The sequence below is a fragment of the Mesorhizobium sp. HAY1-8B genome, from assembly GCF_056868045.1.
The window spans coordinates 3810394-3919436 of sequence record NZ_CP200321.1 but is presented as its reverse complement, the minus strand read 5'-3'; the positions used below and the strand labels follow the sequence as shown (position 1 = coordinate 3919436).

Here is a 109043-nt window from a genome sequence, read left to right as displayed (position 1 = left end):
GTCGCTTCGGTCGGCGTCACGATGCCGTCGGCGCGCGCCTTGACGGTCTCCACCACCAGGCGGCTGGCCTGTTCGACCAGTCCCGCCACCTGTTCCTCGAGGTGCGCCACGCGGCTGCCATTGTCGCTCGCGTCGGTCAGGGTGCGGCCATGGAATTCGGCCATGACGGCAGTGACAAAAGGCCGGCCGCAATCCTCTTCCAGTGTCAGCACGACGCTGAGTGACATCAGGTCGCGGTCGAGACCACCGTTCCAGCGACCGACCTGGCCCTTGGAATAGCCGGTCTTTTCCATGACGCGGGCAATGCCGCCGCAGGCCTCGACCAGGTCATGCTGCGCGGCAAGCAGGCGCAACTGCCAGCGTGTCGTGAATTCGCTCATTTTGGCCTCCTCAGGCAAAAGCATTCACGCGGCGGGAATTTCTTCCGCCGTTTCCCGTGGTGGGATGGTCTCAAAGGATTCAGTGTACGGGCGTTACTTCATGGAGGCCCGCAAGCAGATGCACTCATGGTCCGCCACCTCGGAATCGGTTCGCCGCCTGGCGCCCATGCGCCGGCACGTCGGCCGCGCCGAGATCGGCAACGGCACGGGCCAGCGCCCCTGCCCCGATCATCGTGGCGTATTCGGTCAGCGCCAGCGCCACGGCGCGCTCGTTCGTGCAGCGCTCATAGGCCGCGACCGCGCGCACCAGGACCATCACATGGTCGGGCAGATGGATCGCGTTATTCGAATCCGCGCCGGCGGAAGGGGTGATTACCGCCGGCGCGGTGTCCTGTCCGGCGGTGTGGGCCAACGGACAGGACGACCTGTCCTCCGAGGCACGAAGTGCGCAGGAGGATTCTGTGAAATGGGAAAAAGCCGCGCCGCCCGGGAGGGGAACGGACGGCGCGGCAGGCTCTGCGCGGTCTGCTTGGGGCGCAGTGGGGAATTCATAATCGGCGGCGGCTATCGAGCGCGGCACAAGGCGATCGGAAAAGCCGACGCCGGCAAGCCGCGCGCCACGATCGGCGAGAACAGGAGAAGACATGCGCATCTTGATCATGCCGCCTCCTCCCCCGCCTTCGGTGATGGGCCGAAGATATCGGGGCGAAGGTGGTGGCGTGAGACGCCGGTGATTCGCTCGATGTCGAGCACACGCTCGGCAGGCACTCGGTTCCACGAATACAAGGCTGTGTGCTTGATGCCCAAGGCCTTCGCCAGAGCCACCACACCGCCCGTCTTTTCCGCTGCTGTCGTCACGATGTCGATCATGGGAACGCAGAGGTAAGCAATGCCTACTATTTTGTCAAGCGCCTACGTAGGTGCAAATTATGTAGGCGTTCCCTACCAATCATGCATGGAACTTTCGACACTTGGCGCGCGGTTGCGATTTGCTCGGGATGCTGCAAACCTCAAGCAGCATGAGGTTGCAGCCCATTTCGGGATACAACGGGTGAACATCAGCCAGTGGGAAAGTGACACCACAAAGCCCGACATCGACAAATTTCCCATATTGGAGCGCCTCTACCGAACTTCGATCGCATGGCTTGTGGACGGCGATGGCGAACCGCCAATCCCCATAAAGAAGGGTGAGAAGAGCCTGATTTCGTCGTTCGATCCGGATGCGGCGGAAGCGGCCAATGACGACAGCGACTGGACAGGCGACGGAGCAGGCCTGGTCGACGGCAAGTTGAGTTTCAATGCTCGGTGGCCAGGTGGATTGCCTGAGATCGCGGCCCGGGCTGGCGCTGGTCTTGGTGCCGTCGACGACGACCGCGGCGTCCGGATATCTTCGCAAGGTATTGCGACGGGACATCCTGTAGTGAATGAATGGGTTATACCCAATGGGTACATCCGCAATGGCCTTGGAGCCAGGCCTTCGGAAGTGATCATCCTCCCGGTTGTGGGTCAGTCCATGGAGCCGGTGTTGCGAGCAAATGATCGCGTTCTTGTCGACACCTCTCAGAATATTTGGATGGGTGACGCCGTTTACGTGATCGACGATGGCGACACGATCCTGCGCGTGAAAACGGTGCAAAAGGTCACCAGCTCGAACCCAGCTAAATTCAGGATTATTTCCGAAGCAACGCCTGACAAGTTCGAGACGCTTGACGCCGATCAATTCCACATTGTTGGACGTGTGGTCGGAAGATTCTCACAGATGTAGGTTTGCGTTAATGAGGGCGGAAGGAAGCGACGGCTCGATCGAGCTACTCCCGGACAGAATTCTGGTGCGAAGAGCCGGTCAGGTCACGGCTGTCGTGCCAATAACAGAAGTTTCTGAGACCCATTTTCGGCCAGCAGCTACCTTCGGCGAAGGCAATCTTCAGATACGTTCGAAGGTCACAGCCATAGATGGGCTGGCAGGAACCGTCTTTTACAAGCTGAAGGCTCAGGAAGCATTCACCGCGATTAATGACGCCATCAATAAGCTCATCGGGCCCAATACGACCGCACCGACGTTCAGCAAAAAGGTGATGCCGCGCCAAACCTCAATGCGGATCATGCTGTCGTCAGGCAGCTGGCTGGAAGTACTTGCGGTGAAAATGTTCCCAGCAGATGCAATTTCCGAAATACAGAGGATGCGAATCCAAGGGGCGAAGGCTTTGGGCGGTTCTGGCAACATGCTGGGCGTTGCGGGCACGCCAAGCCTGACCTTCGCAGCCGAGGCCGCAGCGGTCTCGCTTATCTCCGGATTCCTTTCAAACGTCACTCAAAAGCAGGCTGTCGAAGTCCTTCAGAAGGCTGAGCGGCAATTCGACCACCTAGTGGAGAACGATGGTCAATTCATCAAAATCCAGAACATCCGATACATCGAACGGCCCTCACCTCAAGTATGGCGAGGTCACTTGGACGGCGAGAACTACCTCCACAGCGGAGAGGAGTTCATCCACGTGCAAACGCCCAACGGTGAATTCCAGATCAGATGGCAAGATATTTCGGCAACCCGATTCACTGAAAAGCCCGATGGTAAACCGGAGTAGGTAGGCATTGCCTACTTTCTCGTTGACAAACAGGTAGGCTTTACCTACTTTTCACCTCCAATCGCAATTCCGCGATTGGAGGCAAGACCCATGATCACCACACAGCAGCGCCCGGCACCGACCGTCCCGGCCGCCATCATCACCGCCAAAAGCATCGTCGAGCGTATGGCCGACAAGATGCTGGAAATGGGCATGAACGGCACCGCCGTCACGTCAGACAGCCTGGCCGAGCATTCCGACTTCACCCGCGCCGAGATCAAGGAACATGGCCCGGAAGCGTCGGACCTGGCCAAATCGCGCGCCGTCCGGCATCAGGGCTGACGGCCATGGCAAGCTTTGCCCATGCTCTCATCGCCGAGGCCGCCAAGTCGCGCGAGGCCGAGGCGTGGATCAGCCGCCAGATCCTCGCCGGCCGCAAGCCGTCGCAGATCCTGGCCGAGCTGCGCCGTGGCCCCGTCGCCATTGGCGGCGACGGCGCGGCCGGCCTCACCTTCGCCTGCGTGGTGATGTTCGCCATGCCGTTCGTCCTGCTCGGCTGGGTGCTGCCGACATGACCGCGCGGCTGAACCACGTGCCTCGCAGCCTCGAGCACATGACCGTTCCGCCCGGCGGCAGACAACAGCTCGTCTGCAAGCGCTGGCCCGATTGCCTGTGCGGCGACGACTGCATTGACCTTGCGCCAGCGGAATCGCCGATGGCGCGCAGGATCCTCAGCGGCGTGGTCCTCGCCGTCGCCGTCATCGGCGCCGGCCTGCTTTATGTGGGGCTGCGCTGATGACCGCGTTCCGCATCCACTTCGCCGACGGACGCACCGTGGTCATCGACGCCGAGACGCCGAAGGAAGCCGCCGCCAAGGCGGCGCAGGCCGGCCATTCCGCCCAGATTTCGAAGATCAAGCGCGCAAAGGATGTCGCCAATGGCTGACCATTTCAACGGCCATATCAACCGTGCCGCCTTCGAGAAGGTGTTGCGCGAAACCTTTTCCAACATCCCCGGAGAGATGATCGCCGGCAACCCGGTGTTGGCGTGCCAGGCGCGCGCGATCGAGGCATCCGTGCAGTTCGCGCTTTTCATCGCCGACGAACTCAACGCCGGCACCAGCGCCGATGTGTTGCTCGACGCCGGCTCCCGCGTTCTCGGCGGCCTGGTCGAGAATTTCGCGCGCGGCTTCGCCGGCGACGCGGGCGAAGACATCATGGCAACGGTTCTCCGGCGTATAGAGTGGGCGACGACGCGCGACGATGACGATTACGAAGTCTTCGTCACCCGCCCGCAGGCCATGGGCGGGAGCGCCTGACATGGCTGTTACCGACCGCTCCCTGCGCCCTGATGTCCGCAACCCGGTCCTCGCACTACCCGCTGCGGCGCTTCTCAAGGATTTGCCGCCGGAAGCACGCGAAGCGCTGACAGCACTCCTGAAAGACATCAGGACCGTGGCGCGCGCCAAGGCGCAGGAAAGCTGGCGCAAGAACAAGGGGCCGATGGCCGTCTACTGGAAGGGGACCGGCGCATGGGCCGGGCACCTCTACCGCGCGGTGCGATCATGCCGCTCCTGAAACCCGAAGAGGCTTGCGCCGAACTGGGCATCGGCGAAGACACCTTGCGCGCCATGCGAAAATCGGGCGAAATCCCCTACATCAACGTCGGTCTGGGAAAGAAACGAGAGACGCCACGGTACGAGCTTGACGACCTCATTGCCTGGAAGGCGAAGAGAAAGAAGACCGCAACATGTCCGTCTACATCAGGGCCGACGCCAAGGACGGCGCCTACACCTACGACTTCAAACTACAGGGTCGTCGATTTTCAGGCTCAACGGGCTGCACGTCAAAGCGGGAAGCGCGGGAAGTAGAGAAGGCCAGGAAGGCCGAGGCCAAGGCGACGATCGCCGTCGAGCAGGCCTTTTCCGATCCCAACATGACGGTGGCCATCGCCACCAGCCGCTACTGGCTCGAGGTCGGACAGAACCACGAAAACTGGAAGAACACCGAATGGTCGATGGCCTGGCTGGTCGCCCATTTCGGCCCTGATTTTCTGCTGCAGAACATCAACGACGAGAAAGTCGCCGCCATGGTGGCCAGGCGCCGCGGCGAATTCGTGCCGTCGCAGCGCAAGCCCGGCCGGAAATACCTGACACCGGAGCGGCGCCGGCGGATAAGCCCCGCCACGGTCAACCGCACGGTCACCCAGCCCTTGCGAGAGATCATCCTGCGCGCCGAAAAGCTATGGGGCGCCAGGACGGCCGACGTTGACTGGTCGAAGCACCTGCTTGCCGAACCCAAGGAGCGCGTGCGCGAGGCCTCGACCGGCGAAGAGGCCGCGATCATGGCCGAGCTGGCGCGCGGCTATGACGTCGCCGTGGAATTCGCCTTCCTCAACGGCTGCCGGCGCATGGAGATCCTTGGGCTGGAATGGTCGCGTGTCGACTTTTTCGGGCGCCGTTTCACCGTCATCGGCAAGGGCAACAAGCCGCGATCGATTCCGATGACGAAGCGGACGTTCGAGATCCTGTGGGCGCAGCAGAATTTTCATGCCGAGAAGGTTTTCACTTATGTCGCCGCCAGGACGGTGAAGATGGCCGATCGCACCCTCGTCAAGGGCAGCCGCTACCCGCTGACGGAAGCCGGACTGAAGATCGCCATGCGGCGCGCCGTGCCAAAGGCCGGCGTCAAGGATTTCCACTTCCACGACACGCGCCACACCGCCGCGACACGCGTGCTGCGCAAGAGCAATCTGAAGGTCGTGCAGCAGCTGCTCGGCCACGAGGACATCAAGACGACGACGAAATACGCCCACGCGATGATGGACGATGTGCTGAACGCGCTTGAAGCGGCAAGTCCCACGGAAAGTACCACGGAAGCAGGCGGAGAGACTGGCAAGTCGTTGAAAAACTTCGGGAAAGCCGGCTGAGAGCCACCGCCCCCCAGTCAAGTGCGCTACCGGGCTGCGCTACACTCCGGACCGGTCGCGATGTATCGTGATAACCCCGCTCCGGTCAACCGAATTCCGCGACTATCTTGCAGGTAGATTGTGAGATAATGGAGGCCGGCTGCGTCAGTGTCCTACCTTAACCCTGGCACACATCGACCCATTCCGCACCGATAAGATCGACCATGCGCCGCGGAGCGATCCGTACCGCGGCGTTGGTGGCGCCGGCGGCCGGCACCACCTCATCGAATTCGCGCAGCGAAACGTCGCAGTAGACCGGCAGCGGCGCCGGCAAGCCGAACGGGCAAACACCGCCAACCGGATGGCTCGTGGCAGCCACAACTTCCTCCGCGTCCAGCATGCGCGGCTTGCCGCCGAACCGGTCCTTGAACTTGCGGTTGTCCAGTCTGGCGATGCCGCTGGTCACGACCAGCATGGTCCGCTCGCCGACGCGCAGGCAGATCGTCTTGGCGATCTGCGCCGGAAGGACGCCATGCGCCTCCGCCGCCAGCATCACCGTCGCCGAACTTGCTTGCGTGACGAGGACCTCGATGTCGGGCGCATGAGCGGCGAAGAAGGCACGAACAGAGTCCAGGCTCATGTCAGAAAACCCATGATTCAAAGCCGATGCACGGCGGACGCGATTGGCGCAGATTTGGATGCCGCAGGTATAAACACGTGCGATCCACAAATCGGCAAGCCCGGCCTGCCTGAGAACACCATGGCATCAACAAGAAACCCGCCAAGCGGGCCTTGGCGGGTTCTCTTGCATGCCTGGGGCTGGTCTATGCCAAGGGTCCGCCTTGCGCGGCCGGCGTCGGCGCGGCGGAAGCGATGAGAGCCTCCTGCGGCATGCGAAGCGCGGACGCAATACGACGCAGCTTCGACGGATCGGCCGCCCGGCCGTTCTCCATATCCTCGATCTCGCCGACCGAGAGGCCGCAGGTCAAGGAAAGCTCTTCCACGCTGTATCCGCGGGTTTCCCGCATGGCTCTGAGGGTGCTGTAATCGTGCCCGATCTCACTGGCTAACGGTTCGGAGAGGGCATGGCTTTTTGCATTGTTGGGCATTGGCAACTCCGGTGGCTGAAAGCGTCTTGATCAAAAATGGAGTGTTGCCTGAGACGAGCAGGAACATGCCCGCTCGCCGATGATTTGCCAAGAGCCAAACGGACCGTCACGCTATCGTGAACCGGACGCCTTCGCGGCGGCTTACGCACATCGGCGCCATCAAGTTCTTTTGAACACCCGGCACCTTTTTGCTCGGAGGTTTAGGCCCACCTGTTCGTTGTTCTGATGCACTGGCGTGAAAACCATCCGGTTCCAGCCAGCCCATTCCCAGAAGGATATCTGCAATGAACGTCAAGACATCCCTCCTCGTGCTCGGCACGATCTCCAGTCTTTTCATCGCCGGAGCGGCGACCGCTCAAGCGGCGGACGCGTTGCGCGTTCGTGGTACTGTGATCAGCTTCGAGCCCTCACTGCTCACCGTCAAAACCCGCCAGGGTGACACCTCCGCGATCAAGCTCAATACCGGCTGGAAGATCTCGGGCGTCGCCAGTGCCTCCGAAAAGGACATCAAGCAGGGCGACTTCCTCGGCATCGCTTCCGTTTCAAAGGCGGATGGCGGCAGCGGGGCGCTCGAAGTCGTGATTTTCCCCGCTGCCTTGAAAGGCACCGGCGAGGGTGACCGCCCGTGGGACCTGCAGCCGAACAGCCGCATGACCAACGGCACGGTGGCGGACGTTACCGACATAAGCGGGCGAGCCGTGACGCTGACCTACGACAATGGGCAGACCAAGAAGATTTCGATCCCCGACAGCACGCCTGTCGTGACCTTTGCCCCGGCCACGCCGACCGATCTCAAGCCAGGCGCAACGGTTTTCGTGACCGCCCAGCGAGAGGCTGACGGGACGCTGAGTTCCAGCCGTGTCGTGGTGGGAAACAATGGCGTGGTCCCGCCGATGTAGCCAAACAGCCGGAAGAGCGCGGCTTTTCGGCCCTGGTGTTGATGGTCGGAAAGCCGGCTTCTTCGGAAACAGTCCAGAAACAAAATTCTACAATCGGGAAATACTGACGAAAAAATTCGGGAGCGTAATCCCATGCGCGGCGGTCGGGCTATCGACCCGATTTATATCTGCCTGCGAAAAAAGGAAACGATCCATGAAGAAGTACCTCCTCTCGGCTCTCGGGCTTGCAGTTGCAGTTGCTTTCACGGTGCCGGCTATCGGCGTGACCAGCGCGGATGCGGCCCCGATGGCGAAGCATCATCGTCATCATCACCACTATCGTCATCATCACCGCCATCACCGCCATCATCACCACCACCACATGAAGACGATGAAGAAGGCCTGACACCGCACTGCCAACGAGAAGACCGGCCTTGGCCTCCTGTTCAAGGCTGGTCTTCTCTTGGTCATGCGCTGCCAGACCCGACATGAACCGGGCCCATCGGATTTCGCCTGACGACACTGCTGGCCAGGATTTCGGCGCCAATCCAATACCTCGAGAGGCGAGACTTTCACGCCGCGCCAAATCGCGATACGGCAAGGGATGTTTCTGACCGGCAGCTGTACCGGATCAGGCTTTCGCGAACAGGCCAGGTATCCCGATGACGGCCAAGGCCGACCTCTCCCGGACAGACCGCCTTGTCCTGTCGGTTGCCCGATAGTGGCTCACACTTCGCCACCCTGCCCTTATCGTGCGGTTCTTCATAAAACTGGGCTATCTGCCCAATCCGGCCGCGCCCGTGCGCTACCATGAACTGTTGCTTTGGCAAAAGATTCTCGATCGCAACCCGCTGTTCGTGACGCTGACCGACAAGCTGGCGGCCAAGGCTCATATCCGTGGAGCCTGCCCCGGGATCCCCATACCGAAGACGCTCTGGTGCGGGCGCGACGCTACCGACATCCCGCCGGGTCTGCTGACCGGCGCCGTGGTGGTCATCCGGCGTTCGCCCGCGAAATCGAGCGGCTCTGGCGGCTCGACCGATCCGCCTTCCTGCGCCGACCTCACAACGGGGCTGTGCGCCTCTATGCCGACGCGCTTCGCGCCAGATGCCGGGGCAACATTGCAAATGACCAGGCCGACGCCGCGCGGCGCCCCTGATGAAGCCGCCGGAATCGGCAGCGCTTTTTTCTGCAACTACCCCATGAACCTTTCCTTCGAGCAGCTCACTAAGCCTGCATGGACGCCGGCAAGGCGATCCCCAATCAAACCGAAGGAAATGCAGAAATGACCACCAACTCGAACTTCAAGCGCCTCTCGCTTGCCGGCGCCATCGCATTCTCGGCGATCGGCTCGATGTCGATGACGAATTCGGCCTTCGCCAATGGCACGCACCCCACTGGCGACGGCGGCGCTGTTTGCAAGGGCGCAGGCCACTGTCTGGTACTCTCGATCGAGTGCAAGGGCACCTATACGGACGCCACCGACAAGAACGGCACGGTCTATGGCAAATGCAGCCAGACCGCGCAGGTTTCACCCCAGGCCAAGATCAAGCTCGCCAAGTAACCACCTGATGGCAATAAGAATGGCGGCTCTCCTTTCGGGGTCGACCGCCATTTTTCTTGATTGAATCCCTTGTCTTATGACCAGAGGGCTCCTCAGCGCCGGCTGAAAAGCAGGCTGGCGACCAGGCCGAGTACCACAAGGCCGACCGCGGCGGCGGCCGCCGGATGGTCGCGGGCCGATTTCTCGATCACCCTGCCCTGCTTGCGGATTGCCGGCATGGCATCCCGCAGACGTCCGGCAAGATCCGAATATGTATCAAGAGCGGCATCGCGGCCGTCTTCATAGTAAGTGCCACCCCGTTTTGACATTGCCTTGCGCAACGCCGCGAGTTCCCTTGAGAGGGCCGCGACCTGCTTTTCGAGGTCGATGTCCGAAAGAGTTGAGAATGATGCCATCATGCGTTTCCTTGTCTTGCTGAACGATGTCTCGCAGAAGGAAACGTAACGCCTCACCCGAAGGCGAGTTCCGGCCCAAAGGCTTCAAAACGCGTGCGGCGGTCAGCGCACCTGGTCAAGCAGACGCTTGCATTCCAGCAGATCGAACAGCGCCTCCTGCAGCAGCGCGCGGTTGTCGCGCGAGAGTTTCGACGCGTCCGGCTGAACCGGACCTTCCTCGTCGCTCTTGCCCAGGCCAAAAAAGCGGCGGCTGGGCTTGACCCTCGGCTGGCCAACCAGTTCATCATCTCCACCGCGCGGCTGCGCCGCCGGTGTCAGCGGCACCTGATCGGCCTGCTTCCGTTGCGAGATCGCCTCGACGGCGGCCATGTCACCATTGCCGATGGCGACCAGGAAATGATTGCCGTTTTCGCGCAGCAGCTTCTGCACACCCTTGATCGTGTAGCCCTGGTCGTAGAGCATGTGGCGGATGCCCTTGATCAGTTCGACGTCCTGCGGCCGGTAGTAGCGACGGCCGCCGCCGCGCTTCATCGGCTTGATCTGGTTGAAGCGCGTCTCCCAGAAACGCAGCACATGCTGGGGCAGGTCGAGATCTTCAGCGACCTCGCTGATTGTGCGGAAGGCGTCAGGGCTCTTGTCCATGGGCGAAATCCTCACGCTGGAGCGTGATCCGGAACGGTACTCAGCGAGATCAGGCTCACCAAAGAGAAAAACTCATTCCGGTTGCGCGGAATGGACCATACGCGAAACACCAATCCGGCCATGCTGCCGAATTGGACCTTATTTCAGCGGTTTGTGAAGCAATATTCAAGCCCGGCGTCATGGCGGCGCCGGTTTTCAACGCCAACGGAGGCTATTTGCCGCCCTTGGCCTTGCTGTTCTGATGCGAGCGCAAGATGCGGTTCTTCAGCACGTTGGACGATTTGAAGGTCATCACCCGACGCGGCAGGATCGGCACCTCTTCACCGGTCTTGGGATTGCGCCCGATGCGCTCGTTCTTGGAGCGGACATGAAACGTCGCGAAGGACGACAGCTTGACCGTCTCGCCACGCACGATGGCTTCGCAGATTTCGTCCAGCACGGCTTCGACGAGTTCGGCGGATTCAGTGCGCGACAGACCGACCTTTCGATAGACGGCCTCCGCAAGGTCGGCACGCGTAAGTGTCTTTCCCCCATGCGACCGTCCCATCAGCTCAAACATAAAATCGGCACAACAACGGCTGAGCCTAAGTAATTGATCCGGCAAGGTCAAGGACCGAAACCGACCCGTTCGGCACTTACCAGCGAACCAGAACAGCACCCCAGGTGAAGCCCCCGCCCATCGCTTCCAGGAGAACGAGGTCTCCCTTCTTGATGCGACCATCGGCAACGGCCACCGACAGCGCCAGCGGCACGGAAGCAGCCGAGGTGTTACCGTGCAAATCGACCGTAACCACCACCTTTTGCTCGGCTATCCCGAGCTTCCTGGCGGAAGCGTCAATAATTCGTTTATTGGCCTGGTGCGGCACGAACCAGTCGAGATCGTCAGCGGTGATGCCCGCGGCCGAGAAGGTCGCCTCGATAACGTCGGTGATCATGCCGACCGCGTGCTTGAAGACCTCGCGGCCTTCCATCCTGAGGTGGCCGACCGTTCCCGTCGTTGACGGTCCGCCGTCGACGAAAAGCTTGTCCTTGTGCGCGCCGTCAGAGCGCAGGCTGGCCGCCAGAACGCCATGGTCGGCAATCGTGCCAGCCCCCTCGCCTGCTTCCAGGACCAGGGCGCCGGCGCCGTCGCCGAACAAAACGCAGGTCGAGCGGTCATTCCAGTCGAGGATGCGCGAGAATGTTTCCGAGCCGATGACCAGCACGCGCTTGGCGAAGCCGCCACGGATATAGAGATCGGCTGTCGTCACCGCATAGACGAAGCCCGAGCACACCGCCTGCATGTCGAAGGCAAAGCCGTGATGCATGCCGAGCCTGTTCTGGATCTCGACAGCAGTGGCCGGGAATGTGTTGTTGGGCGTCGACGTCGCCAGCACGATCAGGTCGATGTCGTCCGGCGTCAGCCCGGCATTTGCAAGGGCGGCACGGGCCGCGGCCTCGCCCAGGGAAGCCGTCGTCTCGTCGTCGGCCGCGATATGACGCTGGCGGATGCCAGTGCGCTGGGCAATCCACTCGTCCGAGGTTTCGACCATGCCCTCGAAATCGGCATTCTTCATGATGCGGCGGGGCAGCGCGGCGCCCGTGCCGCGCACGACTGATCTGATCAAAGTTCTTTCCTATTCCTTCGCGTCGGTAACGACGTCGGATTTCCTAGATGACAGGGCACGCGGGTTGCGCGCATGAAACAGGTCGAGGTCGGCCTCGATCCGGTCAAGCAGATTGTTGCGAACCATGTCGTAGCCGAGTTCGATCGCGGCGGCGAACCCGTCCGAATCGGCACCGCCATGGCTTTTGACGACGATGCCGCTCAACCCCAGGAAAACGCCGCCATTGGAGCGGCCGACATCCATCTTTTCGCGCAGGCGATCGAAGGCGCTTTTGGCGAAGACATAGCCGATCTTGGCCATCAGGGTACGGCTCATGGCGGCGCGCAGATAACCTGCGATCTGGCGCGCGGTGCCTTCCGCCGTCTTCAGCGCGATATTGCCGGCGAAGCCTTCGGTCACCACCACGTCGACCGTGCCCTTGCCGATATCGTCGCCTTCGACAAAGCCATGATAGTTCATCGAGGCCATGTTGGCCTCGCGCAGCATGCGTCCTGCTTCCTTGACCTCTTCCTGGCCCTTGATCTCTTCCACGCCGACATTGAGCAGGCCAACCGTCGGTCGGGCGATGCCGAACACGGCGCGCGCCATGCCGGTGCCGAGAATGGCAAAATCGATGAGTTGTTGGGCGTCGGCGCCGATGGTGGCGCCGACGTCCAGAACCACGCTTTCGCCGCGCAATGTCGGCCACAATGCCGCGATCGCCGGGCGATCGATGGTGGCCATGGTGCGCAGGCAGAATTTCGACATCGCCATCAACGCGCCTGTGTTGCCGGCGGAGATGCAAGCGTCCGCGGCACCCGACTTGACCGCTTCGACCGCCTTCCACATCGACGACTTCCAGCGGCCATGGCGCAGCGCCTGGCTGGGCTTGTCGTCCATCCTGACCGCGATCTCGCAGTGGAAGAATTCGCTCACCTCGGCCAGCTTGGGGAACTTGGCCAGTTCGGGGCGCACCAGTTCCTCACGCCCGTAGATGACGAAGCGGATGTCGGGACGGCGGGTCGCGACCGTCATGAGCGCCGGAATGACCACGGCTGGTCCGTGATCGCCGCCCATGGCATCGATGGAAATCCTGATCACGCGGTATTTATCTCACGGTTATGCGGCAGGTCGCTTTAGTGATCGCGAAGGTTCGGCGAAAATAGCGGTTTTGGGTTTTCACACAACCGACTTTTCCATCGCGGGCGAGGTTTTCAGGATTTTCCCAGCAAGGATCGCAGTTTTTGCTGAAATTCATTCTCAGCCGCTTCGGTCCTGCCGACGGCGTCCAGCGACGCGCCCGGCTTGCGCGGATAAGGGTCGATCGCCAATCCGAAGAACTGTTCGGCGAGTGCCCCGACATCGATGGTGTCACCGGAAAATGTTTCGGGACTGTCGGGCCCGTCCGCATCGAGAAGTATCTCGCCGCCGCCTTCGAACCCCTGCCGTCCGAGCTTGGAGTCCTCGGGCAACAGCAGCGCCTCGACCGGCTCGTCGATATGCGCCTGGACCGGATCGAGCGTGACGATGCAGGCCTGGGTGATGTCGGCCTCGACACGGCCGCTGACCTTCACGCCATTGCGCTTCCAGGACGCCACCAGAAGCTCCGCACGATAGGCTTCCACCGAAAGCAGCCCGTGCTCCCCGGCGAGCGCCGCGCGCTGGGCGGCATCGGCCTCGATCACCACGGGCAGGCCCTTCTGCGGCAGCCGGGCGACATTGGCGAAAAACGATACCGGGCTTCGCGTGTCAGCGTGTTTCATCAAGCACCTCCCCTGGCGAGCGGAAACGTTGCCGTACCGGAAACGATTGATTCGGACGGCTGAGCGGCCAGTTGCCGGCAAGCGTCGACGACATAGTCGGCCAATTGCGATGCCTCGGGCCACGCGCCGGTGTCGGGCCGGACATTGCGGGCAAGTGCCGCGGTCAGCCCATCGTGGTCGTTTCTTTCCAGCGCATCATCATAGGCGGCGGTACGGCCATAAAACATCTTCGCCAGTTTCTTCATGCGTTTGGGCACGCCCACATCGCCAATGCCCAGCTCCCGCAGCGAATGATCGACGTCGAGGAAGAACTCGTCGATCAGCACCTGGGCGATCTCCTGCGCCACGCCGTCTTCACCGCGCAAGCGATGCTGGAACAGGAACATATGCAGCGAAAGCATCTCGAAACGGCCGAGCGGCGTATCCGGTACATTCCAGTGGGAATAAAATACAGTCTGCCGCGCCGCTGCCACGATTTGTGCGTAGAGCGCGTCGGTGATGGCGCGGTTGGCGTGGCGTTCGCGACCAAAAAGGCGCTGGAACATGGGGATGGTCTCCGGGGACCGTTTGTTGAATTGGCCTTGTTGCATCGGCAGGCAAGCTGGTTTACCGGTTTTGCGGCCCAGCGCAAGTTGCGGCGATATAATGGAGAATTGTTGTTGCGCGCGCTGAATTTCAAGTCGACCTTCTCGTCCAGGCCTGCTGGCGCGATCTCGCTGCTGCTCGTCATATCGGCGCTCTCGGCATGTCATACCAACAAGATGTTCGGCGACCTCAGTCCGAGCGAGACGCTCACGCAAGGGTATGTCTACGACCAGCAGGCCGTCGATTCGGTGCCCGTCGGCTCCAGCCGCGAGCAGGTGCTTCTGGCGCTTGGCACGCCGTCGACGACGGCCACTTTCGACAACGAGGCGTTTTATTACATTTCGCAAACGCGCAAGCGCTATGTCGCCTTCGACAAGCCCAGGCTTGTCGACCAGAAGGTGCTCGCGGTCTATTTCGGCGCCGATGGCCGCGTCACCCAGATCGCCAATTATGGCTTGAAGGACGGCAAGATCTTCGACTTCATCTCGCGCACCACGCCGACCGGCGGCAAGGACCAGAACTTCCTCAGCCAGATCATCAACGGCGCCAGCAAGCTGGCGCCCGGCATCCCCGGCGGCGGCACTCCCTGACTATCAGAACCCTGCTTCCTTTCGGAAAGCAGCAACATCTCAGGCGACCGAAAACCCGTGGGAGCGATCTCACGGGTTTTTGTTTGGCCAAGGAAAGGCCAGATCGCCAGCAATGGGCAAGCCCGTTTCAAATCCCCCGGGCTTTGGGGCTTTTTGAAAATGAGCGGTGGCGAACGCGCAGCGTCGGAGGGCTGGATGGCCACCGGCACAAGAGGCGTCGTTGTCGAACAACCGCCCCTCGAAGGCGTTCCCGTCAACAACTCGATCTTCGGCGTCGGCAAGGGTGGATTCTACGATCCCGTTGACACGGTAGGGTTTGGCTCGTCGCAGGTGGTCCGGCTGACATCGCTGGACTGGGCTCGGCCCCTGGCGCCCTGCCAGCCAGTGCTCTTGCGAGGCCTCGCAAGACTGGCTCTTCCGGTCCTGGCGAAAGGACGCGGTCATCGCGACGATGCCGCATCTGACCGTGCTCAAGCTGCACTCCGGCAACCGCCGGGGCTATGGCCAAGACCTTGCGACGAAAGGGCTCGTCGCGGCAATGGAGACGCCAACACCTTGCGTGTGAGGGTGCTTGCCGGTGCTGACGGACCGCCTCGCTCGACAAGAGCCACCTATCTCAGGCGCAGATTGCTCGCCGCTTGCGGCATTCACCCCAGGGCGCGGTCCTTCCGTCATCGACACAAACGCGGTGCATTCGTCGTGCTGCTGCGCGAGATTCGCGGCCTCCCGCCAACGCCCGAGCGCGAGCCGGGTGTGCAGGGACTGTCGGAGATCTACGGCAGCCGCCCGGGCACGAACGCCAGCGGCGGTTGAAATCCCGTCGAAGGCTGACGCATCAAATGAAAAGCCCGCGGGGATCGCTCCCCGCGGGCTTTTTTGGACCACGGACCCCGCGGTTAGCCGTGCGCGAGCACGGCCAGCAGCAGGAGGGCCACGATGTTGGTGATCTTGATCGCCGGATTGACCGCGGGGCCCGCGGTGTCCTTGTAGGGATCGCCGACCGTGTCGCCGGTCACCGAAGCCTTGTGCGCCTCGGAGCCCTTGAGGTGCTTGACGCCGTCCTTGTCGGTGAACCCATCCTCGAACGATTTCTTCGCATTGTCCCAGGCACCACCGCCCGAGGTCATCGAGATGGCGACGAACAGGCCGTTGACGATAACGCCGAGCAGCGAGGCACCGAGGGCCGCGAAGGCCGATGCTTTCGAACCGGAGATCAGCAGCACACCGAAATAGACGACGAGCGGCGCCAGCACCGGCAGCAGCGACGGGATGATCATCTCCCGGATCGCCGCCTTGGTCAGAAGGTCGACCGCACGCGCATAGTTCGGCTTGGACGTGCCTGCCATGATGCCCGGATCTTCGCGGAACTGCTTGCGAACCTCCTCGACGATGGCGCCCGCCGCACGGCCAACGGCCGTCATGGCGATGCCACCGAACAGATACGGGATCAGGCCGCCGAAGATCAGGCCGGCGACGACATAAGGGTTGGAGAGATCGAAGGAGATTTCACCCATGCCCTGGAAGTAGGGATATTTGTCGCCATTGGCGGCAAAGAACTTGAGGTCGTTCGAATAGGCGGCAAACAGCACCAATGCGCCGAGGCCGGCCGAGCCGATGGCATAACCCTTGGTCACGGCCTTGGTGGTGTTGCCGACCGCGTCGAGCGCGTCGGTGGAGTGACGCACTTCCTTGGGCAGGCCCGCCATTTCGGCGATGCCGCCGGCATTGTCGGTGACCGGGCCGAAGGCGTCGAGCGCCACGATCATGCCGGCAAGGCCGAGCATGGTTGTGACCGCGATCGCCGTGCCGTAGAGGCCGGCGAGCTGGTAGGTCGAGATGATGCCGCCGACGATGACGATGGCCGGCAACGCCGTCGATTCCAGCGAAACCGCGAGGCCCTGGATGACGTTGGTGCCGTGGCCGGTGACCGAAGCCTGGGCGATCGAGTTGACCGGGCGCTTGTTGGTGCCGGTGTAGTACTCGGTGATCACCACGATCAAACCCGTCACCACGAGACCGATGAGGCCGCAGATGAACAGGTTCTTGCCGGTGATGATCATGCCGGCGACAGTGCCGACCTCGCCCCAGCCGAGCGTTGCCGAAGTGGCGACGGCGAGGCCGACGATCGACAGCAGGCCGGTGACGATCAGGCCCTTGTAGAGCGCGCCCATGATCGAGCCGTTGGAACCAAGCTTGACGAAGAAGGTGCCGACGATCGAGGTCAGGATGCAGGCGCCGCAGATGGCGAGCGGATAGAGCATCGCAGTCTGCAGAACGGCGGTGCCACCGAAGAAGATGGCGCCGAGGACCATGGTGGCGACGACCGTCACCGCATAGGTCTCGAACAGGTCGGCGGCCATGCCGGCGCAGTCGCCGACATTGTCGCCGACATTGTCGGCGATGGTGGCCGGGTTGCGCGGATCATCTTCCGGGATGCCGGCTTCGACCTTGCCGACGAGATCGCCGCCGACGTCGGCCCCCTTGGTGAAGATGCCGCCGCCGAGACGGGCGAAGATCGAGATCAGCGAGGCTCCGAAGCCGAGCGAGACCAGCGAGTCGATGACGATACGGTCATTGGGCTGCAGGCCCATGGGGCCGGTCAGGATCAGGTAGTAGATCGAGACGCCAAGCAATGCCAGGCCTGCCACCAGCATGCCGGTGATTGCGCCCGACTTGAAGGCGATGTCGAGACCGGCGGCGAGGCTGTTGGAAGCCGCTTGCGCGGTGCGCACATTGGCACGCACAGAAACATGCATGCCGATGAAACCGGCGGCGCCCGACAGGACGGCGCCGATCAGGAAGCCGATCGCGGCCGTGATAGAAAGCAGCCACCAGGCGAGCAAAAGCACAACCACGCCGACGATGGCGATGGTGGTGTACTGGCGCGCCAGATAGGCTTGCGCGCCTTCGCGGATGGCGGCGGAGATTTCCTGCATGCGTGCATTGCCCTGATCGGACGCGAGAACCGATCGTGTCGCCCAGATAGCGTAAAGGACAGAAAGCAGACCGCAGGCGATGACGGCGTAAAGTATGGTCATTGCCAAATTTTCCTCGATTGTTGGCCCAAATGAACCCCTCCCTGGGCCGTTGAGACAAAGACCGGAATCCGCGCACGGAATCCACCTCTTCGCATCGGTGTATGCGAAACAGGGCTCGGAACGTCAAGATATTGTTCAGTTTTTGCCCGGCTTTCGCCCAAAAGACAAAGCCGCGACCACAATGCCCGCATGGGCCGTTCATTTAGATCGATTGAAATGACGCTAGGGAATCATTCCGACAGCACCGCCTGGGACTATTCCGCCTCGCGGCCCATTCGGCGTGCGGTGTAGCGTTCGACCGCCGACAGACCGTCATAGATCAGCACTGCAAGGGCCGCCACGATCAGGCCACCCTGCAGGATGAAGGCAAGGTTGTTGGACAACAAACCGGCTATGATCACCTCGCCCAGCGTCTTGGCCGCCACGGTCGAGCCGATGGTGGCCGTGGCGAGGCTGATCACCACCGACAGCCTGATGCCGCCCAGGATGATCGGCGCGCTCAGCGGCAGTTCGACCTTGGTGAGCCTTTGCCAGCCGGTCATGCCGGCGCCACGCGCCGCCTCCATGACATTGGCCGGCAGCGTCGTCAGTCCGGTCAGAGCATTCTCGAAGATCGGCAGCAGACCATAGAGAAACAGCGCGATCAGCGTCGGCTTCTCGCCAAAGCCGACAGCCGGCACGGCGAGCGCCAGCACAGCCACCGGCGGAAAGGTCTGGCCGATGTTGACCAGGCTGCGCGACAGCGGCAGGAATTCGGCGCCGGCTGGCCTGGTGACGAGGATGGCCAGAGCCACGGCAACGATGGTAGCGGCGACGGTGGCGATCAGCACGGTGCGCAAATGCAGCAGCGTCAGCGTCAGCAGGCTGCCTTGATTGTAGATCGCGGGAGCGTTGTTTTCGGTCAGAGGCTTGAGCAGTGGCTCGAACCAGCCTGGACTGGTGACAAAGGCCACCAGCAACACCACCAGGGCAAGCCTCAGCAGCAGAGGCAGCCAGGCTTTCATGCCGGCCTCGCCGCGCGCTTGACCAGCCCGTCCACCGTGACGCGGCCGAGCGGTTTGCCGTCGGCGCCTTTTACCGGCAGCGCCGGCCGGCCCGACCACAGGAGTTCGGCCAGCGCATCGCGCTGGCTTGCGTCGCCGGGGATCGCCTCGCCATCGGCGGTGCCCTTTTCCACCGCGTCACGCACCCGCCCGAGCGACAACAGCCTGAATGGCCTCTCGCTGGCGCCAACCAGGGTCTCGACAAAGCTGCTGGCCGGGTTTGCCAGGATCTCGGCGGGCTTGGCGTATTGCACGAGCTTGCCGGCATCCATGACAGCGATCTTGTCGCCCAGATGCACGGCCTCTTCCATGTCGTGAGTGACAAGAATGATGGTGGTGCCGAAGCGCTTCTGGATCGCCAGCAGATCTTCCTGAGCCTTGGTGCGGATGATCGGGTCGAGTGCGCCGAACGGTTCGTCCATCAGAAGCACGTTGGGCTCGGCGGCGAGCGCCCGGGCCACACCGACACGTTGCTGCTGGCCGCCCGACAATTCGTGCGGATAGCGCGGCCCGAACGCCTCGGGATCGAGCTGGTAGAGCGTCATCAGCTCGTCGACGCGAGCCTTGATGCGGGCCTTGTCCCAGCCGAGCAGCACCGGCACGGTGGCGATGTTCTGGGCCACGGTGCGATGCGGAAACAGGCCATGGCCCTGGATGGCATAGCCGATGCTGCGGCGCAGTTCGTAGCCGGGCACCGAACGATTGTCGGCGCCGTCGAGCTTGATGATGCCGGCGGTTGGCTCGACCAGCCGGTTGATCATGCGCAGCAACGTCGTCTTGCCGGAGCCGGAGGTGCCGACAATGACGCAAACCGTGCGTGGCTCGATGACCATCGACACGTCGTCGACCACGGTGGTCGCATCATAGCGCTTGGTAATGCCTTCGATCTCGATCATGCCGTTTCAACCCTGCGCCTGGTGGCGGTCATTTCGATCACCGCATCGAGGATGATGGCCGCGGCGAAGGCGAGCGCGACCGTCGGCACCGCGCCAAGCAGCACCAGGTCCATCGCTGTCTGGCCAACGCCCTGGAAGACGAACACACCGAATCCGCCGCCACCGATAAGCGCGGCGATGGTGGCAAGGCCGATATTCTGCACCAGCACGATGCGGATGCCGGTGAGGATCACCGGAAAGGCCAGCGGAAATTCGACGCCGAACAGGCGCTGGCGGTCCGTCATGCCCATGCCGCGCGCGGCGTCGTTGGCGGCACGCGGCACGCCGGCGAGACCGACAACCGTGTTGGCCACCACCGGCAGCAGCGAATAGAGGAACAGGGCGACGAAGGCAGGTGCGGTGCCGATGCCGCGAATGCCGAGCGCGGCAGCTCCCGGCACATGCTCGGCGACCCAGCCGAGCGGCGCGATCAGCAGGCCAAACAGCGCGATCGAAGGAATGGTCTGGATGATGTTGAGCACGTTGAGCACGCCGGCGCGCAGCTTTTCGACACGGTGGCAGAGGATGCCGAGCGGCAGGCCGACGATCACTGCCGCGGCCAGCGAGCCAAGCGCCAGCGTCACGTGCTTGGAGCCCTCGGCCCAGAAACTGTCGGCGCGGTTGGCGTATTCCTTGAGGATGGAAAGGTCGTTCCAGGCCCCCAACACCAGAAGCAGGCCGATCGCTACAGCGGCGGCGACCAGCACACCGACACGTGCCGAGGGCGACAAATTCAGGCGCGTCAGCACGTCGGCCAGCAAGAGCGTGAAGGCAAAGATGAGAATCCAGAAACCGGAGGCCGGAGACACTCTGGCAAAGGTGTTGCCGGCCGGCGTCAAGAACGTGCCGGCAACGCCGACGAGCAGCGCGAGCGCGGCAAGCGCGACCACGCCGGCGGCAAGGCGCAGCACAAGCGGTGTCCTGAAAAGTGCTATGAGCGCGGCGACGACCACGACAGCCAAAAGCAATGCCCCGGCGGTTGCCGGCAGCGCCTCGAGAATCGAACGCGCCTGACCCGGAACGATCCGGTTGGCGCGGAACGTGGCGAAGGGGGCGAGGAACGCCGCATAGGCGGCGATCGCGGCGATGACCACGCCGAGCTTGTCGAAACGGATATTCACGCCCTCCCCCGTCGGTCGTTCCGGCGCGCCACGCATGCGGCGCGCCGGAATCGCCCTACTTCAGAAAGCCGTTCTTCTTCAGGAAGTCCTCGGCGACGCCCTTGACCGGCTCACCGCCGACCTGCACGCGGCCGTTCAGTTCCTGCAGCGTGACGAGATCGAGCTTGGCGAAGACCGGCTTCAGCAGCGTCTCGATCTCGGGATGTTCCTTGAGCACGGATTCGCGGATGATCGGGGCCGGTTGGTAGACAGGCTGCACGCCCTTGTCGTCCTCGAGCACGACCAGGCCGGACGGCGCGATGCCGCCGTCGGTGCCATAGACCATGGCAGCGTTGGCGCCGCTGGTCTGGTTCGCTGCCGCGGCGATGGTCGCCGCCGTGTCGCCGCCCGAGAGCGTGATCAGTTGGTCCGGCTTCAGCGTGAAGCCGTAGGTGGTCTGGAAGGCCGGAAGGGCCGCAGCCGAATTGACGAACTCGGAGGAAGCCGCCAGCACCACCTTGCCGCCGCCGGCGACGTATTTGCCGAAGTCCGACAGGGTGACGAGCTTGTTCTCGTCCGTCACTTCCTTGCGTAGCGCGATCGCCCATGTGTTGTTGGCAGGCGCCGGCGACAGCCAGACGATCTTGTTAGCGTCATAGTCGAGCTTCTTGGCCGTCTCATAGGCCTTGGCGGCATCCTTCCAGACTGGGTCATCGGCCTTTTCGAAGAAGAAGGCGGCGTTTCCGGTGTATTCGGGGTAGATATCGATCTCGCCGGCGGTGATCGCCTTGCGCACCACCGGCGTGCCGCCCAGCTGGATGCGGTCCGTAGTCTTGATGTTGTTGGCGTTGAGAACGAGCTGGATGATGTTGCCGAGCACGCCGCCCTCGGTGTCGATCTTCGAGGAGACGACCACCTGGGCACTGGCGGAAGCTGCCGTGATGCCGAGCGCGAGCGCCGCGCCAGCCAGAGCCTTGGTTGAAAACATTGTGAAAATCCCTTGCTATGAACCGAAATACGGTGCCCGCATATGAGCATGGCCCAAACGCGGCGTCGGGGTATACGGTTTCATAAGAGTGGGTATCAGCGCAATAATTTTGTTCTGAAACGGCGACTTCGACGGAAGCGATCCTGACAGCATCATGTCACGTCAAGTCGAGGCTCAGGCGTCGGATTTGCGCGGGCCCGTCAGCTTCAACGTACCAAGTGCCAAAAAGCACAGAACGGTGACCGGAAAGATCATCCAATTCAGCATCTCCCAGCCCCAGGCATTGTAGACCATGCCCGACAGCAGCGACGCGCAGGCGACTGAGCCGAACAGGGCGAAGTCGTGAAAACCCTGCACCTTGCCCTTTTCCGACGGCCGGTAGCTGGCAGCGACCATGGCGGTGGCGCCGATGAAGCCGAAATTCCATCCGAGACCGAGCAGGATAAGCGACGTCCAGAATTGCCACAGCGCCAGGCCCGACAAGGCTACTGCTGCGCAGCCAATCAGTAGCAGCAAGCCAGTGGCGACGATCCGCTCGGCGCCAAACCGATGGATCAGCGAGCCGGTGAAGAAGCTCGGCGCGAACATCGCCATGACGTGCCAGGAAATGCCCAGCGTCGCATCATTCTCCGACAGGCCGCAGCCGACCATGGCCAGCGGCGCGCCGGTCATGACGAAGCTCATCAGCGCATAGCAGCCGACGGCGCAGAACAGTGCGGCGACGAAGCGCGGCCTGGTGACGATTTCGGCCAGGGGTCTGGCATCGCCGGCGGCAACATCAACCCTGCTAGCGGCCTTTGCCGGCAAGCGCAGAAACGACAGGATAACGGCTCCAACCGCGGCAAGCGGCAGGATAGCGGCGAACGACCCGGCAAACATCACCGGCGCGAACAGTTCACGGGTGAAGATGACGATCTGCGGCCCAAGGATGGCGGTGACGATGCCGCCGGCCAGCACGAAAGAGATGGCGCGCGCCTTGAACTCCGGCGGCGCGTTGTCAGCGGCGGCGAAGCGGAACTGCTGGACGAAGGCACCGCCAATGCCGATCACGAGCAGCGCGAACGCGAACAGCCAGAAACTGCCGTGGAAAAGCGCCAGAGTGGCGATCAGGCCGCCAAGCGCGGTGACGACGGTTCCGGTCATGAAGCCGCCGCGCTGGCCCAGCCGGCGGATGATGGCCGCGGCCGGCAAGGCGCCGAGCGCCACGCCAAGGTTGAAGCCAGTGATCGGCGCCGTCGCCAGCGACTTGTCGGCGCCGAGCAGATATTGCCCGGCCAGTGCGCCCATGGAGATGGCTATGGGTGCCGCCGAGCCGATAATCGCCTGCGAGGCGGCGAGGATCAAAGCGGTGTGCCGCGCGTCCTTTCCCACCTCGACGTTGATGGCTGTCACGATGCGTCCTTGCCGCGCCCCTCGCCGCGCACCCGGCGTGACACGCGGTCGAGCACGGCATTGACCAGCTTCGGCTCGTCTTCCTCGTAAAAAGCCTTGGCGATGTCGACATATTCCGAAACGATGACCGCCACCGGCACGTCTTCGCGCTTCATCAATTCATAGACGCCGGCGCGCATAATGGCGCGCAGCGTCGAATCGAGCCGAGACAGCGGCCAATCATCGGTCAGCGCCTGGCGGATGACTGGATCGATGGTCTTCTGGTTCTCGACGACGCCGGTCAGGATGGCGCGGAACCATTGCGCATCCGCCTCGCGATAAAGCGCGCCGTCGACTTCCTTGCCAAGCCGGAACGCCTCGTATTCGGCGGTGATCTCGAAGACACCGCTGCCGGCGACATCCATCTGATAGAGCGCCTGGACGGCAGCCAGGCGGGCAGCACCGCGCTTGTTGGCGTGGCGTATCGCGGGCTGTCCGGGCGAATCGGGTTCGCTCACGATCGCGCTCCCATTCGTTCCTTGAGGGCGATCATGGTCAACGCCGCACGCGCGGCAAATCCGCCCTTGTCACCCTCCGAGCGCTTGGCCCGCGTCCACGCCTGCGCGTCATTCTCGGTGGTCAGGATGCCGTTGCCGATGCAGACCGAGTCCTGCACGGAAAGGTCCATCAGCGCGCGGCTGGATTCATTGGCGACGATGTCGAAATGATAGGTGTCGCCGCGAATGACGGTGCCGAGCGCAACGAAGCCGTCGTAACTCGTGCCGCCTTCAGCCGCGCCGTCCAGCGCGAAGGTAATGACCGCGGGAATCTCGAGCGAACCTGGAACGGTGATGACGTCGTAGGTCGCGCCCGCTTCATCGAGCGCGCTTGTCGCGCCTTCGAGCAGCGCGTCGGCAAGGTCGTCGTGGAAGCGCGCTTCGACAATCAGCAGATGCGCCTTCGCCTTCGGACGAATGAAGGCTTTGCCGTGTTGGGATGTGCCTGCCATAGAAATCTCCGGGGGGTTGCCGGTGACTTAGGCCGAAGCCGGATTGATCGCAAGCGGAAGATTGCTGGAGGCATGTCGAGCCTATCGACCCTCTCGCGTATGCCACGGGCGCAGCACAAGGATTGTCGTGTTCTGTATCTCGTAACGCATTTCGTAGCTGCCTACCAAAATGCGGCGCACTTCTCGTGGCTCGAATTCTTCGAGTCTCTCACCGATGCGCGGATACTCGACCAACCGTGCAGGCGCGGCAGCAAGCGCCTGCACGGCACGTGCGGCCGCCGGGCCATTTGCTGGCGCGAGAAAATCATGGAGCCGGACCAAGTCGGACAAAGCCTTGTTGGTCCATTTCAACTCCATCAACGAGGCACCGGCAGCGGCTTAAGTCGGGCAAGTTTCAGGCCGGCAGGACTCAAAGCCCCTCTTTCGCCGCCTCCGCCAGCCGCGCCGCGTAGCGGGCCATGGTGTCGATCTCGAGATTGACGCGGTCACCGACCTTGCGCTCGCCCCAGGTGGTGACGGTCAGCGAATGATGGATCAGCAGAACGTCGAAGCGGGTGCCCTCCACCTTGTTGACGGTGAGCGAGGTGCCGTCGAGCGCGACGGAGCCCTTTGGCGCGATGAATTTCGCCAGGTGGCGCGGCGCCTCCAGCGTGAAGCGCACCGCGTCGCCCTCGTCCTTGCGCTCGATGATCTCGGCAGTGCCGTCGACATGGCCCGACACGATGTGGCCGCCGAGTTCATCGCCGATCTTCAGCGCCCGTTCGAGATTGACCTTGGTTCCGCGTTTCCAGATCGAGGCCGTGGTCAGCCGCAAGGCCTCTTCCCAGGCCTCGACCTCGAACCAACGCGCGTTCGAGCCGTGTTCGGGCAGCGCCGTGACCGTCAGGCAGACGCCGCCGCAGGAAATCGAGGCGCCCATGGCGATGGTTTCGGGGTCATAGGCGGTATCGATGCGCAGGCCGACGCCTTCGCTGAGCGGCTTGACGACCGCAACGGTGCCGATATCGGTGACAATTCCGGTGAACATCGATGCTATCTTCCCGTTTTGACCATGACCTTGTCCGAAAATCGGGTCCCACTTTTCGGGATCCGGCTCTAGAGGTCTCTTACCCACTCGGCGTAGCTGTCTTCGCCGAAGCGCATCTCTCGCAATTTGCGAAAGCCTGCCGGGATATGGTCGGCATCGACCGGCGATGCAATGCCATCCTCGCCAATCGCCTCCGGTCCCTGGAACAACACGATGCGGTCGACAAGGCCCTCGTCCAGGAATGCCTTGGCGACCTGGGCGCCGCCCTCGACCAGCACGCTTGCCATGCCGAGCGCCGCCAGGTCTTCGAGCAGTTCCGGCAGGGCGACGACGCCGTCATGGGTTTCGGTGCCGATGAAGCGCACGCCGGCGCGTTCGAGCGCGGCGCGACGGTGCGGATCAGCCTCAAGACAGGCAGCGACATAGAGCGGCACGCGGTCGACACCGGAAACCAGCTTCGAGGCTTCCGGGAGCCGGATCTGACGATCGAGGATGATGCGCGCTGGCGAACGGTTTTCCAAACCCGGCAAGCGCACGGTCAGCGCCGGATCGTCTTCCAGTGCCGTGCCGATGCCGATCAGGATGGCGTCCGACTCCGCGCGCATCAGATAGACGTCGCGACGCGCGATCTCGCCGGTGATCGCAACCTGGCCAGCGCCTTTCCTGCCGATCTTGCCGTCGCTCGAAAGCGCAAGCTTCAGCGTCACTTCCGGGCGTTTTCGCAGAGATCGAATCAGATAGCCCGCCATCTGTTCGGCGGCTTCCGTGGCCAGCACCTTCTCCACCACCTCGACACCGGCGGCGCGCAGAATGGCATAGCCCTTGCCGGAGACGCGCGGATCGGGATCGCTGGCAGCACCGACGACGCGCGCAATGCCGGCATTGACCAGCGCGTTCGCGCACGGTGGCGTACGGCCGTGGTGGGCGCAGGGTTCCAAAGTGACGTAAGCCGTGGCGCCACGCGCGAGTTCGCCGGCCTCGGCCAGCGCCTCGGTCTCGGCATGCGGACGGCCACCGACGGCGGTGACACCGGTGCCGACTATCATCGGCCCCGCGCCGCCATCGCGCACGATGATCGTGCCGACCGAAGGATTGGTCGAGGTCCTGCCCGCATTCCTGCGCGAAAGCCGCAGAGCCGCGGCCATGAAACGGCGATCAAGGGCCGCTTGTTCGGCCTCGCTCAGTTGCGGTGCTGCCATGCTCAGCCGGCGTCCTCTTCAGTCTTGTCTTCGTCGCCCTTCAGTTCGCCCAGCAACTCGTGGAAATCCTTGGCCTCGCGGAAATTGCGGTAGACAGAGGCAAAGCGCACATAGGCAACGTCGTCGAGCGATTTCAACGCCTCCATGACCAGCCGGCCGATCTCGCCGGAAGCCACTTCCGTCTCGCCGGAGCTTTCGAGCTGGCGCACGATACCGGTCACCGCGCGGTCGATGCGCTCGGGATCGACATTGCGTTTGCGTACCGCGATCTCGACCGAGCGCAGCAGCTTGTCGCGGTCGAACGGCACTTTCCGGCCTGACTTCTTGACCACGACCAGATCGCGCAACTGCACGCGCTCGAATGTGGTGAAACGTCCGCCGCAATCGGGGCAGACACGCCGCCTGCGGATCGCCGCGCCGTCCTCGGCGGGGCGCGAATCCTTCACCTGCGTATCTTCGGACTGACAATAAGGACAGCGCATGAAAAGCCTTGGGTTCGCGAATGTGGTGAGGCGAAAGGCTTAGAGCCTTTCTGGGCGGGATTGAAGCAGTTCCGTTTCTTCAGAGATAGCGAGGCGCGAGGAAGATTGCCAGCGGGCAACCAGCCAGACGGCAATGCCGCCGGCGACGGCCAGGCGATAGTCGACCTTGCCGATAAACAGCCAGCAGGCGCCAACGAAGGCAAGATAGGCGGGAATTGTCTTCATGCCTGCAAGGCAGGCGTCGCGCCGACGGCGAGCAAGGCAATGACGGCAAAGATCGGCGCCAGCGGCAGGATATTGCCCGTCTGGATGCCCAGACGGTCGGCGGCGTCACCGGCCCACCGACCATGCCCTTCCAGGCAATGTCCATCCGCAATCCCTATTGCGCATCCGGCTCTCCCGTCACGGCGCGACGTCCTTGGTGGGAAAGCCGCAGGACGTGCCCAGGTTGCGGTAGGCCTTGGTGAAGCCGTCCATCGGGATACTGGCGACAGCCTGCTTGCCGAAAGTCACGTCGAGCGAGACAACCTGGCGCATGGCACGCAGCAGCGCGAGACTGGTCTTGGCCTGATTGTCGACCGTCCAGCTCGGGCGGCCGATGACGGCATCGTTGGAATAGACCGTCGCCGAAACCTTGACACCGGGATCGCCGAACGTCGCCGCGATCTTCTTGCCGGTCGGCAGCTCCTTGTTGTCGACAGTGAGCATGATGGCCGGATAGGCATCGGGCGGCAGCGCATCGCCGGTCGAGATCGACAAGGTCAGCGTGCCCGAATTGCCGTTCGCATCGAAGAACGCCGTCGAAGCCGCACAGGTCTTGCTCGCATCCTGGCCGGTGTCGAGCACATCGACGATGGTCGTCCATTTGCCGAAGGTGTTGGTAACCGGCGTCTCCGGGGCGGCCTGTGTCTGCGCCAGGGCGGACCCGCAAAGGGCCAGCCAGCCGACAACGCCGAGCGGGGCGAGACGAAAATTGCGCATCATCAAGTCTCCAGTTCCATGCGTCACCCGATCAGGGGCGACGCACCGCCGGCGAATAAGAGATGACGCTTCGCGCCCGGTCAATCGAGATAAGGATGATCAACCGAGATAAGGATAGAGCGGGAAACGATCGGTCAGCGCCACGACCTTGGCCTTGACCGCCGCCTCGACCGCGGCATTGCCCTCGTCGGAATTGGCGACCTTGAGACCATCCAGCACTTCAGCGATCAGCTTGCCGATCTCGCGGAATTCGGCTTGGCCGAAGCCGCGCGTTGTGCCGGCCGGGGTGCCGAGGCGAACGCCGGAGGTGACGAAGGGCTTTTCCGGATCGAAGGGAATGCCATTCTTGTTGCAGGTGATGTTGGCACGGCCAAGAGCTGCCTCGGCGCGCTTGCCGGTGGCGTTCTTGGGGCGCAAATCGACCAGCATCAGATGGTTGTCGGTGCCACCGGAAACGATGTCGAGACCGGTCTCCTTGAGGCTCGAAGCCAGCGCCTTGGCATTGGCGGCCACGCTCTCGGCATAGACCTTGAAGCTCGGCTTCAGCGCCTCGCCAAAGGCCACCGCCTTTGCCGCGATGACATGCATCAGCGGGCCGCCCTGCAGGCCGGGGAACACCGCCGAGTTCATCTTCTTGGCAATGTCCTCGTCATTGCACAGGATCATGCCGCCGCGCGGGCCCCGTAGCGACTTGTGCGTGGTGGTCGTCACCACATGCGCGTGCGGCAGCGGCGACGGGTGCACGCCGCCGGCCACGAGGCCGGCAATGTGCGCCATGTCGACCATCAGATAGGCGCCGACCGCGTCAGCGATCTCGCGGAAACGCTTCCAGTCCCAGATGCGCGAATAGGCGGTGCCGCCGGCCAGGATCAGCTTCGGCTTGGTCTCATGCGCGGTCTTCTCGATCGCGTCCATGTCGAGCAGATGGTCGTCCTTGCGCACGCCATAGGAGACGACCTTGAACCATTTGCCGCTCATGTTCACAGGCGAGCCATGGGTAAGATGGCCACCGGAATTGAGATCAAGGCCCATAAAGGTGTCGCCGGGCTGCAGCAGCGCCAGGAACACCGCCTGGTTCATCTGGCTGCCGGAATTCGGCTGGACGTTGGCGAAATTGCATCCGAACAGCTTCTTCGCCCGCTCGATGGCCAGTTCCTCGGCCACGTCAACGAACTGGCAGCCGCCGTAATAGCGCTTGCCCGGATAGCCTTCGGCATATTTGTTGGTCATGATCGACCCTTGCGCCTCGAGCACCGCGCGCGAGACGATGTTTTCCGAAGCGATCAGCTCGATCTCGTGGCGCTGGCGACCGAGTTCGTTGCGGATGGCGCCGAAAATCTCCGGATCGGCGTCTTCCAGCGTGGTTTCGAAGAAGGATTCGAATTTGTTCGACGCTGCCGCTGCTGTTGCCATGGCCTGAAATCCTCGGTTCGGGGGCAATTTGTTCATGCATGCCGTTGCCCCAAAACCGCTGCACACTTTTGGGCGACACGCATTGCCGCGCCATTAACACAGTTGTTTTCGACCCGCCACGTTTGCAGCGCGAAATTTGCTGGCCGGTTTGCGGCAGAGGTTGCAAATCCATGGCCCTTGGGAATCGCAGGCCCTATTTTCGTGACTGCCTGCCGTCCAGAAGAGCTTCGGTAAGCGTGATCTCGGTGAGCAACGCCCGCGCGGTGTGATCGTTGATCACGCCACGGCGAAGCATGGCGCGCAAGGCGTCGCGCTCGGCGGCGATGCCGGCGAGCCTCAGATCGATCTCCAGCCTCCCTGCCTCGCGCATCTCGGCGCGCGCTTCATCGGCCTCGTCGGCCGCCGCGATGCGCCGCCGGTAGGAAGCGACAATCCCGTTGGCGGCGGCGAGCCTGACGCCCGGCACATCGCCCTCCTCTTCATCGGTCTGCGCGATGCTTTCAAGGTGGGCGATCGCGGCCTTCGCCGCGCCGACACGCGCCATGCGTTCCTCGGCGGCGCCTGCGTCTTCACCGGGCTCGACCAGTCCGCGCGCGATGACGGGCAAGGCCAGGCCGGCGATCGCCAGGGAGCAGATGATGACGCCGGCGGCGAGAAAGATGACAAGGTCCCGCGCGGGAAACGGCGAGCCGTCCTGCAGGGCCAGCGGCAGCGACAATATGCCGGCCAGCGTAATGGCGCCACGCACGCCGGCCACCGACCCGGCGAGCCGCACGCGTAGGCCGAATGGCTCGGCCTTGCGTTTGCCAAGCCGAGCCGCAAGCCCCGCCATGATGTCGCCAATCCAGATCCAGACGAAACGGAGCGCGATCAGGCACAAGGTCAGCGCCATCACGGTCAGCACCGGCTGAATGAGTGGATAGTTGCCGGCTAGTTCCGGTGGCACCTTGCGGATGATTTCGGGAAGCTGCAGGCCGAGCACGATGAACAGCGCGCCGTTGAAGACGAAGGAAAATGTCGTCCAGAGCGAGATCGTCTGCATGCGCGCCGAGACGCCAAGGAAACGGAATATGCCGGTGCTCCCCGTCAACAGACCGGCGGTCACCGCGGCCAGGATGCCCGAAGCCTCGAAGTGCTCGGCGCCGAGATAGGCGACGAAGGGAAGCAGGATAGTGATCAGCACCTGCGCCTCGGCCGGCACACCGCCGATGCGGTTCAAGAGTTGCAGCGCCTTGGCGGCGACGAACAATGCCGCCACGCCAGCCAGGATGCCGACCGCCACGGCGTAGACGAAACTCAGCGACGCCTCGGCGAAGGAAAAACTGCCGGTCAATGCCGCCGCGACGGCAAAGCGGAACATGACCAGGCCCGACGCATCGTTGAGCAGAGACTCGCCCTCGAGAATGTGCATCAGCCGCGCCGGGACCACGCTCCTGTCGACGATCGAGGAGACGGCCACCGCATCGGTGGGCGACAGGACTGCCGCGAGCGCGAAGGCAACGACCAGCGGAATGCTCGGCACAAGCCAGTGCAAGGCATAGCCGAAGCCGACAATGGTGAAGAAGACGAGGCCGATGGCAAGGTCGAGGATGGGTCCGCGCAATGCCATCAGCTCGCGTTTGGGCGCGCCAAAAGCGTCACTGAACAGCAGCGGTGGAATGAACACCAGCAGGAACAGTTCCGGATCGATCTCGATATGGATGCCGCGCACCGGCCATGCGAGCGCGGCGCCCATCGCAATCTGCAGGATCGGCAGCGGCACCCGCACCAGCCGCACCAGCGCGCCGGAAACGGCGACGAAAACGAGTACGACGAGGACAAAGATGGCGGCTTGCATGGTGCGATTCCGGCTGTTTCGCGAACCATGCGCAATCGTCGACCTCGCGTCCAGACAGCGCCGGCGCGGCGACGGCCGGGCCGAGTTCAGGGCATGAGCGAGCCGACCGCATGGGCAAGCATGCCGGTAATGTAAGAAAAAGCCGGCACCTGGCGTCAACGCGAGGCTGCCTAGGGGCACCAGGTGGCCGGCCGCACGCCAGCTCCCCGCGGTCGACGTGCGTATGCGGGGCGCCGATGTCCAGACATCCAGACGTGGATGACGAAAGCCAGCGCCGCTCCTTTCCTGGATAAGCGAGTATATTCCCGCATCAACCTCCCGATAGCGCGAGGTTGACAGATGGCTTGCGCCAGGTGGCAGCCTTGCGGGTCATATGCGGTTGTGCCACCGTGCACCACGGCTGGCGAGCGGGGGTTCGATCTATGCTGTCGCGGATCATGGCACATGCCGAACCGGCCCTGGCGTCGGAAACAGCCGAGGATGCAAGCATCGCTTATTTCGCGGCGATGGAAACCTTCGGCGCTTCCTATCTGCAGACCCGCCTCTATCGAAGGCCGGCGGCGACGCTGACGTCGGCCAGCCATTGGGCGGCCGGCGGCTTCATCACCCGGCTGGCACCGGCGGACTGGCCAGGCAGCCCTGCGTTCGACTATGTGTGCTTCGAGTGCAACCCGCTGCTGGGCGCGATCCGCGAAAGCCGCACGCGCTACCGGTTCTCCGACTTCGCTCCGCGCGACCGCCCACAGTTCGGCGTCTATTGGGAAGCGCTCGGCGAGGCTGGGATCAATGATGCGCTGTGTTCCACCTCCTACGGCGCCGATGGCGCCATAGCCTCGCTGCATCTCGGCTTCCACGAGCGTGAATTCACGGCAGAAGAGAGTTTTGCCATCCAGATGGCCGGTCTCGTGCTGACGGAACGGCTGATGAACCTGACGACGCCACCGCCCGCCGCCATCGTTCGGCTGACGGTGCGCGAGCGTGATGCCCTGGCGCTTGTCGCCGAAGGCAAAACGGATTGGGAAATCTCGGTCATTCTCGGCATTGCCGAAGCGACCGTGCGCTTCCATGTCGACAATGCCAGGCGCAAGCTCGGCGCCGTCAATCGCGCGCAAGCGGTGGCGCGGCTGGTGAACCAGCGCTTGATTTAACGACGTTTTCGCCAAACAAAAAAGCCGCCTGACGGCGGCTTTTCGTTATGAATATCAAAGCCTTACAGCGAAGATGTAATCTGCAACTCGCTGGCGCCGTCCAGCGCGTAGACGTCGTCGCGGAACTGAACCACCCCGGGTCCGGTCGACCATGCCGAGAGATAGAGGAAGTGCACCGGAACCGGGTTGGTGACCTGGATCGGCGTGTTCTGGCCGGTCTTGATCGCCGCCTCGAAATGCTGACGGTCCCAGCCGGGCGTGTCGCGCAGGATCCAGGTTACGAGATCGCGCACGTTCTGGACGCGCACGCAGCCCGAGGAGTCGAAGCGCATCATCTTGCCGAACAAGCTCTGCTGGGGCGTGTCGTGCATGTAGACGCCGTCCGGGCTCGGGAAGTTGATCTTGACCGAGGCCATGGCGTTTTCCGAACCGGGATCCTGGCGGAACCGGTATTTGGCGGCATCATCGGTCGACCAATCGACGTTCATCGGATCGACTTCGCTGCCGTCCGGCGCGAACAGGCGGATATGGCTGTTCTTCAAATAGTCGGGATCCTTCCGCATCAGCGGAATGATGTCCTTGCGCACGATCGAGACCGGCGCGTTCCAGTACGGGTTGACGATGATCTCGTTGATCTTGGAATTGACGATCGGTGTCTGGCGATCGATCTTGCCGACGATTGCCGTGTGGCGAAGCACGACGCGGTCGTTCTCTACCGCTTCGACCTGCGCCGCCGGAATGTCGACCAGCACATAGCGGCTGCCTAGCGTGCCGGCCTTCTCCTTCAGCCGCTGCAGATTGGTCTGCAACTGGCCAAGCCGGACCTGCGCCGAAACGTTCATCGCCGCATAAGTGTATTTGCCCATCGAGCCGTCGGCGGGCAGGCCGTGGCGCAGCTGGAAGCGCTTGACCGCCGAGTCGACATAGGAATCGAAGGCCGTCGAAATACCGGCGCTCTGCGAAAGGTCGCCAGCGACCATGAGCCGCTTGCGCAGCGGCACGACATCGGGATCATCGACGCCGAGTTGCAGCTTCTTGGTCGCGGGGACCTCTACCCAGCCGCCCTGCCCGACAATGTTCTGATATTGCGCGACCGCCTGCTCCGTGAACGCAACGGTCTGCGGGCTGAAGATCGGCAGCGTCGAAGCCACTTTGCCACCTTCGCTGGCGCGGGCGTCGAACTGGTCGTCCCAATTGCCGCGGGCCGAGGATTTCAGGATATCTCCGATCACATCCTGCGCGCTCGCACGGCCGGCCACCATGGCGGCGGCGAGCAACGAGGCTCCGGAAAGGAAAAGGCGGCGGCTGGTTCTCATGGATGTTCCAGACATAGGTAGCGGTTCGATTACTTGCTGCGTCGATCATAGGGCGATCTCGCCCGCACTCTAAAATTGGCAATCTTAACAATTAGCCAACCATGGCCCGTATCACGTTGGCGAGAGACGCACGAGGCGCGATACGGTTGCGGGTGGACGCATGGTCTTCACGACAGCATCACTGCCACCCTCGGTTCCACTGGAATATGGCGGCAACGTGGCCTTGCGCCCAAATCGGTCGGGCCGGCGCCCCGAAAAGAAAGGGACCGATGCTTTTCGGCACCGGCCCTGACTGGAGGTCGCCATTTCGGCCGCGCTTCTGTGGCGCGGGCCAGATCTGATGCGGCGTCTTACATCCGATATGCGATCGTGTCGTTCCAGAAGCGGTCGAGCCGCTGCAACGCGCGGTTCATCTGCTTGAACTCGTCGGTGTTGATGCCGCCGACCTGCTCGATCGAGCCGACATGGCGCTCATAGAGACCGGCGACGACGTCGGCCACCTCGTTGCCCTTCGGGGTCAGCGAGACGCGGACCGAACGGCGGTCGATGCGCGAACGCTGGTGGTTGATGAAGCCGAGATCGACCAGCTTCTTCAGATTGTAGGACACGTTCGAGCCGAGATAGTAGCCACGCGAGCGCAGCTCGCCGGCGGTCAGCTCGGAATTGCCGATGTTGAAGAGCAGCAGTGCCTGGATGGCATTGATGTCGGAACGGCCATTGCGGTCGAATTCATCCTTGATCACGTCAAGCAGACGGCGGTGCAGCCGCTCGACGAGCTGCAGCGATTCCATGTAAAGGGAACGGATAGCCTCGCGGCGATCGTCGGAAACGTTGGCGGTCTTCGCCGCCGGACGCGAATTGATCATTGTCTTTGCCTCTCGTTTGTCGCCCTGGTGATTTTTTGTTTTTCACCTTGATCGCGACACTATCGAATACTCATAAAATTCGACTTAAACGCTAGGGCTAACAAGAGCTTACCGGTAACAGGTTTCGAAAGAGGCTTAACGAACGGTCACCCGAGCAAGGATAATTAACCTAAAGGCTTAGGCAATGATCGCGAGGCCGGATCGAGGTGGCCGCGAAGTCGTCAATGGCGGCAAGAGCTTAGTGCCGCGCGGGGCGTTTCTGCATGTAGATGACGACGCGAAAGACGATGTAGAGCAGCGCCACCGCCGCATGCGAGACGACGATCAGCAGCCGATGGCCGAAAAGCTCGGGAAAGCCGGCGTACATGACGGTTTCGGTGACCGCGCAGATGAACCAGATCACCGGCCCCCAGGAGGCCAGCATCCATAGCCCGGCGGCGGCGAAGGGGAAGAACACGGCGAGCATCACCGCCGCCACCTGCCAGTGCACCGGCATCAGGTCGAAGCGCCAGAGCGATCCGGGGTAAAAGCCGATCAGCTTGATCCAGTACAGGATGCCGAACAGCAGGCAGTAGCCGGCGATGACGCGCTGAAACCAGGCGAAGATGACCTCGACCGTCGAGGGCTGGAGTACGACGCGTCGCGACGTCACCTCGCTCATACCTGGAGTTCCCGTTCACCGAGCGGGGCGAAATAGGCCTCGACGTCCGCCTCGCCAACCGCATCGAGGCTTGCCGGCCGCCATTGCGGCTTCGACCCCTTGTCAATGATGGCGGCGCGGATGCCTTCGTAGAAATCATGGCCGGCAAGCATGCGGTTGAGGATGCGAAATTCCATCTTCATGCAGTCGTCCATCGACAATGTCAGCCCGGCGCTGATCTGCCGCCAGGCGACGCGAAGGCTGGTCGGAGAGCGCATGCGGATCGTCGCCAGCGTCTTGGCCGCGAATTCATCGGTGCCCGACGCGCGATCCAGGCTGTTGAGAACATCCTTCAGCGACGGTTGGTTGAAATGGCGCGATATCGCTTCCAGCGTCGGCCTGTCGGTCTCCCGCTTTGCCTGGATAAAGAAACCGCGCAGCACCGATTCCGGATCGCCGGTCAGCACCAGCCGATCAAGGAAGCTGGCCTGGTCTTCGGCCTTGATCGTGTGGGTGGCGAGCCCCGACCACAGCGCGTCGCCATAGCGGATGCGGTTGCCGGTCAGGGCCAGATACATGCCGAAGGAGCCGCCAAGGTCGGGCAGCAGATGGCTGGCGCCGACATCGGGGAAGAAGCCGATACCGACCTCCGGCATGGCGAACTGGGCATTCTCGGTCATCACCCGGTGCGAACCGTGAAAGGAAATGCCGACGCCGCCGCCCATGACGATGCCGTCGATGAGGGCGACATAGGGTTTCTTGAAGCTGTTGATGCGGGCGTTCAGCCGATACTCGTCGGCGAAGAACTCGACCGGCGGCTTTCCGGCCCGGCCGGCCTCGTAGATATGCAGGATGTCGCCACCGGCCGAAAACGCCCTGCCCTCGGCCTTGACGAGGACGACGTCCACGCCGTCATCGCGCTCCCAGGCACGCAAGGCCTTACCCAGCGCCTTGACCATGCGATGGGTGACGGCGTTGAGTGCCTGCGGCCGCGTCAGCGTCACGACACCGGCCCTGCCCAACCGTTCGAAGCGAATTTCGTCGCCTCCACCAAAATCCATCGCCAGAGAATCCTTCCCCCGCCTGCGGGACTGAAGTGCTAAAGGCGGCGCATGGGTGCGTCAATGGCAGCGGCCTCTCCGCCACGGCCTTGGCGGCCGGCGGTTGGCAATGCTACGAAGATGGCTACCGTCGCGAGCGACGCGCCGATAGTGCGCGCGCAAGCGGCTTCAGGGACAGTTGGTCATGTCCGGATTTCTCCGTCCCGCGCTGTTGACGATCGGGTTTATGATCGCCGGCCTTGCACCGCGTCCCGCGTTCGCCGTCACGACCGACGATCTCTACCAGTCGCGGACCATCGTCACCGGCCAGGGCGAGGAGAACCGCCAGATAGGCTTCAGGGATTGCCTGGACCGGGTTCTGGTCAAGGTGTCGGGGGATCAGCGGCTGCCGAAAAAGCCGGAAATGCTGGCACTACGGGACAAGGCCGGCGATTTCGTCGACGCCTTCCGCTACCACGACCGGCTGGAGGGTATTCCGATCCATGACGAGCAAGGCACGCATGACCGGCCGCATGATCTGACTTGTCTCTACAAACCCGCCACGGTCAACAAGCTGCTCGCACAGCTCGGCAGCAAGCCCTGGCCTGGCGAGCGACCAACGCTCGCCGTCTTTCTCAGCACCGAACAGGGCGCTCGGCATTTTTTGCTAAGCGCCGAGGAGGAACGTGGCGAGACGATGCGCGAGTCTTTCGCCAATGCCGCCGATCCGCTATTGATGAATGTCGCGTTTCCGAAGGCTGCGCAGTTGGCCGAGCTGGACGAAAAAGGGCTGCGCACCGACGACATGGCAAGGCTGGATCAGCTGGCCAAACAGGTCGGTGGCGCGCAAGCGCTCGCCGGCAGCATCGTATGGAGCGACAAGGAGCTCGGGTGGATCGCCGATTGGCGACTGGCAGATCACGGCAGGACCTATCGCTGGGAGGTCCGCGGCGTCAGCTTCGACGAGGCGTTCCGTGTGGCAATCGGGGGTGCTGCACAAATTCTTTCCGGCAATGGGCAGCCCTGACCGGATAGGCATGGCGGGACGGTGCCTCCCTTTCTGCCGGCCTGGCACAATCGTGTCGCATTGGTCAGCACCAAGGGCTCGTGGTAAAAGCCGCCAAACGAGAGTTTTGGCCATGAACAAATTCACCCCGACAAAGCCAGCCGGCGCGCGCAGCGTCGACGACATTACCGGCAGCCGCCGCCTGCGCCGCATGCGCAAGGCCGACTGGTCGCGCCGCCTGGTGCAAGAGAACCGGCTTACGGTCGATGACCTGATCTGGCCGATCTTCGTCGTCGAGGGCAGGAATGTGCGGGAGCCGATCGCGGCCATGCCAGGCGTCTTCCGCCTGTCGGTCGACCTTGCCGTCAAGGAGGCCGAACGGGCGGCAAAGCTCGGCATTCCGGCTCTCGCCACCTTTCCCAATGTCGAGTTCGGCTTGCGCGACCAGACCGGCTCGCACATCCTCGACCCGGAAAACATCATCAATCGCGCCAGCCGCGCGATAAAGGACGCGGTGCCCGGAATCGGCATCATCACCGACGCCGCGCTCGACCCGTTCACCAGCCATGGCCATGACGGCATCCTGCGCGACGGCATCATCGTCAATGACGAGACGGTCGAGCAGGTCGCGGCTGCGGCTGTCATCCAGGCGGCCGCCGGCTCCGACATCATCGCGCCTTCCGACATGATGGACGGCCGGATCGGTGCCATCCGCGACGCGCTCGACGCCAACGGTTTTCAGGACGTGGCGATCATGTCCTACGCGACGAAGTTCGCCTCGGCCTTCTACGGCCCCTACCGCGAGGCGGTCGGCACCGCCGGTCTGCTCAAGGGCGACAAGAAGACCTATTACATCGACCACGCCAATTCCGACGAGGCGGTGCGCGAGGCCGAGCAGGACATCGCCGAGGGCGCCGACATGCTGATGGTCAAACCCGGCCTGCCCTATCTCGACATCATCCGCCGGCTGAAGGACGAATTCCAGATGCCGACCTTCGCCTACCAGGTGTCGGGCGAATATTCGATGATCAAGGCGGCGGGCGCCAATGGCTGGATCGATGGCGAGAAGGCAATGCTGGAGAGCTTGCTTGCCTTCAAGCGCGCCGGCTGTGACGGTATCCTGACCTATTTCGCGCCTGAGGTGGCGCAGATGCTGAAGGGGTAGCTCGCACCAAACCTGAACAAGGAAGCCGCCGAAGCCCCGCGATGCGGCATATAAGCACCGTCATCTTCGTTTTGAACGATCGTTCCCAGCTGGCTGTCAGGAGCCTTCTGTAGCCCGTTGCGCATCACACGAAACCAATTGCTTTTTGCAAGCAGTTAGGTTAAGCGGCCACTGGTTGCAAATTACATGCGGTTCAGGAGGCAATGATGTCAAAACTTCGTGTCAATGCGTTCACCCTCTCGCTCGACGGTTACGGCGCCGGTCCGGATCAGACTCTTGAACATCCTCTCGGCGTCGGCGGCGAAAATCTGCACAAATGGATGATCGGCACCCGCACGTTCCGCCAGATGGTGCTCGGCAAGAACGACGGGACCACCGACACCGATGACAGCTTCGCGGCACGCAGTTTCGAGAATGTCGGCGCCTGGATCCTCGGCCGCAACATGTTCGGGCCGATCCGCGGCGATTGGCCTGACGACAGCTGGAAAGGCTGGTGGGGCCCCAACCCGCCCTATCACGTGCCGACTTTCGTGCTGACGCGTTACAAACGCGATCCGATCGTCATGGAAGGCGGCACGACCTTCCACTTCGTCACCGACGGCATCCATTCGGCGCTCGAGCAGGCAAAGGTCGCGGCTGGCGGCAAGGATGTGCGGGTTGGTGGCGGCGTTTCGACAATCCGGCAATACCTTCAGGAGAAGCTCATCGACGAGATGCACCTGGCGATCTCGCCGATCCTGCTTGGCACAGGTGAGAATCTGTTCGCCGGTCTCGACATGCTGAAGCTCGGCTACCAGTGCACCGAGCAGGTTGCGACGGCGCTTGCCACGCATGTGATGATCGGGCGGGCGTGACTACAGCTCTTTCTCCCCGTCACTATACGGGGAGAAATGCCCGGCAGGGCAATGAGGGGCGGCGCGGCCTTTGGAGACTAGCGGCAAGCTACCAATAGCAGCGAATTGGGGCTCAATCGCCAACGCTGGCGCCGCCCCTCATCCGCCCTTCGGGCACGTTCTCCCCGTGAACGGGGAGAAGGACAAGGTGCTCAATACTTCTCCGGCACGTAGAGTTCGCGCGGCAATGTCTGGCGCTCGTATTCGGGATTGAAGACGCGTTCCGGCAGCGTGATCTCCTCGTGCGGCACCTCTTCATAAGGCATCTGCTTGAGCAGATGGTCGATGCAGTTCAGCCGTGCGCGCTTCTTGTCGTTGCCCTCGACGATGAACCAGGGCGCCTCCGGAATGTTGGTGCGGGCGAAGGTCTCTTCCTTGGCCTTGGTGTACTGCTCCCAGCGCACGCGCGATTGCAGATCCATCGGCGACAGCTTCCACTGCTTCATCGGATCGTGGATGCGCATCAGGAAGCGCATCTGCTGCTCCTCGTCGGTGATCGAGAACCAGTACTTGACCACGGTGATACCGGAGCGCACCAGCATGCGCTCGAACTCCGGCACGTCGCGGAAAAATTCCTCGACCTGACCGGGATCGGCAAAGCCCATCACCCGCTCGACGCCTGACCGGTTGTACCAGGAGCGGTCGAACAGCACGATCTCGCCACCGGCCGGCAGATGCGGCACATAGCGCTGGAAATACCATTGCGACTTCTCGCGCTCGGTCGGCGCCGGCAGCGCCACGACGCGGCAGATGCGCGGATTGAGCCGCTGGGTGATGCGCTTGATGACGCCGCCCTTGCCAGCGGAATCGCGGCCCTCGAAAATCACCACCAGCTTCTTCTTGTGGTAGGCGACCCAGGACTGCAGCTTGATCAGCTCGGATTGCAAGGTGATCAGGTCACGGAAATATTGCATGCGGTCGATCGAAGGCGGATGCGCGTTCTTGTAGATCTTGGCGATCTCCATCGACAGCGCCGGCTCCGACATTTCGAGCTCATAGTCTTCGTCGAGCGTGTCGGCGAGTTCGGCTTCAAGCCAGTCCTTGGCGGGAGAATTCTGTCTTAGCTCGGTCATATCAGTCGCTCCGCTTGCAAGCCTGTCGGTTCATGTCCGGCACCCCAAACTGCTGGCCCCTAGCCTGGAATGGAAACACCTTAGCCGAATTCAATATAGGCCGGCGGTGACGGTTTTATTGCAGTCCGGGGCGCGACCGCGGCCGTTAAAAGCTCCGCCATGTGTGATCGATCCATCATCATTGCATGGCGACAAGCCGGGCGAATTGTCCTACAAATCCCCGGTCGCATTCCGGGCTGCCCTTCGCGGCACCCCAATTCAACACAATCGCGAGGACTGACATGGAATACCGCACCCTTGGCCGTTCCGGCCTGAAGGTTTCGACACTGACTTTGGGCACCATGACGTTCGGCGGCACCGGCCCCTTCGCCGCGGTGGGCAACAGCGATCTTGCCGAAGCCAAGCGCATGATCGACATGTGCATCGACGCCGGCATCAACCTCATCGACACCGCCAATGTCTATTCGAACGGCCTGTCGGAAGAGATCATCGGCGAGGCGCTCGGCGGCAAGCGCAAGAACGACGTGCTGATCGCGTCCAAGGCGCGCATGCGGATCGGCGGCGGGCCGAACGACGAAGGCCTGTCGCGCCACCATCTGATCCGCGAATGCGAAAAGAGCCTGAAGCGGCTGAAGACCGACGTCATCGACATCTATTTCGTTCACCAGTGGGATGGTCTTACCCCTGTCGAGGAAACGGTGGCCGCGCTCGACACGTTGGTCGCCCAGGGCAAGGTGCGCTATATCGGCTGCTCCAACTGGTCCGGCTGGCAGGTGATGAAGGCACTCTCCATCAGCGACAGCCGTCACCAGCAACGCTTCGTCACCCAGCAGATCCACTATACGCTGGAGGCACGCGAGGCCGAATATGAACTGCTGCCGATCTCGGTCGACCAGGGACTGGGCGTGCTGGTCTGGAGCCCGCTCGCCGGCGGCTTGCTGTCCGGCAAATACCGCCGCGACAGCCCGACCGCGCGCCAGCTCGCGGGCTGGTCCGAGCCGCCGATCCGGGACGAGGATCGGCTGTGGCGGATCGTGGATGTGCTGGTGGAGATCGGCAAGGCTCGCGGCGTCTCGGCGGCGCAGGTGGCACTTGCCTGGCTGCTCGGCCGCCCCGCCGTCTCCTCGCTGGTGATCGGCGCCCGCAACGATGCCCAGCTCAAGGACAATCTCGCCGCGGCTGCCCTGGAACTCAACCCTGAAGAACGCCAGCGCCTCGACGCGGTCAGCCGCCCGCCCCTGCTCTACCCCTACTGGCACCAGCAATTGACGGCAAAGGATCGCTTCGGCCCCGCCGACATGGTTCTCGACCGCAGCGTCATCTGATTCTCTGGCCGAAGCGCGCTTAGCCCTCGATGAAGTGCCAGAGTTGGGGATCGGGTTCGATCTGGCCGCTGAGCACGAAATATTTATAGAGCACGAGCAGGGAGACAGCCTGCTCGTCTCGCTCATTGGAGAATGTCCGGCAATAGGCATTGGCCGCGGCAACAATGCGCTCGGCCTGCGCCGGATGCCGTTCGAAATAGCGCACCTTTTCGCCAAGATCGGCGAAATCCGGATCGAGCGGCACATAGTGGACGTTGGCTTCGAGCCGGCTCTCCGCGAACCACGTCTCGTAGGTCGGCGGCGGCATCAGGCACAGCGAGTTCGAATTCATGATCCATTTGAGATTGGTCGCTACGTCATTGCCCTCCAGCGAGACGATGTAGCGGTAGCGCAAGTGCTGGCGGATGCTGAGAAAGGGCTTGCTGTACTCGGCCGGCGCACTTCGCTTGTGTGAACCTACGTCGCAGAATGGCAGGTCACGCGCCGCGTTCAGGAACCGTGTCCTGATCGGATTGTTGAGATCGCCGCGCCAGATCACGACCGGCAGCTTGTCGGCGAAGGCGACTGCGTCGGCGGGCATGTAGAAGTGGCGGAACTTGTTGAACTTCAGAATGACCGCATTGCCATTGTCGGCACGGATCGGCCGGTCCTTGACGAGCGTCGGCACCTTCGGCAACCCGATGACGTCGCCGAACTCCACGTCGAGAAGCAATGCCGGATCGAAATAGCGGGCAAACTCCTTCAGGTCGTAATAGTACATGCTCGGTTCGAACGGCATCTTGTCGATGCGCACCGCATCCGGGCCAGGCACAAAGGCGTCCTGCAGCTTGTTGTAGTCATTCAACCGCCGGCGCACGGCCTCGTCCGAAAGCCTGGCCTGCTCCAGGCGGTCCGCCAGCCGTCGTCGGAAGAGTGCCTGTGGCGCGATATCGCGCATGACGTTTCGCGCGTAGTAGAAAACCTTCTGCGTCGTTCTCTTTATGCCGGCCATGGTTCACGTTGATCAGGACAAACGCGACCAAAACACACGACAACCGAGTTTGTTCCCGCGTCACGCTTACGCGTCATTGTGCCAGGCATTTACCAAGCGCGGCGGTCGTCCAGCGCGTGCCGATCGGCTTCGACGAGAGGATCCGGGCAACTAGCCCGTTATGCAGCGCCAGACCGCGGTATCCGGCTTGATCTGGCCGCTGAGCACGAAATATTTGTACAGCACCAGCAGGGAGATCGCCTGTTCGGTCTGTTCGTGCCCAAAGGTCCGGCAATAGGCGTTCGCAGCCGCGGTGATACGCTCCGCCTTCTCCGGGTTCCGTTCGAAATAGGCCACATGTTCGGCAAGGTCCGAGAAATCAGCTTCGAGCGGCACATAGTGGACATTGGCCTCGAGCTGCCGCTCGGCGAACCATGTCTCATATGTCGGCGGTGGCATCAGGCAGAGCGACTTCGAGCTCAAGATCCACTTGAGGTTGGTCGCCACGTCATTGCCTTCAAGCGAGACGATGTAGCGATAGCGCTGGTGCTGGCTGATGCTCAGAAACGGCTTGGCGTATTCGGCCGGAGCGTTCGGCTTGTGCGAGCCGGCATCGCAGAACGGCAGGTCGCGCACCGCCTTCAGAAATCTCGTCCTGATCGGATTGTTGAGATCGCCGCGCCAGACCACGACAGGCAGCTTGTCGGCGAACGAGATGGCATCAGCCGGCATCTGGAAGTGACGAAACTTGTCGAGCTTCATGATGACCGCGTTCTCGTCGTCATCCCGGATCGGCCGGTCCTTCACGATCGTCGGCACCTTCGGCACATTCCTGACGTCGCCGAATTCGAAGTCGATAAGCAGTCCGGGGTCGAAGTAGCGGGCGAATTCCTTCAGGTCGTAATAGTACATGGTCGGCGTGAAGGGCAGCTTGCTGATGCGCATGGCATTGGCACTTGGGGCGAAGCCATCCTGCAGCTTGTTGTAGTAATTTACCCGCCGGCGCGCCGCCTCATCGGAAAGCCTGGCCTTTTCGAGGCGAACTGCCAGTCTGCGGCGAAACAAGGCTTGTGGAATGACATCGCGCGCGACGTTTCGCGCATAATAGAAAACCTTTGCCGACGTCCGCGCAATTGTGGCCATGGTTCACTTGATCAAAACAAACGGGCAGCTCTCAATACGCTGGCGCCCCGCGTTTTCTACATCATTATGGCGCCCGTCTGGCAAGCCCCCCTGCAAATCCGCGACGCCGCGCCCGCGCACGGCCGCTTCAGCTGTTGTGTTTGACGGCTAATGCTCCTAGGCAGGGTCAGAGCCGCAAGGCAGGTTAAAAGGAGCCGATATGGCGCGAGCACCAAACTACGATCAGGAACGCAAGGAACGTGACCGGCAGAAGGCGGCGAAGAAGGCCGAAAAGCTGGCGGCCAAGGTTGCCGCGCGCGAACGTTCGAAGCCCGAGGGCGAGGCCGAAACCGAAACAGCGGAATGACGGCAAAAGTCCCGCACATGCGGGCCTTGCTTCAATCGAGATTGCCGACCTGATTCAGGCGGGCGCCTTGTCGCTGACAAAAACGTCCACTTCCCGCGCCGCGGCGATAAAGGCGCGCCTGGCATTCATCGCCGGCTTGTCGCCGGCCAGCGCATCGTGGCAGGCCTGCAGCGCCGCGCGATGCTTGGGACTGCGCTTGCCGGGCCAGCTGTTGAGGAGGTAATCGGAAGCCTCGCGGGCCGTGCGCAAGAGCTGGGTGCTTCCCGCCGTGACGGACTTGACGGTCACGGGTGTTTCAAATCGGTTGTTTTCCATCGCCGCTCTTACGCCATCGGCGCCCTTGAAGCGAGGCCGAAAGTGCGCTTCGCTTCCGGACGCCGCTTTTGCCCGGCAGCGCCCTGCCGTACAGAGCGGTTCGCGGCTTCACGGAAACGCCGAACCGCCTCAGTCTCTTTATGCTGACGCAATTCGGGACGGGAAACCGCTTCACACGTTTCCCGGACCTGCTTCAAGCGGCGACGACGGCAAATCCCCTGGCACGAAGACCGCGTCGATCGTTGGCGAGCGACGTCACCAGCCGGTCGCGGCTGCCGATGATATGCGCCGAGAGCCGGCGCGCCGCTTCATCGGCCTCGCCAAGGCGGGCCGCCGCCAGAATGGCACGGTGTTCGGCCCAGGCGCGACCTAGGGCTGCCTCGTCACGCACCTCCAGCCATCGGGCCCGCGACAGGCGCGTCATGGCATCGCGCACGGCCCTGAACAGGAATTCGTTGCCCGACAGGCGCGCCAGCTCGATGTGAAAATCCATGCCGACACGATGCCATTCCTCGCGCGGCGTATTTTCGTCGCAGGAATCGAGCATCGCCTCGATGATATCGAGGGCGCTCGTTTCGGCGTGCATGCATGTCAGCCGCAGGGCCGCGACCTCGACGGCTTCGCGATAGACGGCTATCTGCTCGAGCTCGGCAAGGTTGATAGGCGACACCGTCCAGCCGCGGCCATCCCTGCCCACCAGCCCCTCGGTCTCCAGCCGCAGAAGTGCCGCCCTGACCGGTGTGCGCGAGGCGCCAAAGCGGCCTTCGATCCAACGTTCTGTCAATTTCTCGCCTGGACCGATTTCGAGCCCCAGGATCATCTCCCGTAACTGTCGTTCGACATTCTGCATCTGCGACATCGCGCTGGCCTCTTCGAAGCCGCATTGACAGCAGCCGGGTTGAAGTTCATGACGAATACCAGTTTGGTATCCCAAAATGGTATCCGCAACAAGCACTGATATCGGGCAGGCAGGACATGGCACAGGAAGATACGCAACAAGGCGGCTACAACATCCACTGGCGGCGCAATCTCGCCGTCTGTTTCGCCGGCTCGTTCAGCACGCTCATCGCCATGACGCTGCTGTTGCCTTTCCTGCCGCTTTATGTTGAACAGCTCGGCGCGCAAGGCCATGCGTCGATCGTGCAGTGGTCCGGCATCGCCTACGGCGCCACCTTCTTCGCCGCGGCCCTGGTCGCGCCGTTGTGGGGACGGCTGGGCGACCGCTACGGTCGCAAGGTGATGCTGGTGCGTGCCAGCTTCGGCATGGCGATCTGCATGTCGCTGACGGGCATGGTCGAGACGGTCTGGCAACTGGTGCTGCTGCGCCTGCTGATCGGGTTTGCCGGCGGCTATTCCTCGGGTTCGACCATATTGGTGGCCATGCAGACGCCCAAGGACCGCTCCGGCTGGGCGCTCGGCGTCCTGTCGGCGGGAATCACGGCAGGTTCGCTTGTCGGTCCCCTGCTCGGCGGTGCGCTGCCGCCGGTCATCGGCATTCGCGCCACCTTCCTGTTGTCCGGCGGCGTCATCTTCCTTGCCTTCCTGGCGACGACATTCCTCATCAAGGAGACCCAGCGCCCGAAGCCGGCCACGGCAGCGTCGGCGGCAAGGCCGAAAAGCGGCTGGTCGCAGATCCCGGACAAGCGCCCCGTCGTGGCCATGCTGACAACCGGCATGCTGCTCGCCTTCGCCACAATGTCGATCGAGCCGATCATCACCGTCTACGTGCAGCAACTCATAGAGGACCAGAGCCGGGTGACGATGATCGCCGGCGTGGTGATGTCGGCGACGGCGTTAGGCACCATCCTGTCGGCATCCTGGCTTGGCAGGCTTGCGGATCGTGTCGGCCACTGGAATGTCGTTGTCGGAGCGCTGGCCGTATCGGCCCTGCTGCTTATCCCGCAGGCCTTCGTCAGCAATGGCTGGCAACTGATCGGCCTTCGCTTTCTGATGGGACTGGCGCTGGGTGGCCTGCTGCCCTGCATCACCAGCGTCATCCGCCACAACATCCCCGACGGCGTCGGTGGCAATGTGCTTGGGCTGGCCATCTCGGCGCAGTATGTCGGGCAGGTTGCGGGACCACTATCCGGTGGTTTCGTCGGCGGTCACTTCGGCATGCGCTCGGTGTTTCTCGCCACATCGGTGCTGATGGCCGGCGGTGCCGTCTACAACTGGATTGTCCAGTCGCGGCGCACACGGCATATGGCGTTGGAAGCGAGCGAGTCCTGAGGTTCAGGCCGTCAAAAGAGGGAACTAGCCGACATGAATTCCTCCGAACCGACCGCCAGCCCTACCCTCGCGTTTGCCGGCGGTCTCGTCGGCGCGGCAGGCGTGGCGCTGTCAGCTGCCGCCGCGCATCTCGGCGGCGCCTTCACCGGCACGGCCGCGTCGTTCCTCTTGATGCACGCGCCTGTCTTCCTCGCCGTCGGCCTCACCGGCGCAAATCGCTTTCTGCGGATCGCCAGCGTCGCCTTGCTTGCCGGGCTCCTGCTTTTCGCGGGCGATCTACTTGCCCGCGATTTCCTGGGATCGAGGCTGTTTCCGATGTCGGCGCCGATCGGGGGCACTTTGCTCATCGCCGGCTGGCTGGGGATAGCGATCTCTGCCCTGGTACGTCGACGTTCCTAAGGCCGAATCGGTCGGGATCAATCCCCGGGACGTCCGGTGCGGATCCACAAATTGCGATTGCGCGAGGCCCGCTTCGTCAGGCGTCGCGCTTCCGGTCGCTCGGCGGCCGGAGCGATGCCCCAGTAGTTGCGATAAATGTCTTCAAACAAATGCTTGATGGGATGCATGATTTTTCTCCCTTCGGGTTGAATCGATCCAATACATAGGCAAAAAACGTGGCGATCAGCTTCGCTTACGCCCCACCAGGAAGCGAAGGTCGCGAATCCATGGGCTTGCCCTGCCCCGACGCCTGAAGCTGTTGGCAGCCGACCCAATACTCCAGTCGTTGCGATAGATGTCTTCGAACAGGTAATTGACGGGATGCATGTCGCACCTCCCCTGAAACACAGGCGGGCCAAACCCACCAACTTGGATCGATTCAAGAATAGGTCTCCGGCAGTTCCCGGTCAAGCAAAATTTGAATCGATCCAACGAAAGTGCTAGATGCAAATCCGGAACGTGCTAAATGCATGTCAGGAGGCACGCACATGGCGTCACTCACCGCAGGCAATCGAAGACCCGTCCGGCTGGCCGATATCGCCAAGGCCGCCGGTGTTTCGCACGGCACCGCATCCAATGTCTTCAGCCGCCCCGAGATCGTGCGCGAGGAAGTCCGCGAGCGGGTCAAGGCGGCCGCCGAGGCGATGGGTTATGGCGGGCCGGATCCCAAGGGCCGATTGTTGCGGGCAGGCAAGGTCAACGCCATCGGCGTCGCCACCGCCGAACCCCTCTCCTACTTCTTCGACGATCCTTTTGCGCGGGTCATGATGGCGAGCATCTCGCAGGCCTGCGATGCAACAGGAGCCGGCATTTCCCTGGTCTCGGCAGCCAACAACGAACAACTTGCCTGGAACATCCAGAGTGCCCTGGTCGACGGCTTCATCGTCTTCTGCATCGAAGGCGGCTCGCGGCTGGTGGAACTGGCACGCGAGCGCAAACTGCCCTTCGTGGCGCTCGACCTGGACTCCGAGGATGGGGCGGTCGCGGCGATCGGTGTCGACAACATCGCCGGCGCCAGCCTGGCGGCCCGCCATCTCACGGATCTCGGACATCGCCGCTTTGCCGTTCTGGCACTGCCTTTCGTCGACGGCAGGACGGGTCTCGTTTCACCCGAGCAGGTTCGCTCAGCGACCTATGCGGGCACGCGCGACCGGCTCACCGGCTATCTCCAGGAGCTTTCGCGGGTTGGCGTCGATACATCCACAGTGCCCGTCTACGAGACCGCCAACGACGCGGCCAGCACGAGAGAGGCACTCGAAACCATCTTCGCGGCCAAGGAGCCGCCCACTGCCATCCTGGCGATGTCGGACAAAATAGCCCTGGTGACGCTCGAATGGCTGAGCGCGCGCGAGCTCAGCGTCCCCAACGATGTTTCCGTCATCGGGTTCGACGGCGTTCCGGAGTCCGCCGTGTCCGAGCCGCCCTTGACCACGATCGCTCAGCCGATAGCCGAAATGGGCCGCCTTGCCGTCAAGGCGATCCTGGAGAGCGACGGCAAGGTCAGCCGGCAGTTGCTGCCGGTCAAACTGGTTGTGCGGGCCTCGTCGGCTCCGCCGCGCGGCTGAACGGCGCGCCGCTCAGCGATTGGCTCTTGCCATGCCGGAGATGCCGAAGGACGCACGCGCCGGCGTGACATCCTTTTGCGTCGTACGGACCTTGCCCGATGCGCTGATGGTCGACAGCCATTCGAGATAGAAGGCGAGCGCGAACTGCATGGCGATGCCGGCCGACAGCAGCAGGCTGTCATAGGCAAATCCGCCCGGATTGATCAGCTTCATCACCTGCGCGACCATGGCGATCACCGTGCCGGCGATGAAGACCGGCAGCGAGCGCTTGCCGAGTATCGCCAGCGGATGGTCCGGGCTGGTGCGGAACAGGTTCGACAGCGCCGGCAAGGCGACGATCAGATAGCTGACAGCCAGGATATGCAGCAGCCTTGGCAGCGACAGGAAGGTCTTGTCAAAACCGCCGATGACCACCGGCAGCTTGAACCACGTGATCTGGCCCCAGAGCGGACTGTGCACCCATATCAGCGCCGTCAGCACATAGGCCGCGGCGGTGCCAACCAGCCAGCGGTTGATCGGAATGACACCGCCGCGCCGGACATGCAGCATGGCGGCGAGGCCGATGTTGAACAGGAACTGCCAGGAGAGAGGGTTCAGGAACCAGAAGCCGGGCTCAGGGTAATTGGGCGGGGCGATCTGCCAGATGCCGGCGACCAGCCACAGCGCGCCGGACACGACAAGCGCCGCGACAGGCCTGTAGCTGATGGACAGGACGAAGGCCGGTGCCATCAGAAGCAGCGCGGCATAGACCGGCAGGATATTGTTGTAGCCAAGCTGATGGCCGAGCGTGACGATGCCGACCAGCACCTCCGGCGTGTTCTTCATCAAGGGCTCGATGTTGATCAGTTTCAGCAACTCCGGCCGCCTTGTGAACACGGCCACGGTACAGAACAAGGCAATCACCACCATGGTCGTGACGATATGGGCGATATAGAGCATGCCTGCCCGCCGCCACATCTTCAATGTGGCCAGAAGCCGGCCACCCGAGTGGAACTTCGTGCCGTAGGCCAGCGCCACCGAGATGCCGGAAATCAGCACGAACGCCTCCGCCGCGTCCGAGAAACCGAAATTCTTGTAGGTGAAGGCCTCGAAAGCCGTGCCCGGCACGTGGTCGATGAAAATGATGATGAGCGCAAGCGCGCGCAACACATCGATACGCGTATCGCGTTCGGGCGAGACAGGGGTAGTCATCGACAAAAGGCCTCAAAGCTGGTTGTTCATGTCCAGCAATGCGACCCCCGGCGCACCGCTTCGATTCCTCCCATGCGGAGTATATCGGCGCAGAAACGGGCTGGAATGCGCCTGGTTCAATCAACTTTCGCGGAGGATGAAAATATTGCGTTTTGAAGCCGGCAAATTGAGCGAAGCCTCATATAATCAAGAGGATGCGGGATGACCGGCGACAGCACCGAAAACAGTCCCCTGCTCAAGGATCTGGCCTTTGCCTATCGTCTCCTGGGCGCCGGCGGGAACAGCCGCGAATGCCTTTTCCTGTTGCATGGATCGGGTGTCGACGAGACCACCCTGGCGCCGCTGGCAAGACGCATCGCACCCGACGCCATGCTGATCGCGGCGCGTGGCCGTATCCCCCAGGAGGACGGTTTTCGCTGGTTCGAACGTATAACCCCGACGCGCTTCGAACAGGAAAGCATCCTGGCCGAAACGGCTGCCTTCGCGGCATTCGCAAGCGAGGCCGCCAAGCGCCATGGGCTTGATCTCGATCACGCGACATTCCTCGGCTATTCGAACGGGGCCAATCTGGTTTCGAGCCTGATGCTGCTCCATCCGGGCATCGTCCGCAGGGCGGTGCTGCTAAGGCCAATGCCTGTACTCGACCATGTGCCCGCGACGGACCTCGCTGGAATACCGACGCTGATTATCGCTGGCGCCGCCGACGAGACCTACGGGCCCTTCGCGCCGGCACTGGTGACGCTGCTCAGCCGGCACGGCGCCGCCATCGACGCCCGGATCATTCCCTCGGGCCATGAAATCGGTGATCCGGACGCCGCTATTGTCAGGCAATGGTTGGCGGGATCGGCTGCCGTGGCGTAGGCGGACCAGCCTTTCGAACCGACCGCTGTCTCGACCGGGCACAGCCGCGATCCGCGCCTCCCCACCGACAAGGAGCGAAGATGCTGAAGCCTACCGCCCCATCCTGTTCCAGGCATCGAGCCCTGCGATCTTGTAGGCTTCCGCCAGCGTCGGGTAATTGAAAGTGTTGTTGACGAAGAAGTCGACGGTGCCGCCGAGGTTGATGACCGCCTGACCGATATGGATGAGCTCGGTGGCGCCCTCGCCGACAATATGCGCGCCGAGCAGTCGCCGCGTCTCGATCGAGAACAATAGTTTCAGGAAGCCAGTGTCGACCCCCATGATATGTCCGCGCGAGGTTTCGCGGAAGCGCGCGACACCGACCTCGTAGGCGCCACCACTCTGGCGCACCTGCTCCTCGGACTGGCCGACCGTGGAAATCTCCGGCACCGCATAGATGCCATAGGGGAATGTTTCCGGCGGTGGCGGCAGGGTCACGCCGAAAGCGTGGCAGGCGGCCACCCTGCCCTGCTCCATCGAGGTCGAGGCGAGGCTCGGAAAGCCGATGACATCGCCGGCTGCGTAGATATTGGGCACGCTGGTCTGGAAAGTCTGCGGATCGACCTTGATGCGGCCTCGGGAGTCGGCCTCGATGCCGACCACGTCCAGACCCAGGCTGCCGATATTGCCGGTGCGGCCGGCGGCGTAGAGCACAACCTCCGAGCGAATGGTGCGGCCATCGGCCAGCTCCACCTCGGCGGCCTCGGGCTTGGAGCGGATTTCCTTCACCGCGCTGCCCAGCCTTATCGTCATGCCGCGATCACGCATCTGGTGGATGAAATCGTCGACAATCTCGCGGTCTACGAAATCGAGGATGGAGTTGCGCGGCTCGACCAGCGTCACCGGCACGTCGAGTGCCGAAAAGATTGTGGCGTATTCGACGCCGATGACGCCGCCGCCAATCACCGTCAGCGTGCGCGGCAAGCGGTCGAGCTCGAGCATCTCGTCGCTGTCGAAGACGCGGGTCTTGTCGAAGGGCACGTCGCGCGGCCGGTGCGGCCTGGTGCCGACCGCGATCAGCGCGTTGGCGAAGCCGACTTCGCTGTAGTCGCCATTGTCCGATGTCAGGCTGACCTTGTTGGGGCCGATAAATTTCACCGCCGCGCGGGCGCTCTTGACGGTGTTGCGCATGAACTGGTGCTGCAGCACCTCGACCTCGTGATCGAGCGTCTTGTGCAGGCGCTCGATCAGGTCTCCGACCGAAATGTCCTGCTTGACCCTATAGCCGCGTCCATAAAAGCCGCGCTCGCGCCAACCCGAGAGATTGAGCACGGTTTCACGCAGCGTTTTCGAGGGGATGGTGCCGGTATGCACCGAGACGCCGCCGAGACGCCGGCCGCGATCGACCACCAGCACCGATTTGCCGAGTTTGGCCGACTGCACCGCGGCGCGGCGTCCGGAGGGGCCGCTGCCGATGACCAGCATGTCGTAGTCCATAGTGCCCGTCCCCTCACTTCTGCCCCGAAACGCTTTGTTGCGCCGCAACAAGCTAATGCCATCCACGCGGCAAATTCAACCGATTCAGATTGCGAAGCACGGCTTTCAGGCTTCGCCTCCCTCGAAGCGCTCGACCTTGATTCCGCCGCAAGCCTTCACCATTTCATCATCGAGCGGTCCGCACCCTATGTCGGGCCTTGTTACGAGGAAATGACATGAACGCGCGCGTTCTCGACGGCGAAATCATCAACACCCGGCTTGACGACGTCAGGGCCTATGAGGGCGTGCGCACAAGGCGCATCCTGGCCTTTGTGCTCGACTACATCATCGTCGCCCTGCTCACCATTCCCTTTGCCATACTGGTGTTTTTCCTCGGGCTTCTGACGCTTGGCGTTGGCTGGGTGCTGTTCGGCGTCTTGGTGCCGGCCGTCGCCATCCTCTACATCTGGAACACGCTGGGCAGCGTAGACCAGGCAACCACGGGCATGAAGATAATGGGCATCCGCCTCGACCGCCTCGACGGCAGGCCGATCGACGGCCTGACCGCGGTTGTCCATTCGGTGCTGTTCTGGGCGGGCAATGTCATCCTGTCGCCGCTGGTCCTGCTGGTGACGTTGTTCTCAGACCGCAAGCGCACGCTGCACGACCTTCTGCTCGGCACGGTGGTCAGCCGCACCGGCCGTTGAGGCGTTCCCCGCCTTGTCGGCGCAAATGTGAAGGCATCAGATTGCACGTGCCTTCACAATCCTGTTGAATTTTTTGCTTTCCGCGCCAAAGGTAGAGCGACTCGAAGGAGCGTTTCCAAGACTTAGATGACGCAGCATCCGACCCAGTCGCCACAGTTCTTCCTGACCGCGCCGTCGCCGTGCCCCTATCTCGACGGCCAGTTCGAGCGCAAGGTGTTCACGCATCTGGTCGGGGACAAGGCGTCGGAGATGAACGACCTCCTCACGCAAGGCGGCTTCAGGCGTTCGCAGAACATTGCCTACAGGCCGGCCTGCGAGACCTGCCGCGCTTGTGTTTCCGTGCGCATCCTCGCCCAGGAATTCACCGCCAGCCGCAACATGAAGCGTGTGCTGCAGCACAATTCCGACCTTGTCGGCGCCATGCACAATGCCGAGCCCTCGACCGAACAATATTCGCTGTTCCGCGGCTATCTCGATGCCCGCCACCGCCGCGGCGGCATGTCCGACATGACGGTGCTCGACTACGCCATGATGGTCGAGGACACCCATGTCGACACCAAGGTGATCGAATACCGGCGGCGCGGACCCGACAGCTTCATCACCGGCAAGGGCCAGGGTGAGCTCATCGCGGTGGCACTCACCGACAAGATGGCCGACGGCCTGTCGATGGTCTATTCCTACTTCAATCCCGAATTCGAGGAGCGTTCGCTCGGCACGTTTATGATCCTCGACCACATCGCCCGCGCCAGGGCGATGGGCCTGCCCCATGTCTACCTCGGTTACTGGGTCAACGGCTCACGCAAGATGAATTATAAGATGCGCTTCATGCCGCAGGAGCATCTCGGCCCCAAGGGCTGGGAGCGCTACACCAACGAAGCGGTTTCACGCTGAGTTTTTCCACGATCCGCGCTTAAGCTTAAACTGTTTCAAGGCACGGGATGCTGGTCTTTCAGCCGGTTGGCTGGAGACAGTGCGCTACTGCACCGATCAGCCGCCAGCCTGCATTTCATTGCGAAAGTTCCTGCATGCCTTCCCACCATGATCACCAGAAGGGTCTTTTGATCACCGCCATCGGCGGACTGACGCTGACTGTCGACATACCGTTGATCCGCCTCGCCGACGGCGGCGCATGGACGATCATGCTGCTGCGCACCGGCACCACATTCGTCGCCGCCATGGTCATCTGGTGGGTCTGGCGGGCTTTGAGCCGTAACGCCCCGCCGCTCATTCCGGGCTGGTCCGGCCTGATCGTCGCGATATGTTACGGGCTGACAGGGATCACCTTCGTCACCGCCGTCTATCACACCTCGACCGCCGATCTCGTCTTCATTTTGGCCTTCAACACCGTGTTCGCAGGGCTATTGTCCTGGATATTCCTGCGGGAAAGGCCACGGCTGGTGACCATCGTGGCGATGCTGATCATGATCCTTGGCGTGCTGGTCATCGTCGGTGGGTCGGTCGGCACCGGCAAGCTGTTCGGCGATTTCATGGCGCTGTGCTCGGCTTTCTTCATCGCTGTGGCCATCACCATCTCACGCGCCAGCGGCAAGGACATGGGCTTCACCTCACTTGTCGGCGTGCTTCTGCCGCTCGCCCTGGCAGCCTTCATGGTGTCGGGCGAAGGCTTCCACGTCAACGCGCCATGGTGGATCATCTTCAACGGCGCCGTCATCATGCCGATCTCGTTCTTCTGTCTTGCCGCCGGGCCGAAATACATTTCCGGGCCGGAAGTGGCGATGTTCTACGTGCTCGAAACGGTGTTGGCGCCGGTCTGGGTGTGGATGATCTTTGCCGAGGCACCGACCCGCAACAGCCTGATCGGCGGCGCGATCCTGATCGTCACGCTGGTCGCCCATTCGCTCTGGCAACTGCATGATGGCCGCAGGCAACGAGTTGACCTTGCGGTGCACCATCCAGTCTAACGTGTGATTGATGGGCCTGGCGCAAGTCGCGTTTCGGATCAGGCGCTGGCCTTCTTTGCCGCGCCAGCCTCCGGCAAGACCTCGATCTGTGGGTTGGCCTCGATCTCGGCCGCCGAGCCGACGGGCAACTCGTCGACCAGTTCCACCTCGCGCAGCCACTCGCGCCAGATGGCGACCAGCAGCGCCATCAGCACCGGACCGATGAACAGGCCGAGGAAGCCCATGGTCTTGACGCCGCCGATCAGGCCGAAAAAGGTCGGCAGGAAAGGCAGTTTTATCGGTCCGCCGACAAGCTTCGGGCGCAGCGTCTTGTCGACGATGAACAGCTCGACCGCACCCCACAGGAACAGCGCCAGACCGGCCATGGGCGAGCCGCTGGCCGCGAGGTAGATCGAGACAAGGGTGAAGGACAAGGGTGCGCCGCCGGGAATGAGCGCCATGACGCCGGTCAGGGCGCCGAGCGTCACCGGCGACGGCACGCCGGCCAGCCAGTAGGCAATGCCCAGCACCAGCCCCTCGCCTATGGCGATGACGGTCATGCCGGTCACGGTCGAGGAGATCGTCGCCGGCACGACGCGCGAAATCCGCTCCCATCTGGTCGGCAGGATGCGCTCGCCAAGGCGGTCGACCTGGCCGGCAAAATGCTCGCCATCGCGATAGGCGAAGAACAGGGCGATCATCATGAACAGCAACGTCAGGAGCAGCCCAAAGGCACTGCCGCCGGCGGCGAGCGCGCCTCGATAGATGCTGCCGATATTGGCGCCGCTGACCAACTGGATCAGTTCGCCAATGCCGCCGGGATGCCCGAAATTGGTCGTCCATTGCTCGTTCAGCCAGTCGCCGATGACAGGCATGGTCGCGATCCAGTGCGGCGTGGTGGCACCATGCCGGTTGGTCTCGATCGCCCAGGCGACCCACTCGCGCACCTCGTTGATGGCATAGGTGCCGGCAAGCGCGATCGGTATCACCAGGAAGGCAAGGATGAACAGGATGGCCAAGGTGGCGGCGACGGTGCGGTTGCCGCCAACGCCGGCAAGCAGCCGCTGGTAGAGCGGCCAGCTGGCGAAAGCGATGACAAGCGCGGCCAGCACCGGGAACAGGAAGCCGTGGAAGAAGTAGACGCCCGCGGCGACGATCAGCACCAGCAGCCAGCGCGCCGCCGACAGCGGCGGAATGACAGCCGACCGCAACGGCGTCGACAGGCCGAACAGGCGCTGCTGCCGTTCCGGTTTCTGGATCCTGGATTCTTTCAAACGCCCGTGACTCCCAAACACCCTTCTCCGTTATGCACTGATATAGTGCAGCAATCGTGACGATACTCCAAATGATCACGGTGACGCCGCCAATCTCTCCCCTTGTGGGGGGGATGTCCGGCAGGCCAAGGGGGGCGCCGCGCGTGGAGCGCTAGCCTCGTCTGTCACGATAGGGGGTCGCGTCCGGTCGCGCCGATCCCCTCTGTCGCCTTTGGCGACATCTCCCCCTCGAGAGGGGAGATCGCAACTTCAACCGAACTTGCCCGTCCTAGGGAAGCCCTTTGGCACCATACGCCCTGCCGATGCCCGGGCGCCGATCCATTCGGCCAGTTCCTCGCGCGACCTTGTGAAGGTGCGGTCGGCCGAATCCTGCCAGGACAGGCCCGTCTCCAATGTAAACGGCTTGAGATCGAGCAGGCCGCCATCCTTGTATTTCTGCAGCCGCACGCCCTTGCCGCGGCCCATTTCCGGAATTTCGGAGAGCGCGAACACCAGCATCTTGCGGTTCTCACCGACGATGGCGAGATGATCGCCGGTGACCGGCACGCAACGCTTGGCTTCGTCCGGCGCCTTGACGTTCATCACCTGCTTGCCCTTGCGGGTGTTGGCGACCACTTCCTCCTCCGGCACGATGAAGCCGTTGGCGTCATGCGAGGCCAGCAAGAGCTTGCGCTTGGGATCGTGGACAAAGGCGGTGACGATGTCCTGGTCGTTGTCCATGTCGACGATGATGCGGATCGGCTCGCCATGGCCGCGCCCGCCTGGCAGCCGGTCGGCGCCGATGGTGTAGAACTTGCCGCCAGTGGTGAAGACCAGCACCTTGTCGGTGGTCTGGGCATGGAAGGCGAGCTTCAAGCTGTCACCTTCCTTGAAGGTGAGTGTCGAAAGGTCGGCCAGATGGCCCTTCATGGCCCTGAGCCAACCCTTCTCCGAAACCACCACGGTGACCGGCTCGCGCTCGATCATGGCGTGGGCGATATCGGTCAGGTCGTGCTCGGGCGCATCGGCGAACTGGGTGCGGCGCCTGCCGAGCTCTGTCTCCGGGCCGAATTTTTCACGCAGATTGGCGACTTCCCACTTGATCGTCGACCATTGCTTGGCATCGGACGCCAGCAGCGCCTCGATCTGCTTCTTCTCCGCGCTCAGGCCATCGAATTCCTTGCGGATCTCGAATTCTTCCAGCTTGCGCAATGCGCGCAGGCGCATGTTGAGGATGGCTTCAGCCTGGGTGTCGGTGAGCGACCAGCGGGCCATCATCACCTGCTTGGGTTCGTCCTCCTCGCGGATGATCTTGATCACCTCGTCGATGTTGAGATAGGCGATCAGGTAGCCGGCAAGGATTTCCAGCCGCCGTTCGATCTCGCCGAGGCGATGTTTCGAGCGACGGATCAGAACGTCGCGACGGTGGTCCAGCCATTCCTGCAACACGCCCTTCAGGGACAGGACATTGGGTACCTTGCCGCGCGACAGCACATTCATGTTGAGCGGGAAGCGGCTTTCAAGCTCGGTGAGCTTGAACAGCGATTCCATCAGGATGCCAGGATCGACAGAACGGCTCTTGGGGACCAGCACGACGCGGATATCCTCCGCGCTTTCGTCCCTGATGTCCTCGAGCAGCGGGAGTTTGCGCGCCATCAGAAGCTCGGCGATCTTTTCGATCAGCCGCGCCTTCTGCACGCCATAAGGGATTTCGGTGACGACGATGCTCCAGGTGCCCCTGCCCTGGTCCTCCTGGCTCCATTTCGAACGCACGCGAAAACCACCACGGCCGGTCTCGTAGGCTTCGAGGATGGAGGCGCGGCTGTCGACGATGATGCCGCCGGTAGGGAAATCCGGGCCCTGGACGAAATCCATCAACTTCGCCACCGACGCATCCCGATGCTCGATCAGATGCAATGCCGCGTCGCAGAGCTCGGCCGCATTGTGCGGAGGGATCGATGTCGCCATGCCGACCGCGATGCCGGACGAGCCGTTGGCCAAGAGGTTCGGGAAGGCGCCGGGGAGCACCACCGGCTCCTCGTCCTCTTCATTGTAGGTCGGCCGGTAGTCGACGGCGTCCTCGGTGATGCCGGCTAGCAATTCGGTCGCCACGTCGGTCATGCGCGCTTCGGTGTAGCGCATGGCGGCGGCGTTATCGCCGTCGATGTTGCCGAAATTGCCCTGGCCGTCGACCAGGGGATAGCGCATCGAAAAATCCTGCGCCAATCGCACCAGCGCGTCATAGATCGACTGATCGCCATGCGGGTGGAACTTGCCCATCACCTCGCCGACGATACGCGCGCATTTGGCGAAGCCCTGCTCGGGATTGAGGCGCAGCAGGCGCATGGCGTGCATGATGCGGCGGTGGACCGGCTTCAGTCCGTCGCGAACGTCTGGCAGCGCCCGGTGCATGATGGTCGACAGCGCATAGGCAAGATAGCGCTCTTCCAGCGCCTTCTTCAGATCGACCGGTTCGATGTGATCGCCACCGCCATCTTGAGGCGGCAAAAGCCTTTTTCCCATGGGCTGGGACTAGCCGAGCGGGTGATTCGCGGCAAGAGGCGCGCGCCCGGCCGGTCGAATTGCGCGCTTTTCTGCAACAGGAAACCGCAAGGTCGCGCTTGCCGGCCAACATCAATTTGTTACACGCCGCATCTATTGCGAAGCACGATAACCGCTCGACGGCCCGACCTTCATGCCAAATTCACCGCATTCTCCAATGGCGTTCGGATCGGGTTTGCCTTTCACCGCGATTTTTGACCATTGTGCCGGGACATGCCTTTTTCCCGTCCAGTTCGTCACGGAATGGTGATGGCGCAAAGAATTGAAAAACAATTTCAGGACACTCTCAGGGACCTTGCGATGACAATCAAACGCTCAACTCTCCGGAAATTCGCTCTTTCGACCTTCCTGTTCACACTGCCGCTGAATGCGGCCCTTGCCCAGGATGCGGCCGTTGCCGATCGGCTGAAGGCGGCGCTGGCGGCCCAGGGCGTAAACATCTCCTGGACCGGGGTGACCGGCGACAACACCAGCATGGTGCTGCAGGGCGTGTCCATCAAACCGGCGGCGGAAAAGGAAGCCCTGCCGATCGGCGACGTCAAGCTCGAGGGCGTGACCGAGGCCAATGGCGGCTACGACATCGGCACCGTATCGACCTCCCCCTTCGAACACAGCAAGGATGGGGTCACCCTCAACCTGAGCCCCTTCGTCATCCACGACATGACGGTTCCGGCCGAAGGCGCCACCGGCCCGCTGGGCTCGCTGCTGATGTACAAGTCGGCCGAACTGTCCAACATGACGGTCAAGGTCGCCGACAAGACCGCCTTCTCGATGGACGGGCTTGCCATCCAGATCACGCCGCCCGCGGACGGCAAGGCGATGGAGTTCACCGGCAATACGGAAAAGTTCACGGCAGATCTCTCGCTGGTCGACGACCCCAAGTCCAAGGAAGTCATCGACGCGCTCGGCTACCAGAACATCTCCGGCAATCTCGCAATGGCCGGCACCTGGCAGCCCTCGGACGGCAAGATGGAACTGTCGAAATATGACATCTCCGTCGAAAATGCGGGCACGCTCGGCATGACCTTCAATCTCGGCGGCTACACGATGGACTTCATCAAGTCGCTGCAGGAGATGCAGAAGAAGATGGCGGCGCAGCCCGAAGGCGCCGACAATTCGGCGCAAGGCATGGCCATGCTCGGCCTGTTGCAGCAGCTTTCCTTCAACAGCGCCTCGATCCGCTTCGACGACGATTCGCTGACCGGCAAGGTGCTGGAATATGTTGGCAAGCAGCAAGGCATGTCGGCCAAGGACATCGCCAACCAGGCCAAGGCGATCGTGCCGTTCGGCATGGCGCAGCTCAACAATCCCGAGCTGACGGCGCAGGTGACGGCAGCGGTCAGCAAATATCTTGACGACCCGAAGAGCCTCGAAATCTCGGCCGAGCCGCCGGCATCAGTGCCGTTCGCGCTGATCATGGCGGGCGCCATGTCCAACCCGCTCGATCTGCCGAAGACGCTCGGCGTGGCCGTCAAGGCCAACGAAGACTGATCGAAACGTCAAGATCAAGAAAAAAGCCCGGCAGCGACGCCGGGCTTTTTTGTGGGCTATTGAATCCACGGAGGTAGTTCCGCCCGCTTTTTAAAACATCGCCCGAAGCTCGCGATCATGCGTCCTTCTTGGTCGGCGCGACACGCAGGGCCAGTTCGCGAAGCTGCTGCGGCGAGGCTTCCGACGGTGCGTTCATCAACAGATCATAGGCCTGCTGGTTCATCGGGAACATGGTGATCTCGCGCAGGTTCTTGGCGCCAACCAGCAACATGACGACACGGTCGACGCCCGCCGCCATGCCACCATGCGGCGGCGCGCCGTACTGGAAGGCACGGTAGAGGCCGCCGAAACGCTCCTCCACCGTGGCGCGGTCCAGCCCGACCGTCTCGAACGCCTTGACCATGGTTTCGGGCAGATGGTTGCGGATGCCGCCGCTGGCGATCTCGAAGCCATTGCAGACCATGTCGTACTGGAACGCCTTGATGCCGAGCAGATCCTCGCCGTTCAGCGCGTCGATGCCGCCCTGCGGCATCGAGAACGGGTTGTGGGCGAAGTCGATCTTCTTCTCCTCTTCGTTCCATTCGAAGAACGGGAAGTCGACGATCCAGCACAATTCGAAGCGCTCGCGGTCGACGAGGTTCAGTTCCTCGCCGGCGCGCGTGCGTGCCGCTCCCGCGAAGGAGACGAACTTCTTCGGGTCGCCGGCGACGAAGAACGCGGCGTCGCCGTCGGCAAGGCGGAGCTGCTGCCGGATCGCCTCGGTGCGCTCCTCGCCGATGTTCTTGGCGAGCGGGCCGGCGCCTTCGAGCTTGTCGCCCTCCTTGCGCCAGAAGATGTAACCCAGCCCCGGCTGGCCCTCGCCTTGCGCCCAGGAATTCATGCGGTCGCAGAAGGCACGGCTGCCGCCGGTCTTGGCCGGAATGCCCCACACCTCGGCCTTCGGGTCGTTGGCCAGAATGTTGGCGAACACCTTGAAGCCGGAATCGCGGAAATGATCGGAAACAGCCTGCATCTCGATCGGGTTGCGCAGGTCCGGCTTGTCGGAGCCGTATTTGCGCATGGCGACATCATAGGGAATGCGCTGGAACTTCTGCGTCACCGGCTTGCCGTTGGCGAAGGCCTCGAAGACGCCGCGCATCACCGGCTCCATGGTCGACAGCACGTCGTCCTGCTCGACGAAGCTCATTTCGAGGTCGAGCTGATAGAATTCGCCTGGCAGACGGTCGGCGCGCGGGTCCTCGTCGCGGAAGCAGGGCGCGATCTGGAAATAGCGGTCGAAGCCCGACACCATGATCAGCTGCTTGTACTGCTGCGGCGCCTGCGGAAGCGCGTAGAAGGTGCCGGGATGGATGCGCGACGGCACCAGGAAGTCGCGGGCGCCTTCCGGCGACGAGGCGGTGAGGATCGGCGTCGAGAATTCGGTGAAGCCGACATCGTTCATGCGCTTGCGCATCTCGGCGATGATTTTCGTGCGCGCCACGATGTTCCTGTGCAGCGTGTCGCGGCGCAGGTCGAGGAAGCGGTACTTCAGCCTGATGTCCTCGGGATAGTCCGGCTCGCCGAACACCGGCAGCGGCAATTCCTTGGCTGCCGACAGCACCTCGATCTCGCGGGCGAAAATCTCGATCTCGCCGGTCGGCAGGTTGGCGTTGACCGTCTCCGGGAGGCGCGCCTTTACCTCACCGTCGACGCGGATCACCCATTCGCCGCGCACGGTCTCGGCGATCTTGAAGGCAGGCGAATCGGGATCGGCGACGATCTGGGTCAGGCCGTAGTGGTCACGCAGGTCGATGAAGAGCAGGCCGCCATGGTCGCGCACGCGATGCACCCAGCCCGAAAGGCGAACGGATGAGCCGACATCGCTCTTTCTCAACTCGGCACAGGTATGGCTGCGGTAACGGTGCATGGTCATTGGTAAAGTCCGGGGTGCTGGGTGGCAGGCCAAAGCATCAAAGCCCGGCCCAAAATTTGCGCGAAAAGCGCATGGGAGGCCGGATTTGTCAAGGCGAGCGCCCACGCCCGTCCCTCGAGCGAGGTGCCGTTGAAGATCGCACGCCTGTCCTCGGCGACGTTCAGCCGGGGTGTTGTGGATACGGTTGCCAGACGGCGGCTGAAGGCCGTCGACAGCCGCGGCGAAGAACGTTCATCCCCACAGGCACGGTCCTGGAGCGAGGTCAATGGAAAGGCATTTGTCAAATCGCATCTGGCGATTCTCCAAGTCCATGGGTTCGCATCCTGAATAGCGCGGCAATTGCCGCTGGCATTGATGGATGCAATGGTTCAAGAAGGGATCACCGATACGTGATCGCCTTTCATGTCCTCCATCCGCCCGCTGATCCCGCTTCTTCTCGCCGCAGGCATCCTGCTTGGCGGCAATGGGCTGCAGAGCACGCTGATCGCGCTGCGCGGCGCGCAGGAGGGGTTTTCCGCTTCCGACATCGGCCTGATGGGCACTTTCTATTTCGCCGGCTTCCTGCTCGGCTGCCTGGCCATCACCCGCATCATGAAGGCGGTCGGCCATATCAGGGCGTTTTCGGCGCTGGCCGCGATCGCCTCGGTCGGCACCCTGCTGCTGGTGCTGGTCCTCGATCCGGTGATGTGGTGCGCGGTGCGCTTTGCCGGCGGCTTCTGCTTCGCCGGTTTGTTCACCATCGTTGAAAGCTGGTTGAATTCCGGCGTCAGCAATCACGACCGCGCGCGTGTGCTGGCGATCTACCGGATGGTCGACACTGGTTCCGTAACCGGTGCTCAGTTTCTGATTCCGATCTTCGGCGCCGGCGGCTTCACCATCTTCGCCATCATGTCGATCATGATCACGCTGTCGCTGGTGCCGGTGTCGCTCGGCGACCGCTCCAACCCGACCCCTCCGGAGGAGGTCAAGCTCGACCTGGCACGCGTCTGGCGCATTTCGCCGCTGGGTTGCTTCGGCTGCATTGCCGTCGGCGTCACCAACAGCGCCTTTCGCACCTTGTCGCCGGTCTATGCCGAGCAGATCGGCATGTCGGTCGCCGATGTCGTTACCTTCGTCAGCGTCGGCATCTTCGGCGGCGCCATCATCCAGTATCCGCTGGGCTATCTGTCCGACCGCTGGGACCGGCGCCGGGTGCTGTTGCTAACGACCTGCTGCGCAATGCTTTCGGCATTGGCGCTGGTGTTCATCGCCGGCAGCAATCCGCTGCTCAACTTCGTCATCATCTTCATCTTCGGCTGTTTCGCCATGCCGCTCTATTCGCTGTCGGCCGCGCATTCCAACGACCGCGCCGACACGGGCGAGTTCGTGCTGATCAATGCGGCGCTGATGCTGTTCTACTCCTTCGGCGCCATCGGCGGCCCTTTCGCGGCCTCCACGGCGATGCAGTATTTCGGACCGAGCGCGCTGTTCGTATTCAGCGCCATCGTCTATGCGATCTTCATCGCCGTCATCCTCTACCGCATGCAGGCCCGGTCCGGCGTGCCTTTGGGCAAACGCAGCCGCTTCACCGCTCTGCTGCGCACCTCCACCATTTTCGCGCGGCTGGCCAGACGGAATGGTGATTCCGACGGCCCGGGAAGCTCATGATGGAGGCGCCAAAGCTTGACGAAAGCCTTTCCGGCTGAAATCTAGGAAGACCTTACTCCTGCCAAAAGCGATTTGATGCACGTCATCACCACCCAGAAAGAACTCGAGACCGTTCTCGCCGCTTTCGAAAAGTCGGACTTCGTCACCGTCGACACCGAATTCATTCGCGAAACGACCTTCTGGCCTATCCTGTGCCTGATCCAGATGGCGGCCCCAGGCGTGACGGCGCTGATCGATCCGCTGTCGCCTGACATCGACCTGGCGCCCTTCTTCAGGCTGATGGCCAACGAGGCGGTGGTAAAGGTCTTTCATGCCGCCCGGCAGGACATCGAAATCATCGTCCATCTCGGGGATCTGGTGCCGCATCCGGTGTTTGATACACAGGTCGCGGCGATGGTCTGCGGCTTTGGCGACAGCGTTTCCTACGACCAGCTCGTGCAGCGCATCACCGGTGCGCGGCTCGACAAATCTTCGCGCTTCACCGACTGGCGGCACCGGCCGCTGTCCGACAAGCAGCTCGATTACGCGCTGGCCGACGTCACCCATCTGATCGAGGTCTACCAGCACCTGAGCGCCGAATTGACACGGGAAAACCGCGCCCACTGGCTGAACGAAGAGATGGATGTGCTGACCTCGCGCGAGACCTACGATCCGCATCCCGAAGGTGCCTGGAAGCGGCTGAAGATGCGGCTGCGCAAGCCGCAGGAACTGGCGATCGTGCAGGCCGTGGCGGCATGGCGCGAGCGCGAGGCCAGGGAACGCGACGTGCCGCGCGGCCGCGTGCTCAAGGACGATGCGATCTACGAGGTGGCGCAACAGGCGCCGCGTGACGCGGCGGCGCTTGCCAAGCTGCGCACAACACCCAAGGGCTGGGAGCGCTCCTCGACGGCGACAGCCCTGCTTGGGGCGGTCAATGCCGCACTGGCCTTGCCCAAGGAGCAGATGCCGAAACTGCCGAAGAATTTTCAGCCGCCGGAAGGCTCAAATGCCGCGGCGGAACTGTTGAAAGTTCTGCTCAGGATCGTTGCCGAGAAGCAGGGCGTGGCCTCGAAAGTATTGGCATCCAGCGACGACATCGATCGCATCGCGGCCGAGGGCGAGGACGCCGATGTGCCGGCGCTGCAGGGATGGCGGCGTGCCGTATTCGGTGAACAGGCGCTGAAGCTGGTGCGCGGCGAGATCGGCATCAAGTTCGACAAGCGCAAGATCGCGGTGTTCGATTTATAGCGCCTGCCCTCGCCCGGCCCGCTTTGCGGAGCGACCTTCCCTGCAAGGTGAGAAGGGGCCGCAGGTCACGAAAGCCAATTGCCTGGCTTTTCGACCTTCGAACGCCCCTAGCCTTACGAAGGGCGCGGTTTAGACCACTCCCAGCAGATGCAGGGCGAACCAGATCCAGCCCAACAGGACAATCACGGCTCCAAAAGAGAAAGAGCGGCTGCGCAGCAGCAGATTGTTGCTGGTCAGATGAACCCAGGCGTGGAAGCAGCGCGAGGCCACAAAAATCCACATCAGTGCCAGGGTCAGATAGTTGACGCCGTTGGTGACATGCAGCGTCAGGCACAACACATAGAAAAGCACCGGCAGTTCGAACTGGTTGCTGAGATTGGCGGCAACGGTGACGCTGGAAGCCGGCTCGGTCGAGCGGACCTTGTATTGACCGACCTTGGCCTCGCCGGACTTGATTGCGCCGTATCTGCGACGACCCAACACGCCGTAGACGATGTAGATCAGCAGCACGTGCACCAGAACCGGCCAGAAAATCGCGGTCTGGTTCATGATGTTTCCCCTGCCCTGTTTAGCATCAAGCCTGGGGTCTCTGGCCCACGAGCCAGAAAGCGGCGATGACGACCACCGGGATAGCAAGAAGCGCGAATTTGGTGACGATCAGCGACGAGGCGAAAGACAGCGAATCCGGGTTGGCCGACAGGAAATCTGACAGAAGGCGCGCCACGGCGATATTCTGGGCATAGTCGGCAAGCGTATAGGGCAGCACCAGCACCAGGGCGAAGATCGACTGCACCTGCGGCGGCAGCACGCGGAAATTCTTCAGGCGCCGGCCGGAGGCCAGGATCAGGCTCACCAAGGTCAGCGACAACAGCGCCGGGAACAAGAGATCGAAGGTGAGGTAGTGCCAGACGAGAATGATCTCGCCGCCGCGCCGGCCGAGCGCCGTCAGCCAGGCCATGCCTTCGTCGGGCGTGAAGCCGAAATAGCGCATGTCGAGCGACGGCAGGCCGCCGCTCAACTGACGGAAATAGAAGAATTCCATCAGCGTCATGGCGATGAAAACCGACGCCGATAGGAAACAAAGCGCTGCCGCGTGGCGAGACAGCCGCAGGATCGTCGCGGTCAGGCTTCGCCCGAGCCCGTATTGCTCAGGCTCCGCCGGGATAGTTCGGGCTTTCGCGGGTAATCGTGACGTCATGGGCGTGGCTTTCACGAAGTCCGGCGTTGGATATGCGCACAAAGGTGGCGCGCTCGCGGAAATCGGCAAGGTCGCGGCCACCAACATAACCCATAGCGGCTTTTAGCCCGCCTGCAAGCTGGTGCAGCACGCCAGACACAGGTCCTTTGTAAGGAACCTGGCCTTCAATGCCTTCCGGCACCAGTTTCAGCGTGTCGCGGACCTCGGCCTGGAAGTAGCGATCGGCCGAGCCGCGCGCCATGGCGCCGACCGAACCCATGCCGCGATAGGCCTTGAAGGAGCGGCCCTGGTGCAGATAGACCTCGCCCGGGCTTTCGTCGGTACCGGCCAGCAGCGAACCGATCATGGCGGCGCTGGCGCCCGCGGCGAGCGCCTTGGCAAGGTCGCCGGAATATTTGATGCCGCCGTCGGCAATCACCGACACACCGGATTTGTGCGCCGTCTCGACGGCCGACATTATGGCCGAAAGCTGAGGCACGCCGACACCGGCCACGATGCGGGTGGTGCAGATGGAGCCAGGGCCGATGCCGACCTTGACCGCGTCGGCGCCGGCGTCGATCAGCGCCTGCGTGCCTTCGGCGGTGGCGACGTTGCCGGCCAGGATGCGAACCGAATTGGAAAGCTTCTTGGCACGCGTCACCGCGTCCAGCACGCGCTGCGAGTGGCCGTGCGCGGTGTCGATGACCAGAAGGTCGACGCCGGCATCGATCAGGCGCTCGGCGCGCTCGAAGCCGTCGTCACCGACGCTGGTGGCGGCTGCCGCGCGCAGGCGTCCCTGCGCGTCCTTGGTGGCGTGCGGGTTGAGCTGCGACTTCTCGATATCCTTGACCGTGATCAGGCCGACGCAATTGCCCGCCTTGTCGACAACAACGAGCTTTTCGATGCGGTGCTGGTGCAGAAGCCGCTTGGCCTCGTCCTGGTCGACATTCTCCTTGACCGTGATCAGGTTCTCACGGGTCATCAATTCATAGACCTTCTGCGCCGGGTCGGAGGCGAAGCGCACGTCGCGGTTGGTCAGGATGCCGACCAGCCGGCCGATCTTCTGGCCGCCGGTGCCGCCATTCTCGACCACCGGAATGCCCGAGATCGAATAGGTGCGCATCAGCGACAGCGCATCGGCAAGGGTGGCGTCGGGGCCGATGGTGACGGGATTGATCACCATGCCGGACTCGAATTTCTTGACCTGCCGCACCTGCTCGGCCTGTTCAGCCGGGGAGAAATTGCGGTGGATGACGCCGATGCCGCCGGCCTGGGCCATGGCGATGGCAAGACGCGCCTCGGTGACGGTGTCCATCGCGGCGGAGAGGATCGGCACGTTGAGGTCGATGTCGCCGGCAATGCGGGTGCGGACATCGGTTTCGCCGGGCATGACCTCGGAATGACCCGGCTGCAAAAGCACGTCGTCAAAGGTCAGCGCCAGTGCGCCGGTGGACGTTTCGATGATTTTTGCCATGGCCAGCCCTTTAGAATGCGGAAAAAGCGCTGGACCGGGTTGGACAGCGCCGACTCTCATCTTCCCTTTCAGGATTGGCGGTGGCTGGTAACACGTCGCGGCGCGGATGAAAAGCCGATCGTTGCATCGCACAACAGCGTTATCGCGTGATCCGGCGCCACCGCTGGTTGCAGTCGCACAAAAGTGACAGCAAATTAACACGACATTGGTGTCCAGCCGTGATAACCGCGCCCCTGTACCGGCTCCCTCCCAGCCGGAAAGAAAATTTGAAACGGTCACGCTCGTGAATCGCACCATTCCGCTCATCCTGGCGGTCGCACTTTTCATGGAGAACATGGATTCGACCGTCATCGCGACATCGTTGCCGGCGATCGCCATCGACATCCATACCAGCCCCATCGCGCTCAAGCTGGCGTTGACGGCCTATCTGGTGTCGCTGGCCATCTTCATTCCGATCAGCGGCTGGATGGCGGACCGTTTCGGCGCCAAGACCGTTTTTCGCGCCGCGATCGCGGTGTTCATCGTCGGTTCGGTCGCCTGCGCCTTGTCAGGTTCGCTGCCGGCCTTCGTGGTATCGCGCTTCCTGCAAGGCATTGGCGGCGCGATGATGACGCCGGTTGGGCGCCTGGTGCTGGTGCGGGCCACGCCCAAGAGCGACCTGGTCGCCGCCATGTCCTGGCTGACTGTTCCCGCCTTGGTCGGACCGCTGGTTGGCCCGCCGATCGGCGGCTTCATCACCACCTATTTCACCTGGCACTGGATATTCCTGATCAATGTGCCGATCGGCCTGATCGGCATCTGGCTGGCCACACGCTTCCTGCCGGAAACCGAATCGATGGAGACGCCGCCGCTCGATTTCGTCGGCTTCGTGCTGAGCGGGGTGGCGGCATCCGGTGTGGTGTTCGGCCTGTCCGTGGTCAGCCTGCCCTATCTGCCGCCGGCGACCGGCTTCATCACCGTGGCCGTCGGGCTGCTTTCGGGCGCGCTCTACCTGATGCATGCGCGCCGCGCCAGGAATCCACTGCTGGCACTCGACCTGTTCCGCAACCAGGTGTTTCGCTCGTCGGTGCTTGGCGGTTCGCTGTTTCGCATCGGCATCGGGGCGGTGCCGTTCCTGCTGCCGCTGATGTTCCAGATCGGCTTCGGGTTGACGCCGTTCCAATCCGGCATGATCACCTTCGTCTCGGCGATCGGCGCCATCGGCATGAAATTCGTCACCGCGCTGATTTTTCGCGTTGCCGGTTTCCGCCGCGTGCTGATCGTCGGCTCGCTGGTCGCCGCCGCATCGATCGCCATCTACGGCCTCTTCACCCCCGAAACACCTTACGTGCTGATGCTGGCCATATTGCTGGTCGGCGGCTTCATCCGCTCGATGTTCTTCACCGGCGTCAACGCGCTGTCCTATGCCGAGGTGTCGGCCGAGGACACCAGCAAGGCAACGCCGATCACGGCGGTGTTCCAGCAGCTGTCGATCGCGCTCGGCGTGGCGCTCGCCGGCGGCATCCTGGAAGTCTCGACCTCGATCCATGGCGGCCCGCTGACGCTGGGCGATTTCCATATCGCCTTCTTCATCGTGGCGGCCGTATCCGCGGCGGCGTCGCTGTCGTTCATGCGGCTGGCGCCCGATGCGGGCAACGCCGTCTCCGGCCATGGCCGGCTGACAACGCCCAAGACACTGGAACCTGCGAGATCGCCGGGCGAGTAAGCCGAAGGCTGCTTATAGGCTTAAGCTTCGGCGTCCCCCGGCCCTTCGCTATGGCTCCGGGCGCTCGAGTCCTTCTGAACGTCCACTGGACGTTCCGATCCACCTGACGGCGGACCGGCAATTGGTGGCCTGCTTAGGCTTCGGCGTCCCCCGGCCCTTCGCTATGGCTCCGGGCGCTCGAGTCCTTCGGAACGTCCACTGGACGTTCCGATCCACCTGACGGCGGACCGGACTCTCGCCCCTTGAAGTCTTTCGCCAACAGATAAAGTTCGACCAATTCATCGCGCGAGGCCGGCGGCTTGACGTGATGCACGGAGCGGAAATTCTTCTTCAACATCGAAAGCAGCTCGTTTTCAGCGCCGCCCTGGAAGGTCTTGGCCAGGAAATGCCCGCCCGGTTTCAGCACGGACAGAGCAAAGTCGGCCGCCACTTCGCACAGATGCATGGTACGGATGTGGTCGGTCCGCTTGTGACCGGTGGTGGGTGCGGCCATGTCGGACAGCACGACATCGGGATCGCCGCCCAGCGCCTCGGACAGCTTGCGCGGAGCATCCGCGTCCAGGAAATCCATTAACAGCACCGGCGCGCCGGGCACGGCATCCATTTCCAGATAGTCGATGCCGACGACATGCGGATTTTCCGCCGTCGATTTCGTGCGCGCGGCCGCGACCTGGCACCAGCCGCCGGGGGCGGCTCCCAGATCGATCACCTTCATGCCGGGTTTGAGCAAATGGTGCTTGTCGTCGATCTCGATCAGCTTGTAGGCGGCTCGCGAGCGGTAGCCGTCGGCCTTCGACCGTTGGACATAGGGATCGTTGATGTGGCGCTGCAGCCAGCGGCGCGACGATTCCTTCAGGCCGCTCTTCTTCTTGATCCGCGTCTTCAGCACGCGAATGCTGGCCGACCCTGGTTTTTCCGGTTTCTTGGTCATTGCCGGCCACCACGCCCATCGTTGCGCCAGACGCCGTCATCGGCCATCAGCTCGCTCAATATGCCTTCGCGCAGCCCACGGTCGGCGACGCGCAGCCGCTCCGACGGCCAGACGGCACGGATCGCTTCCAGGATAGCACAGCCAGCCAGCACCAGATCGGCGCGGTCCGCACCGATGCAAGGGTTGGCGCAGCGTTGCTGGAAATCCCAGCCTACCAGTCTCTCCACCATGCGGTCGACGCTGTCGCGGTCCATCCACAGCCCGTCGACCCGCCGCCGGTCGTAACGCTCCAGATCAAGGTGAACACCGGCCAACGTCGTGACCGTGCCGGAGGTGCCGAGCAGGTGGAAGTTCGGGCTGGCCTTGAGGTGGCTCAGCCGGTCGCGGCCATCGAAGGTGGCCAGCCGGCCGGCGACGTCGTCGACCATGGCGGTGAAGATTTCGCGCGTCACGGTGCGGCCGCCAAAGCGTTCCGCCAAGGAGACGACGCCGACCGGCAGCGACGTCCACGAGACGATGTGGTTGGCGAGACGTGGGGAACGGCGGCCGGTGAGATCGATCAGCGCGATTTCGGAAGAGCCGCCGCCTATATCGAACAGGACGACACCTTGCGTGTCACGCTCGACCAGCGAGCCGCAGCCGGAAACCGCCAACCGCGCCTCGGTCTGGCGGTCGATGATCTCGAGCTTCAACCCGGCCTCGCGCTCAACGCGTTCAAGAAACTCGACGCCGTTCTCGGCCGAGCGGCAGGCTTCCGTGGCGATCAGCCTGGCCTTCCTGATCTTGCGGCTGCGCAATTTGTCGCCGCAGACCTTCAGCGCCTCGACAGCGCGGTCCATCGCCGGCTTGCCGAGCCGGCCGTTGGCGGTGAGCCCCTCTCCAAGCCTGACGATGCGCGAAAAGGCGTCGATGACGCGGAACTGGCCATGGCGCGTGGGAACAGCGACCAGCAGCCGGCAATTGTTGGTGCCGAGGTCGAGGGCCGCGAATACGGGAAGCTCGTGCACCGGCGGCCGGCGGGTGCCCTGCTCGTGGCGCGGCGCTTGGAGAACGGGCGAGATCGCTGGGCCGGCCGGCTGCTGCTTCGGCTCCACGGCCGAAGCAGCAGCCTTGCCTGGCACCGGCGATCGATTGTCCTGCGCTTCATCGCGCGCAAAGACCTTGCGTCCGCGCCTTCGCTTGCGCCGCTTCTTGGGTTTGCCCTTCTGGTGATGGGTCGCGTCGCCCGCCTGCCCGTCGGCGGAGTGCGGCTCCGTCGGGCGGCGTTGCTGCCAACCGGCTGTCCCCGAGCCCGATGGCCCTGGGGAAGCGCTGGACGCGCCCACCTCCGGCGCGCCTGCGCCGGTGTCGCGGTCTTCCACTGTCGTTCCTTCCGGCGCCGCGCGAACCGGTGACGGACGCAGCAGGCGCTTTGGCATGTTTCAAGTTGCCGCCAGACTAACAGTGCCGTGCCCGATCACCAAGAGCCGCACGCCGAATTTTGCGGCTGGGCGCGAACCGCCTTTCGCCCCGCCGCGAAATGTGCCCGCGAGGCTGTTGGTACGCGATGCCGGCGAAGACAATCTCCTGTCAAAGCCGATGCGATCACCGCATGCCGGCGCCTTCGCGCCATCTTGGCCGCGGGCGGATCTTTGCCGGCCGCGGCGCGACAAGTGTTCGCGGTTGAATAGCCGGCTTCAATGAGGCATTTCTGAAATGTACGGAAGTCGCCGGGCAGCCGGCTTCCCACCATCAGGCGAAAAGGAAGCGGACACGCAGCGCATGGCAGTCAGGCAATGAACTGGAGACGTTATTTCTGGCCGGTCGTCGGCATCGCCGCGGTGATCTTCTCGCTGCTGCTGCTCTGGCACGAACTGCGCGGCATTTCGCTCGACGATGTCTGGGACGGGCTCGCGGCCATTCCAACCCGCGGCTGGATCCTGGCAGCGCTGAGTTCGGTCATCGCCTATGCCGCGCTCGCCGGCTACGACCACATCGCACTGCTCCATATCGGCAAACGGGTGTCGTGGCTGTTCGTGACGCTATGCTCCTTCACCACCTACGCGCTGTCGCACAACATTGGCGGCTCGGTGTTCTCCGGCGCCGTCATCCGCTACCGCGCCTATGGCACAAGGGGCCTGACCGGCCAGGATGTCGGCGTGCTGGTGGCGATCTGCTGGATCACCTTCGTGTTGTCGACGATTCTGGCCTCCGGCCTTGTGCTGGTATTCGAGCCTCAGATCATCGATCGTTTTTCGGGCATCGCCCATCACGGCCTGTCGGAAGCGGCTGGTATCGCCATGCTGCTGATCGTCGCCGCCTACGTCTTCGGCAGTTGGCTGCATCTGCGCCCGCTGAAGATCGCCAGCTTCCAGTTGCACTACCCAGCGCTGCCGATCGTCGCCAGGCAATTGCTGATCGGCCCGATTGAATTGCTTGCCGCGGCCGCCATCATCTTCTTCGCCCTGCCCGAGGCCCACAATCCCGGCTATTTCGTCGTGCTCGGCGTCTTCCTCGTCTCCTTCTCGGTCGCCCAGATCTCGCACGCGCCTGGCGGGCTGGGCGTGTTCGAGGTGGTGTTCCTGGCCGGGCTTTCGGACATGGAGCCGGTCGGCGTGCTGGCGGCGCTGCTGGTGTTCCGGTTGTTTTATCTCATCATCCCGCTGTTTCTGGGACTGGGCATCGTACTGTTCTTCGAACGCTCGCAATTCAGCCGGACAGAGAGCTGAGGCGCGGATTGGATTTCATATCCGCGCTTGAAGCGCTGCGAGGCAATGGGTCTGCACCCGGCTGACAAAACGTGGCGATTGAACCGCAAAGCAGGCTTGACTATTTTCCGCTGGCGGCTACAAGGCAGCGCTCAAGCGGCTCAGCCGTTCGGCCCGCGCGGTTCGTGACCGCGCCTGCTGGGGAATAGGTTAACGGTAGACCCACGAACTCTGACTCCGTTAGTCCTGGTTCGAATCCAGGTTCCCCAGCCAAACTGGACTCTCTCTCGCTAAAGCTGTCTGCTGTGCACCCGTTGCTGCGCCGGCTGCGACCGTTTCCGCAAGTAGATCAAACGGTTGCCTGAAGACCGGATGAACCTCCCCTTGATTCCAGTGGCAGTTCGACACCACGAGATTCAAGAGCCGCTTTTTCTCGTGCGAAGGCTGTGTCCACGGGCACATTCAAGTCGCGCGACACTCCCGTGGCGGGAATATTCCTTTCCGGCGGCGGGCGTGCATCTCCGTTCTGCGCCCCAACATTTTCCCTCCCCGGCCCAGGTTCCCGTTCCTGCATGGGCTCGCCGTCTCCGGGCGATCGCAACCCGTCCAGCAACCCTTCGATCCTGTCGCGCAACTTCGCTGGGTGATCCGAATGGCGCGGTAAGTTTGGCCGCAGATCGGATCATTTTGCCGTGCGGCATCTTCAGACAGGCAAGACGCTCTTTGGAATCGAGCAAAGGACGCTGAAGGACGGATTGACCAGGTTTCCGACGCGCAGTGTGCAACATTGGCTGACAAGCTGGTGGGCGTCCATCAGATCCAGTTTCGTCCGCCGAGCGACCCATCTGACAAGGCCTGATGCGGCGATCCGGACAGCGTCTTCGACAGGTCGTGCGCAGCCGATGACGCCGATGTGGCTCTCGGTTTCCAGCCTCGGCCAATCGAACCCGTCTTCAGGCGCAAGCCGGTTGATCGACAATGTCGTGTTGAAGGCGCCTTCGATCGCGGTACCCGCGATCTCGCCGTCGCCCTGCGCATAATGCCCGTCGCCGATATAGACATGCCCGCCATCGACGTTGGCCCTGATGTAGAGCGTGGCGCCGGGGCCGAGATCCGGAATGTCGAGATTGCCGCCGAAGTCACCCGGGACGACGCCGAGGCGGACTTCGCCATGCGCTGGCGCGACTCCCAGAGTGCCATGAAATGGCCGGAATGGGACCTGCAGCCGAGCCCCGGAACGCGTGGGCGTCACAAGCGAGGTGCGGTCGGCGTCGAAGGTCCAGATCCAGACGCGCTCATCCTGCGGCTGCTGGAGGTTGGGATTGGCACGCGTGCCCGAGAGCAGGCCGAAATCGGGCGAGATCGTCGCGACGCCCCAGTCGCGGGCGGGCTCCAGCGCGATCAGGCGGATGGCGAGAATGTCCCCGGCGACGACGCCGTCGACGGCAATCGGCCCTGTCAGCGGATTGACCTTCGGGTATGGCGCAACCTCACGCGGCCGGCCGTCGACATCGGTCAGCTTGCCGGAAAAACAGTCCTCGGTGAAAACCGTGAAGACCTCCCCGGGCCGCACGGTCCTGCGAGGCGCATGGCCGCCGAAATGAAACACGAAGTCATCTTCTCGCTGCATGGGTTGGCCGCCTTGCGTCATGGTGGTCAAAAATTTGAACGTTGCGGATCGGATGACCCGCTCGCTGGCGCCGGTTCGAGAATCCTGGCCGGTCGGTTGCGGAGGTGAAGCCGCCAGCGCGCGAATGTCAGTCCGAGAATGGCCGCGAGATAGGGCAACATCAGGACGAACTGCGAGGGGATTGCGAGCGCCTGAAGGCGGTCGCCCAACGCCCCGAAGAAGCCGAACAGCACCGCAGCGGCAGCCGTTGTCCAGGGCAAGCCGCCGCTGAACAGCGTCGCGGCGAGGCCGATGAAACCACGGCCGCTGGTCATTTCCGGGAGGAAGAAGTGCAGCTTGTCCATCGATATCTGCGCGCCGGCGAGACCCGCCAGGAGGCCGCTGATGGCAAGCGCCAGCGCCTTCATGCGTGCAACATCGATGCCGGCGGAGCGCGCCGCATGCTCGTCTTCGCCCGCGGCGCGCAAATAGGAGCCGACCGGCGTCTTGTAGAGGAAGACAAAACAGGCCGGCACGGCCAGGAACGCCAGGACCACAATCACACTCTGCCCCTCCAGCGCCGGACCGAGCAGCGGCACAAGTGAAAGCGCACCAGCCGGAATGTGCCAGAGATCGGGGAAGGTGATCGGACGCAGGCCACCGGGGCTCCTGTAGAACCATTCCAGCGCAAACAGGCTGCCGCCGGCGGCCAGAAGGTTGATGCCGAGGCCGGCAACGATGAAATCCGCGGAAAACCGCAAGGTCATCAGCGCCAGAAGCTGCGACATCAGGATCGACGCAACCAGGGCACACAAAAGCGCAAGTGCCGCACTTCCGGATGCATTGCCGACGGCAATGGCTGTGAACGCGGCCACCAGCATCATCCCCTCCACGGCAACGTTGAGGATATTGGCGCGCAGCGTGATCATCGCGGCCAAGGCGGCCAACACGATCGGCGAGGATTGTTCGAGCACCGAGGCGAGAAAGGAGATGTATGCCATCGGCCTAGCCCCTCGCCCGGGCGTTGAGCCGAGCCGTCATCAAGAGCACGAGAAGGCCCGTGAGGAGATTGACCAGCGAACGCGGCACGTCGGTGGAGATCTGCATGTAAGCGGCGCCATTAATGATCATGGCATAGAACAAGGCCGTCGCCAGCGCGCCGATCGGGTGGATGCGCGCCAGCAAGGCGCATGTGAGCCCGACCAGCCCGTAGTTGGGGGAGAAATTCTGTTCGAAGCGATGGCCAATCCCCAGCACGTAGAGCGTACCCGCCAGACCGCCGAACCCGCCGGCCAGCAGCATGGCCATGACAATACGCCTGTCGGCGGGAACGCCGATGGTCCTGGCAAAGCGCAGATTGGTGCCGGATGCGCGCAGCTGCGCGCCCCATTCCGTCCTGAAAAGCACCACCCAACTCACCACCGACAGCAAGGCAGCAACTATGATGCCGCTGGTGGCGCCCGGCACGCCGGGAAACGCCGGCAGCCATATCTTCTGCGGCAGCAAGGCGCTGACGGCGCCGTAGCTGGTCGGATCGCGGATGATCTGATTGGCGAGATAGGATGTGCACAACAGCACAATGATGTTCAACATCAGCGTGGTGACGACCTCGTCGACGGCAAGCCTGACCTTGAGGACCGCGGGTATCCAGCCGAGCAACGCACCAGCGAGAATGCCCCCGACGACCACGAGCGGAAAGAGCACCACCGTCGGAAGACCGGAAAGGGAGACGCCGATTACGGTCGCGGTGATGGCACCGGCATAGAGCTGGCCCTCGCCGCCGACATTGAAGACGCCGGCCCGGAACGAAAAGATCACGCCGAGCGCGATCAGCGTCAACGGCGTTGCGCGATTGAGGAACAGGGCGAAATTGCCGAGTGAATCGAAATTGGCCAGAAGCAGGTCGCGATAGGCGCGAACCGGCTCGTCGGTGATGGCGGCAACCAGCACGAAGCCGATGGCGAGCGTCAGCGCGATCGCGGCGACCGGCGCGCGGATGGCCTTCAGCAGGTCGATAACAGTGCTACGCATCAGTTGACCGCCCCGAGCGAACCGTTCATCAGCGCACCGACCGTCACTTCGTCGGCATCGCCGCGCTCGAGGACGCGCAACAGCTTTCCCGAATACATCACGCCGATCCTGTCGGAGAGCGCGAATATCTCGGACAGTTCGGACGATATCAGCAGCACGGCGCGGCCGCGATCGGCGGCCGCCATGATGCGCTCGTAGATGAATTCGGCGGCGCCGATGTCGAGGCCCCGCGTTGGCTGGCTGACCACCAGAAGCGTGGGATCGCGGTTCAACTCGCGTGCGATGACGACTTTTTGCATGTTGCCGCCCGAAAGGCTGCCGACCGGCGTCGACGGTTGCGCGCCTCGGATGTCGAACTCCGCGATCTTGCCTGCCGCGAACGCATCAACCCTGTCGGTGCGCACCAGTCCGTGCCTGATCAGGCCGGCAAGCCTGTAGTTGGTCGCGGCCAGGTTCTCGCCGACGCTCATGGTGACGCTGAGGCCACGATCCAACCGGTCTTCCGGGACGAAGCCGAGGCCTGCCTGCTGGCGGCCCGGCACGTCGACTGTGGTAACGTCCCTGCCGTCGAATTCGATCGTTCCGGCCTGGATATCGGTGAACCCGGCGATGACTTCGGACAGCTCGGTCTGCCCGTTGCCGTCAACACCGGCGATGCCGACGATCTCGCCGGCGCGGACCTCGAGTGAAATGTCGTCGAGCAGCCGCCTGCCGGCGGCATTGGCCACCGCGACATGGCGAAGCCTGAGCTTGGTCTCGCCGAAGGCGCGTTTGCGCGACTGACCGGCACGGCCGACGAGAAAGACATCGCGGCCGACCATGTCGCGGGCGATGTCGGCCTCGCTGACGTCGCGCGTCAGATGCGTCGATATGGTTTTGCCGTGCCGCAGCACCGTCACCCTATCCGACACCGCCTTCACCTCGCGAAGCTTGTGGGTGATGAAGAGGATCGTCCGGCCGCGCGAGCGCAGCCCATCGATGACGTTGATCAGCTCATCGACCTCGGGAGGCGTCAGCACCGCGGTTGGCTCATCCAGGATCAGTAGTTCGGCGTCGAAGGCGAGCGCCTTCAGAATCTCGACACGCTGACGCTGTCCGACAGACAGGTCGCGGACCGGCGTCCGCGGATCGAGGCCGAAATTGTAGCGCTCTATGAGTGCCGTGGCCCGCGCGACCATGGCCTTGCGGTCGGAGAAGATCGCCAGCCGGGTGAGATGCCGGCCAAGGAAAATGTTTTCCGCGACCGTCATCGAGGGGACCAAGGTAAAATGCTGGTGGACCATGCCGATGCCGAGCCGGCTCGCGGCGATCGGGCTGGCGATCTCGACCTTGCGGCCATCGAGTTGAATGACGCCGGCGCTCGGCTGGTGGATGCCGGCCAGGATGTTCATCAAGGTCGATTTGCCCGCGCCATTCTCACCACAGATAACATGGACTTCGCCGCGCCGGACGCTCAACGCGACGTCTCGCAATGCCACCTTCTCGCCGAACGTCTTGGCGATCCCCGAAAGGCGCAGGATTTCATCCGAGCCGGTCATGGCACAAGTCCACCAACGAGATGACGGGCGGGACCGAACCCGCCCGTCTGCTTCCAAGTCTACTTGAAGGCCGTCTCGACCTTAAGCGCGCCGCTGACGACTTTCGCCTTCGCCTCGTCGATCTTCGCCTTTACCGAGGCCGGCACCAGGGCATCGTTGTAGACCAGGCCGACGCCGTTGTTGGCGAGGCCGTAGATCTTGAGCTTGCCGAACTCGGCCTTGCCGTCGCGAACCTGCCCGATCGAGTCGTAGATCGAGTTGCCGATCTGCTTCAGCATCGAGGCCAGGACGTTGTCGGGGTGCAGTCCGTTCTGGTCGGAATCGACGCCGATTGCATATTTCTTCGCATCCGCAGCGCCTTTCAATATGCCGAGGCCAGCGGGGCCAGCGACGTTGTAGACGACGTTGGCGCCATTCTCGATGGCGGTCTTGGTGAGGTCGTAGGCCTTCTGCGCATCGTTGAAGTTGCCGATGAAGATCACCTGGACTTCGATGTTCGGCACCACCGTCTTGGCGCCCTGCTTGAAGCCGACGATGAAGTCCTGGATGACCGGCAGATCCATGCCGGCGACCACCGCGATCTTCGGCTCACCAGAGGAAAGCGGGAACTCCGCCTTGTCCGTCGCGGCGATCGCCGCGAGCGCACCGGCGAGATAGGATCCCTCGTTTTGCGCGTACTTCACCGAAAGAACGTTCGGCAGATCCAGCTGATCGTCGAAGAAGACATATTTCTGTTCGGGATGCTGGGGCGCGACCGCCGCCAGATTGTCGTGCATATTCGGTCCGGTGAAGATGATGTTCCATTCGCCGGAATTGGAAACCGCTTCCAGATTCTGGCGCCACAATTGCGGGTCGCTCGGCGAGGCCTGTAGCAGGCGCGTGCGCACGCCATCCGCCTCCGCGCGGGCAAAGCCGGTTGCGGCATTGTCGTTGAAACCCATGTCGCCCAGATTGTCGCTCATCACGTAGACGGCGCTGAGCTTGTCGGCCGCGTTGGCCGCGCCCGCCATGATCGAGACGGACAGCAATCCGCCGGCAACGCCGGCCAGTAACTTCGAAAGGATTCTCATCATCATCGTGTTCCCTGTTGTTGTTTCGTTTGATGTGCTGCTGGAATTATGCTGCCTGCTTCGACATCGCCGCGCTGCAGCGCCGCGATCGATGCGATCGACGCGAAAAGAGCCTCTTGCGTCGCCTCGATATCGAATTCGATGACCACGTCGCAGTTGGTCGGCTTGTCGGACCTGCCGAGAAAATCGACGACGGTGCGGCCATAGTTCAGCCCTGGTGACGTCTCGACATCGACGCGGGCCCTGACGGTCTTCGCAATCCCAGGCTGCGCCGCCACGAGCACCGCGCAGGGATCATGCAGCGGCGCCTCGGTCGGCGTAAGGATGTTCGGCCGGTGCGTTGCGCGCAGCGATGCCAGCAACTCCGCGGCCAGTTTCGCGGCAGGCGCAGGAAGTGCCGCGACGCGATCGATCAGCGCATGCGTGATCGGCACGGTGCCGCTCGCGTCCACCGGGACCATCGTCAACGCAATGCCCGAGCCATAGACGATCGCCGCCGCCTCGGGATCGCACAGAATGTTCCATTCGGCCGCCGCCGTCTTCGTCCCTAGGCCCCACGCACCGCTGAGCGTGACGATCCTGCCGATGAGCGGCTGGATCCGCGGGTAGCGCCGCAAGGCAAGGGCGAGATTGGTCAGCGGTCCGGTAGCGACGATCGTCAGGCCGGGATGCGCGGCGGCCTCGGCCGCGATCCGATCGACGGAATGCTGCGGGTCGAGTTCGACGCGCGCCAGATCATCGCGAGCGGGGTCGAGCGCGCTCTCCATATCGAGAATTCGGGCGATCAGGCGCTCGCGAAGCAGTGGCCCGACCGAGCCTTCGCAGACGGGCGCGACCAGCGGATGGGCCGCGGCAACAGTGATCGCAGCATTGATCGCGGTGCGGTCGCTCGCAAGATGTCCAGCCCCCGTGGTCACAGCCAGAAGCCGCACCGCCGGATGTCCCAGCGCGGCCAGGATGGCGAGTGCGTCGTCGTTACCGGGGTCGCAGTCGTGCAGAAGGTCAAGCATCGGCGCCGTCAACCGCGACCTGTCCAGGCGACCAGATTGCACCACATGGCCTTGTAGCCGGGCCAATTGGTGAATTCGGCGGGACACCAATGCGGGCTGCAGTCCGACATGAAGGCAGCCGTGCGGCCCTTGCCATGTTCGGTCAAGGCCAGAAGCGGATCGTTGCCGATCGTCGCCAGGAGCTCCGCGCCTTCGGCCAGCGTCACACGATTGTAGCCGAGCAATGCCGGCAGCGGCCCCTGCACCCCATTGAAGACAGGATGGGTATCGCGCACGATTGTGCCGACAACGCCTTCGGGATGTTCGCGCCGGTCGTCCGTCGCCATCAGGCGAACGGGAAGACAGGCCTCGACCGGCGTATCCTTCCAGCAACCCTTGGCCTCGATCCCGGTGAAGGTCAGATAGCCGCCGACCATGACCAGTCCACCGCCGCGCTTCACGTAATCCGCGATCACGTCCAGCCTGTTGGGCGAACGCTGCGCGTGCAGCCAGGTTTTTGGCGCGAGCAGCAGCGTGTTGGCCCCGATGTCGCTCAGGATGACGGTCGCGTATTTCCGCAGCCCGTCGACAGTGTCTGGGAAATCCGTCGGAGCGGCGTGGTTCTGGATGACATCGACCTGGTAACCGCCGGCCTCGAGTGCGGCCTTGAGGATAGAATAGCCCTCGCCGAACGATGTCGTGGTGAAGGAATCGAAGCCTTTGGTGTGCGTCGCCGTCGTGAACCAGGTCTCGCCGACGATCAGGATCCTCTTGCCACTCATCGCATTCTCCAGACTTGGTCGCGTCGCTTATCGGAGGCTGATGCACGCATGGGCGATCGGCCGGATGCTCGACATTGCCTCGTTTAAATGTTATCTACACGAGTAGAATTGGTCTTGCAAGCATGGTTGGCCGAAGTGCCGGCGCAAAAAAGAGCGTCATGCCACGGGCTGGACGCAACAGGATCTCTGCGCCACGCTGCGTGTGCAGATGAGAGAAAAGGGTGTTCGAATGCCGCTGTACCGTCAGTTCGAAACGCAGGAACAGCTCGACTGGGAGTACAGGCCCGAGCTCAGGATAGACGCCCCCAAGGCGTTCGAGAAAATCATCGCCGGCCGCATTGCGGAGGCCGAAAAGGCGAGAAAAACCCTCAACCGCACGCCCGACGTCCATTACGGACCAACCCGTATGGAGAAGCTCGACATCTATCCCGCCAGCACGACCGGCGCGCCGATCGTGGTCTTCATCCATGGCGGCTACTGGTTCGACGGTCGCCTGAAAAAGGAAAACTACATCTGGGTGGCCAAGGGCTTTACCGGCAATGACGTAACCACCGTCATCATCGACTACGACGTTTGCCCAAAAGTCACCGTCGACGAGATCGTGCGCCAGTGCCGGGCCGCGATTGCCTGGACCTACAAGAACGCCGCCACATTCGGCGCCGACGGCAACCGGATCTATGTGACCGGCAATTCCGCCGGCGGCCATCTGACCGCGATGATGGCGGTGACCGATTGGATCAACGACTACGGGCTGCCGGCGGACGTCATCAAGGGGGGCTGCCCGATCAGCGGGCTCTATGATATCGAGCCCTTCCAGTACACGTGGATCCAACCGAAGATACAGTTCAACGGCCAGCAGATCAGGCGTAACAGTCCGATACTGCACGTGCCGCAGAACGGAATACCGCTGCTTGTCAGCTGGGGTTCCAACGAGAGCCAAGAATTCTGGCGGCAGTCGGAGACGTTCTGCGCGGCCTGGCAGGCTGGGGGCAACAAGGTCCAGGCCCATCCGCAGGAGGGTTGCGATCATTTCACCGCCATCAGCGCATATGCCGACAAGAACAGCTCCTTCTTGAGTTCATGTCATGGACCACATGCATGAATGCTGGACTTGACGGAGAGTTCGCCGGTTTCTCGGGGCAAGGCAGGTAATGGTCACTCGATCCGATGTTGCAAGACGCGCAGGGACCTCGACAGCCGTCGTCAGCTATGTCGTCAATGACGGGCCGCGGCCGGTCGCGGCCGAAACAAGGCAGCGCGTGCTCGACGCCATCGCTGCGCTTGGCTACCGCCCGAACCGCGTGGCACAGGCCTTGCGGGGGCAGCGGTCGCGTGTGCTTGGCTTGATCGTTCCCGATATTTCCAACCCGTTCTACGCCGAGCTGGCTCGGGTGATCGAGAACTGCTCTGACCTGTCGGGATATACGCTCGTGCTCGGCAACAGCGAGCAGGATGCGCAGCGGGAACTACGCTATGTCCGTACCTTTCTCGACCGGCAGGTCGACGGGCTCTTTCTGATCAGCGGCAGCAGCTCCGATGAACTGACTGCCCTGTTTTCGGAAATCGCCGTACCCTTCATCCTGCTCGACCGCCGCATCAACTATGCGCCGAACGCCTTTCTGCTGGCTACGGACAGCTTTGCTGGCGCGGTCACCGCGACCCGCCATCTCCTCTCGCTTGGCCACACCGACATCGCTGCGCTTTGCGGCCCGGTTCGGGTGCCAAGCGAGCGCGCACGGGGATACGCGCATGCGATGACCGACGCAGGCTTCAAGCCGGTCCTACATCACAGCCAGGAGTACGACCGCCAGTCGTCCCACGAGCTTGCGCGCAGCATCTTGGAAGCGCCCGCAAGGCCGAGCGCGATCTTCGCCACCTATGATCTCGCCGGGATCAGCATTTTGCGCGCCGCGGCAGACCTCGGGTTCAGCGTTCCAGCAGATGTCGCGGTCGTCGCTTATGACAACATTCTGGAGGGACAATACACTGTCCCTCGCCTGACGACGGTCGCCCAGCCAACTGAAGAGCTGGGCAGCAGCGCAACCAGACATCTCATCGGCTTGGTTGAAGGCAGCATCGAAGTCAAATTCGGAATGGAATTCATCGTGCCGAAGCTGATCATACGCGAGAGCTGCGGCGGAGCGAATGACGCTTTGGCCGTTCATGCAAGCCATCGCTTCTAGGCAGCGACTGCAGAGATCGACCGACTGGACGATCTGCTCCGTTGGAGTTGGTCATCTGTAGGTGACTGACCTTAGCGAATGTCCCATAAGCGCATGCAATTCCGGCTGGGGTGCGACACAGAAAGTTCGAAAACCCTCCAGGAACCCCAGCCAAACTGGATGTCCTTTGGACACGACGATCCCTTGGGACTGTTCCGTCGATAGCACCGCAGTCGTTTCAGCAAGCAAATCAAACGGTTGTCGAAAGACAGTGCGAACCAACAAGGGCGGCCAAATCGCAAACCGCCTGATTCATCCGGATATCGTGATCCTGAATGAACTCGGCTATTGCCGCTCCGCGCCTCCGGCTGAGCATTGCCGTTCATCTGCTCAGCGGGCTCGGGTGGCCAAGGTTACGTCTGGTCCGCAATCCCAAGCTTTTCAGCGCGGTCCCGCATTTCGACTGGGAGTTTGGCCTTGCAGCGCTCCAGTAGGTCGAAATGCACGCTGACAACACGCATTCGGGCCCGAGGGATATCATCGAGCGTCCCGGTCAATCTATGCACATAGGTCAGCGAGGATGTGCCGATGGCTTCGACGTGCGAGTGGACCGAAACATTCGTGCCGGCCGACGTCTCCCGGAGATAGTCTATCTCCATGCGGACATCGGCCCAGCCGTAGCGCTTCGTGTCCATCTCCAGCCCGCCGACGCGGCCTAGCAACTGGAAGCTGGCGTCGTCGAACATCCCGACATAATGCCGGACGTTGAGGTGTCCCATCGCATCGCACATCCAGGGGTGCACGACGCCGGCAAAGGTAATGACCGGTGCCCTCGTCAAAACGCCACCTCGTTCCCACCCTTGAGTTTGAGGATGGTTCTCGCCTCCTCCGGGGTCGCCACTTCCAAAGAAAGCTCGTCCAATATGCGCCTGATCTTCGCCACCTGCTCGGCATTGCTCTTGGCGAGCTTATGCTTGGCGAGGTAGAGGCTGTCTTCCAGGCCCACGCGGACGTTGCCTCCCATTACAGCTCCCATCGTGCACAGCCCCATCTGGTGCTTGCCTGCCGCCAAGATCGACCAGAGATAATCCCGGCCGAAGAGCCTGTCGGCGGTGCGGCGCATGTGCATCATGTCTTCCGGACTCGCACCTATCCCGCCGAGCAGGCCGAAGATCGTCTGCACGAAAAGAGGAGGCGTCAACAGCTTGCGGTCGAGGAAATGGGCCAGGGTGTAGAGATGGCTGACGTCGTAGCACTCAAACTCGAACTTCGTGCCGTAGGCCTGCCCCACCTCGACGATGACCCTCTCGATCTGCTCGAACGTGTTTGAGACGATGCCGCCCTTCGTTCCTTCCAGATAGGGCTTCTCCCATTCGTGCTTCCACGTATCGTATTTCGGCACGATATGGTGGAGCGCGAAGTTCATCGATCCCATGTTGAGAGAGCACAACTCCGGCCTTGCGGCATGGGCGGCCTCCAGCCTCTCCTCAAGCGACATCTTGAGGCCCCCGCCAGTCGAAATGTTCATAACGGCGTCTGTCTGCTGCTTGATGCGCGGCAGAAAGTCCATGAACAGTCGCGGGTCGGGCGTGGGCTTGCCGGTTTCCGGGTCACGCGCATGCAGGTGTATCACGGCGGCGCCAGCCTCGGCCGCTCCGACGGCGGCTTCCACGATCTCGTTGGGCGTGATCGGCAGATAGGGACTCATCGTCGGCGTGTGGATGGATCCCGTCACGGCACAGGTGATGATCACCTTGGGCGTTGCAGTCATGTTGTCCTCCCCTTGTCCGGCCTCCTGCCGGCCCTATCCTCATGGCGCAAGCGCAAGACAGTCGCGCGCCCACCATCCTATGTTCACCTCCGTACCGGGACACACATCGCGCCGGCCAGCTTCATTCGGTGTCTTGAGCACGATCGGGCCCATGCCGGGCACATCGCAGATTATTCTGACATGGTCGCCGACATAGATGACCTGACGCACCGTCGCGACGAACCCATTGTCGCGTTCGCCGGCTCGAGCCAGAAGGCTCACCCGCTCCGGCCTGACCGACACGATGGTGGCGGCACTGGCGGACGAGGGATGTTCGCCGACCGGCATCGCGACAACGTCTGCGCCATCGTTCAGCCTGACGATGGCGGTGTCGCCTTGCTTGCGCACTATCGTTCCGTGGAACTGGTTGTTCTCGCCGATGAAGTTCGCCACGAAGCTGGTCTGCGGACGCTCGTAGAGTTCAGCCGGGTTCGACAGTTGCTGGACCGAGCCCGCATTGAAGACCGCGATGCGGTCCGACATGGTCAGCGCCTCTGTCTGGTCGTGGGTGACATAGACGAATGTCACACCGAGCCGGGCATGGATCTCCTTGATCTCATATTGCATCTGCTCGCGAAGCTGCTTGTCGAGGGCGCCGAGCGGCTCGTCCATCAGCACCAGCGACGGCTGGAAGATGAGTGCGCGCGCCACAGCGATCCGCTGCTGCTGTCCGCCTGAAAGCTGATCCGGCCTGCGCGCGCCCAGACTTGGCAAGCGGACCATCTCGAGAAGAGACTTGACCCTTTCCTCAACCTCAGCCCTGCCGATGCGGCGGACCTGCAAGGGAAACGCCAGGTTTTCCGCAACGGTCATATGCGGGAAAAGCGCATAGTTCTGGAACACCATCCCGATGCCGCGCCGGTTCGGCGAAACATTGTCTATACGCCGGCCGTTGATCAGGATCTCGCCCTGCGACGGCTCCTCGAACCCAGCGAGCATCATGAGGGCGGTTGTCTTGCCCGAACCGGAAGGACCGAGCAGGGTCAGAAACTCGCCCCGCCTTATATCCAGGTTGAGGTCACGCACAGCCTGCACGGCGTTGCCGTAGCTCTTTGCGATATCGCGGAATTCCACATGCGCCCGGGTGGCGGTCGAACCCTCAGTCATCGCGTCAAGGTCCTCTTGCTCCTGGCATCAGGGCGCCGCCGCGCCTTTGGCAGAACGCGCAGAGGCGTCGCAGCCGCGCGCAGGATGACATCCGCCGCGTCGGTGATGTCGGCGACCAGCGCCTGGCGCGCAGCATTGCCGTCGCCGCTCCGCAGGGCGGCAATCATCTCTTCATGATGATGCAGGCCGGTGCCGGCCATCGTTCCGTCACGCACGAGATTGAGCCAGGGGCCGGCACGAAGCCACATGCGCTCGATGATCTGGTTGATTTGGACGGAACGCGCAGCGCGGTAGATGGTGAAATGGAAACGGCGGTTGAGCGTCAGATATTCCACCATGGCCCGAACCCGGACGCATTCGCCCATTGCCCCGTTGACATGCTCCAACTGCTCCAGCTCAGCCGTGCTGATGGTAGCGGCCGCCCATTCGACAGCGGCGCCCTCGATCTTGCAGCGCACGCGTGTCAGATCCCCGATCGTATCCACCGTCGCCTCGGGAACGATCACCCCGCGGTTCGGATGGTCATAGAGCGCTTCATCGCTGACGAGTTGTCGCAGCGCCTCGCGGACCGGCATTGCGCTTGTCTCGAACTGCTCCGCCAGATGACGCACGACAAGCCTCTGCCCCGGCACGAAGTCGCCGCTCATCAGCCGCTGCTTCAGATCGGCATAGACGCGCCTGTGAGCGGTCTCCGGAATGTCGCCACCTGACATCTGGCCGGGCACCGCGTCCCTCTTGGCGCGCATCAGTGCCGCCGCGTCTCGGGAGCGGCCGCGCACACACAGAGGGGAAATCGTTTCGCCGATTGTCCTAACGTCAGGTTTCGACACGCAGTTCTGGCGCTTTGCATTCGATCAAATCCGACCGCTCGATTCATTTTTTCGCACCATACAAGATTTTTTGGTTGATTATCAATGCATTTTAGGATTGTGATTTGATCAAATATAACACTGAAACAGGGGAAGTACGATGGGTAGATACTTGAATGCGATTTCGACCGCCGCTCTTGGCGTGGTTCTCACCGCAGTGGCCGCGCAGGGTGCGGAGCCGATCACCGTCGTCGGGTGGGGCGGCACGTGGGATAAGGCGTACAAGGAAGGCGTCTGGGACAAATATACGAAGCAGACCGGCGTGCCCGTCGTGCAGGAGGAGTGGGAGGGCGAGGTTGCCAAAGTCCGGGCACAGGTCCAATCAGGATCGATCACCTACGACCTAGTATCGGTGGAAGCGCCGGCAGCCGAGATCGGCTGCGCCGAAGGCCTGTTCGTTCCCCTCACCCCGGAGATCACCGGCGATCCCTCCAGCTATCTCGACGGCAGCTTGCACGAATGCGGTGTGGCGTCGGACACTTGGGCGACGATTCTCACCTACAACACCGACGTCTTCAAGGGCGACAGCGGGCCGAAGAGTTGGGCGGACTTCTGGAATGTCGACAAGTTCCCGGGCAAGCGCGGCGTCTTATCCCAGGCCCAGTACACTCTGGAAAACGCACTGATGGCGGATGGCGTAAAGCCGGCTGACGTCTACAAGGTTCTTTCCACGCCGGAAGGTGTTGATCGCGCTTTCGCCATGCTGGACAAGATCAGGCCGAACGCCGTCTGGTGGTCCGGAACGACCCAGGCCATCCAGAATCTCGACAGCGGCGAAGTCGTGATGTCCGATCAATACAACGCACGCATCACCAACGAGGCGCTCAAGGAGAAGAAGCCTTACGCCATCGTGTGGGAGGCCGGCTTCTTCTACGGCACGGACATCTGGGCGGTGGTCAAGGGTGCACCGCACGAGAAGGAGGCGCTGGATCTTCTCAAATGGTTCTCGGAACCTCAGAATCAGGCGGGCTTTTCGGCGCTCTATGCCTACGGAACAGGTCGCAAGGAAGCGGCGCAGTTCATCCCTGCGGAACAACTCGCAAACTTGCCGACATCGCCGGAGCATCTGAAATACGGCATGGCCTACGACAACGCCTTCTGGACCGAGCATAAGGAGGCGCTGGAGGAGCGCTTCAAGGCTTGGCTTGGAAAGTGATGTTGCGGCGTGAGTGATGACCGATGAACCGGCGGCGGCACAGACGTGATGGACTTTTCATCTTGCTGGCGCTGCCGCTGGTTCTCTTCGTGCTGGTCGTATTCCTGTGGCCGGTCGCTCGCTTCCTCGCTCTTTCGGTCGACAATTCCGACCTGTCGGACAATCTGACCCGGACTGTCGCCTCGCTTGACGGGTGGAATCCAGCACAGGGCCTGCCCGGCGAAGACACTTTCGTGGCGCTAGTGGACGATCTGGCCCGAGCGCGGCGTGCCGGCAGGGACGGTCTTGTCGGTCAACTGATCAATCAGCGCTTGGTGGGCACCCGCTTCCTCGTCATCAAGACCGCCAAGGACGCCGCCGCCGGCAAGTTCGACCAGCGCCCGTTGCGCGAAGCCGTGCTGGCCGCTTATCCGGGATGGTCCGACGTGAGCCTCTGGCGGACCATTGCCCTGCAGCGCAGCGCCTACACCGACTATTATCTGCTCGCCAGCCTCGACCTTCAGCGCGCGCCCGACGGGTCGATCGAGAAGGCTCCGGCGGACAAGGCGGTTTTCCTGGAGATCCTGTGGCGTACGGTGTGGATCAGTTTCGTGGTCACGATGATCTGCGCGGTCGTCGCGCTGCCGCTGGCGCAGGCGATCGTCAGCGCACCACCCGTACGGTCGCGAATACTGTTCGCGCTGGTGCTTTTTCCTCTATGGGTTTCGCTCCTCGTCCGCACTGTGATCTGGATCATCGTTCTGCAGAAGAACGGACCGATCAATTCCGCCCTCCTGGCAGTCGGATTGACAGACCATCCGCTTTCCCTCGTCTATACGCGCTTTTCCCTCTACATCGCCATGGTCCAGGTACTGCTTCCGATGATGGTGCTTTCGCTGGTTTCGGTAATGCGCCGCATCCCGGCCAGCTATATGAGGGCCGCTCTTTCGCTCGGTGCCTCATGGTTGACGGCCTGGAGGCGCGTCCAATTGCCTCTTGTGATGCCTGGCCTTCTGTCCGGCGCGGCGATCGTCTTCGTGTTCGCGCTCGGCTACTATATCACGCCTACCCTTGTCGGCGGCCCCACCGACCAGATGATATCGTCCTACATAGCCTTCTACACCAACAAGACATTGAACTGGGGCATGGCGGCAGCGCTGTCGGTGCAGTTGCTGCTCATCCTGGCCGCCAGCGCGATTCTGTTCTGGACCGCGGCGGCTTTGCTCAGGCGCTCGGCTGCCACCTCATGAACGCCGCAACGCTTCGCAGCCGGGCCATGTATATCTACGCAGCCCTGCTACTTGCCTTCATGCTGGGGCCACTTCTCATTGTCGTGCCTATGTCACTGACCAGCGGCACTTCGCTAACCTTCCCAACTCCTGGATATTCTTGGCGCTGGTTTCGTGAACTTGCGGACGATCCGCGCTGGCTGTCCTCCTTCGTCAACTCGGTGCTGATCGCCTCGAGCGTGACCCTGTTGTCCAGCGTCCTCGGCATACCGGCGGCGATGGCGCTTGCCTGGACGAAATTCCCTGGCAAGCGGGTCCTCTATGCGATCATCGCCGCGCCACTGGTCGTTCCGGTGGTAATCGTCGGCGTGGCCGCCTTTTCCTTTTTCTCGGCCCTGGGGATGGTCGGGAACAAGCTTTCCATAATCCTCACCCACACCGCCCTTGCCGTGCCGGTGATGTTGACCACCGTCATGGCCAGCCTCTCGAATTTCGACAGGACGCTGGTGCGCGCGGCCGCATCGCTTGGGGCAGGTCCGCTGCTCATATTCTTCAGGGTCGTCTTGCCGTTGATCGCGCCCGGCGTTGTCAGCGGCGCCATCATTGCCTTCATCATCTCGTTCGACGAAGTCGTGGTGGCAAGCTTCCTGTCGACGGGCGAGGAGCGCACCCTTCCGCGCATGATCTTCTCCGGCGTCCGGGAATCCATCAGTCCGGCAATCGCCTCCGCCGCAGTCCTGCTTGTCCTTTTCTCGGCAATCCTGCTGATCTTGATCGGCTGGCTCCAGTCAAGGACTTCGAAATCCCGAGCCCGAGCCTCATGATGAACATTCTCCCGTCTATCCGTCAGTTGGAAAGCCAGATGGCCGAATGGCGGCGGCACCTGCACCAGAATCCCGAACTTGGCTTCGAGGAGATCGAGACGGCGCGTTTCGTCACCGACAAGCTGCGCGGCTTTGGCATCGAGACCGTGGAGGGCGTGGGCCGCACCGGCGTGGTCGGAACCCTGCGCGGGAGGCTGGGCGACGGGCCTTGCGTCGGCATACGCGCCGACATGGATGCTCTCCCCATGACGGAGGTTCGCGATCTTCCGCACGCCTCCCGCTTTCCGGGCAAGATGCATGGCTGCGGCCATGACGGCCATACCGCGACATTGCTCGGCGCGGCGGCGGCGCTCGCCAGGTCTCCGGAATTCGCGGGCACGGTGCGATTCATCTTCCAGCCGGGAGAGGAAGGATGCGGCGGCGCCCTCGCCATGCTCGACGACGGGCTTTTCGAGCGGTTTCACTGCGACGAAATCTACGCCTTTCACAATGTCGAGCGCCCGGTCGGACAGGTCGTTATCCACGACAGCGTAGTGGCGGCTGCCGCAACGCGGTTCACGATCGTCGTTCATGGCAGTGGTGGCCATGCAGCGACGCCCCACATGACGATCGATCCGCTGCCGACCGCCGCCCGCATCCTTCTGGCGATTGAGGCGCTGCCCGGCAGGCTGACCGACGCAGCTTCGCCGGCGATCGTCACCGTCGGAAGCATCCATGCCGGGGAAGCGTTCAATACGATCCCCGACAAGGCGGTGCTGGTTGGCACCGTGCGCTGCTTCAACGATGAGGTGCTGCGCGTTCTGGAGGCCGGCATAAAACGGGTATGCGATGGCGAGGCATCCATCAGCGGCGCACGTGTCGAGATCACCAGCGAAGTTCTCTTCGCACCGACGGTGAACGCAGCCGAGCCGGCAAGCGTGGTCACCCGTGTGGCGGCGGAAATCGTCGGGCAGGAAAACCTTGTTCTCGATCCGCCGGCGGAAATGGGATCCGAGGATTTCTCCTTCATGCTGCAGCGGCGTCCGGGCTGCTACTTCCTGATCGGCCAGGCCGACGACGACCACCGGGCGGTCGCCCACGACACCCGCTACGACTTCAACGATCGAATCCTGTCTATCGGCGCCAGCATATGGGTCAGGCTCGTGGAACACAGGCTGGCGAAGCGGGACGTCCTTTAGAGCCGTTCAGCTCTCACGGAATCGCCGAACCGCTCTCTGTGTTTTGACAATTCCGGACGGAAAACCGTTACACCTTTCCTGGATTTGTTCCAGGTGCATAGCACGAAGCCGGCGATGGCCGTCGAAGGCTGCCCGAGCGGGAGGCTGCCCGAGCGGGAGGCTGCCCGAGCGGGAGGCTGCCCGAGCGGGAGGCTGCCCGAGCGGGAGGCTGCCTCATCGGATCAATTGTCCAGTGACGCAGACTTCACACCCGCGGTCCAATTGGTCAACCCATATTTGATCAAATATGGGTTGACACGGGTGCATATTTGATCAAATCCTATCGCGGCTTAACGGAGAAATAGCTCATGGGAGGAGAAGAGCCGATGCTCGCGGAATTCGATCCGCTGCTGCTTGCTGTCCTCTCGAACCGGATGCAGTCGATCGTTCGCGAAATGTCGAACATCGTGAAAAAGGCAAGCCGCTCGACGGCGATCACCAATGCACGCGATTTCTCATGCGGTCTTCTGACATTCGATCACCGGCTGGTCTGCGTCGAGGAGGCGATGCCCGTTCACGTCACCGCGATGGATCTCTCGACCCGGCCGGCAACGGAACTTTTCGACGACATCGCCGAGGGAGATGCCTTCTTCTCCAACAGCCCGTATCACGGCGGCACCCACCATGCCGACATGACGCTGTGCGTTCCGGTCTATCTCGACGGCGTACCGATGTTCTGGACCGTCGCACGGTCGCATCACGCCGATACCGGGGCGCATGTTCCCACCACGATGGATGCCTACATGCGCAATGTCTACGAGGAAGGCATGCACATCCCCGTCGTGCGCTTCCAGTCCCGATATCGGGACCGCGAGGACGTCATCCGCTGGTGCCGGCAGAACATACGCGAGAGTCACATCTGGTACGGCGACTATCAGGCGCAGGTCGGCGCCGCCAGGACCGCCGAGACGAGGCTGAAGGAACTTGGCGCGCGCTATGGCCGCGAGACGATCCTCGCCTTTCTTGATGCATGGATGGACTATGGCCGCCGAAGGGCGCGAGCCGCGATTGCCGCCTTGCCTGCCGGAACGCTGTCATGGACATGCTGGCACGACCCGGTGCCAGGCGTCGCCGAGAACGGCGTGGCGATCACCGCGAAGGTCACGATCCAGCCCGAGGCCGGCAAGATCGTGGTGGATCTGCGCGACAATCCCGATTGCGTTGACGGCGGCATCAACCTCTCGGAGGCATGCGCCACCGGCGCGGGGCGGATCGGCGTCTTCTACAATCTGGACCCGTCCCTGCCCCACAATGACGGTTCGGCAAGCTGCATCGACGTGCTGCTGCGCGACGGATGCATTGTCGGGCGCCCCACCTATCCAGCGGGAACGTCCAACGCCACGATGGGCATAAACGACAGGCTCATCAATGCAGTCCAATGCGCCTTCGCCCAGTTGGGGAGTCCCTATGGCCTGGCCGAGGGCGGAACGGAATTCGGCGCGAACATGGGCGTTATCTCCGGCACTGACGACCGTTCCGGAGCATCGTCGCCCTACATCAACATGCTGTTCCTCGGCCTATCGACCGGCCCGGCGGTTCACGGACATGACGGCTGGCTTACATACGAGGCGCCCAATGGCGGCGGCGTGCTGGCGCTCGACCAGATCGAGATCGACGAGATGACCTATCCCATCCTTGTCGAGGAGCGGAAAATCGCAGCCAATGCCTTGGGCATGGGGCAATGGAACGGCGCGCCCGCGATGCAGGGCGTCTATCGGCCGCTGTCGCAGGCAATGACGGTGGCCTATTGCAGTGACGGCGACGTCAATCCGCCCCGCGGCGTGGTTGGCGGAGGCGACGGCACCCGCGCCATAAACGCCAAACGCTTGGCCGATGGCAGCGAGTTTGCGCTGCCGGCCTTTCACATGGAAACGCTTGGCGCGGGCGAGCGCATTGTGTTCCGCACCGTTTCCGGCGGTGGGTATGGTGCACCTTTCGACCGTGATCCCGCGCGCGTAGCCCGTGACGCCGATCGTGGCTGGATCGACACGGCAATGGCCAGAGACGTCTATGGCGTCGCACTCGCCCACGCCGAAAATGGCATCGACCATGTCGTCGACACCCAGGAAACCGCGCGGCTCCGGTCCGTATCGACGGAAGGAGTTGACTGATGTTCCGTGTCGGTATCGATATAGGCGGGACCTTCACGGACTGCGTGGTCCAGACCCCCGAAGGGCGGGTGGTCATCGTCAAGAGCCCGTCGACGCCCGGCGATTTCGCCAGGGGCTTCATGAACGCGCTCAAGGTGGCGGCGGATCGCTTCGCGCTCAACCTTGCGGATTTCCTCGCCCGAGTCGACGTCATCGTCCACGGCACCACGGTCTCGACCAACGCCCTGGTCACGCGGCGCACCGCGCCAACCGGGCTGCTCGCCACGCGCGGCCATCCCGACGTGCTGACGCTTCGGGAAGCCCCTCGAAAAAAGGCGTGGGACTGGCGGCTGGACTATCCCGACCCGTTCGTGCCCCGAAACCGGACGATGGAAGTCGGCGGCCGCATCGATTCGCTGGGCAACGAAGTCGAGCCCCTGTCCGAGGCGGACGTGCGCGCCGCGGCCAGGCTGCTTCGCCAGGCCGGTGTGGAGGCGATCGCGGTCAGCCTCCTATGGGCCTTCGTCAACCCTTCCCACGAACTGCGTGCCGCCGAGATCATAGAGGAGGAGTGGCCGGGCGTACCCGTCAGTCTCGGTCACCGCGTGAACCCTATTCCGCGTGAATACCGGCGCACCATCGCGACCGCCATCGACGCGTCGCTGCGGCCGGTCGTGAACGCCTACATCGAGGCATTGACCGGCGCGCTCGCCGAAGCCGGCTTTCGGGGCAAACTGCTGATCGCCAATTGCACCGGCGGGATGATGCCGCCCGACGAGATCATCGGCAGCCCTATCCAGTCGGTCATGTCGGGACCCACGATGGCCCCGGTCGCCGCACGGCACGCGGTCCCCGGCCAAGATGTCGTGGTGGCGGACATGGGCGGCACGACATTCGACGTCGCGGCGATCCGTTCCGGCCAGATCCTGGTGACACCGGAAGCGATGGTCTACGACCATGACATGCTCGGCTTGCCCAAGGTCGACGTGCGGTCCGTGGGCGCGGGCGGCGGCTCGATCGCCTGGGTCGATGACGGCGGTCTTCTTCATGTCGGTCCCCAGAGCGCCGGCGCCCGGCCCGGCCCGGCCTGCTACGGGCACGGCGGAGATCAGGCGACCGTCACCGACGCCAATGTCGTGCTCGGCATCATTGATCCGGACTTCTTCCTCGGGGGAGCGATCCGGCTGGACAGGAACCTCGCCGAGCAGGCGGTCGACCGCATAGCTGGGCAATTGCGCATAGGCCGCCTGGAGGCAGCCTACGCAATCCATGCCACGTCGAACCACAACATGATCGGCGCCATCGAGGACATCACCGTCAATGAGGGGCTCAATCCCCGCGACAGCCTGATCGTCACGGGCGGCGGCGCGACGGGGTGCCACATCGCCGGCATGGCGCAGGCACTCGGCCTGCCGCGCTTCATGGTGCCGCGCCTTTCGTCCGGCCTCAGCGCCTTTGGCGGTCTGGTGTCGGATATACGCTGGCAGGTTTCGGCGAGCGCCTATTCGGACAGCGGCAATTTCGCCTTCAGCCGCGTAAACGCGGCTCTGGCGGACCTGCTGCGGCGCTGCAACGGCTTTCTGGATCGTTCGGGCGTTTCCCATGAGAGCCGTTCGATCGAGGTCGCGTTCATGGGCCGCTACCAGTTCCAGTCATGGGAAATCGAGGTGCCGTTCATCCTGCCCGCGGGCGGCGTGTTCACATCGGCCGATCTTGCAGGTCTGACCGGCGCCTTCCACGACATGCATCGCCGCGTCTATGGAATATCGGACGAGGGCAACCGGGTGGAATTCGTCTCCTGGAAGATGACGGCGGTCGGTCACACCAACCCACGGCCGGCAGCCCCCGCTCCAGGCAAGGAAGCTCCCTTGGCTGCGCCGAAGGCGAAGTCCGAGAGGGCCGTATGTTTCGAGCCGGGAGCGAAGGCTCGCGCGATCCCTGTCTACGACGGATCGGCCTTCGGAGCGGCCTCGGGGGTACGCGGACCCGCAATCATCGAGGAGGAGACGACGACGCTGCTCCTGCTGCCCGGCATGGCGGCGCGCGTCGATGCGGACGGCAACTACTGGGTGGAATGCTCGTGATGGCAGAAAACGTCAACAACCAGAGATGGGGACAACGACAATGAAAATTGGATTGCGCCAAACTTATCTTGCACTGGCATTCGCCACTGCTCTTTCCGCGCCCGCCGGCGCCGTCGATCTTTCCGGCAAGCACCTCATACTGGTCAGCTGCGGCCCGTCCAATCCGTGGTGCAAGACCTTCAACGAGCGCATCATCGGAATTCTGAAGGAGACCGGCGTCAAGATCACGGTGCTGGAGAACGATCTCGACCCGGTGCAGGTCAATCAGCAGGTGGCGCAGGCAGTGGCACAGAAGCCGGACCTCATCATGGTCGAGCCGGCCGATGACAAGTCCCTCATCGCCGCGATCAAGAAAGCCAAGGCCGCCGGCGTTTCGGTTCTTTACATGGACAGCCCTGCCGACCCGGCAATCATGGAAGACATCGCGCTGCAGGTGGTCGCCGACAATTACGCGCTCGGAAAGTTCGCCGGCGAGAACATAGTGGAAGGGCTCAAGGCACAAGGCCGCAAGGAGGCCAATGTCATCGCTATTACGGGCTCGGCCGGCACCGCGATGGTGGCGGAGCGGCAGCGCGGCTTCATGGACGCCATGGCGCAAGAACCGGCATACAAAGTCGTCGAGGTGCAGGCCAACAACTGGGATCCGGTCGAAAGCGGCCGCATGGCCCAGCAGCTCTTTGCAAAATACGGGTCCCAGGGCGGCATACAGGGCGTGCGCGCCGACGCGGACTATATGGCGATCCCCGTCCTGGAGGCGGCGCGTCAGGCCGGCCTGAAGCTGGGCGGCAAGGATGGGCTCGTCGTGTCCGGAAGCACCTGCTCGCCGGAGGGCATCGCCGCCATCAAAACCGGAGACATGATCGGCACGGCGACGGCGGATCCCTGGACCCAGGGCGAGGCAAGCGCCAACGCCGCTATCAAGTTCCTCAGCGGAGAGCCCGTCGAGAAGACGGTGAAGGTGCCCGAGTACCGTGTCACCGCCGCGAATGTCGACCAGTATGGCGAGGTCTGCGCGAAATGATGCCTGAGGCCCCTCTCCTGTCATTCGAGCGCGTGTCGCTGAGCTACGGCAGCTTCAAGGCTGTTCGCGAGGCAAGCTTCTCGCTCAAGGCAGGAGAGGTGCTCGGACTCTGCGGCCACAACGGCGCCGGCAAGAGCAGTGTCGTCCGGATGCTTTCCGGGCTGCACCGGCCCGACGAGGGAAGGATCGTGCTGGGCGGCGCACCCTGCTCATTCCGAAGCGTGCGCGACGCGCAGAGGCAGGGTGTGGCGCTGGTGGACCAGGAACTAAGCGTGATCCCGGCCCTGACGGTGGCGGAAAATCTGGCGCTTGGCGAACCCGGCCTCGGCTTGCGGGGCGCTCTGCCTCGCGAAGAGGTGCGAAGACGCCTGGACGCCGTCGGGCTTGATCGGCTGGACCCATTCAGCCACATCGAGGACCTGTCTATCGGCGAACGTCAGCTCGTGGAGATCGCGCGAGCGATGGGCCGCGACGCGCGGCTGTTCATTCTCGACGAGCCGACAGCGACCTTGAACACTGCCGACATCGCCCATGTCTTCAGAGCCGTGCGGAAAGTTGCGGCCGCAGGCTGCGGAGTGATCTACGTTTCGCATCGACTGGACGAAGTCCTCTCTCTTTGCCAGCGGATCGTGGTGATGCGGGACGGTGCCGTCACTGCCGATGAACCGGCTGGGAACCTCGATGCGGCAAGGCTTGTTGAGCTCATGATCGGCCACGCGCCCGCGCCGGTCGCAAGATCGGGCGGAGCAACCGTCGGCGGGCACCCGATCCTGGAGATTCGCAACCTTTCGACCGGTCCCACGGTGGACAATTTCAATCTGTCGGTCATGGCGGGAACCGTCACGGCGATCGCCGGCCAGGTGGGGTCGGGAGGAAGCGATGTCCTGCATGCGCTCGCGGGGCTCACGCCAGCCGCCAAGGGCAACATCGGCGTCGGCGGCAGACGCGTGCCAATCGGATCGCCGCATGCCTCGATTTCCGCCGGCGTCGGCTTTCTTTCAGCGGACCGCAAGGGTGACGGCTTGTTCCTGTCGCGCTCAATCCGCGAGAACCTTCTAGCCACGCGCCTCTCGACCCTGTCGCCGAGGGGATTCCTCCATCGATCAAAAATGCGGGCCACCGCTCGGACGATCGCGTCGCGGGTCGGCATAGACCAGAACCGGCTCGGCGAGTCGGTGAGGCGATTGAGCGGGGGCAATCAACAGAAGACTTTCCTCGGCCGCTGCATGGAACGCGATGACATACGCGTCCTCCTCCTCGACGAACCGACACGCGGCGTCGACGTCGGCGGGCGCGCGGACATCCATGTGCTGTTGCGGGCGCTGGCGGCGCAGGACGTCGCCGTGGTCTTTGCTTCGTCGGACCTCGATGAAGTCCTGTCGCTGGCCGACGACGTGGTGGTCATGCGCTCGGGCCGCATCGTGTCCCAGGTTCCCGTGGCAGAAACGGACAATGTCAGACTCCTGTCGGACATGACGCACGGGCCGCTGACGGGAGCTGTAGCTTGATGTCCATGAACCCGGCAAAGCGGATACTGCTTCCTGCGTTCGCCGTGGCCATGGCGATCGTCGTCGTGTGGTGCGCGGTGACGACGCAAGGCTTCTTCACGCTCGAAAATGCAAGGGCCATACTCGCCTCCATGATCTTCGTCGGCATGGTGTCCGTGGGCATGACCCTGATCATGGTATCGGGCGCCTTCGTATCGATGGCGCTGGCGACCACCGCCACCATTTCCGCGATGATCTTCATGGCCAGCCTCTCGCTTGGCCTGCCCGCGGCAATCGTGTTGACCATTCTCGCCGGCGCGCTCACCGGCGCGCTGCAAGGGCTTGCAATCGGCGGCTGGAATGCCAATCCCATCATCGTCACGATCGCCGCCGCCGCCGTGCTCGAGGGTGTGGCCGTGGCATTCTCGCACGGAGCGACGATCAATCCGGTCGGCACGTCGTACCAGGTGCTCAATGGGCGGCTGCTCGGGCTTCCCGTGGGCCTCTATGCCTTGGCGGCCCTGGCGCTGCTGGCAGAAGCGGTCTTTCGCTTCACTCGTCTTGGCCCGATGATCTACCTGATGGGCGACAGCCGCGTCGCAGCGAGATCGGCCGGCCTTCCCGTCGGCTGGATCGGAACTGCCGTATTCGCTATCGCCGGGGGTACGGCCGCGCTCGCCGGCATCTTCATGGCGAGTTTCAATCACTCGGCCTCGCTGCTGCTCAGCCGGGGCACGCTCGGCTACGATGCGATCGCAGCGGTGCTCATAGGCGGCGCGGCCATCGGCGGCGGGCGCGGCAGCGTGCTCAACACCATGGTGGGCGTGGCAATCATCGCCGTAGTCTCCGACCTCGTGCTGCTGCGGGGTTTCACTACCGGAGAACAGATCTTCCTCAAGGGCCTCGTGATGGTCATCTTCGCCGTCGGCGTTCACCTTCGCCAGGAGCGCGCCCTATGACCGGTTCCGCCTTTCAAAGCAGCGCTAGGCGCCAGAGACGCATTCACGCGACACTGCCGCTCGCCACCGTGGTGATCATCGCCCTTGTGGCGCTGAGCCTCCCTGGCTGGACAGACACCGGTTTCTCGATCTTTTCCGTCTTCAACACATTCCAGAACACCGCGACGCTGGGGCTTCTCGCACTCGCCGTCGGATTGACCGTGATGATCGGGGAATTCGATCTCTCCTCCATCGCCATATTCACGCTTGGCGGGCTTCTGGCGGTGAAATTCGGCGAAGCCTCTCCGCTGCTGGGCATCGCCATCGCGGTGGCCGCGGGAGCCCTTCTGGGGGCCATACAGGGCGGGGCGCTGGTGCTGACGGGGATCAGTTCGGTGCCGCTGACGCTCGGTGGATACATCGTCATCCTTGGCTTCTGTCACATCGTCGCCGGCGAGGGCATCCTCGCATATGGAAACTACGACATCGGCATATGGCTGGATGATCCGGTGGCGTTACTGTTCTCGCGCCGCAGCCTGCTGATCCTCTCGATCTTCCTCCTGCTGTGGGCGGCCATGCGCTTCACCCGGGTCGGTCCCCTGATCCGCTCGGTCGGAGCCGATCGTCGCGCGGCGCTCGCCTCCGGCGTCTCGGTCGGTCGCGTCGTCACGGGGGTCTTTGTCCTCTCCGGAATACTCTGCGCCCTGGGCGGAGCGCTGTTTTCCTATTCGACGACGGCGGCGAAATACGATCTCGGGCTCGATCCCTTCATCTTCGCTGTTACCGCCATCCTGCTCGGGGGGATAGACGTTTCCGGCGGGCGGGGCAGTGCCCTGGGGATCCTGGCAGGCGTCCTGGCGATGAGCCTTCTCGACACGATCTTCATTCAACTCGCCATGCCGACCTACATGATCGACCTTGCGCGTGGCGCGCTTCTGCTGGTCGTCGTGCTGATAGAGGCGCCGGACCTGACCCGAAGCATTGTCGCATGGAGGAACAACCGCGTCAGTGCGGCCGAGGCGGTATCACGCGGCATTTCCAAACCAGGCGCAATTGGCGCATCGGCCGAACATCAACGGAGGATTCAATGAACGACACCAATCAAGCCCGCCGGAACTCGGATTTGGACGATGCAGTGTCGGACGCCTATGCTCGCTTCGAGGCGGCCAATCCCAGGAGCCTCGCGCGTCACCAGGCAGCAATCGGCGTGCTTCCCGGCGGCAATACACGGGCAGTTCTCGATTATCCTCCCTTCCCGCTCACCTTCACCGGCGGAAACGGCTGCAAGGTCACCGACCTCGACGGACATGAGCATATCGACCTCGTGTCGGAATATTCGGCGGGCCTGTACGGGCACTCCAATCCGGTGATCGCGGCGGCGCAGAAGGACGTAATCGACGGCGGCTTGTCGCTCGGCGCACCGAATGTCGTCGAGGCCGAATACGCGCGGGCGCTGGTCGACCGCTTTCCGGCCTTCGAGCGCGTGCGCTTCTGCAACTCCGGCACGGAAGCGAACATCATGGCCATCTCCACCGCCCGGGCGGTGACGGGACGGCCCAAGGTGATCGCGATGCATGAAGGATATCATGGCGGCGTACTCACCTTTGCCCATGGCGGATCGGAACTGAACCTGCCCTTCCCGTTCCTGTTCGCAGAGTACAACGATGTGGCGGCGATCCGGGCGTTGATCCGCGAGCATGCGCCGGACCTTGCTGCGGTCATACTGGAACCGATGATGGGCGGCGGCGGCTGCATTCCCGCCACCTCTGAATTTCTGGCGGCGATCCGCGAGGAAACGCGCGCGGCTGGCGCCTTGATGATCATCGACGAGGTGATGACGTCGCGGCTCGACTATCGCGGATTGCACGGTGCGCATGGCGTTCTGCCCGACCTGCTGACGATGGGCAAATACCTTGGCGGCGGCGCAAGCTTCGGCTGCTTCGGCGGCCGCGCCGACATCATGGACCGGTTCGACCCGGCACGGAAGCATGCCTTCTCCCACGGCGGCACCTTCAACAACAATCTGCTGAGCATGGCCGGCGGCATGGCAGGCTTCACCAAAGTGCTCACCTTGGAAGCGAGCCGCAAGGTCAACGAGCAAGGCGACAGGCTCCGCAGAGACCTGCAGGCCATGTTTGATCGGCATAGGGTGGTGGCGACGGTGACCGGTCGGGGCTCGCTGATGGCCCTGCACTTCCTGAAGGGTCCTATCGACAATCCGGCAATCATCGACAGCGCGGACCCGCGCGGTCTCTCTCTTTTCCATGTCGAGATGTTGTTGCGAGGCGTTTATCTGGCGCCGCGCGGCATGATCGCGCTGTCGATCCCGTTCGGCGACAAGGAGGCATCGAGGGTGCTGGATGCGGTCGACGACTTTTTGCAGGTCAATGGACATCTCCTGCCGCGGGAAGCGTGATCCATGGCCGTCAAGAAAGTTCCGATCCCCGACGCGGAGGAAACCCCTCAACGCAACGAAGTGGTGACCGCGCATGCGATCATCTATGCCGAGCTGAAATCCGCATTGATGAATGGGGATTTCCAACCCGGCGACCGGCTCATCGTACGCGAATTGTCGGAACGCTTCGCTACCAGCGCCATGCCGGTGCGCGAGGCGCTGCGCAAGCTCGTTAACGATGAAGCCCTTTTTGATCACCCCAATCGGGGTGTCACCGTTCCAGCCGCGGACGTCGCGTCCGTGGCTGACCTTTTCCGGGTGCGCTGCGCCATTGAAGGGCAGGCCGCGGAGTGGGCGGCCGCGACGATCAGCGCCGCTGAGCTTGATGCGATCCATCGCATCAACGACGCGATGAAGGCTTGCGTGCAGACCCACGAGGTTTCGCAATATCTGGCGCTCAACAGACAATTCCATTTCACGATCTATCGGGCATCACGATCGAAAGTGCTCGTTCCGATAATCGAGCGCCTTTGGTTACGGGCCGGTCCGCTGCTCAACATCATGCGCCAGGAAGCAACCATCCAGCAGGGCCTGGATCACCATACCGACATTCTGGACGCCATAGGCAAAGGGCAGGGACCGCAATCCCGCAGAGCGATGGCGGCCGACATTGCCGATGCCAGCGACATCCTTCAACGCGCTGTTCCCTACTGGGAACCTGGCGCAGGCAGTCTTCACCAAGCGTCTGACGAAACCGGCTCCGGTGATGGTCGAAATCTTATTCAGAATCCGGAGTAGACAATGGCACGTCCCGTTATCATCACCTGCGCGCTGACCGGCGACAGCAACACACCCGCCAAGAGCCCACACGTGCCGGTCACGCCGGCTGCCATCGCCGCCGATGCGCTGGCGGCCGCCGAGGCAGGAGCAGCCATCGTTCATATCCACGTCCGCGACCCGGCTACGGGCAAGGGTAGCCGAAACACCGACTACTATCGCGAGGTCGTCGAGCGCATCGCCGACAGCGGTGCGGATGTCATCGTCAATCTCACGGCCGGAATGGGTGGCAAGCTCGTGCTCGATGACGTGAACGCCCTGCCTTTCGATGGCTCGACCGATCTCGTAGGCGCCGCCGAACGGCTGGTCCATATCGAAGCGCTGAAGCCGGATATCTGCAGTCTGGACTGCGGCAGCTTCAACAATGGACTCGATACCGAAGTCTACGTCAGCACATCCGGCATGGTGCGAGAGATGGCCGAACGGATCGCGACGGCGGGCGTGAAGCCTGAACTCGAGGTCTTCGATTTCGGCCATCTGCGTCTCGCATGCAGCTTGGCGGAGGAAGGGCTGATCAAAGGACCGGCGTTTTTCCAGTTCGCGCTTGGCCTGCGCTGGGGCGCGCCATCCGACGCGGCGACCATGCTGCTTATGCGCAACATGCTTCCGAAAGATGCCGTTTGGGTCGCATTTGGCGCCGGGGCGGAGCAGATGTCGGTGGCGGCGCAGTCAATCCTGCTTGGCGGACACGTCCGGGTCGGCCTGGAGGACAACATCTACCGCAGCCGAGGCGTGCTGGCGACGAATGCCCAGTTGGTGGAGGATGCCGTGCATCTGGTGAAGAGCCTAGGAGGAGAGCCCGCGAATACGACCCAGGTTCGGCGAATTCTTGGACTTAAGCAGTCCAGCGTAGGCCAAGGACGGCTTGGGGCCGTTGTCGGCGCCTAGCCAGTGTTTGTTCAGTCCAAAGATAGATGGACCAATAAGGGTAGACGACACCAGCGAGCTTCTCGAGGGGGGTCGGTTTGTGAACAGCTTGGTCAAACCGAGAAGCTTGGTTTCGGCCTCAGGGAGCATTCTCGCCAAACGCAACCCGAACGTTTGACAGCGCAGTGGAGGATGGAAACCAGCCCGAGAAGGCGAACGAACAGGTCGAGGTATCGGTCGGTGGCCTGCTGCCAGTTTCGTGGACACCGAGATAAGGTGTTTAACGGCACTAGAGAGTGGGAATGCAGAGAAGGAAGTTCAGCCGCGAGTTCAAGCTCGAGGCGGTGAGATTGATCAAGGATCGGGGCGTTGCGGTGGCCCAGGCTGCCCGCGACTCGATGCCCACGAGAATGTGCTGCGCAAATGGGTGCGCGAGCTATCGGCAGATCCGCAGCGTGCGTCTCCCGTTGTGGGCAGATGAAGCCGGAGCAGCAGGAGATTGACCGGCTACGCAAGGAAAGTCGCGAAGCTCAAGGCGGAGCGCGACATCCTAAAAAAGGCCGCAGCCTGCTTCGCGAGGGAAGTGACATGAGGTTCGCTTTCATCGCGAGGCACCGGAACAGCTGGCCGGTGGCATGGCTGTGCAGTGCGCTGAATGTGTCCCGCTCCGGCTTCCATGCCTGGCTCAGCCGCAGCGCTAGCGTTCGCTCCCAGCATGACGAGATCCTCGTTTCCAGGATCGACCGAAGCTTCAAGAGCAGCGACCGCACTTACGGCGCGCGTCGGGTCTGGCACGACGGTCTGTTCTATCGCGGCAAATGGCTTTGGATGTGGCCGAACTGGACGCTGTCGCTTTTCGATGGCGGCATGAACGTTAGCCGGATCAACCCGACCTCACCGCATCACACAGACCAGCACTACCATTTCTTCTTTGCCGACACCTCTGCAGAAGCATCCGAGAGCAGGGCGAAATCCGTGCAAGGCACCTTGACGGCTAGGCGCGGTTCACGCATTCCCGGAAGAAGCCGTCTGGAACGGGTTCTCAATAGCGACGTCGGTTTTCTTAATGCCCGATGATTCGCCCAACATTAAGACCCGGAATTCGTAGCCTTCGTTTGCGGCAAGCTCCTTGAGGTTCATTTCCGAAATCTTCTTCGCGGCAACGCCGGCCTCGTCGCTGTCCAGTACCTGCATCCCATCACTGCCCGATTGCAAATGCCGCATACATCGGTGCTTTAATTGATGTGGCAGCAGGCCAATTAGCTTTTCTCGTTCACGCTTCTCAGCTCCAGCAAGGTGGGGTTCCCACGTGATCTTTCAGCGCTTGCGTGAATGCCTTGACTTTCGCGGGTGGCGCCGGGAGGGCGCGTAGGAGATAGATCCCTGAAGGCCTCTCATTCCACCTCTCCCTCAATATCGGCAGGCGTACAAGATCACCCGCCTTTACTGAAGGTCCCGATACCCAGCTTGGGAGGAACGCAACGCCCATCCCGGCCAGCGCGGCCCCGTTCAGCGCTTCAAAATCGTCCGACCGGAAGACAACGTGCTCACAGGTCTCCCCTGTCGGCGCGCCGAGAATCGAAGACCACCCAAGAAGATCGTTGCCATGGAGCTTGTCGAGAAGGCGATGACTGCGAAGCGCGGCTTCGCTTTCCGGCACGCCGTGCTGCTCAAGATATGCAGGACTTGCCACGAGGATGCGATCGTGAGGTGCCAGTTTGGTTGCGATCAGCGTGCTGTCCGATAGCTCCCCCATTCTCACCACTAAATCAAGGCGCTCCGCGACCGGGTCGGCCAGCCGTTCGGTCAAGTCCAGCTCAACATGCAAACTCGGGTATTGCTGTGCAAGCGATGCCAGAACAGGAATGACATATCGTTTTCCGAAGGTCGGGAAGCAAGCGAGCCGCAATGTGCCGCCGACCTCGCCATCGAACGCTGCCACCTCGGCATGCGTATCGGCCAGTTCATCGAGCAAGCGCTGTGCGCGCTCGAAGAGATGATGCCCCGCGTCCGTTAACGACAGTGCCCTTGTCGAGCGGACAAGGAGTGGGACTCCCAGGTCCTGCTCGAGCGCGTCGATCTGTCGAACGATAGCCGACGGAGTGACAGCCCGACGCCGAGACGCAGCCGAAAAGCTGCCCGCGCGGACGACGTCGACATAAACCGCCAGATGTTCGGCGAAGCGTGGGTCCCTCATCTTTGCCTACGACGCAAAACCGTTCCGACCATTCAGTTGGTTATCATCCAAGGTCATCAGGAGCACATTCCTTCTCGTCAACGGGCAGTTTTGCTCACCAAACACAAGGAACACTCCCATGGTCAAGGTCCTCGATTCAATCCTCTCACAGTCCGCCTATTCCGCAGAGATCGACGTTCCGCTCGAGAAGATCGACATCGCCGATTGGCTCTTCAACTTGCCAGAAGCGGAATATCTTCGCTGCTGCCCGCCCGACCACATTGCAGCGGGCGTCACCTGGACGGACGACGACCGTCGTATGTCGATCAATGTCGAACAGATCGGCTCGGGCCTCGTGGTGCAGCACTATGTCGCCGAGGTCGCCGAACCAACCTATTGCCGAATGAACTCAATCTCGGATGTCTTCACTGCCAATGGCAGGACCCAGGTCAATGTTGTCTGGGAACTCTCTGTTGAGAAGATTGATGACCGCAGATCGCGCTACACCAACAAGGTCACAGCCCATCCGACGGATGCGTTCATGACCTTCATCCAAAACCATGGGGTCACCTACGAAAACGCCGTCGCAGCCCGTCAGACGGCAGGCGGAGATCACAACCGTCGCGAAACTCCGCTGTTTGCTGCCAGCCTCGCCCGGCGCGCGCTTTCGAAGGAAGGAGCCTTGCGATGAAAGCGATCATCTTCGATGACTTCGGAAGCGCCGATGTAATGCGACTTGCCGACGTCCCTATGCCCGAAGTGCGTCCCGACGACCTCCTGGTCAAGGTCATGGCGGCAGGTGTCAACCGCGCTGACCTTCTTCAACGTGAAGGTGTCTACGGTTCTCGGACTTACGGCGACAGTAGCATTCTGGGCCTTGAGGTCGCGGGAGAAGTGATAGCCGTCGGAAACGCAGTCAGCGACTATGCCGTTGGCGACAGTGTCATGGGGATTGTCGGCGGCGGCGCCTATGCCCAGTATGCGCGCCTCGACAGCGGCATGGCGACCGTCATTCCATCCGGCATGTCCTTCACCGACGCTGCCGCAGTCATGGAAAGCTTCGCGACAGCTTGGGAAGCGCTGGCAAATCTCGGAGGAATCGCGAAGGGCGAACTCATTCTCGTCCATGCTGCTGCAGGCGGCATCGGATCGGCTGCGGTCCAACTTGCAAAGGCTCAGGGCGCGACAGTGCTGGCCACTGCGTCTGGAAACAACATCGAAAGGGTACTGGCCCTCGGCGCGGATGCCGTCTTTGATTACAGGCAGGTCGACTTTGAGGCAGAGATCATTGACGTGACAGCCTCACGCGGTGTGGACCTGATCATCGACTTTGTCGGCGGGTCCTACTTGGCCCGTAACATCAGAAGTCTTGCGCCTGGCGGTCGGCTTGTTCAGGTCGGCCTGTTGGGGCGTGATGACAATGCCATCATTCCCCTCGGTACCGTTCTTCACAACCACCTGCAACTGCTGGGGACGGTCATGAAATCCAGATCTCGGGCAGAGAAGAGAAAGATGATCCGGCGGTTCAGGGACCAGGTGCTGCCGATGATGGGCAAAGAACTTCATCCCCTCGTTGGAGCAACGTATCCGCTCTCGGCAACCTCGGATGCCCATCGTCGCATGGAAGCCGGCGGTGTGTTCGGCAAAATCGTTCTTGGCGATTTTCATCCGTGATGCCGAAAGAAAGATTCCGCTCTTGAACGAGATAGGAGTGACGGACTTACCCTCAGATATCGGCGTACGGATCACGAACCGTCGTCGCGGGTGCGTCCGCTTATAGGCGCGCCGCGATGACTTCTATGGCCGAAATGAGACGCATTGCGATCCGGCAGCATTGGGCCGAAGGCTGACTGGCAGCTTCTGGCCTCAGATGGTCAACAACGGACTTTTCAGTCAGCTCGAGTATCGTAGTGACCCGACCCCGGGTGAAAGCCCAGCGCTCTTGGCGCCGGGCGTCGGATCTTTTCCGCTAACGCATCGAGATCAGGTTGGTGACAAGGCCGGCTTTGACAACCAGCTCGGGCCGAGAAGGCTGAGGAAGGCCAACATCCCGCAACTGGTCGGCAGTCAAATCGGCCAGTGCGCTGCGTGTAGCCGTTGCGCGCTGCCACTTTCTGACAGCCGCAATCGTCGTTTTCATGCTCGCCAGTCCGAATAACAACGCGCGCTTTCTCGGCGCGCGATCTTCGAGGTGCGTTGTCATCTCAATCATTGTTCGTCTCCGCTTTCTGTATCACCTCCAGAACTTCCCACCATGGCGCTTGGCCGCTGTTGGGCTGTGCGCTAACAACATGGAAAAGGCCGGCGCTCTGGCGCTAAATCTGCGTTAAATCGAACGACGGACTTGCTATTTTTGCAGCTCGGGTCGAACTCTGGCGACGATGGTGCGCATCCGGTTGTTCGGCGGCATAGAAGTCATATCTCCAGGGGGCCAGGCCGTGCGCTTTGCCACCCGCAAGGCTGCGCTGCTTTTGGCAGCCCTCGTCCTGGCCGGCAGTCGCGGCCTGCGGCGGGAGCAGATCTCCGAAGCGTTGTGGCCGGGCCGCGACAATGTTCAGGCGCGCAACAGCCTGCGGCAGGCACTTGTCGACATCAGGCGTTCCTTTCCGAACGACGGCAGCGCCGACATCCGCATCGAGGGAGATCAGGAGACCGTCGCGCTCGTCGTCGCTCCGGATCATACAGACGTCTCGCTCTTCGATCTGAAGCTCGAGGCCAGCCAGGCCGCCGATCTTGCCATTGCCGCGGATCTCTATCGCGGTGAATTGTTTGCGGGCGAGGCCATCCCGGATGGGCTGGACGAGTGGTTCGGGCCATATCAAAGCAGCTACCAGCGCAAGGCGTTGCAACTGGTGGAGCAGCTCGGTCTTGCACAGGCTGCACCCGGCTCGGCGGAAGAGGCAGCTTGTGAGAGGCTCGCGGAGAGGCTGCTCGCTTCAGACCCTGCCGCGGAAGCCCCCCATCGGGCGTTGATCCGCATCCACGCTCACCGGGGGCACGAGAACCTGGCCTTGCGCCAGTTCGAGCTGTGCCGGGCTGCCTTGAGAAAGCAGCTCGGCGTGGAACCGGAAGCGCAGACCAATTCCCTGGCCGCTGCCCTGCAATTGCGCGAAGGAGCCGAACATCGTATCGTTCCGGCCTCCGAGATCACGTCGCAGCAGGTGGCAATCCCGGCTCCGATGAAACAAGACGACCGCCCGTCGGTCGCGGTGCTGCCATTTCAGAATTTGAGCGGCGATGCCGAGCAGGAATATTTTGCCGACGGCATCGTGGAAGACATCATCACTGCGCTGGCTCGCTTCCGTCACCTGTTCGTCATAGCCCGAAATTCGAGCTTCACCTACAAGGGGCGGGCCGTCGACACAAAGCAGGTTGGGCGTGAGTTGAACGTGCGCTACGTCGTCGAGGGAAGCGTGCGCCGGGCTGGCGAGCGTCTGCGCATCAGTGCGCAACTGATCGACGCCTCGACAGGCGCTCATCTATGGGCGGATCGTTTTGACGGACCGCTGGCCGATGTCTTCGATCTGCAGGACCAGGTCGCATCGAGCATCGTTGGCGCCATAACGCCGAAGGTGGAGGAGGCGGAGATCGAGCGTGCCAAGAGCAAGCCGACCGAGAGCCTCGACGCCTATGACTACTATCTCCGCGGCCTGGCGGTGTTTGACCGGACCGCGACCAGCAGGGCGGCCATAGACGAGGCTTTACAGCTCTTCATGCAGGCGATCGCTCATGAC

At 62.7% G+C, this 109043-nt stretch carries 112 protein-coding genes, 1 tRNA gene and 3 pseudogenes (2 of these 116 only partly in view); 54 read left to right on the top strand and 62 right to left on the bottom strand.

The window, feature by feature from the left end; all coding sequences use genetic code 11:
• The 3 genes from AC1VON_RS18415 to AC1VON_RS18405 form a co-directional block, all read right to left on the bottom strand.
• A protein-coding gene (locus tag AC1VON_RS18415; RefSeq protein ID WP_483124430.1) for a hypothetical protein crosses the window boundary here: on the bottom strand, positions 1–380 show its 5' portion. The gene continues 109 nt to the left of window position 1, outside the view; only the first 380 of its 489 coding nucleotides appear in the window; it begins with the start codon at positions 378–380; its stop codon lies beyond the left edge, outside the window.
• Positions 381–504: 124 nt separating this feature from the next.
• The gene (locus AC1VON_RS18410) at positions 505–1041 is read right to left on the bottom strand and encodes a hypothetical protein (protein ID WP_483124429.1); all 537 of its coding nucleotides are present in this window, start codon (positions 1039–1041) and stop codon (positions 505–507) included.
• The gene (locus AC1VON_RS18405; protein WP_483124428.1) at positions 1038–1250 is read right to left on the bottom strand and encodes a Cro/CI family transcriptional regulator; all 213 of its coding nucleotides are present in this window, start codon (positions 1248–1250) and stop codon (positions 1038–1040) included. The genes AC1VON_RS18410 and AC1VON_RS18405 overlap by 4 nt, the downstream gene beginning before the upstream one ends.
• A gap of 85 nt (positions 1251–1335) precedes the next feature.
• Between AC1VON_RS18405 and AC1VON_RS18400 the strand changes: the two genes are divergently transcribed.
• From AC1VON_RS18400 to AC1VON_RS18355, 10 genes and pseudogenes are all read left to right on the top strand, one after another.
• Entirely contained in the window at positions 1336–2145 is an 810-nt protein-coding gene (locus AC1VON_RS18400; RefSeq protein ID WP_483124427.1) for an XRE family transcriptional regulator, read from the top strand.
• Between the two features lie 10 nt (positions 2146–2155).
• On the top strand, positions 2156–2962 hold the full coding sequence (locus tag AC1VON_RS18395) for a hypothetical protein (RefSeq protein WP_483124426.1): 807 nt from the start codon (positions 2156–2158) through the stop codon (positions 2960–2962).
• A gap of 90 nt (positions 2963–3052) precedes the next feature.
• Positions 3053–3283 (top strand): hypothetical protein, encoded by a 231-nt coding sequence (locus AC1VON_RS18390; RefSeq protein WP_483124425.1) that lies wholly within the window; start codon positions 3053–3055, stop codon positions 3281–3283.
• Between the two features lie 5 nt (positions 3284–3288).
• Complete coding sequence (locus AC1VON_RS18385; protein ID WP_483124424.1) at positions 3289–3516, top strand: hypothetical protein; 228 nt, start codon at positions 3289–3291, stop codon at positions 3514–3516.
• The gene (locus AC1VON_RS18380; protein ID WP_483124423.1) at positions 3513–3737 is read left to right on the top strand and encodes a hypothetical protein; all 225 of its coding nucleotides are present in this window, start codon (positions 3513–3515) and stop codon (positions 3735–3737) included. Before AC1VON_RS18385 ends, AC1VON_RS18380 begins: the two co-directional genes overlap by 4 nt.
• A complete protein-coding gene (locus AC1VON_RS18375) occupies positions 3737–3886 on the top strand; it encodes a hypothetical protein (protein ID WP_483124422.1) in 150 nt (49 codons plus the stop codon). Before AC1VON_RS18380 ends, AC1VON_RS18375 begins: the two co-directional genes overlap by 1 nt.
• Entirely contained in the window at positions 3879–4259 is a 381-nt protein-coding gene (locus AC1VON_RS18370) for a hypothetical protein (RefSeq protein ID WP_483124421.1), read from the top strand. The genes AC1VON_RS18375 and AC1VON_RS18370 overlap by 8 nt, the downstream gene beginning before the upstream one ends.
• 1 nt (position 4260) lies before the next feature.
• Entirely contained in the window at positions 4261–4518 is a 258-nt protein-coding gene (locus AC1VON_RS18365; protein ID WP_483124420.1) for a hypothetical protein, read from the top strand.
• Positions 4473–4616: pseudogene (locus tag AC1VON_RS18360) on the top strand (helix-turn-helix domain-containing protein); the annotation flags it as partial. The gene AC1VON_RS18365 and the pseudogene AC1VON_RS18360, both read left to right, overlap by 46 nt.
• 74 nt (positions 4617–4690) lie before the next feature.
• Positions 4691–5869 carry a tyrosine-type recombinase/integrase gene (locus AC1VON_RS18355; protein ID WP_483124419.1) on the top strand — a complete coding sequence of 393 codons (1179 nt, stop codon included), beginning with the start codon at positions 4691–4693 and terminating at the stop codon, positions 5867–5869.
• Positions 5870–6026: 157 nt separating this feature from the next.
• On the opposite strand, the gene AC1VON_RS18350 is transcribed toward AC1VON_RS18355, so the two are convergent.
• The 3 genes from AC1VON_RS18350 to AC1VON_RS18340 form a co-directional block, all read right to left on the bottom strand.
• Positions 6027–6488, bottom strand: coding sequence for a YbaK/EbsC family protein (locus AC1VON_RS18350; protein WP_172350884.1), 462 nt, complete (start codon positions 6486–6488; stop codon positions 6027–6029).
• 184 nt (positions 6489–6672) lie between these two features.
• Complete coding sequence (locus AC1VON_RS18345) at positions 6673–6957, bottom strand: helix-turn-helix domain-containing protein (RefSeq protein ID WP_172350885.1); 285 nt, start codon at positions 6955–6957, stop codon at positions 6673–6675.
• Positions 6958–7063: 106 nt separating this feature from the next.
• Positions 7064–7252: a hypothetical protein gene (locus AC1VON_RS18340; protein WP_172350886.1), complete on the bottom strand. Its 189-nt coding sequence runs from the start codon at positions 7250–7252 to the stop codon at positions 7064–7066.
• On the opposite strand from AC1VON_RS18340, the gene AC1VON_RS18335 reads away from it, so the two are divergent.
• The 4 genes from AC1VON_RS18335 (at position 7242) to AC1VON_RS18320 (ending at position 9399) form a co-directional block, all read left to right on the top strand.
• Entirely contained in the window at positions 7242–7856 is a 615-nt protein-coding gene (locus tag AC1VON_RS18335; protein WP_172350887.1) for a hypothetical protein, read from the top strand. The genes AC1VON_RS18340 and AC1VON_RS18335 overlap by 11 nt on opposite strands.
• 193 nt (positions 7857–8049) lie before the next feature.
• Positions 8050–8241 carry a hypothetical protein gene (locus tag AC1VON_RS18330; protein WP_483124418.1) on the top strand — a complete coding sequence of 64 codons (192 nt, stop codon included), beginning with the start codon at positions 8050–8052 and terminating at the stop codon, positions 8239–8241.
• Between the two features lie 346 nt (positions 8242–8587).
• Positions 8588–9124 (top strand): hypothetical protein, encoded by a 537-nt coding sequence (locus AC1VON_RS18325; RefSeq protein WP_483124417.1) that lies wholly within the window; start codon positions 8588–8590, stop codon positions 9122–9124.
• The gene (locus tag AC1VON_RS18320) at positions 9121–9399 is read left to right on the top strand and encodes a hypothetical protein (RefSeq protein ID WP_172350890.1); all 279 of its coding nucleotides are present in this window, start codon (positions 9121–9123) and stop codon (positions 9397–9399) included. Before AC1VON_RS18325 ends, AC1VON_RS18320 begins: the two co-directional genes overlap by 4 nt.
• A 92-nt stretch (positions 9400–9491) precedes the next feature.
• Here AC1VON_RS18320 and AC1VON_RS18315 read toward each other — a convergent pair whose 3' ends face one another.
• From AC1VON_RS18315 to AC1VON_RS18285, 7 genes are all read right to left on the bottom strand, one after another.
• Positions 9492–9794, bottom strand: a complete 303-nt coding sequence (locus tag AC1VON_RS18315) for a hypothetical protein (RefSeq protein WP_172350891.1) — start codon at positions 9792–9794, stop codon at positions 9492–9494.
• A gap of 102 nt (positions 9795–9896) precedes the next feature.
• Positions 9897–10436, bottom strand: coding sequence for a MerR family transcriptional regulator (locus AC1VON_RS18310; protein ID WP_027042329.1), 540 nt, complete (start codon positions 10434–10436; stop codon positions 9897–9899).
• A gap of 211 nt (positions 10437–10647) precedes the next feature.
• Positions 10648–10983: an integration host factor subunit alpha gene (locus tag AC1VON_RS18305; RefSeq protein WP_464610932.1), complete on the bottom strand. Its 336-nt coding sequence runs from the start codon at positions 10981–10983 to the stop codon at positions 10648–10650.
• A gap of 88 nt (positions 10984–11071) precedes the next feature.
• On the bottom strand, positions 11072–12043 hold the full coding sequence (locus tag AC1VON_RS18300) for a beta-ketoacyl-ACP synthase III (protein ID WP_483124416.1): 972 nt from the start codon (positions 12041–12043) through the stop codon (positions 11072–11074).
• 9 nt (positions 12044–12052) lie between these two features.
• Positions 12053–13123, bottom strand: coding sequence for a phosphate acyltransferase PlsX (gene plsX / locus AC1VON_RS18295; RefSeq protein ID WP_483124415.1), 1071 nt, complete (start codon positions 13121–13123; stop codon positions 12053–12055).
• Positions 13124–13236: 113 nt separating this feature from the next.
• Positions 13237–13785, bottom strand: coding sequence for a YceD family protein (locus tag AC1VON_RS18290; RefSeq protein ID WP_483124414.1), 549 nt, complete (start codon positions 13783–13785; stop codon positions 13237–13239).
• Positions 13785–14330: a ubiquinol-cytochrome C chaperone family protein gene (locus tag AC1VON_RS18285; RefSeq protein WP_172350894.1), complete on the bottom strand. Its 546-nt coding sequence runs from the start codon at positions 14328–14330 to the stop codon at positions 13785–13787. The genes AC1VON_RS18290 and AC1VON_RS18285 overlap by 1 nt, the downstream gene beginning before the upstream one ends.
• Before the next feature lie 114 nt (positions 14331–14444).
• On the opposite strand from AC1VON_RS18285, the gene AC1VON_RS18280 reads away from it, so the two are divergent.
• Positions 14445–14960, top strand: a complete 516-nt coding sequence (locus AC1VON_RS18280; protein ID WP_483124413.1) for an outer membrane protein assembly factor BamE — start codon at positions 14445–14447, stop codon at positions 14958–14960.
• A gap of 195 nt (positions 14961–15155) precedes the next feature.
• Positions 15156–15773 (top strand): hypothetical protein, encoded by a 618-nt coding sequence (locus AC1VON_RS18275; RefSeq protein ID WP_483124412.1) that lies wholly within the window; start codon positions 15156–15158, stop codon positions 15771–15773.
• An 83-nt stretch (positions 15774–15856) separates the two neighbouring features.
• Here AC1VON_RS18275 and AC1VON_RS18270 read toward each other — a convergent pair whose 3' ends face one another.
• From AC1VON_RS18270 to AC1VON_RS18195, 16 genes are all read right to left on the bottom strand, one after another.
• The gene (locus AC1VON_RS18270) at positions 15857–17998 is read right to left on the bottom strand and encodes a sodium-translocating pyrophosphatase (protein ID WP_172350896.1); all 2142 of its coding nucleotides are present in this window, start codon (positions 17996–17998) and stop codon (positions 15857–15859) included.
• Between the two features lie 254 nt (positions 17999–18252).
• A complete protein-coding gene (locus tag AC1VON_RS18265; protein ID WP_056562481.1) occupies positions 18253–19002 on the bottom strand; it encodes an ABC transporter permease in 750 nt (249 codons plus the stop codon).
• A complete protein-coding gene (locus AC1VON_RS18260) occupies positions 18999–19937 on the bottom strand; it encodes an ABC transporter ATP-binding protein (protein WP_140767916.1) in 939 nt (312 codons plus the stop codon). Before AC1VON_RS18260 ends, AC1VON_RS18265 begins: the two co-directional genes overlap by 4 nt.
• Positions 19934–21133 (bottom strand): ABC transporter permease, encoded by a 1200-nt coding sequence (locus AC1VON_RS18255; RefSeq protein WP_483124411.1) that lies wholly within the window; start codon positions 21131–21133, stop codon positions 19934–19936. Before AC1VON_RS18255 ends, AC1VON_RS18260 begins: the two co-directional genes overlap by 4 nt.
• 19 nt (positions 21134–21152) lie before the next feature.
• Positions 21153–22064 (bottom strand): glycine betaine ABC transporter substrate-binding protein OsmF, encoded by a 912-nt coding sequence (gene osmF, locus AC1VON_RS18250; protein ID WP_172350900.1) that lies wholly within the window; start codon positions 22062–22064, stop codon positions 21153–21155.
• Between the two features lie 174 nt (positions 22065–22238).
• Positions 22239–23456 carry an MFS transporter gene (locus tag AC1VON_RS18245; RefSeq protein ID WP_172350901.1) on the bottom strand — a complete coding sequence of 406 codons (1218 nt, stop codon included), beginning with the start codon at positions 23454–23456 and terminating at the stop codon, positions 22239–22241.
• Positions 23453–23953: a transcription antitermination factor NusB gene (gene nusB, locus AC1VON_RS18240; RefSeq protein ID WP_172350902.1), complete on the bottom strand. Its 501-nt coding sequence runs from the start codon at positions 23951–23953 to the stop codon at positions 23453–23455. The genes AC1VON_RS18245 and nusB overlap by 4 nt, the downstream gene beginning before the upstream one ends.
• Positions 23950–24444 carry a 6,7-dimethyl-8-ribityllumazine synthase gene (ribH, locus tag AC1VON_RS18235; RefSeq protein WP_483124410.1) on the bottom strand — a complete coding sequence of 165 codons (495 nt, stop codon included), beginning with the start codon at positions 24442–24444 and terminating at the stop codon, positions 23950–23952. Before ribH ends, nusB begins: the two co-directional genes overlap by 4 nt.
• 81 nt (positions 24445–24525) lie before the next feature.
• Positions 24526–24801: a type II toxin-antitoxin system RelE/ParE family toxin gene (locus tag AC1VON_RS18230; RefSeq protein ID WP_483124409.1), complete on the bottom strand. Its 276-nt coding sequence runs from the start codon at positions 24799–24801 to the stop codon at positions 24526–24528.
• Positions 24802–24853: 52 nt separating this feature from the next.
• The gene (locus tag AC1VON_RS18225; RefSeq protein WP_483124408.1) at positions 24854–25471 is read right to left on the bottom strand and encodes a riboflavin synthase; all 618 of its coding nucleotides are present in this window, start codon (positions 25469–25471) and stop codon (positions 24854–24856) included.
• A gap of 68 nt (positions 25472–25539) precedes the next feature.
• Entirely contained in the window at positions 25540–26670 is a 1131-nt protein-coding gene (gene ribD / locus AC1VON_RS18220; protein WP_483124407.1) for a bifunctional diaminohydroxyphosphoribosylaminopyrimidine deaminase/5-amino-6-(5-phosphoribosylamino)uracil reductase RibD, read from the bottom strand.
• Positions 26671–26672: 2 nt separating this feature from the next.
• The gene (nrdR, locus tag AC1VON_RS18215; protein ID WP_172350906.1) at positions 26673–27152 is read right to left on the bottom strand and encodes a transcriptional regulator NrdR; all 480 of its coding nucleotides are present in this window, start codon (positions 27150–27152) and stop codon (positions 26673–26675) included.
• Between the two features lie 39 nt (positions 27153–27191).
• Positions 27192–27377 (bottom strand): hypothetical protein, encoded by a 186-nt coding sequence (locus tag AC1VON_RS18210; protein WP_246740699.1) that lies wholly within the window; start codon positions 27375–27377, stop codon positions 27192–27194.
• Positions 27378–27554: 177 nt separating this feature from the next.
• A complete protein-coding gene (locus tag AC1VON_RS18205) occupies positions 27555–28133 on the bottom strand; it encodes an invasion associated locus B family protein (RefSeq protein WP_483124406.1) in 579 nt (192 codons plus the stop codon).
• Positions 28134–28232: 99 nt separating this feature from the next.
• Complete coding sequence (gene glyA / locus AC1VON_RS18200) at positions 28233–29546, bottom strand: serine hydroxymethyltransferase (protein ID WP_015318249.1); 1314 nt, start codon at positions 29544–29546, stop codon at positions 28233–28235.
• 193 nt (positions 29547–29739) lie between these two features.
• Positions 29740–31383: a Na+/H+ antiporter gene (locus AC1VON_RS18195; protein ID WP_172350908.1), complete on the bottom strand. Its 1644-nt coding sequence runs from the start codon at positions 31381–31383 to the stop codon at positions 29740–29742.
• A gap of 422 nt (positions 31384–31805) precedes the next feature.
• On the opposite strand from AC1VON_RS18195, the gene AC1VON_RS18190 reads away from it, so the two are divergent.
• A complete protein-coding gene (locus AC1VON_RS18190) occupies positions 31806–32531 on the top strand; it encodes a helix-turn-helix transcriptional regulator (protein WP_172350909.1) in 726 nt (241 codons plus the stop codon).
• Between the two features lie 62 nt (positions 32532–32593).
• On the opposite strand, the gene AC1VON_RS18185 is transcribed toward AC1VON_RS18190, so the two are convergent.
• The 4 genes from AC1VON_RS18185 to AC1VON_RS18170 form a co-directional block, all read right to left on the bottom strand.
• Positions 32594–33847 carry a L,D-transpeptidase family protein gene (locus AC1VON_RS18185; protein ID WP_172350910.1) on the bottom strand — a complete coding sequence of 418 codons (1254 nt, stop codon included), beginning with the start codon at positions 33845–33847 and terminating at the stop codon, positions 32594–32596.
• Positions 33848–34197: 350 nt separating this feature from the next.
• Positions 34198–34713 (bottom strand): transcriptional regulator LdtR, encoded by a 516-nt coding sequence (gene ldtR, locus AC1VON_RS18180; protein WP_013896002.1) that lies wholly within the window; start codon positions 34711–34713, stop codon positions 34198–34200.
• 238 nt (positions 34714–34951) lie between these two features.
• Complete coding sequence (locus AC1VON_RS18175) at positions 34952–35374, bottom strand: DUF6163 family protein (RefSeq protein ID WP_172350911.1); 423 nt, start codon at positions 35372–35374, stop codon at positions 34952–34954.
• Positions 35371–36414: an enoyl-CoA hydratase/isomerase family protein gene (locus AC1VON_RS18170; RefSeq protein ID WP_172350912.1), complete on the bottom strand. Its 1044-nt coding sequence runs from the start codon at positions 36412–36414 to the stop codon at positions 35371–35373. Before AC1VON_RS18170 ends, AC1VON_RS18175 begins: the two co-directional genes overlap by 4 nt.
• Positions 36415–36598: 184 nt before the next feature.
• Between AC1VON_RS18170 and AC1VON_RS18165 the strand changes: the two genes are divergently transcribed.
• The 3 genes from AC1VON_RS18165 (at position 36599) to AC1VON_RS18155 (ending at position 39418) form a co-directional block, all read left to right on the top strand.
• Positions 36599–37420 (top strand): DUF2066 domain-containing protein, encoded by an 822-nt coding sequence (locus AC1VON_RS18165; RefSeq protein WP_172350913.1) that lies wholly within the window; start codon positions 36599–36601, stop codon positions 37418–37420.
• 112 nt (positions 37421–37532) lie between these two features.
• On the top strand, positions 37533–38564 hold the full coding sequence (hemB, locus tag AC1VON_RS18160) for a porphobilinogen synthase (protein ID WP_483124405.1): 1032 nt from the start codon (positions 37533–37535) through the stop codon (positions 38562–38564).
• A 206-nt stretch (positions 38565–38770) separates the two neighbouring features.
• Positions 38771–39418, top strand: coding sequence for a dihydrofolate reductase family protein (locus AC1VON_RS18155; protein WP_172350915.1), 648 nt, complete (start codon positions 38771–38773; stop codon positions 39416–39418).
• Positions 39419–39609: 191 nt separating this feature from the next.
• Here AC1VON_RS18155 and ppk2 read toward each other — a convergent pair whose 3' ends face one another.
• Positions 39610–40530, bottom strand: coding sequence for a polyphosphate kinase 2 (ppk2, locus tag AC1VON_RS18150; RefSeq protein WP_483124404.1), 921 nt, complete (start codon positions 40528–40530; stop codon positions 39610–39612).
• 281 nt (positions 40531–40811) lie between these two features.
• Between ppk2 and AC1VON_RS18145 the strand changes: the two genes are divergently transcribed.
• Positions 40812–41855: an aldo/keto reductase gene (locus AC1VON_RS18145; protein WP_172350917.1), complete on the top strand. Its 1044-nt coding sequence runs from the start codon at positions 40812–40814 to the stop codon at positions 41853–41855.
• 19 nt (positions 41856–41874) lie between these two features.
• Here the strand turns inward: AC1VON_RS18145 and AC1VON_RS18140 are convergent, their stop codons facing one another.
• Together AC1VON_RS18140 and AC1VON_RS18135 are read right to left on the bottom strand one after the other, a co-directional pair.
• Positions 41875–42846 (bottom strand): glycosyl transferase family 90, encoded by a 972-nt coding sequence (locus tag AC1VON_RS18140; RefSeq protein WP_483124403.1) that lies wholly within the window; start codon positions 42844–42846, stop codon positions 41875–41877.
• Positions 42847–42996: 150 nt separating this feature from the next.
• Positions 42997–43968, bottom strand: coding sequence for a glycosyl transferase family 90 (locus AC1VON_RS18135; protein WP_172350919.1), 972 nt, complete (start codon positions 43966–43968; stop codon positions 42997–42999).
• A gap of 199 nt (positions 43969–44167) precedes the next feature.
• On the opposite strand from AC1VON_RS18135, the gene AC1VON_RS18130 reads away from it, so the two are divergent.
• Complete coding sequence (locus AC1VON_RS18130) at positions 44168–44314, top strand: hypothetical protein (protein ID WP_172350920.1); 147 nt, start codon at positions 44168–44170, stop codon at positions 44312–44314.
• A 54-nt stretch (positions 44315–44368) separates the two neighbouring features.
• On the opposite strand, the gene AC1VON_RS18125 is transcribed toward AC1VON_RS18130, so the two are convergent.
• Both AC1VON_RS18125 and AC1VON_RS18120 read right to left on the bottom strand, forming a co-directional pair.
• Positions 44369–44629, bottom strand: a complete 261-nt coding sequence (locus AC1VON_RS18125; RefSeq protein ID WP_027028494.1) for a DUF982 domain-containing protein — start codon at positions 44627–44629, stop codon at positions 44369–44371.
• Between the two features lie 193 nt (positions 44630–44822).
• The gene (locus AC1VON_RS18120; RefSeq protein WP_483124402.1) at positions 44823–45488 is read right to left on the bottom strand and encodes a GntR family transcriptional regulator; all 666 of its coding nucleotides are present in this window, start codon (positions 45486–45488) and stop codon (positions 44823–44825) included.
• Between the two features lie 116 nt (positions 45489–45604).
• Here AC1VON_RS18120 and AC1VON_RS18115 point away from each other — a divergent pair, with 116 nt between their 5' ends.
• Positions 45605–46858, top strand: coding sequence for a multidrug efflux MFS transporter (locus tag AC1VON_RS18115; protein WP_172350922.1), 1254 nt, complete (start codon positions 45605–45607; stop codon positions 46856–46858).
• Positions 46859–46891: 33 nt separating this feature from the next.
• Positions 46892–47257 (top strand): DUF423 domain-containing protein, encoded by a 366-nt coding sequence (locus AC1VON_RS18110; protein ID WP_483124401.1) that lies wholly within the window; start codon positions 46892–46894, stop codon positions 47255–47257.
• Between the two features lie 17 nt (positions 47258–47274).
• On the opposite strand, the gene AC1VON_RS18105 is transcribed toward AC1VON_RS18110, so the two are convergent.
• On the bottom strand, positions 47275–47424 hold the full coding sequence (locus AC1VON_RS18105; RefSeq protein WP_483124400.1) for a hypothetical protein: 150 nt from the start codon (positions 47422–47424) through the stop codon (positions 47275–47277).
• Between the two features lie 360 nt (positions 47425–47784).
• On the opposite strand from AC1VON_RS18105, the gene AC1VON_RS18100 reads away from it, so the two are divergent.
• A complete protein-coding gene (locus AC1VON_RS18100) occupies positions 47785–48861 on the top strand; it encodes a LacI family DNA-binding transcriptional regulator (RefSeq protein ID WP_483124399.1) in 1077 nt (358 codons plus the stop codon).
• A gap of 12 nt (positions 48862–48873) precedes the next feature.
• On the opposite strand, the gene AC1VON_RS18095 is transcribed toward AC1VON_RS18100, so the two are convergent.
• Positions 48874–50052, bottom strand: coding sequence for an OpgC family protein (locus tag AC1VON_RS18095; RefSeq protein WP_483124398.1), 1179 nt, complete (start codon positions 50050–50052; stop codon positions 48874–48876).
• A 201-nt stretch (positions 50053–50253) separates the two neighbouring features.
• On the opposite strand from AC1VON_RS18095, the gene AC1VON_RS18090 reads away from it, so the two are divergent.
• The gene (locus AC1VON_RS18090; RefSeq protein WP_483124397.1) at positions 50254–50913 is read left to right on the top strand and encodes an alpha/beta hydrolase; all 660 of its coding nucleotides are present in this window, start codon (positions 50254–50256) and stop codon (positions 50911–50913) included.
• 90 nt (positions 50914–51003) lie between these two features.
• Here AC1VON_RS18090 and sthA read toward each other — a convergent pair whose 3' ends face one another.
• On the bottom strand, positions 51004–52389 hold the full coding sequence (sthA, locus tag AC1VON_RS18085; protein WP_483124396.1) for a Si-specific NAD(P)(+) transhydrogenase: 1386 nt from the start codon (positions 52387–52389) through the stop codon (positions 51004–51006).
• A 215-nt stretch (positions 52390–52604) separates the two neighbouring features.
• Between sthA and AC1VON_RS18080 the strand changes: the two genes are divergently transcribed.
• From AC1VON_RS18080 to AC1VON_RS18070, 3 genes are all read left to right on the top strand, one after another.
• Positions 52605–53075 carry an RDD family protein gene (locus AC1VON_RS18080; RefSeq protein WP_172350929.1) on the top strand — a complete coding sequence of 157 codons (471 nt, stop codon included), beginning with the start codon at positions 52605–52607 and terminating at the stop codon, positions 53073–53075.
• 126 nt (positions 53076–53201) lie between these two features.
• A complete protein-coding gene (locus AC1VON_RS18075) occupies positions 53202–53966 on the top strand; it encodes an arginyltransferase (protein ID WP_172350930.1) in 765 nt (254 codons plus the stop codon).
• Positions 53967–54100: 134 nt separating this feature from the next.
• Positions 54101–54997 (top strand): DMT family transporter, encoded by an 897-nt coding sequence (locus tag AC1VON_RS18070; protein ID WP_172350931.1) that lies wholly within the window; start codon positions 54101–54103, stop codon positions 54995–54997.
• Positions 54998–55035: 38 nt separating this feature from the next.
• On the opposite strand, the gene AC1VON_RS18065 is transcribed toward AC1VON_RS18070, so the two are convergent.
• Positions 55036–56250, bottom strand: coding sequence for an AI-2E family transporter (locus AC1VON_RS18065; protein ID WP_483124395.1), 1215 nt, complete (start codon positions 56248–56250; stop codon positions 55036–55038).
• Between the two features lie 249 nt (positions 56251–56499).
• Positions 56500–58752: a DNA topoisomerase IV subunit A gene (gene parC / locus AC1VON_RS18060; RefSeq protein ID WP_483124394.1), complete on the bottom strand. Its 2253-nt coding sequence runs from the start codon at positions 58750–58752 to the stop codon at positions 56500–56502.
• Between the two features lie 339 nt (positions 58753–59091).
• On the opposite strand from parC, the gene AC1VON_RS18055 reads away from it, so the two are divergent.
• A complete protein-coding gene (locus AC1VON_RS18055; RefSeq protein WP_483124393.1) occupies positions 59092–60282 on the top strand; it encodes a hypothetical protein in 1191 nt (396 codons plus the stop codon).
• 115 nt (positions 60283–60397) lie between these two features.
• On the opposite strand, the gene aspS is transcribed toward AC1VON_RS18055, so the two are convergent.
• Entirely contained in the window at positions 60398–62188 is a 1791-nt protein-coding gene (gene aspS, locus AC1VON_RS18050; RefSeq protein ID WP_483126344.1) for an aspartate--tRNA ligase, read from the bottom strand.
• A gap of 408 nt (positions 62189–62596) precedes the next feature.
• Here aspS and AC1VON_RS18045 point away from each other — a divergent pair, with 408 nt between their 5' ends.
• On the top strand, positions 62597–63841 hold the full coding sequence (locus AC1VON_RS18045; protein ID WP_172350935.1) for an MFS transporter: 1245 nt from the start codon (positions 62597–62599) through the stop codon (positions 63839–63841).
• 75 nt (positions 63842–63916) lie between these two features.
• Complete coding sequence (gene rnd, locus AC1VON_RS18040) at positions 63917–65068, top strand: ribonuclease D (RefSeq protein ID WP_483124392.1); 1152 nt, start codon at positions 63917–63919, stop codon at positions 65066–65068.
• Between the two features lie 129 nt (positions 65069–65197).
• Here the strand turns inward: rnd and AC1VON_RS18035 are convergent, their stop codons facing one another.
• The 3 genes from AC1VON_RS18035 to guaB are packed head-to-tail and all read right to left on the bottom strand — an operon-like array spanning position 65198 to position 67719.
• Positions 65198–65617: an MAPEG family protein gene (locus tag AC1VON_RS18035; protein WP_483124391.1), complete on the bottom strand. Its 420-nt coding sequence runs from the start codon at positions 65615–65617 to the stop codon at positions 65198–65200.
• A 25-nt stretch (positions 65618–65642) separates the two neighbouring features.
• The gene (locus AC1VON_RS18030) at positions 65643–66266 is read right to left on the bottom strand and encodes a hypothetical protein (RefSeq protein ID WP_483124389.1); all 624 of its coding nucleotides are present in this window, start codon (positions 66264–66266) and stop codon (positions 65643–65645) included.
• A complete protein-coding gene (guaB, locus tag AC1VON_RS18025) occupies positions 66217–67719 on the bottom strand; it encodes an IMP dehydrogenase (protein ID WP_027057339.1) in 1503 nt (500 codons plus the stop codon). The genes AC1VON_RS18030 and guaB overlap by 50 nt, the downstream gene beginning before the upstream one ends.
• A gap of 283 nt (positions 67720–68002) precedes the next feature.
• On the opposite strand from guaB, the gene AC1VON_RS18020 reads away from it, so the two are divergent.
• Positions 68003–69424, top strand: a complete 1422-nt coding sequence (locus tag AC1VON_RS18020) for an MFS transporter (RefSeq protein WP_172350938.1) — start codon at positions 68003–68005, stop codon at positions 69422–69424.
• A 133-nt stretch (positions 69425–69557) separates the two neighbouring features.
• Here AC1VON_RS18020 and AC1VON_RS18015 read toward each other — a convergent pair whose 3' ends face one another.
• Positions 69558–70355: an RlmE family RNA methyltransferase gene (locus tag AC1VON_RS18015; protein WP_483124388.1), complete on the bottom strand. Its 798-nt coding sequence runs from the start codon at positions 70353–70355 to the stop codon at positions 69558–69560.
• The gene (locus tag AC1VON_RS18010) at positions 70352–71773 is read right to left on the bottom strand and encodes a Ppx/GppA phosphatase family protein (RefSeq protein ID WP_483124387.1); all 1422 of its coding nucleotides are present in this window, start codon (positions 71771–71773) and stop codon (positions 70352–70354) included. The genes AC1VON_RS18015 and AC1VON_RS18010 overlap by 4 nt, the downstream gene beginning before the upstream one ends.
• A gap of 357 nt (positions 71774–72130) precedes the next feature.
• On the opposite strand from AC1VON_RS18010, the gene AC1VON_RS18005 reads away from it, so the two are divergent.
• Positions 72131–73063 carry a lysylphosphatidylglycerol synthase domain-containing protein gene (locus tag AC1VON_RS18005; protein ID WP_172350940.1) on the top strand — a complete coding sequence of 311 codons (933 nt, stop codon included), beginning with the start codon at positions 72131–72133 and terminating at the stop codon, positions 73061–73063.
• 178 nt (positions 73064–73241) lie between these two features.
• Positions 73242–73315, top strand: a tRNA-Gln gene (locus AC1VON_RS18000).
• Between the two features lie 430 nt (positions 73316–73745).
• Here the strand turns inward: AC1VON_RS18000 and AC1VON_RS17995 are convergent.
• The 7 genes from AC1VON_RS17995 to AC1VON_RS17965 are packed head-to-tail and all read right to left on the bottom strand — an operon-like array spanning position 73746 to position 81061.
• Positions 73746–74672, bottom strand: a complete 927-nt coding sequence (locus AC1VON_RS17995; protein ID WP_483124386.1) for an acetamidase/formamidase family protein — start codon at positions 74670–74672, stop codon at positions 73746–73748.
• A 26-nt stretch (positions 74673–74698) separates the two neighbouring features.
• On the bottom strand, positions 74699–75652 hold the full coding sequence (locus AC1VON_RS17990; protein WP_483124385.1) for an ABC transporter permease: 954 nt from the start codon (positions 75650–75652) through the stop codon (positions 74699–74701).
• A gap of 4 nt (positions 75653–75656) precedes the next feature.
• Positions 75657–76682 carry an ABC transporter permease gene (locus tag AC1VON_RS17985; RefSeq protein ID WP_172350943.1) on the bottom strand — a complete coding sequence of 342 codons (1026 nt, stop codon included), beginning with the start codon at positions 76680–76682 and terminating at the stop codon, positions 75657–75659.
• Positions 76682–78220, bottom strand: coding sequence for an ABC transporter ATP-binding protein (locus AC1VON_RS17980; RefSeq protein ID WP_483124384.1), 1539 nt, complete (start codon positions 78218–78220; stop codon positions 76682–76684). Before AC1VON_RS17980 ends, AC1VON_RS17985 begins: the two co-directional genes overlap by 1 nt.
• 59 nt (positions 78221–78279) lie before the next feature.
• Positions 78280–79293 carry a BMP family lipoprotein gene (locus tag AC1VON_RS17975; RefSeq protein WP_172350945.1) on the bottom strand — a complete coding sequence of 338 codons (1014 nt, stop codon included), beginning with the start codon at positions 79291–79293 and terminating at the stop codon, positions 78280–78282.
• On the bottom strand, positions 79293–80300 hold the full coding sequence (locus tag AC1VON_RS17970; RefSeq protein ID WP_483124383.1) for a nucleoside hydrolase: 1008 nt from the start codon (positions 80298–80300) through the stop codon (positions 79293–79295). The genes AC1VON_RS17975 and AC1VON_RS17970 overlap by 1 nt, the downstream gene beginning before the upstream one ends.
• A gap of 8 nt (positions 80301–80308) precedes the next feature.
• Entirely contained in the window at positions 80309–81061 is a 753-nt protein-coding gene (locus AC1VON_RS17965) for a glutamine amidotransferase (RefSeq protein WP_172350947.1), read from the bottom strand.
• 229 nt (positions 81062–81290) lie between these two features.
• On the opposite strand from AC1VON_RS17965, the gene AC1VON_RS17960 reads away from it, so the two are divergent.
• Together AC1VON_RS17960 and AC1VON_RS17955 are read left to right on the top strand one after the other, a co-directional pair.
• Positions 81291–82163 (top strand): alpha/beta hydrolase, encoded by an 873-nt coding sequence (locus AC1VON_RS17960; RefSeq protein ID WP_483124382.1) that lies wholly within the window; start codon positions 81291–81293, stop codon positions 82161–82163.
• Positions 82164–82212: 49 nt separating this feature from the next.
• Positions 82213–83244, top strand: coding sequence for a LacI family DNA-binding transcriptional regulator (locus AC1VON_RS17955; RefSeq protein ID WP_172350949.1), 1032 nt, complete (start codon positions 82213–82215; stop codon positions 83242–83244).
• 392 nt (positions 83245–83636) lie between these two features.
• On the opposite strand, the gene AC1VON_RS17950 is transcribed toward AC1VON_RS17955, so the two are convergent.
• From AC1VON_RS17950 to AC1VON_RS17935, 4 genes are read right to left on the bottom strand one after another with little or no spacing between them, the layout of a single operon-like run.
• The gene (locus AC1VON_RS17950; protein ID WP_246740702.1) at positions 83637–84062 is read right to left on the bottom strand and encodes an acyl-CoA thioesterase; all 426 of its coding nucleotides are present in this window, start codon (positions 84060–84062) and stop codon (positions 83637–83639) included.
• On the bottom strand, positions 84059–84994 hold the full coding sequence (gene kce, locus AC1VON_RS17945; protein WP_172350950.1) for a 3,5-dioxohexanoate:acetyl-CoA acetone transferase: 936 nt from the start codon (positions 84992–84994) through the stop codon (positions 84059–84061). The genes AC1VON_RS17950 and kce overlap by 4 nt, the downstream gene beginning before the upstream one ends.
• Positions 84995–85033: 39 nt before the next feature.
• Positions 85034–86140 carry an ABC transporter ATP-binding protein gene (locus AC1VON_RS17940; RefSeq protein ID WP_172350951.1) on the bottom strand — a complete coding sequence of 369 codons (1107 nt, stop codon included), beginning with the start codon at positions 86138–86140 and terminating at the stop codon, positions 85034–85036.
• Complete coding sequence (locus AC1VON_RS17935) at positions 86137–86886, bottom strand: GntR family transcriptional regulator (RefSeq protein ID WP_483124381.1); 750 nt, start codon at positions 86884–86886, stop codon at positions 86137–86139. The genes AC1VON_RS17940 and AC1VON_RS17935 overlap by 4 nt, the downstream gene beginning before the upstream one ends.
• A gap of 223 nt (positions 86887–87109) precedes the next feature.
• Here AC1VON_RS17935 and AC1VON_RS17930 point away from each other — a divergent pair, with 223 nt between their 5' ends.
• The 14 genes and pseudogenes from AC1VON_RS17930 to AC1VON_RS17865 all read left to right on the top strand — a co-directional run.
• Positions 87110–88165 carry an ABC transporter substrate-binding protein gene (locus AC1VON_RS17930; RefSeq protein ID WP_483124380.1) on the top strand — a complete coding sequence of 352 codons (1056 nt, stop codon included), beginning with the start codon at positions 87110–87112 and terminating at the stop codon, positions 88163–88165.
• A gap of 62 nt (positions 88166–88227) precedes the next feature.
• Positions 88228–89394: an ABC transporter permease gene (locus tag AC1VON_RS17925; RefSeq protein WP_483124379.1), complete on the top strand. Its 1167-nt coding sequence runs from the start codon at positions 88228–88230 to the stop codon at positions 89392–89394.
• 26 nt (positions 89395–89420) lie between these two features.
• Entirely contained in the window at positions 89421–90197 is a 777-nt protein-coding gene (locus tag AC1VON_RS17920) for an ABC transporter permease (RefSeq protein ID WP_483124378.1), read from the top strand.
• A 38-nt stretch (positions 90198–90235) separates the two neighbouring features.
• On the top strand, positions 90236–91375 hold the full coding sequence (locus AC1VON_RS17915) for an amidohydrolase (RefSeq protein WP_483124377.1): 1140 nt from the start codon (positions 90236–90238) through the stop codon (positions 91373–91375).
• A gap of 365 nt (positions 91376–91740) precedes the next feature.
• The gene (locus AC1VON_RS17910) at positions 91741–93525 is read left to right on the top strand and encodes a hydantoinase B/oxoprolinase family protein (RefSeq protein WP_483124376.1); all 1785 of its coding nucleotides are present in this window, start codon (positions 91741–91743) and stop codon (positions 93523–93525) included.
• Entirely contained in the window at positions 93525–95588 is a 2064-nt protein-coding gene (locus AC1VON_RS17905; protein ID WP_483124375.1) for a hydantoinase/oxoprolinase family protein, read from the top strand. Before AC1VON_RS17910 ends, AC1VON_RS17905 begins: the two co-directional genes overlap by 1 nt.
• 40 nt (positions 95589–95628) lie before the next feature.
• The gene (locus AC1VON_RS17900; protein ID WP_483124374.1) at positions 95629–96609 is read left to right on the top strand and encodes a sugar ABC transporter substrate-binding protein; all 981 of its coding nucleotides are present in this window, start codon (positions 95629–95631) and stop codon (positions 96607–96609) included.
• Between the two features lie 32 nt (positions 96610–96641).
• Entirely contained in the window at positions 96642–98117 is a 1476-nt protein-coding gene (locus AC1VON_RS17895; RefSeq protein ID WP_483124373.1) for a sugar ABC transporter ATP-binding protein, read from the top strand.
• Positions 98117–99055, top strand: a complete 939-nt coding sequence (locus tag AC1VON_RS17890) for an ABC transporter permease (protein WP_172350961.1) — start codon at positions 98117–98119, stop codon at positions 99053–99055. Before AC1VON_RS17895 ends, AC1VON_RS17890 begins: the two co-directional genes overlap by 1 nt.
• Entirely contained in the window at positions 99052–100125 is a 1074-nt protein-coding gene (locus tag AC1VON_RS17885) for an ABC transporter permease subunit (protein ID WP_483124372.1), read from the top strand. Before AC1VON_RS17890 ends, AC1VON_RS17885 begins: the two co-directional genes overlap by 4 nt.
• Complete coding sequence (locus tag AC1VON_RS17880) at positions 100122–101450, top strand: aspartate aminotransferase family protein (protein WP_483124371.1); 1329 nt, start codon at positions 100122–100124, stop codon at positions 101448–101450. The genes AC1VON_RS17885 and AC1VON_RS17880 overlap by 4 nt, the downstream gene beginning before the upstream one ends.
• A gap of 3 nt (positions 101451–101453) precedes the next feature.
• A complete protein-coding gene (locus AC1VON_RS17875; RefSeq protein WP_483124370.1) occupies positions 101454–102227 on the top strand; it encodes a GntR family transcriptional regulator in 774 nt (257 codons plus the stop codon).
• Between the two features lie 3 nt (positions 102228–102230).
• Positions 102231–103154: a beta-keto acid cleavage family enzyme gene (locus AC1VON_RS17870; protein ID WP_483124369.1), complete on the top strand. Its 924-nt coding sequence runs from the start codon at positions 102231–102233 to the stop codon at positions 103152–103154.
• 281 nt (positions 103155–103435) lie between these two features.
• A pseudogene (locus AC1VON_RS17865) lies at positions 103436–103937 on the top strand (transposase); the annotation flags it as partial.
• 478 nt (positions 103938–104415) lie between these two features.
• On the opposite strand, the gene AC1VON_RS17860 reads toward AC1VON_RS17865, so the two are convergent.
• On the bottom strand, positions 104416–105330 hold the full coding sequence (locus AC1VON_RS17860) for a LysR family transcriptional regulator (protein ID WP_172350966.1): 915 nt from the start codon (positions 105328–105330) through the stop codon (positions 104416–104418).
• A gap of 118 nt (positions 105331–105448) precedes the next feature.
• Here AC1VON_RS17860 and AC1VON_RS17855 point away from each other — a divergent pair, with 118 nt between their 5' ends.
• Positions 105449–106000 (top strand): hypothetical protein, encoded by a 552-nt coding sequence (locus AC1VON_RS17855; RefSeq protein WP_483124368.1) that lies wholly within the window; start codon positions 105449–105451, stop codon positions 105998–106000.
• Complete coding sequence (locus AC1VON_RS17850; RefSeq protein ID WP_172350968.1) at positions 105997–106983, top strand: NAD(P)H-quinone oxidoreductase; 987 nt, start codon at positions 105997–105999, stop codon at positions 106981–106983. Before AC1VON_RS17855 ends, AC1VON_RS17850 begins: the two co-directional genes overlap by 4 nt.
• A 295-nt stretch (positions 106984–107278) precedes the next feature.
• On the opposite strand, the gene AC1VON_RS17845 is transcribed toward AC1VON_RS17850, so the two are convergent.
• A complete protein-coding gene (locus AC1VON_RS17845; RefSeq protein WP_483124367.1) occupies positions 107279–107521 on the bottom strand; it encodes a YjiS-like domain-containing protein in 243 nt (80 codons plus the stop codon).
• A gap of 172 nt (positions 107522–107693) precedes the next feature.
• On the opposite strand from AC1VON_RS17845, the pseudogene AC1VON_RS17840 reads away from it, so the two are divergent.
• Positions 107694–109043 (top strand): annotated as a pseudogene (locus tag AC1VON_RS17840) (BTAD domain-containing putative transcriptional regulator) (it continues 659 nt past the right edge of the window).

What these genes read in the sequence shown, in the direction of transcription:
- AC1VON_RS18410 (WP_483124429.1), bottom strand. Translation starts at nt 1,041, where the DNA reads ATGATCAAGATGCGCATGTCTTCTCCTGTTCTCGCCGATCGTGGCGCG.
- AC1VON_RS18405 (WP_483124428.1), bottom strand. Translation starts at nt 1,250, where the DNA reads ATGATCGACATCGTGACGACAGCAGCGGAAAAGACGGGCGGTGTGGTG.
- AC1VON_RS18400 (WP_483124427.1), top strand. Translation starts at nt 1,336, where the DNA reads ATGGAACTTTCGACACTTGGCGCGCGGTTGCGATTTGCTCGGGATGCT.
- AC1VON_RS18395 (WP_483124426.1), top strand. Translation starts at nt 2,156, where the DNA reads ATGAGGGCGGAAGGAAGCGACGGCTCGATCGAGCTACTCCCGGACAGA.
- AC1VON_RS18390 (WP_483124425.1), top strand. Translation starts at nt 3,053, where the DNA reads ATGATCACCACACAGCAGCGCCCGGCACCGACCGTCCCGGCCGCCATC.
- AC1VON_RS18385 (WP_483124424.1), top strand. Translation starts at nt 3,289, where the DNA reads ATGGCAAGCTTTGCCCATGCTCTCATCGCCGAGGCCGCCAAGTCGCGC.
- AC1VON_RS18380 (WP_483124423.1), top strand. Translation starts at nt 3,513, where the DNA reads ATGACCGCGCGGCTGAACCACGTGCCTCGCAGCCTCGAGCACATGACC.
- AC1VON_RS18375 (WP_483124422.1), top strand. Translation starts at nt 3,737, where the DNA reads ATGACCGCGTTCCGCATCCACTTCGCCGACGGACGCACCGTGGTCATC.
- AC1VON_RS18370 (WP_483124421.1), top strand. Translation starts at nt 3,879, where the DNA reads ATGGCTGACCATTTCAACGGCCATATCAACCGTGCCGCCTTCGAGAAG.
- AC1VON_RS18365 (WP_483124420.1), top strand. Translation starts at nt 4,261, where the DNA reads ATGGCTGTTACCGACCGCTCCCTGCGCCCTGATGTCCGCAACCCGGTC.
- AC1VON_RS18355 (WP_483124419.1), top strand. Translation starts at nt 4,691, where the DNA reads ATGTCCGTCTACATCAGGGCCGACGCCAAGGACGGCGCCTACACCTAC.
- AC1VON_RS18350 (WP_172350884.1), bottom strand. Translation starts at nt 6,488, where the DNA reads ATGAGCCTGGACTCTGTTCGTGCCTTCTTCGCCGCTCATGCGCCCGAC.
- AC1VON_RS18345 (WP_172350885.1), bottom strand. Translation starts at nt 6,957, where the DNA reads ATGCCCAACAATGCAAAAAGCCATGCCCTCTCCGAACCGTTAGCCAGT.
- AC1VON_RS18335 (WP_172350887.1), top strand. Translation starts at nt 7,242, where the DNA reads ATGAACGTCAAGACATCCCTCCTCGTGCTCGGCACGATCTCCAGTCTT.
- AC1VON_RS18330 (WP_483124418.1), top strand. Translation starts at nt 8,050, where the DNA reads ATGAAGAAGTACCTCCTCTCGGCTCTCGGGCTTGCAGTTGCAGTTGCT.
- AC1VON_RS18320 (WP_172350890.1), top strand. Translation starts at nt 9,121, where the DNA reads ATGACCACCAACTCGAACTTCAAGCGCCTCTCGCTTGCCGGCGCCATC.
- AC1VON_RS18315 (WP_172350891.1), bottom strand. Translation starts at nt 9,794, where the DNA reads ATGGCATCATTCTCAACTCTTTCGGACATCGACCTCGAAAAGCAGGTC.
- AC1VON_RS18310 (WP_027042329.1), bottom strand. Translation starts at nt 10,436, where the DNA reads ATGGACAAGAGCCCTGACGCCTTCCGCACAATCAGCGAGGTCGCTGAA.
- AC1VON_RS18305 (WP_464610932.1), bottom strand. Translation starts at nt 10,983, where the DNA reads ATGGGACGGTCGCATGGGGGAAAGACACTTACGCGTGCCGACCTTGCG.
- AC1VON_RS18290 (WP_483124414.1), bottom strand. Translation starts at nt 13,785, where the DNA reads ATGAAACACGCTGACACGCGAAGCCCGGTATCGTTTTTCGCCAATGTC.
- AC1VON_RS18285 (WP_172350894.1), bottom strand. Translation starts at nt 14,330, where the DNA reads ATGTTCCAGCGCCTTTTTGGTCGCGAACGCCACGCCAACCGCGCCATC.
- AC1VON_RS18275 (WP_483124412.1), top strand. Translation starts at nt 15,156, where the DNA reads ATGGCCACCGGCACAAGAGGCGTCGTTGTCGAACAACCGCCCCTCGAA.
- AC1VON_RS18270 (WP_172350896.1), bottom strand. Translation starts at nt 17,998, where the DNA reads ATGACCATACTTTACGCCGTCATCGCCTGCGGTCTGCTTTCTGTCCTT.
- AC1VON_RS18265 (WP_056562481.1), bottom strand. Translation starts at nt 19,002, where the DNA reads ATGAAAGCCTGGCTGCCTCTGCTGCTGAGGCTTGCCCTGGTGGTGTTG.
- AC1VON_RS18260 (WP_140767916.1), bottom strand. Translation starts at nt 19,937, where the DNA reads ATGATCGAGATCGAAGGCATTACCAAGCGCTATGATGCGACCACCGTG.
- AC1VON_RS18255 (WP_483124411.1), bottom strand. Translation starts at nt 21,133, where the DNA reads ATGCGTGGCGCGCCGGAACGACCGACGGGGGAGGGCGTGAATATCCGT.
- osmF (WP_172350900.1), bottom strand. Translation starts at nt 22,064, where the DNA reads ATGTTTTCAACCAAGGCTCTGGCTGGCGCGGCGCTCGCGCTCGGCATC.
- ribH (WP_483124410.1), bottom strand. Translation starts at nt 24,444, where the DNA reads ATGGCAGGCACATCCCAACACGGCAAAGCCTTCATTCGTCCGAAGGCG.
- AC1VON_RS18230 (WP_483124409.1), bottom strand. Translation starts at nt 24,801, where the DNA reads ATGGAGTTGAAATGGACCAACAAGGCTTTGTCCGACTTGGTCCGGCTC.
- AC1VON_RS18225 (WP_483124408.1), bottom strand. Translation starts at nt 25,471, where the DNA reads ATGTTCACCGGAATTGTCACCGATATCGGCACCGTTGCGGTCGTCAAG.
- ribD (WP_483124407.1), bottom strand. Translation starts at nt 26,670, where the DNA reads ATGGCAGCACCGCAACTGAGCGAGGCCGAACAAGCGGCCCTTGATCGC.
- nrdR (WP_172350906.1), bottom strand. Translation starts at nt 27,152, where the DNA reads ATGCGCTGTCCTTATTGTCAGTCCGAAGATACGCAGGTGAAGGATTCG.
- AC1VON_RS18210 (WP_246740699.1), bottom strand. Translation starts at nt 27,377, where the DNA reads ATGAAGACAATTCCCGCCTATCTTGCCTTCGTTGGCGCCTGCTGGCTG.
- AC1VON_RS18205 (WP_483124406.1), bottom strand. Translation starts at nt 28,133, where the DNA reads ATGCGCAATTTTCGTCTCGCCCCGCTCGGCGTTGTCGGCTGGCTGGCC.
- glyA (WP_015318249.1), bottom strand. Translation starts at nt 29,546, where the DNA reads ATGGCAACAGCAGCGGCAGCGTCGAACAAATTCGAATCCTTCTTCGAA.
- AC1VON_RS18195 (WP_172350908.1), bottom strand. Translation starts at nt 31,383, where the DNA reads ATGCAAGCCGCCATCTTTGTCCTCGTCGTACTCGTTTTCGTCGCCGTT.
- AC1VON_RS18190 (WP_172350909.1), top strand. Translation starts at nt 31,806, where the DNA reads ATGCTGTCGCGGATCATGGCACATGCCGAACCGGCCCTGGCGTCGGAA.
- AC1VON_RS18185 (WP_172350910.1), bottom strand. Translation starts at nt 33,847, where the DNA reads ATGAGAACCAGCCGCCGCCTTTTCCTTTCCGGAGCCTCGTTGCTCGCC.
- ldtR (WP_013896002.1), bottom strand. Translation starts at nt 34,713, where the DNA reads ATGATCAATTCGCGTCCGGCGGCGAAGACCGCCAACGTTTCCGACGAT.
- AC1VON_RS18175 (WP_172350911.1), bottom strand. Translation starts at nt 35,374, where the DNA reads ATGAGCGAGGTGACGTCGCGACGCGTCGTACTCCAGCCCTCGACGGTC.
- AC1VON_RS18170 (WP_172350912.1), bottom strand. Translation starts at nt 36,414, where the DNA reads ATGGATTTTGGTGGAGGCGACGAAATTCGCTTCGAACGGTTGGGCAGG.
- AC1VON_RS18165 (WP_172350913.1), top strand. Translation starts at nt 36,599, where the DNA reads ATGTCCGGATTTCTCCGTCCCGCGCTGTTGACGATCGGGTTTATGATC.
- hemB (WP_483124405.1), top strand. Translation starts at nt 37,533, where the DNA reads ATGAACAAATTCACCCCGACAAAGCCAGCCGGCGCGCGCAGCGTCGAC.
- AC1VON_RS18155 (WP_172350915.1), top strand. Translation starts at nt 38,771, where the DNA reads ATGTCAAAACTTCGTGTCAATGCGTTCACCCTCTCGCTCGACGGTTAC.
- ppk2 (WP_483124404.1), bottom strand. Translation starts at nt 40,530, where the DNA reads ATGACCGAGCTAAGACAGAATTCTCCCGCCAAGGACTGGCTTGAAGCC.
- AC1VON_RS18145 (WP_172350917.1), top strand. Translation starts at nt 40,812, where the DNA reads ATGGAATACCGCACCCTTGGCCGTTCCGGCCTGAAGGTTTCGACACTG.
- AC1VON_RS18140 (WP_483124403.1), bottom strand. Translation starts at nt 42,846, where the DNA reads ATGGCCGGCATAAAGAGAACGACGCAGAAGGTTTTCTACTACGCGCGA.
- AC1VON_RS18135 (WP_172350919.1), bottom strand. Translation starts at nt 43,968, where the DNA reads ATGGCCACAATTGCGCGGACGTCGGCAAAGGTTTTCTATTATGCGCGA.
- AC1VON_RS18130 (WP_172350920.1), top strand. Translation starts at nt 44,168, where the DNA reads ATGGCGCGAGCACCAAACTACGATCAGGAACGCAAGGAACGTGACCGG.
- AC1VON_RS18125 (WP_027028494.1), bottom strand. Translation starts at nt 44,629, where the DNA reads ATGGAAAACAACCGATTTGAAACACCCGTGACCGTCAAGTCCGTCACG.
- AC1VON_RS18120 (WP_483124402.1), bottom strand. Translation starts at nt 45,488, where the DNA reads ATGTCGCAGATGCAGAATGTCGAACGACAGTTACGGGAGATGATCCTG.
- AC1VON_RS18115 (WP_172350922.1), top strand. Translation starts at nt 45,605, where the DNA reads ATGGCACAGGAAGATACGCAACAAGGCGGCTACAACATCCACTGGCGG.
- AC1VON_RS18110 (WP_483124401.1), top strand. Translation starts at nt 46,892, where the DNA reads ATGAATTCCTCCGAACCGACCGCCAGCCCTACCCTCGCGTTTGCCGGC.
- AC1VON_RS18105 (WP_483124400.1), bottom strand. Translation starts at nt 47,424, where the DNA reads ATGCATCCCATCAAGCATTTGTTTGAAGACATTTATCGCAACTACTGG.
- AC1VON_RS18100 (WP_483124399.1), top strand. Translation starts at nt 47,785, where the DNA reads ATGGCGTCACTCACCGCAGGCAATCGAAGACCCGTCCGGCTGGCCGAT.
- AC1VON_RS18095 (WP_483124398.1), bottom strand. Translation starts at nt 50,052, where the DNA reads ATGACTACCCCTGTCTCGCCCGAACGCGATACGCGTATCGATGTGTTG.
- AC1VON_RS18090 (WP_483124397.1), top strand. Translation starts at nt 50,254, where the DNA reads ATGACCGGCGACAGCACCGAAAACAGTCCCCTGCTCAAGGATCTGGCC.
- sthA (WP_483124396.1), bottom strand. Translation starts at nt 52,389, where the DNA reads ATGGACTACGACATGCTGGTCATCGGCAGCGGCCCCTCCGGACGCCGC.
- AC1VON_RS18080 (WP_172350929.1), top strand. Translation starts at nt 52,605, where the DNA reads ATGAACGCGCGCGTTCTCGACGGCGAAATCATCAACACCCGGCTTGAC.
- AC1VON_RS18075 (WP_172350930.1), top strand. Translation starts at nt 53,202, where the DNA reads ATGACGCAGCATCCGACCCAGTCGCCACAGTTCTTCCTGACCGCGCCG.
- AC1VON_RS18070 (WP_172350931.1), top strand. Translation starts at nt 54,101, where the DNA reads ATGCCTTCCCACCATGATCACCAGAAGGGTCTTTTGATCACCGCCATC.
- parC (WP_483124394.1), bottom strand. Translation starts at nt 58,752, where the DNA reads ATGGGAAAAAGGCTTTTGCCGCCTCAAGATGGCGGTGGCGATCACATC.
- AC1VON_RS18055 (WP_483124393.1), top strand. Translation starts at nt 59,092, where the DNA reads ATGACAATCAAACGCTCAACTCTCCGGAAATTCGCTCTTTCGACCTTC.
- aspS (WP_483126344.1), bottom strand. Translation starts at nt 62,188, where the DNA reads ATGCACCGTTACCGCAGCCATACCTGTGCCGAGTTGAGAAAGAGCGAT.
- AC1VON_RS18045 (WP_172350935.1), top strand. Translation starts at nt 62,597, where the DNA reads ATGTCCTCCATCCGCCCGCTGATCCCGCTTCTTCTCGCCGCAGGCATC.
- rnd (WP_483124392.1), top strand. Translation starts at nt 63,917, where the DNA reads ATGCACGTCATCACCACCCAGAAAGAACTCGAGACCGTTCTCGCCGCT.
- AC1VON_RS18035 (WP_483124391.1), bottom strand. Translation starts at nt 65,617, where the DNA reads ATGAACCAGACCGCGATTTTCTGGCCGGTTCTGGTGCACGTGCTGCTG.
- AC1VON_RS18030 (WP_483124389.1), bottom strand. Translation starts at nt 66,266, where the DNA reads ATGACGTCACGATTACCCGCGAAAGCCCGAACTATCCCGGCGGAGCCT.
- guaB (WP_027057339.1), bottom strand. Translation starts at nt 67,719, where the DNA reads ATGGCAAAAATCATCGAAACGTCCACCGGCGCACTGGCGCTGACCTTT.
- AC1VON_RS18015 (WP_483124388.1), bottom strand. Translation starts at nt 70,355, where the DNA reads ATGACCAAGAAACCGGAAAAACCAGGGTCGGCCAGCATTCGCGTGCTG.
- AC1VON_RS18010 (WP_483124387.1), bottom strand. Translation starts at nt 71,773, where the DNA reads ATGCCAAAGCGCCTGCTGCGTCCGTCACCGGTTCGCGCGGCGCCGGAA.
- AC1VON_RS18005 (WP_172350940.1), top strand. Translation starts at nt 72,131, where the DNA reads ATGAACTGGAGACGTTATTTCTGGCCGGTCGTCGGCATCGCCGCGGTG.
- AC1VON_RS17995 (WP_483124386.1), bottom strand. Translation starts at nt 74,672, where the DNA reads ATGCAGCGAGAAGATGACTTCGTGTTTCATTTCGGCGGCCATGCGCCT.
- AC1VON_RS17990 (WP_483124385.1), bottom strand. Translation starts at nt 75,652, where the DNA reads ATGGCATACATCTCCTTTCTCGCCTCGGTGCTCGAACAATCCTCGCCG.
- AC1VON_RS17985 (WP_172350943.1), bottom strand. Translation starts at nt 76,682, where the DNA reads ATGCGTAGCACTGTTATCGACCTGCTGAAGGCCATCCGCGCGCCGGTC.
- AC1VON_RS17980 (WP_483124384.1), bottom strand. Translation starts at nt 78,220, where the DNA reads ATGACCGGCTCGGATGAAATCCTGCGCCTTTCGGGGATCGCCAAGACG.
- AC1VON_RS17975 (WP_172350945.1), bottom strand. Translation starts at nt 79,293, where the DNA reads ATGATGAGAATCCTTTCGAAGTTACTGGCCGGCGTTGCCGGCGGATTG.
- AC1VON_RS17970 (WP_483124383.1), bottom strand. Translation starts at nt 80,300, where the DNA reads ATGCTTGACCTTCTGCACGACTGCGACCCCGGTAACGACGACGCACTC.
- AC1VON_RS17965 (WP_172350947.1), bottom strand. Translation starts at nt 81,061, where the DNA reads ATGAGTGGCAAGAGGATCCTGATCGTCGGCGAGACCTGGTTCACGACG.
- AC1VON_RS17960 (WP_483124382.1), top strand. Translation starts at nt 81,291, where the DNA reads ATGCCGCTGTACCGTCAGTTCGAAACGCAGGAACAGCTCGACTGGGAG.
- AC1VON_RS17955 (WP_172350949.1), top strand. Translation starts at nt 82,213, where the DNA reads ATGGTCACTCGATCCGATGTTGCAAGACGCGCAGGGACCTCGACAGCC.
- kce (WP_172350950.1), bottom strand. Translation starts at nt 84,994, where the DNA reads ATGACTGCAACGCCCAAGGTGATCATCACCTGTGCCGTGACGGGATCC.
- AC1VON_RS17940 (WP_172350951.1), bottom strand. Translation starts at nt 86,140, where the DNA reads ATGACTGAGGGTTCGACCGCCACCCGGGCGCATGTGGAATTCCGCGAT.
- AC1VON_RS17935 (WP_483124381.1), bottom strand. Translation starts at nt 86,886, where the DNA reads ATGCGCGCCAAGAGGGACGCGGTGCCCGGCCAGATGTCAGGTGGCGAC.
- AC1VON_RS17930 (WP_483124380.1), top strand. Translation starts at nt 87,110, where the DNA reads ATGGGTAGATACTTGAATGCGATTTCGACCGCCGCTCTTGGCGTGGTT.
- AC1VON_RS17920 (WP_483124378.1), top strand. Translation starts at nt 89,421, where the DNA reads ATGTATATCTACGCAGCCCTGCTACTTGCCTTCATGCTGGGGCCACTT.
- AC1VON_RS17915 (WP_483124377.1), top strand. Translation starts at nt 90,236, where the DNA reads ATGGCCGAATGGCGGCGGCACCTGCACCAGAATCCCGAACTTGGCTTC.
- AC1VON_RS17910 (WP_483124376.1), top strand. Translation starts at nt 91,741, where the DNA reads ATGCTCGCGGAATTCGATCCGCTGCTGCTTGCTGTCCTCTCGAACCGG.
- AC1VON_RS17905 (WP_483124375.1), top strand. Translation starts at nt 93,525, where the DNA reads ATGTTCCGTGTCGGTATCGATATAGGCGGGACCTTCACGGACTGCGTG.
- AC1VON_RS17900 (WP_483124374.1), top strand. Translation starts at nt 95,629, where the DNA reads ATGAAAATTGGATTGCGCCAAACTTATCTTGCACTGGCATTCGCCACT.
- AC1VON_RS17890 (WP_172350961.1), top strand. Translation starts at nt 98,117, where the DNA reads ATGTCCATGAACCCGGCAAAGCGGATACTGCTTCCTGCGTTCGCCGTG.
- AC1VON_RS17885 (WP_483124372.1), top strand. Translation starts at nt 99,052, where the DNA reads ATGACCGGTTCCGCCTTTCAAAGCAGCGCTAGGCGCCAGAGACGCATT.
- AC1VON_RS17880 (WP_483124371.1), top strand. Translation starts at nt 100,122, where the DNA reads ATGAACGACACCAATCAAGCCCGCCGGAACTCGGATTTGGACGATGCA.
- AC1VON_RS17875 (WP_483124370.1), top strand. Translation starts at nt 101,454, where the DNA reads ATGGCCGTCAAGAAAGTTCCGATCCCCGACGCGGAGGAAACCCCTCAA.
- AC1VON_RS17870 (WP_483124369.1), top strand. Translation starts at nt 102,231, where the DNA reads ATGGCACGTCCCGTTATCATCACCTGCGCGCTGACCGGCGACAGCAAC.
- AC1VON_RS17860 (WP_172350966.1), bottom strand. Translation starts at nt 105,330, where the DNA reads ATGAGGGACCCACGCTTCGCCGAACATCTGGCGGTTTATGTCGACGTC.
- AC1VON_RS17855 (WP_483124368.1), top strand. Translation starts at nt 105,449, where the DNA reads ATGGTCAAGGTCCTCGATTCAATCCTCTCACAGTCCGCCTATTCCGCA.
- AC1VON_RS17850 (WP_172350968.1), top strand. Translation starts at nt 105,997, where the DNA reads ATGAAAGCGATCATCTTCGATGACTTCGGAAGCGCCGATGTAATGCGA.
- AC1VON_RS17845 (WP_483124367.1), bottom strand. Translation starts at nt 107,521, where the DNA reads ATGATTGAGATGACAACGCACCTCGAAGATCGCGCGCCGAGAAAGCGC.